The sequence below is a fragment of the Thalassovita sp. ABM4_323 genome, assembly GCF_056158665.1.
In genome coordinates this window covers 3309732-3423250 of the sequence record NZ_JBSWTS010000007.1, presented here as the reverse complement: position 1 = coordinate 3423250, position 113519 = coordinate 3309732, and the positions used below count along the sequence as shown (strand labels likewise).

At 61.4% G+C, this 113519-nt stretch carries 115 protein-coding genes (2 of these 115 cut by a window edge); 60 read left to right on the top strand and 55 right to left on the bottom strand.

The genetic code is table 11. The annotated features are described in order from the left end of the window. A protein-coding gene (locus tag ACXADQ_RS19440; RefSeq protein ID WP_475325279.1) for a caspase family protein crosses the window boundary here: on the bottom strand, positions 1-136 show its start. It extends 1985 nt beyond the left edge of the window; 136 of the gene's 2121 nt are visible here — the first part of the coding sequence; it begins with the start codon at positions 134-136; its stop codon lies beyond the left edge, outside the window. Positions 137-146: 10 nt separating this feature from the next. After that, entirely contained in the window at positions 147-800 is a 654-nt protein-coding gene (locus tag ACXADQ_RS19435; RefSeq protein WP_475325275.1) for a hypothetical protein, read from the bottom strand. A gap of 158 nt (positions 801-958) precedes the next feature. On the opposite strand from ACXADQ_RS19435, the gene ACXADQ_RS19430 reads away from it, so the two are divergent. The 6 genes from ACXADQ_RS19430 to ACXADQ_RS19405 all read left to right on the top strand — a co-directional run bounded on the left by ACXADQ_RS19430 (position 959) and on the right by ACXADQ_RS19405 (position 9108). Next, entirely contained in the window at positions 959-2314 is a 1356-nt protein-coding gene (locus tag ACXADQ_RS19430; RefSeq protein ID WP_475325273.1) for a S1C family serine protease, read from the top strand. Positions 2315-2335: 21 nt separating this feature from the next. Continuing rightward, positions 2336-3043 (top strand): response regulator transcription factor, encoded by a 708-nt coding sequence (locus ACXADQ_RS19425; RefSeq protein WP_475325268.1) that lies wholly within the window; start codon positions 2336-2338, stop codon positions 3041-3043. Then, on the top strand, positions 3040-4395 hold the full coding sequence (locus ACXADQ_RS19420) for a sensor histidine kinase (RefSeq protein ID WP_475325264.1): 1356 nt from the start codon (positions 3040-3042) through the stop codon (positions 4393-4395). Before ACXADQ_RS19425 ends, ACXADQ_RS19420 begins: the two co-directional genes overlap by 4 nt. Before the next feature lie 28 nt (positions 4396-4423). Further along, entirely contained in the window at positions 4424-5878 is a 1455-nt protein-coding gene (locus ACXADQ_RS19415; RefSeq protein WP_475325260.1) for a patatin-like phospholipase family protein, read from the top strand. A gap of 65 nt (positions 5879-5943) precedes the next feature. After that, positions 5944-8001, top strand: a complete 2058-nt coding sequence (locus ACXADQ_RS19410; protein WP_475325257.1) for a caspase family protein — start codon at positions 5944-5946, stop codon at positions 7999-8001. Between the two features lie 51 nt (positions 8002-8052). Continuing rightward, on the top strand, positions 8053-9108 hold the full coding sequence (locus ACXADQ_RS19405; RefSeq protein WP_475325252.1) for a serine protease: 1056 nt from the start codon (positions 8053-8055) through the stop codon (positions 9106-9108). A 66-nt stretch (positions 9109-9174) separates the two neighbouring features. Here ACXADQ_RS19405 and ACXADQ_RS19400 read toward each other — a convergent pair whose 3' ends face one another. Beyond that, entirely contained in the window at positions 9175-9819 is a 645-nt protein-coding gene (locus tag ACXADQ_RS19400; RefSeq protein WP_475325248.1) for a hypothetical protein, read from the bottom strand. Positions 9820-10002: 183 nt separating this feature from the next. On the opposite strand from ACXADQ_RS19400, the gene ACXADQ_RS19395 reads away from it, so the two are divergent. Continuing rightward, on the top strand, positions 10003-11250 hold the full coding sequence (locus tag ACXADQ_RS19395) for an NAD(P)/FAD-dependent oxidoreductase (protein ID WP_475325244.1): 1248 nt from the start codon (positions 10003-10005) through the stop codon (positions 11248-11250). Here the strand turns inward: ACXADQ_RS19395 and truA are convergent. Then, positions 11238-12014 (bottom strand): tRNA pseudouridine(38-40) synthase TruA, encoded by a 777-nt coding sequence (gene truA / locus ACXADQ_RS19390; RefSeq protein ID WP_475325240.1) that lies wholly within the window; start codon positions 12012-12014, stop codon positions 11238-11240. The two genes, ACXADQ_RS19395 and truA, sit on opposite strands and share 13 nt — an antisense overlap. Before the next feature lie 162 nt (positions 12015-12176). Between truA and ACXADQ_RS19385 the strand changes: the two genes are divergently transcribed. The 3 genes from ACXADQ_RS19385 to ACXADQ_RS19375 are packed head-to-tail and all read left to right on the top strand — an operon-like array spanning position 12177 to position 15018. After that, a complete protein-coding gene (locus ACXADQ_RS19385) occupies positions 12177-13586 on the top strand; it encodes a YcjX family GTP-binding protein (protein WP_475326108.1) in 1410 nt (469 codons plus the stop codon). Continuing rightward, positions 13583-14023 carry a GNAT family N-acetyltransferase gene (locus tag ACXADQ_RS19380; protein WP_475325236.1) on the top strand — a complete coding sequence of 147 codons (441 nt, stop codon included), beginning with the start codon at positions 13583-13585 and terminating at the stop codon, positions 14021-14023. The genes ACXADQ_RS19385 and ACXADQ_RS19380 overlap by 4 nt, the downstream gene beginning before the upstream one ends. Next, positions 14020-15018, top strand: coding sequence for a YcjF family protein (locus ACXADQ_RS19375; protein ID WP_475325234.1), 999 nt, complete (start codon positions 14020-14022; stop codon positions 15016-15018). The genes ACXADQ_RS19380 and ACXADQ_RS19375 overlap by 4 nt, the downstream gene beginning before the upstream one ends. Positions 15019-15021: 3 nt before the next feature. On the opposite strand, the gene ACXADQ_RS19370 is transcribed toward ACXADQ_RS19375, so the two are convergent. The 4 genes from ACXADQ_RS19370 to ACXADQ_RS19355 all read right to left on the bottom strand — a co-directional run bounded on the left by ACXADQ_RS19370 (position 15022) and on the right by ACXADQ_RS19355 (position 21078). Continuing rightward, positions 15022-17274 carry a hybrid sensor histidine kinase/response regulator gene (locus tag ACXADQ_RS19370; protein ID WP_475325231.1) on the bottom strand — a complete coding sequence of 751 codons (2253 nt, stop codon included), beginning with the start codon at positions 17272-17274 and terminating at the stop codon, positions 15022-15024. A 3-nt stretch (positions 17275-17277) separates the two neighbouring features. After that, positions 17278-18447: an FIST N-terminal domain-containing protein gene (locus tag ACXADQ_RS19365; RefSeq protein WP_475325227.1), complete on the bottom strand. Its 1170-nt coding sequence runs from the start codon at positions 18445-18447 to the stop codon at positions 17278-17280. A gap of 41 nt (positions 18448-18488) precedes the next feature. Next, positions 18489-19184, bottom strand: a complete 696-nt coding sequence (locus ACXADQ_RS19360) for a response regulator (protein WP_475325223.1) — start codon at positions 19182-19184, stop codon at positions 18489-18491. Positions 19185-19314: 130 nt separating this feature from the next. Next, positions 19315-21078, bottom strand: coding sequence for a PQQ-dependent methanol/ethanol family dehydrogenase (locus ACXADQ_RS19355; RefSeq protein WP_475325222.1), 1764 nt, complete (start codon positions 21076-21078; stop codon positions 19315-19317). A gap of 170 nt (positions 21079-21248) precedes the next feature. Here ACXADQ_RS19355 and ACXADQ_RS19350 point away from each other — a divergent pair, with 170 nt between their 5' ends. After that, entirely contained in the window at positions 21249-21812 is a 564-nt protein-coding gene (locus tag ACXADQ_RS19350; RefSeq protein WP_475325220.1) for a hypothetical protein, read from the top strand. Positions 21813-21824: 12 nt separating this feature from the next. On the opposite strand, the gene ACXADQ_RS19345 is transcribed toward ACXADQ_RS19350, so the two are convergent. The 7 genes from ACXADQ_RS19345 to ACXADQ_RS19315 all read right to left on the bottom strand — a co-directional run bounded on the left by ACXADQ_RS19345 (position 21825) and on the right by ACXADQ_RS19315 (position 27109). After that, positions 21825-22250 carry a c-type cytochrome gene (locus tag ACXADQ_RS19345; RefSeq protein WP_475325217.1) on the bottom strand — a complete coding sequence of 142 codons (426 nt, stop codon included), beginning with the start codon at positions 22248-22250 and terminating at the stop codon, positions 21825-21827. A gap of 138 nt (positions 22251-22388) precedes the next feature. After that, the gene (locus ACXADQ_RS19340) at positions 22389-22928 is read right to left on the bottom strand and encodes a tetratricopeptide repeat protein (protein ID WP_475325213.1); all 540 of its coding nucleotides are present in this window, start codon (positions 22926-22928) and stop codon (positions 22389-22391) included. An 83-nt stretch (positions 22929-23011) separates the two neighbouring features. Then, positions 23012-23800 (bottom strand): ABC transporter permease, encoded by a 789-nt coding sequence (locus ACXADQ_RS19335; protein ID WP_475325210.1) that lies wholly within the window; start codon positions 23798-23800, stop codon positions 23012-23014. Continuing rightward, entirely contained in the window at positions 23797-24516 is a 720-nt protein-coding gene (locus ACXADQ_RS19330; RefSeq protein ID WP_475325205.1) for an ABC transporter ATP-binding protein, read from the bottom strand. The genes ACXADQ_RS19335 and ACXADQ_RS19330 overlap by 4 nt, the downstream gene beginning before the upstream one ends. Continuing rightward, entirely contained in the window at positions 24513-24968 is a 456-nt protein-coding gene (locus ACXADQ_RS19325) for a cupredoxin domain-containing protein (protein WP_475325202.1), read from the bottom strand. The genes ACXADQ_RS19330 and ACXADQ_RS19325 overlap by 4 nt, the downstream gene beginning before the upstream one ends. 24 nt (positions 24969-24992) lie before the next feature. Next, positions 24993-25946: a YVTN family beta-propeller repeat protein gene (locus tag ACXADQ_RS19320; RefSeq protein WP_475325199.1), complete on the bottom strand. Its 954-nt coding sequence runs from the start codon at positions 25944-25946 to the stop codon at positions 24993-24995. Further along, on the bottom strand, positions 25943-27109 hold the full coding sequence (locus ACXADQ_RS19315) for an ABC transporter substrate-binding protein (RefSeq protein ID WP_475325197.1): 1167 nt from the start codon (positions 27107-27109) through the stop codon (positions 25943-25945). The genes ACXADQ_RS19320 and ACXADQ_RS19315 overlap by 4 nt, the downstream gene beginning before the upstream one ends. Positions 27110-27271: 162 nt before the next feature. Between ACXADQ_RS19315 and pedF the strand changes: the two genes are divergently transcribed. The 7 genes from pedF (at position 27272) to ACXADQ_RS19280 (ending at position 34293) form a co-directional block, all read left to right on the top strand. Further along, a complete protein-coding gene (gene pedF / locus ACXADQ_RS19310) occupies positions 27272-27949 on the top strand; it encodes a cytochrome c-550 PedF (protein WP_475325194.1) in 678 nt (225 codons plus the stop codon). A 17-nt stretch (positions 27950-27966) separates the two neighbouring features. Beyond that, positions 27967-28869, top strand: a complete 903-nt coding sequence (locus tag ACXADQ_RS19305; RefSeq protein WP_475325191.1) for a substrate-binding periplasmic protein — start codon at positions 27967-27969, stop codon at positions 28867-28869. Between the two features lie 73 nt (positions 28870-28942). Further along, positions 28943-29491: a CoxG family protein gene (locus ACXADQ_RS19300; protein ID WP_475325189.1), complete on the top strand. Its 549-nt coding sequence runs from the start codon at positions 28943-28945 to the stop codon at positions 29489-29491. A 27-nt stretch (positions 29492-29518) separates the two neighbouring features. Beyond that, complete coding sequence (locus tag ACXADQ_RS19295) at positions 29519-30004, top strand: (2Fe-2S)-binding protein (RefSeq protein ID WP_475325186.1); 486 nt, start codon at positions 29519-29521, stop codon at positions 30002-30004. A gap of 27 nt (positions 30005-30031) precedes the next feature. After that, a complete protein-coding gene (locus ACXADQ_RS19290) occupies positions 30032-32401 on the top strand; it encodes a xanthine dehydrogenase family protein molybdopterin-binding subunit (protein WP_475321543.1) in 2370 nt (789 codons plus the stop codon). A gap of 110 nt (positions 32402-32511) precedes the next feature. Continuing rightward, positions 32512-33294, top strand: coding sequence for an FAD binding domain-containing protein (locus ACXADQ_RS19285; protein WP_475321547.1), 783 nt, complete (start codon positions 32512-32514; stop codon positions 33292-33294). 204 nt (positions 33295-33498) lie between these two features. After that, complete coding sequence (locus ACXADQ_RS19280) at positions 33499-34293, top strand: class I SAM-dependent methyltransferase (RefSeq protein WP_475325184.1); 795 nt, start codon at positions 33499-33501, stop codon at positions 34291-34293. 109 nt (positions 34294-34402) lie between these two features. On the opposite strand, the gene ACXADQ_RS19275 is transcribed toward ACXADQ_RS19280, so the two are convergent. Next, positions 34403-36445: a 4Fe-4S binding protein gene (locus ACXADQ_RS19275; protein ID WP_475325182.1), complete on the bottom strand. Its 2043-nt coding sequence runs from the start codon at positions 36443-36445 to the stop codon at positions 34403-34405. Between the two features lie 208 nt (positions 36446-36653). Here ACXADQ_RS19275 and pqqA point away from each other — a divergent pair, with 208 nt between their 5' ends. From pqqA to pqqE, 5 genes are read left to right on the top strand one after another with little or no spacing between them, the layout of a single operon-like run. Further along, positions 36654-36764 carry a pyrroloquinoline quinone precursor peptide PqqA gene (pqqA, locus tag ACXADQ_RS19270; protein ID WP_475325180.1) on the top strand — a complete coding sequence of 37 codons (111 nt, stop codon included), beginning with the start codon at positions 36654-36656 and terminating at the stop codon, positions 36762-36764. Positions 36765-36791: 27 nt separating this feature from the next. Next, entirely contained in the window at positions 36792-37679 is an 888-nt protein-coding gene (gene pqqB / locus ACXADQ_RS19265) for a pyrroloquinoline quinone biosynthesis protein PqqB (protein ID WP_475325176.1), read from the top strand. Then, a complete protein-coding gene (gene pqqC, locus ACXADQ_RS19260; protein ID WP_475325174.1) occupies positions 37676-38419 on the top strand; it encodes a pyrroloquinoline-quinone synthase PqqC in 744 nt (247 codons plus the stop codon). The genes pqqB and pqqC overlap by 4 nt, the downstream gene beginning before the upstream one ends. Then, entirely contained in the window at positions 38416-38703 is a 288-nt protein-coding gene (gene pqqD / locus ACXADQ_RS19255; RefSeq protein ID WP_475325171.1) for a pyrroloquinoline quinone biosynthesis peptide chaperone PqqD, read from the top strand. Before pqqC ends, pqqD begins: the two co-directional genes overlap by 4 nt. Further along, positions 38700-39794 (top strand): pyrroloquinoline quinone biosynthesis protein PqqE, encoded by a 1095-nt coding sequence (pqqE, locus tag ACXADQ_RS19250; protein ID WP_475325169.1) that lies wholly within the window; start codon positions 38700-38702, stop codon positions 39792-39794. Before pqqD ends, pqqE begins: the two co-directional genes overlap by 4 nt. On the opposite strand, the gene ACXADQ_RS19245 is transcribed toward pqqE, so the two are convergent. Next, entirely contained in the window at positions 39791-40198 is a 408-nt protein-coding gene (locus ACXADQ_RS19245) for a group III truncated hemoglobin (RefSeq protein ID WP_475325164.1), read from the bottom strand. The genes pqqE and ACXADQ_RS19245 overlap by 4 nt on opposite strands. Positions 40199-40454: 256 nt before the next feature. Between ACXADQ_RS19245 and ileS the strand changes: the two genes are divergently transcribed. Continuing rightward, on the top strand, positions 40455-43358 hold the full coding sequence (gene ileS / locus ACXADQ_RS19240) for an isoleucine--tRNA ligase (protein WP_475325160.1): 2904 nt from the start codon (positions 40455-40457) through the stop codon (positions 43356-43358). A gap of 62 nt (positions 43359-43420) precedes the next feature. Further along, positions 43421-43870, top strand: coding sequence for a methylated-DNA--[protein]-cysteine S-methyltransferase (locus tag ACXADQ_RS19235; RefSeq protein ID WP_475325156.1), 450 nt, complete (start codon positions 43421-43423; stop codon positions 43868-43870). Here ACXADQ_RS19235 and ACXADQ_RS19230 read toward each other — a convergent pair. The 4 genes from ACXADQ_RS19230 to fsa all read right to left on the bottom strand — a co-directional run bounded on the left by ACXADQ_RS19230 (position 43867) and on the right by fsa (position 46961). Continuing rightward, positions 43867-44565 (bottom strand): CDP-alcohol phosphatidyltransferase family protein, encoded by a 699-nt coding sequence (locus ACXADQ_RS19230; RefSeq protein ID WP_475325153.1) that lies wholly within the window; start codon positions 44563-44565, stop codon positions 43867-43869. The two genes, ACXADQ_RS19235 and ACXADQ_RS19230, sit on opposite strands and share 4 nt — an antisense overlap. Positions 44566-44586: 21 nt before the next feature. After that, complete coding sequence (locus ACXADQ_RS19225; RefSeq protein WP_475325149.1) at positions 44587-45510, bottom strand: tyrosine recombinase XerC; 924 nt, start codon at positions 45508-45510, stop codon at positions 44587-44589. Continuing rightward, on the bottom strand, positions 45507-46214 hold the full coding sequence (locus ACXADQ_RS19220) for a DUF484 family protein (protein WP_475325145.1): 708 nt from the start codon (positions 46212-46214) through the stop codon (positions 45507-45509). Before ACXADQ_RS19220 ends, ACXADQ_RS19225 begins: the two co-directional genes overlap by 4 nt. Before the next feature lie 93 nt (positions 46215-46307). Beyond that, positions 46308-46961, bottom strand: a complete 654-nt coding sequence (gene fsa / locus ACXADQ_RS19215; RefSeq protein ID WP_475325140.1) for a fructose-6-phosphate aldolase — start codon at positions 46959-46961, stop codon at positions 46308-46310. Here fsa and ACXADQ_RS19210 point away from each other — a divergent pair. After that, positions 46960-49245 (top strand): primosomal protein N', encoded by a 2286-nt coding sequence (locus ACXADQ_RS19210; protein WP_475325136.1) that lies wholly within the window; start codon positions 46960-46962, stop codon positions 49243-49245. The two genes, fsa and ACXADQ_RS19210, sit on opposite strands and share 2 nt — an antisense overlap. Here the strand turns inward: ACXADQ_RS19210 and ACXADQ_RS19205 are convergent. After that, complete coding sequence (locus ACXADQ_RS19205; protein WP_475325133.1) at positions 49242-50306, bottom strand: YeeE/YedE family protein; 1065 nt, start codon at positions 50304-50306, stop codon at positions 49242-49244. The two genes, ACXADQ_RS19210 and ACXADQ_RS19205, sit on opposite strands and share 4 nt — an antisense overlap. A gap of 166 nt (positions 50307-50472) precedes the next feature. Between ACXADQ_RS19205 and ACXADQ_RS19200 the strand changes: the two genes are divergently transcribed. The 4 genes from ACXADQ_RS19200 to ACXADQ_RS19185 all read left to right on the top strand — a co-directional run bounded on the left by ACXADQ_RS19200 (position 50473) and on the right by ACXADQ_RS19185 (position 54455). Next, a complete protein-coding gene (locus ACXADQ_RS19200) occupies positions 50473-51705 on the top strand; it encodes an MFS transporter (protein ID WP_475325131.1) in 1233 nt (410 codons plus the stop codon). 12 nt (positions 51706-51717) lie between these two features. Then, the gene (locus ACXADQ_RS19195; protein ID WP_475325129.1) at positions 51718-53070 is read left to right on the top strand and encodes an MATE family efflux transporter; all 1353 of its coding nucleotides are present in this window, start codon (positions 51718-51720) and stop codon (positions 53068-53070) included. A gap of 63 nt (positions 53071-53133) precedes the next feature. Then, on the top strand, positions 53134-54000 hold the full coding sequence (locus ACXADQ_RS19190) for a 50S ribosomal protein L11 methyltransferase (protein WP_475325124.1): 867 nt from the start codon (positions 53134-53136) through the stop codon (positions 53998-54000). Positions 54001-54110: 110 nt separating this feature from the next. Beyond that, positions 54111-54455 carry a hypothetical protein gene (locus ACXADQ_RS19185; RefSeq protein WP_475325120.1) on the top strand — a complete coding sequence of 115 codons (345 nt, stop codon included), beginning with the start codon at positions 54111-54113 and terminating at the stop codon, positions 54453-54455. Positions 54456-54557: 102 nt separating this feature from the next. Here the strand turns inward: ACXADQ_RS19185 and ACXADQ_RS19180 are convergent, their stop codons facing one another. Continuing rightward, the gene (locus ACXADQ_RS19180) at positions 54558-54764 is read right to left on the bottom strand and encodes a DUF1127 domain-containing protein (protein ID WP_475325116.1); all 207 of its coding nucleotides are present in this window, start codon (positions 54762-54764) and stop codon (positions 54558-54560) included. 301 nt (positions 54765-55065) lie between these two features. Here ACXADQ_RS19180 and ruvC point away from each other — a divergent pair, with 301 nt between their 5' ends. From ruvC to folD, 17 genes are all read left to right on the top strand, one after another. Next, the gene (gene ruvC / locus ACXADQ_RS19175; protein WP_475325112.1) at positions 55066-55569 is read left to right on the top strand and encodes a crossover junction endodeoxyribonuclease RuvC; all 504 of its coding nucleotides are present in this window, start codon (positions 55066-55068) and stop codon (positions 55567-55569) included. After that, positions 55566-56243: a Holliday junction branch migration protein RuvA gene (ruvA, locus tag ACXADQ_RS19170; protein ID WP_475325108.1), complete on the top strand. Its 678-nt coding sequence runs from the start codon at positions 55566-55568 to the stop codon at positions 56241-56243. The genes ruvC and ruvA overlap by 4 nt, the downstream gene beginning before the upstream one ends. Positions 56244-56246: 3 nt before the next feature. After that, the gene (ruvB, locus tag ACXADQ_RS19165; protein WP_475325104.1) at positions 56247-57272 is read left to right on the top strand and encodes a Holliday junction branch migration DNA helicase RuvB; all 1026 of its coding nucleotides are present in this window, start codon (positions 56247-56249) and stop codon (positions 57270-57272) included. Between the two features lie 96 nt (positions 57273-57368). Continuing rightward, the gene (locus tag ACXADQ_RS19160) at positions 57369-57989 is read left to right on the top strand and encodes a hypothetical protein (RefSeq protein WP_475325101.1); all 621 of its coding nucleotides are present in this window, start codon (positions 57369-57371) and stop codon (positions 57987-57989) included. After that, positions 57989-58549 (top strand): RNA 2',3'-cyclic phosphodiesterase, encoded by a 561-nt coding sequence (thpR, locus tag ACXADQ_RS19155; protein WP_475325097.1) that lies wholly within the window; start codon positions 57989-57991, stop codon positions 58547-58549. The genes ACXADQ_RS19160 and thpR overlap by 1 nt, the downstream gene beginning before the upstream one ends. A gap of 36 nt (positions 58550-58585) precedes the next feature. Then, on the top strand, positions 58586-58972 hold the full coding sequence (ybgC, locus tag ACXADQ_RS19150) for a tol-pal system-associated acyl-CoA thioesterase (protein ID WP_475325093.1): 387 nt from the start codon (positions 58586-58588) through the stop codon (positions 58970-58972). Between the two features lie 112 nt (positions 58973-59084). Then, a complete protein-coding gene (gene tolQ, locus ACXADQ_RS19145) occupies positions 59085-59780 on the top strand; it encodes a protein TolQ (protein ID WP_475325088.1) in 696 nt (231 codons plus the stop codon). A gap of 3 nt (positions 59781-59783) precedes the next feature. Beyond that, positions 59784-60266 carry a protein TolR gene (tolR, locus tag ACXADQ_RS19140; RefSeq protein WP_475325085.1) on the top strand — a complete coding sequence of 161 codons (483 nt, stop codon included), beginning with the start codon at positions 59784-59786 and terminating at the stop codon, positions 60264-60266. Positions 60267-60271: 5 nt separating this feature from the next. Continuing rightward, positions 60272-61357 carry an energy transducer TonB gene (locus ACXADQ_RS19135; protein ID WP_475325083.1) on the top strand — a complete coding sequence of 362 codons (1086 nt, stop codon included), beginning with the start codon at positions 60272-60274 and terminating at the stop codon, positions 61355-61357. After that, positions 61354-62673 (top strand): Tol-Pal system beta propeller repeat protein TolB, encoded by a 1320-nt coding sequence (gene tolB / locus ACXADQ_RS19130; RefSeq protein WP_475325080.1) that lies wholly within the window; start codon positions 61354-61356, stop codon positions 62671-62673. The genes ACXADQ_RS19135 and tolB overlap by 4 nt, the downstream gene beginning before the upstream one ends. 78 nt (positions 62674-62751) lie before the next feature. Continuing rightward, positions 62752-63243: a peptidoglycan-associated lipoprotein Pal gene (gene pal, locus ACXADQ_RS19125; protein WP_475325077.1), complete on the top strand. Its 492-nt coding sequence runs from the start codon at positions 62752-62754 to the stop codon at positions 63241-63243. A gap of 12 nt (positions 63244-63255) precedes the next feature. After that, the gene (gene ybgF / locus ACXADQ_RS19120; RefSeq protein WP_475325074.1) at positions 63256-64071 is read left to right on the top strand and encodes a tol-pal system protein YbgF; all 816 of its coding nucleotides are present in this window, start codon (positions 63256-63258) and stop codon (positions 64069-64071) included. A gap of 29 nt (positions 64072-64100) precedes the next feature. Further along, positions 64101-65294, top strand: coding sequence for a tRNA lysidine(34) synthetase TilS (tilS, locus tag ACXADQ_RS19115; RefSeq protein ID WP_475325070.1), 1194 nt, complete (start codon positions 64101-64103; stop codon positions 65292-65294). Positions 65295-65374: 80 nt separating this feature from the next. Beyond that, positions 65375-67291, top strand: coding sequence for an ATP-dependent zinc metalloprotease FtsH (gene ftsH / locus ACXADQ_RS19110; RefSeq protein ID WP_475325068.1), 1917 nt, complete (start codon positions 65375-65377; stop codon positions 67289-67291). A 78-nt stretch (positions 67292-67369) separates the two neighbouring features. After that, positions 67370-68137 (top strand): methyltransferase domain-containing protein, encoded by a 768-nt coding sequence (locus ACXADQ_RS19105; protein ID WP_475325065.1) that lies wholly within the window; start codon positions 67370-67372, stop codon positions 68135-68137. 137 nt (positions 68138-68274) lie between these two features. After that, on the top strand, positions 68275-69951 hold the full coding sequence (locus ACXADQ_RS19100) for a formate--tetrahydrofolate ligase (RefSeq protein WP_475325062.1): 1677 nt from the start codon (positions 68275-68277) through the stop codon (positions 69949-69951). A gap of 161 nt (positions 69952-70112) precedes the next feature. Next, positions 70113-71015 carry a bifunctional methylenetetrahydrofolate dehydrogenase/methenyltetrahydrofolate cyclohydrolase FolD gene (gene folD, locus ACXADQ_RS19095; RefSeq protein WP_475320443.1) on the top strand — a complete coding sequence of 301 codons (903 nt, stop codon included), beginning with the start codon at positions 70113-70115 and terminating at the stop codon, positions 71013-71015. A gap of 45 nt (positions 71016-71060) precedes the next feature. On the opposite strand, the gene ACXADQ_RS19090 is transcribed toward folD, so the two are convergent. Next, the gene (locus ACXADQ_RS19090; protein ID WP_475325059.1) at positions 71061-71522 is read right to left on the bottom strand and encodes a hypothetical protein; all 462 of its coding nucleotides are present in this window, start codon (positions 71520-71522) and stop codon (positions 71061-71063) included. Position 71523: 1 nt separating this feature from the next. Further along, positions 71524-71922, bottom strand: a complete 399-nt coding sequence (locus tag ACXADQ_RS19085) for a DUF2306 domain-containing protein (protein WP_475325055.1) — start codon at positions 71920-71922, stop codon at positions 71524-71526. A 93-nt stretch (positions 71923-72015) separates the two neighbouring features. Between ACXADQ_RS19085 and ACXADQ_RS19080 the strand changes: the two genes are divergently transcribed. Next, a complete protein-coding gene (locus ACXADQ_RS19080) occupies positions 72016-72768 on the top strand; it encodes a LytTR family DNA-binding domain-containing protein (RefSeq protein WP_475325051.1) in 753 nt (250 codons plus the stop codon). 5 nt (positions 72769-72773) lie between these two features. Here ACXADQ_RS19080 and ACXADQ_RS19075 read toward each other — a convergent pair whose 3' ends face one another. Then, a complete protein-coding gene (locus tag ACXADQ_RS19075; protein ID WP_475325047.1) occupies positions 72774-73229 on the bottom strand; it encodes a PaaI family thioesterase in 456 nt (151 codons plus the stop codon). Between the two features lie 205 nt (positions 73230-73434). Here ACXADQ_RS19075 and ACXADQ_RS19070 point away from each other — a divergent pair, with 205 nt between their 5' ends. Further along, positions 73435-74157 (top strand): LytTR family DNA-binding domain-containing protein, encoded by a 723-nt coding sequence (locus ACXADQ_RS19070; protein WP_475325044.1) that lies wholly within the window; start codon positions 73435-73437, stop codon positions 74155-74157. 395 nt (positions 74158-74552) lie between these two features. Here ACXADQ_RS19070 and ACXADQ_RS19065 read toward each other — a convergent pair whose 3' ends face one another. Genes ACXADQ_RS19065 through ACXADQ_RS19040 form a run of 6 tightly spaced genes read right to left on the bottom strand, consistent with a single transcriptional unit; the run spans position 74553 to position 81833 of the window. Beyond that, the gene (locus ACXADQ_RS19065) at positions 74553-75740 is read right to left on the bottom strand and encodes an acetyl-CoA C-acyltransferase (protein ID WP_475325040.1); all 1188 of its coding nucleotides are present in this window, start codon (positions 75738-75740) and stop codon (positions 74553-74555) included. Beyond that, positions 75740-77407: a long-chain-fatty-acid--CoA ligase gene (locus ACXADQ_RS19060; protein WP_475325036.1), complete on the bottom strand. Its 1668-nt coding sequence runs from the start codon at positions 77405-77407 to the stop codon at positions 75740-75742. The genes ACXADQ_RS19065 and ACXADQ_RS19060 overlap by 1 nt, the downstream gene beginning before the upstream one ends. Positions 77408-77427: 20 nt before the next feature. Then, positions 77428-78195, bottom strand: a complete 768-nt coding sequence (locus tag ACXADQ_RS19055) for an SDR family oxidoreductase (RefSeq protein ID WP_475325030.1) — start codon at positions 78193-78195, stop codon at positions 77428-77430. Next, positions 78195-79508 (bottom strand): 3-hydroxyacyl-CoA dehydrogenase, encoded by a 1314-nt coding sequence (locus ACXADQ_RS19050; RefSeq protein ID WP_475325020.1) that lies wholly within the window; start codon positions 79506-79508, stop codon positions 78195-78197. Before ACXADQ_RS19050 ends, ACXADQ_RS19055 begins: the two co-directional genes overlap by 1 nt. Next, positions 79505-80821: an acyl-CoA dehydrogenase family protein gene (locus tag ACXADQ_RS19045; protein ID WP_475325017.1), complete on the bottom strand. Its 1317-nt coding sequence runs from the start codon at positions 80819-80821 to the stop codon at positions 79505-79507. The genes ACXADQ_RS19050 and ACXADQ_RS19045 overlap by 4 nt, the downstream gene beginning before the upstream one ends. 1 nt (position 80822) lies before the next feature. Continuing rightward, positions 80823-81833, bottom strand: coding sequence for a phosphotransferase family protein (locus tag ACXADQ_RS19040; RefSeq protein ID WP_475325013.1), 1011 nt, complete (start codon positions 81831-81833; stop codon positions 80823-80825). 80 nt (positions 81834-81913) lie between these two features. Between ACXADQ_RS19040 and ACXADQ_RS19035 the strand changes: the two genes are divergently transcribed. Together ACXADQ_RS19035 and ACXADQ_RS19030 are read left to right on the top strand one after the other, a co-directional pair. Beyond that, positions 81914-82333 carry a LysR family transcriptional regulator gene (locus ACXADQ_RS19035; protein ID WP_475325009.1) on the top strand — a complete coding sequence of 140 codons (420 nt, stop codon included), beginning with the start codon at positions 81914-81916 and terminating at the stop codon, positions 82331-82333. 4 nt (positions 82334-82337) lie between these two features. Further along, positions 82338-82835: a LysR substrate-binding domain-containing protein gene (locus tag ACXADQ_RS19030; protein ID WP_475325005.1), complete on the top strand. Its 498-nt coding sequence runs from the start codon at positions 82338-82340 to the stop codon at positions 82833-82835. Between the two features lie 15 nt (positions 82836-82850). Here the strand turns inward: ACXADQ_RS19030 and ACXADQ_RS19025 are convergent, their stop codons facing one another. From ACXADQ_RS19025 to ACXADQ_RS18940, 18 genes are all read right to left on the bottom strand, one after another. Then, complete coding sequence (locus tag ACXADQ_RS19025; RefSeq protein ID WP_475325001.1) at positions 82851-84131, bottom strand: TRAP transporter large permease; 1281 nt, start codon at positions 84129-84131, stop codon at positions 82851-82853. Position 84132: 1 nt separating this feature from the next. After that, positions 84133-84669 carry a TRAP transporter small permease gene (locus ACXADQ_RS19020; protein WP_475324996.1) on the bottom strand — a complete coding sequence of 179 codons (537 nt, stop codon included), beginning with the start codon at positions 84667-84669 and terminating at the stop codon, positions 84133-84135. A 6-nt stretch (positions 84670-84675) separates the two neighbouring features. Next, positions 84676-85785 (bottom strand): C4-dicarboxylate TRAP transporter substrate-binding protein, encoded by a 1110-nt coding sequence (locus tag ACXADQ_RS19015; protein ID WP_475324994.1) that lies wholly within the window; start codon positions 85783-85785, stop codon positions 84676-84678. A gap of 271 nt (positions 85786-86056) precedes the next feature. After that, positions 86057-86893, bottom strand: coding sequence for an NAD(P)-dependent oxidoreductase (locus tag ACXADQ_RS19010; RefSeq protein ID WP_475324992.1), 837 nt, complete (start codon positions 86891-86893; stop codon positions 86057-86059). Continuing rightward, positions 86851-88167: an ATPase gene (locus ACXADQ_RS19005; protein WP_475324990.1), complete on the bottom strand. Its 1317-nt coding sequence runs from the start codon at positions 88165-88167 to the stop codon at positions 86851-86853. Before ACXADQ_RS19005 ends, ACXADQ_RS19010 begins: the two co-directional genes overlap by 43 nt. Positions 88168-88251: 84 nt before the next feature. Next, the gene (locus ACXADQ_RS19000) at positions 88252-88773 is read right to left on the bottom strand and encodes a prepilin peptidase (protein WP_475324988.1); all 522 of its coding nucleotides are present in this window, start codon (positions 88771-88773) and stop codon (positions 88252-88254) included. 16 nt (positions 88774-88789) lie between these two features. Further along, a complete protein-coding gene (locus ACXADQ_RS18995) occupies positions 88790-89647 on the bottom strand; it encodes a tetratricopeptide repeat protein (protein WP_475324986.1) in 858 nt (285 codons plus the stop codon). Between the two features lie 30 nt (positions 89648-89677). Continuing rightward, positions 89678-90241, bottom strand: coding sequence for a tetratricopeptide repeat protein (locus ACXADQ_RS18990; protein WP_475324982.1), 564 nt, complete (start codon positions 90239-90241; stop codon positions 89678-89680). An 8-nt stretch (positions 90242-90249) separates the two neighbouring features. Next, positions 90250-91215: a type II secretion system F family protein gene (locus ACXADQ_RS18985; protein ID WP_475324977.1), complete on the bottom strand. Its 966-nt coding sequence runs from the start codon at positions 91213-91215 to the stop codon at positions 90250-90252. An 11-nt stretch (positions 91216-91226) separates the two neighbouring features. Continuing rightward, the gene (locus tag ACXADQ_RS18980; RefSeq protein WP_475324973.1) at positions 91227-92195 is read right to left on the bottom strand and encodes a type II secretion system F family protein; all 969 of its coding nucleotides are present in this window, start codon (positions 92193-92195) and stop codon (positions 91227-91229) included. Between the two features lie 5 nt (positions 92196-92200). Further along, complete coding sequence (locus ACXADQ_RS18975; protein ID WP_475324968.1) at positions 92201-93649, bottom strand: CpaF family protein; 1449 nt, start codon at positions 93647-93649, stop codon at positions 92201-92203. Between the two features lie 17 nt (positions 93650-93666). Continuing rightward, on the bottom strand, positions 93667-94917 hold the full coding sequence (locus tag ACXADQ_RS18970; protein WP_475324964.1) for a CpaE/TadZ family protein: 1251 nt from the start codon (positions 94915-94917) through the stop codon (positions 93667-93669). 225 nt (positions 94918-95142) lie between these two features. Further along, positions 95143-95808 carry an OmpA family protein gene (locus ACXADQ_RS18965; RefSeq protein WP_475324961.1) on the bottom strand — a complete coding sequence of 222 codons (666 nt, stop codon included), beginning with the start codon at positions 95806-95808 and terminating at the stop codon, positions 95143-95145. A gap of 4 nt (positions 95809-95812) precedes the next feature. Next, positions 95813-97246 (bottom strand): type II and III secretion system protein family protein, encoded by a 1434-nt coding sequence (locus ACXADQ_RS18960; protein ID WP_475324958.1) that lies wholly within the window; start codon positions 97244-97246, stop codon positions 95813-95815. A gap of 219 nt (positions 97247-97465) precedes the next feature. Beyond that, positions 97466-98338 (bottom strand): Flp pilus assembly protein CpaB, encoded by an 873-nt coding sequence (gene cpaB, locus ACXADQ_RS18955; protein WP_475324954.1) that lies wholly within the window; start codon positions 98336-98338, stop codon positions 97466-97468. Positions 98339-98543: 205 nt separating this feature from the next. Continuing rightward, positions 98544-98738: a hypothetical protein gene (locus ACXADQ_RS18950; protein ID WP_475324949.1), complete on the bottom strand. Its 195-nt coding sequence runs from the start codon at positions 98736-98738 to the stop codon at positions 98544-98546. Positions 98739-98923: 185 nt separating this feature from the next. Then, a complete protein-coding gene (locus ACXADQ_RS18945; RefSeq protein ID WP_475324945.1) occupies positions 98924-99115 on the bottom strand; it encodes a hypothetical protein in 192 nt (63 codons plus the stop codon). A 239-nt stretch (positions 99116-99354) separates the two neighbouring features. Beyond that, positions 99355-99549, bottom strand: coding sequence for a hypothetical protein (locus ACXADQ_RS18940; protein WP_475324942.1), 195 nt, complete (start codon positions 99547-99549; stop codon positions 99355-99357). A gap of 344 nt (positions 99550-99893) precedes the next feature. Between ACXADQ_RS18940 and ACXADQ_RS18935 the strand changes: the two genes are divergently transcribed. Continuing rightward, the gene (locus ACXADQ_RS18935) at positions 99894-100712 is read left to right on the top strand and encodes a lytic transglycosylase domain-containing protein (RefSeq protein ID WP_475324937.1); all 819 of its coding nucleotides are present in this window, start codon (positions 99894-99896) and stop codon (positions 100710-100712) included. Between the two features lie 68 nt (positions 100713-100780). On the opposite strand, the gene ACXADQ_RS18930 is transcribed toward ACXADQ_RS18935, so the two are convergent. The 5 genes from ACXADQ_RS18930 to tldD all read right to left on the bottom strand — a co-directional run bounded on the left by ACXADQ_RS18930 (position 100781) and on the right by tldD (position 107615). After that, on the bottom strand, positions 100781-101392 hold the full coding sequence (locus ACXADQ_RS18930) for a 3-oxoacid CoA-transferase subunit B (RefSeq protein ID WP_475324933.1): 612 nt from the start codon (positions 101390-101392) through the stop codon (positions 100781-100783). Further along, the gene (locus ACXADQ_RS18925) at positions 101392-102096 is read right to left on the bottom strand and encodes a CoA transferase subunit A (RefSeq protein ID WP_475324931.1); all 705 of its coding nucleotides are present in this window, start codon (positions 102094-102096) and stop codon (positions 101392-101394) included. Before ACXADQ_RS18925 ends, ACXADQ_RS18930 begins: the two co-directional genes overlap by 1 nt. Before the next feature lie 133 nt (positions 102097-102229). Beyond that, on the bottom strand, positions 102230-104818 hold the full coding sequence (topA, locus tag ACXADQ_RS18920) for a type I DNA topoisomerase (protein ID WP_475324928.1): 2589 nt from the start codon (positions 104816-104818) through the stop codon (positions 102230-102232). 112 nt (positions 104819-104930) lie between these two features. After that, a complete protein-coding gene (dprA, locus tag ACXADQ_RS18915) occupies positions 104931-106082 on the bottom strand; it encodes a DNA-processing protein DprA (RefSeq protein ID WP_475324924.1) in 1152 nt (383 codons plus the stop codon). A gap of 111 nt (positions 106083-106193) precedes the next feature. Next, on the bottom strand, positions 106194-107615 hold the full coding sequence (gene tldD, locus ACXADQ_RS18910; protein WP_475324919.1) for a metalloprotease TldD: 1422 nt from the start codon (positions 107613-107615) through the stop codon (positions 106194-106196). Positions 107616-107810: 195 nt separating this feature from the next. Here tldD and coxB point away from each other — a divergent pair, with 195 nt between their 5' ends. From coxB to ACXADQ_RS18870, 8 genes are all read left to right on the top strand, one after another. After that, the gene (gene coxB / locus ACXADQ_RS18905; RefSeq protein WP_475324915.1) at positions 107811-108719 is read left to right on the top strand and encodes a cytochrome c oxidase subunit II; all 909 of its coding nucleotides are present in this window, start codon (positions 107811-107813) and stop codon (positions 108717-108719) included. Between the two features lie 87 nt (positions 108720-108806). Then, the gene (gene cyoE, locus ACXADQ_RS18900) at positions 108807-109745 is read left to right on the top strand and encodes a heme o synthase (protein ID WP_475324911.1); all 939 of its coding nucleotides are present in this window, start codon (positions 108807-108809) and stop codon (positions 109743-109745) included. A 1-nt stretch (position 109746) separates the two neighbouring features. Then, on the top strand, positions 109747-109914 hold the full coding sequence (locus ACXADQ_RS18895; protein ID WP_475324907.1) for a hypothetical protein: 168 nt from the start codon (positions 109747-109749) through the stop codon (positions 109912-109914). Beyond that, positions 109914-110489 carry a cytochrome c oxidase assembly protein gene (locus ACXADQ_RS18890; RefSeq protein WP_475324904.1) on the top strand — a complete coding sequence of 192 codons (576 nt, stop codon included), beginning with the start codon at positions 109914-109916 and terminating at the stop codon, positions 110487-110489. The genes ACXADQ_RS18895 and ACXADQ_RS18890 overlap by 1 nt, the downstream gene beginning before the upstream one ends. 23 nt (positions 110490-110512) lie before the next feature. Continuing rightward, positions 110513-111313 (top strand): cytochrome c oxidase subunit 3, encoded by an 801-nt coding sequence (locus ACXADQ_RS18885; protein WP_475324899.1) that lies wholly within the window; start codon positions 110513-110515, stop codon positions 111311-111313. A gap of 96 nt (positions 111314-111409) precedes the next feature. Beyond that, complete coding sequence (locus ACXADQ_RS18880; protein ID WP_475324895.1) at positions 111410-112093, top strand: SURF1 family protein; 684 nt, start codon at positions 111410-111412, stop codon at positions 112091-112093. Further along, complete coding sequence (thrC, locus tag ACXADQ_RS18875) at positions 112090-113478, top strand: threonine synthase (RefSeq protein ID WP_475324891.1); 1389 nt, start codon at positions 112090-112092, stop codon at positions 113476-113478. The genes ACXADQ_RS18880 and thrC overlap by 4 nt, the downstream gene beginning before the upstream one ends. After that, positions 113475-113519, top strand: the start of a protein-coding gene (locus ACXADQ_RS18870) for a M16 family metallopeptidase (protein WP_475324887.1). It continues 1218 nt past the right edge of the window; 45 of the gene's 1263 nt are visible here — the first part of the coding sequence; it begins with the start codon at positions 113475-113477; its stop codon lies beyond the right edge, outside the window. Before thrC ends, ACXADQ_RS18870 begins: the two co-directional genes overlap by 4 nt.

The window sequence follows — 113519 nt, the reverse complement described above, 5'->3', positions numbered from 1 at the left end:
CACGCAGGTGAAACCGTTCCTCCAGGTTGGTGTAGGTCGATGCGCCGATCAGCAGCGCGTGGTATTCCCGGGCCTGCGCACTGAGGGCCGAGAGGGCCAGAACGCCGGCCAGTGCGGTACTATGCAGAAACTTCATCCCGCCCTCGTCAGTTGGTGATCAGCGAATACGAGGACGCAACACCGCCCTTGTTCATCACGATGATGGTAAACCCGCCCGTCTGGGCCGGGCGCCACCCGCAATAGGCGATCGCGCTGATATCGGTATCGGAACAGACCAACCGGCCCTTGGCGTCATGGACGAACAGGTTCAGATCGGTGGCGGCCTGCCCTTCGACATAGACTTCGGCGTAATCGCCCCCGGTATAGGGCAGCGGCGGATAGGTGTCGGTGCCCCCCGCGCGGATCGAGCTGATCGAATAGACCTGCCCGGTTGCAACGCCCTTGGAACGCTCGACGCGGATATCCTCGATCAGGCCCAGCAGGGTTTCATCCGCCAGCGAAAGCTCCTCGGCGGCGTCCAGCATCTGTTCCCACGTCAGCGGAGCTTCGGCAGGTGTTTCCCCCGACGCGCCATCCTGTTCGGGGCTGCGCTCGGTTGGGGTCAGGTTCAGTGACTTTCGCAGCTTTGCGGCGGCCATGATCAGGATCGGATCGGACTGTTCAAGCCCCGTCAAAAACAGGCTGGCCGACATTTGCGCGGTCTTCAGCGTTGCGCCCGTTTCAGCATGCGCTGCCGGGGCCGAGGCACTCAGCGCCCCCAGAAAAAGCCCCGCGCTAAGGCAAATGGTTTTTGAAAACATCGAAAATCTCCGCTTTGGAATTGCATTGATAATGCGCGGCGAAACCTTGTTTTTCAAAACTTTTCTGTCCGGTTTTCAAACATGAACGGACTTGTCATGTGAGTTCGCCAGCCCCCCTTGATAGCGTCACATCAACCGGAACGACTAGGAAAAGACATATGACTCATGCCCTTCGGATGATCCTTCAGCTGCCCCTTTTGCGCGGGCTGTTCGCCCCATTGCACCAACGCCCTTTGGTCCGTTTGGTGCCCTTGACGGCGCTCTGCGTCACCCTGTTGTCCTCATGGGCGGACAGGGCCGAGGCCGCGCAGCTGCTGGACCGGGGACTGGAGGCGACGCTGGTGGTGTATACCGATGACAGCGACGAAAACTTTCTGGGGTCGGCGGTGTTGTGGCGCGATGGGCGGCTGGCCGTCACCAATGCGCATGTGGTGAAAACCAACACCCGCGTGATCCTGCGCAACCGTCAGGGGGACATTGTGGTGGCCCGTGTGATCCTGCGGGACGAAAAGCGTGACATCGCGGTGCTGGAACTGCCCGGTCCGGTGTTCGGGCGCGGATTGGAACCAACGAGTGAGATCATCCTGGGACAAGAGATTTATGCCTTGGGCGCGCCGCTGGAAACCGTGTCCTCGGTGACGCGCGGGATCGTGTCTGCCATTGGTCGTCAGGTGCTGGCCTCGGTGCCGGTGCGATATATTCAGCATGACGCCGCGATCAATCCGGGCAGCTCGGGCGGGCCGCTGATGGATGCCAAGGGCCGTGTGATCGGGATCAACGCTCGCGTTGCTGATGGATCGCGCCTGTTTGTCGGGATCTCGTATGCCATCCCCGCCTGGTTGATCGATCGGGCCATCGCTGGCGAGCTGCTGCCTGTCCCGTCGTTAGGCCTGACCATGCGCCCGATTGATCGTCGCATTGCGGGCGCCCTGGGGCTGGAGCAAGGCAGGGGCCTGCTGATTGACAACGTGGATCCGTCGGGGCTGGCCGATCAGGCAGGTCTGCAAGCCGGGGACGTTTTGCTGGCCGCGTCAGGCCGCGTGCTGACCACCCCGGGCGAGCTGGCCTTTATCCTGGATGAGCGCACAGGCCCCGTTGTCTTGACGGTGCTGCGCGCAGGCGAGGAAATTGCGCTGACGCTGAACTTCACCACCCATAGCGCGCTGATTGACGATGACGGAGCGGATCGCTCGATCGCGATCATCCGGGCCTATGATCTGGGGCGTCTGGGGCTGCAAATGGCCGAGGACGGCGTGACCGTCGACGTGATCAGCCCCGTAAGCCCGGCCTTTCTGGCGGGTCTGAACAAAGGAGACAAGATCCTGTCGGTGAACGGCCAACCGGCCACCAAAGAGCTGCTGGCGACGCTGAAAGTCTCGCGTCCGATCCTGTTGTTGGTGCGTCGCCCCGATGGCCGCACGTTGCATATCGCGGTGGATCCCTGGAGCAACGGCAAGGGCACGCGCCCTGTTGGGGGCGGAAATGTCCTTGACCCCGAAGTCGTAATCTTTTGATCTGTGCCCAAGGAGTTCCCCATGACCACGCCCGACCAGCCCCGGATTTTGATTGTCGAGGACGATGCCGTCACAGCAGAAGGCATGGCGCAGGCCGTGCGCGACGTGGGCGCGATGCCCGAAATTTGCAGCACCTATGACGCGGGGCTACAGGCGGCGTCAGGGGGCGAATACGCGGTGATCCTGTTTGATCGGATGCTGCCCGGTGGGGACGGGGTGGACGCCATCGCCAAGGTGCGGGCGGCGGGCTCGACCGCGCTGATCATGGTGATCTCGGCTCTGGGGCGGGCCCAGAACAAAATCGAAGGCCTGGAAAAAGGCGCCGACGATTACCTGGCCAAGCCCTTCGATGCAGAAGAGCTGCGCGCCCGCCTGCGCGCTTTGCTGCGCCGTCAGAACATGGTGGCGCTGGACAATGATGTGATCGTGTTTGGCGATCTGGAAATCCGGATGAAGGCGCGCACCGTGCACGTGGGCACGACCCATGTGGCGATTTCGCCCAAAGAGTTCAAATTGCTTAGCTTTTTCGCGGCCAATGCGGGGGATGTGGTGACGCGGATGCAGCTGTTGGAAAATGTCTGGAATTTGCATTTCGATCCGCAGACGAATGTGGTGGACGTGCATGTGGGGCGCTTGCGGCGCAAGTTGGAAAACGTCGCCGGACGCCCGATCATCCACACCGCCCGCGGCGAGGGCTATGTCTTTGATCCCGTGAAAGCCGCAGAATGAACCACCGTCCCTCGCGCTCTGCCAGTCTCAGGGTGATGCTGCTGGTGGCATCGGGCATCATCCTTTTGTCGCTGGGGGCGATGGGGCTGCAATACCGGGTGACGGCGCATTCGCTGGAAACTCGTCAGGCTGAACTGTTGCAGGCCGATCTGGAGGCCTTCGCCGCGCTCTACGAGCAGCGCCGCATTGTCGCCCTGCGCGAGGCGATCGAATTCCGCGTGGCCTCGACCCCGCCGGATCGGGTGATCTATCTGTTGATGGATCGTCAAACCAAGCTGGCCGGGAATATTGAGGTTTGGCCGCTGGGGTTGTCCCCCATGGGACAGCTGTTTTCCAACGAACATGCGCAGGGTTTCGAACATGCTGGCGCGCCCTATTTGGGTGTAGCGCGAGAGTTGCCGGGGGGCTTTCCCTTTCTGGTCGCGCGCTCGCAGGTGGATACGCTGGCCACCTTGGCCGAGCTACGCCGCCTGATCGCCTGGGTTGCGCTGGCCCTGATCGCGGTTGCCCTGGCCGCAGGGTGGGGCGTCAGCCGCGCTGTGTTGGGGCGCATCGGGCGCCTGAACGCCCTGGCTGATCAGGTGGCCGAGGGCGATCTGGGCGCCCGCTTGCCTGCCCCAAAAAACCATGACGAGTTTTCCGTTCTGCAAGAGCATGTCCACAATATGCTGGACCGGATCGAGGCGCTGAACCGGGCCACACATCGCCTGTCTGATGCCATCGCGCACGAGCTGCGCACGCCGCTGAACCGTATACAGCAACGGCTCAGCGGGTTGGATACGGCGGATGAAACGGCGGATGAAATTCGCGCAGAAATCCGCTCGACCATACGGATTTTCGACGCTTTGCTGGATATCTCGGCCGCCGAAGCTGCCAAGGGTCAGCGCCCCGGTCTGGTGCCTGTGAACCTGTCTGAATTGGCCGAAGAAGTCTTCGATCTGTACGCTCCATTGGCCGAAGATGCCGGCTTGATCGCGCAGGCCAAGATCACCCCGGACCTGTGGGTTTTGGGCGAGCGCAGCCTTCTGGCGCAGCTGCAAACCAACCTGTTGGAAAACGCCATCAAATATTGCCGCGCGGGGGACCACCTGACGCTGGAGCTGCAAGAAATCGAGGGGCGCCAAGTGCTTAGCGTCACCGACACGGGGCCTGGAATTCCTGCAAAGATGCGCGACCAGATGTTTGAGCGATTCACGCGTGCGCAAAAGGATCGGGGCACCGCTGGTCATGGGCTGGGGCTGGCGCTGGTTCAGGCCATCGCGGCCCGGCATGGTGCGAAACTTGTTCTGCCCGAAACCGCAAAAGGCTTTGCGATCCAGATCAGCTGCCCTAAACTCGACCCCAAGGCCTGACATTATCGGGCACTCCTGGGGGGAGATTATGAACGTATTCAAGGCGCTTGGCGCAGCCCTGTTTCTGGTGGGGTGCTCGGCAGTGAACAAGCCGTTGAACCAGCCGTTAACTCAAGGCCAGAACCCATCCCTTGCCGAGGTGACCCTGGACGCGCCGACCGATGGCGAGGTTTATGTCGGGCTGGCCTTTTCCGGTGGGGGGATGCGGGCCTCGGCCTTTTCCTACGGGCTGCTGCAAGAGCTGCGCGCCCAGACCGCCAGCCCCAAGAACCCCGACGGCATCCTGTCAGATGTGCGGCTGGTGACCGGCGTATCGGGGGGCTCGGTCACGGCGGCCTATTTCGGGCTGAACGGCCCCAAGGCGCTGAACGGATACCGCGAGAATTACCTGATCACCAATGCCGAACGCTATATGGCGAATTCGCCGTTCAATCCGCTGACAATCGTGCGCGGGCTGTCGGGCGGGGCCAACGGGCGACGGACCTTTGGCCGGTATTTGGACGAAAAACTGTTCCATGGCGCGACCTTTGGCGATTTACGGGCACGCAGCCAGATCACCACCTGGATCAACGCGGCCGATATGGCGAACCAGACGACCTTCTTGTTCAGCCCTGAAACCTTTGATGCGTTGTGCTCGGATTTGTCCAGTTTCCCGATTTCCGATGCGGTCGCGGCCTCGGCGGCGTTTCCGCTGGTGTTTTCCCCCATCGTGCTGGAGGCGCATCAGAACAAGTGTGATTATCAAGAGCCCGATTGGCTGACCGCGGCGCGCTATAACCCCGAGGCAAGCTCGGCCATGCGATCCCATGCAGCCGCGCTCGAAAGCTATGGAGACCCCGAAAAGGTCAAATATGTCAAGCTGTTGGATGGTGGTATCACCGATAATTTCGGCACCACAGGGCTGGCGATTGAACGCGCCCGGGCCCGCAACGCATACGCGCCCATGACGGTGGAACAGGCGGTGCGGCTCAAACGGTTCCTGTTCCTTGTGGCCGATGCGGGCACGGAAAAAACCTATCGCTGGTCCAACAAGTTGCGCGGTCCCGGTGGCCCCAGCCTGGCGATGGGGATTGCGGGGGCCTCGATGGGGTCGGCCTCGCGCACGGGCTATGATGCGATGCGTCTTCAGCTGGAAAAATGGGAATCTGATCTGGTCGAGTTCCGGTGTTCCCTGTCGCTGGCCGAGGTGCGCCGGTATCGCGGCTCGACCCGTGGTTGGAACTGTCGCGACCTGAAATTCTTTGTTGGCCTGGTCAGCTTTGATGCGCTGGATAAGGACCAGCAAACCGAGCTGAACGAGATACCGACCCGGTTGAAACTGAAGACCGAGCAGGTGGATATGGCGATCGAGGCGGGCCGTTTGGCGGCGCGCCTGAACCCTGAACTGAACGGGTTCCTGCGCGCCTCGCCCGGACGCAATCCGCTGGCCGCAATTCGGGGGGCTGGCGACAAACCCCGCCGGATCAGCCCGGTTCAGAATTGATGACAAATTCGGTTACACGCTGGCAAAGGCTTGATTGGGCGCGAAGGGCCTGTAATCAATGGGTTATGTTGAAACCTTTCGCGATCCTTGGCGCTGTGGCGGCCCTGTCTGTAGCGGCCCTGTCTGTGGCGGCACCGGCGCGGGCCGAGACCCATGCCGTGGTGATCGGGGTGTCCGATTATCTGCATCTGGATGCGGATCTGCGTGGGCCGGCAAATGACGTTGGTCTGGTGACGCAGATGTTGGTGGATCGCGGGGTCGAGCACGCCAACATTCACCTGCTGGCCTCGCCCGGATCGCGCCATGCTGACGGAGTCGAAATCGCAGATACGCCAACCCGCGCCGCGATCCTGGGCGCGCTGGATGATCTGGTGACGCGTGCAGGCCCGGACGACACCGTGTTTTTCTATTTCTCCGGCCATGGCTCGCAGGCCCCGGATCAAAACGGGGACGAGGGTGGGGGCTATGACGAAATCCTGCTGCCCGCAGATGCCAGCGGTTGGCGCGGCGCGATCGGGGCCGTTGAAAACGCCATCGTGGATGATGAATTGGCGGTGCGGTTCCAGGCGATTTTGGATACGGGCGCGCAGATGGTGGCGGTGCTGGATGCCTGTCATTCGGCCACGGGGTTTCGGGCGCTGGGCGGGCAGGCCTCGGCCGCGCGGTATGTTGATCCGATCTCTTTGGGTATTCCAACGGATGCCACCCCCGAGGCGACTGGGGCCGCGATGCCGCCGCTGACAGGCGAGTATGTGTTTCTGTATTCGTCGCAATCCAACCAGCGCTCGTTTGAATATCCGATCGGCGCGTCCGAGGACCCGGGCAATTGGTACGGGGATTTCACGCGCGCGCTGACGGGGGTTCTGTCGCAGGAATCGACGCTCAGCTGGGAACAGGCCTTGCAGGCAACAACCGACAGCATGGCCCGCAATGGCCCCGCCGCTCAATCGCCCGATGGCGAGGGTTCGTTGATGGGCGCAGGTGTGTTCGGGGCGGCCAAGGCCGCCGAATTGTTTGAAACCAAGGGGGATCGACTGTTGGCGGGCCTGCTGTCAGGCCTGACCGAAGGGGCACAGGTGGCGATCCACGGCGCCGTGACCTCGGATCAGGTTTTGGCCACCGCAGCAGTTGCCCGCCCCAAGGCGAATTCGGCCCTGCTGCGCAGCGAGGACACCTTGCCCGCCAGAGGGTACGCGCGGGTTATTCAACCGGGGGCGCCTGCTTTGGTGGGGATGGCGGCGCCGCTGCGGGCGGATCCGGCGGACGGGTATGACTACATGGCTCTGACCGCGTTGATGGAGTTTTTTGCCCAGGCCGATGCGCTGGAAGGGGTGCGCCTGAACGCAACGAGTTTTGATTTGCAGCCGTATCTGGTGGACGGGGCCTTGGCCCTGGCGGGCCGGGATGGCGTGCTGGATCCGTTGGGGCCGGGGTCAAGCCCGCGTCTGGCGTTGAACGGCACGGACTACCCCGAGGTCGTTCTGGCCGATTTCCTGGAGCGTGCTGCACGTACCCACCGGATGCGCAGTGCGCTGGCAATGGCCGAAACCAGTGGCGCAGGCGGGTTCAGCCTGTTCAGTACGGCGGTTGGGCAATCTGTGGCGGTGGCCAAGGCAGCGATTGATGGCGACGCCTGCGCCGAACCCGAATTGGACCCGCTGAAACAGGCTGGTAAAACCCTGACCGTCAGCAGCTGCGATCAGGTCTGGCTGACAATCTCAAATTCCGATCTGAAGGCGCAGGATGTCACCGTTCTGTATGTGGATCGCGATTTTGCGGTCTTGGCGATCTGGCCCGAGCCGGGCTATTCCAACCGTGTGGCCTTTGGCGAACGTCAGGAAATCGGCCTGCTGATCCAGAACCCGGATGGTCGCCCCGGGGTCGAGGAAATCATCGTGATCTCTTCGCCTGCGCGCGACGGGGCCCCCCGCACCGATCTGTCTGCACTGGCCGATCCGGCCCAAACTCGCGATATGGCTCAGGGGGGCGGGGCCTTGCAGGAGTATTTCAGCCGCGCGCTCAGCCCCGAGGAATCCTCTCGTGCCCTGCCAATGGGCAGCGATGAAGGTTTGCCCAAACTCGATGTCACCCGCTACACTGTTCATCTGCAAGCGGAGGAGTAGGGCGTGATGAAACACAGCAATTTCAAACAGAACTTCAAGAAAGGACCAAAGATGAAAGTCTTTAAGCTTGGCAGCCTTGCGCTGGCTGCGGCCCTGATTGCGGCGCCCGTGACCGCTCAGGACATGACAGCGCCCACAGTCGAGGCCGAGAATGCCTCGCCCTTCAGTTTTGCCGAAAGCAACAAAAAGGCTGAGCGCTCGAAAAAGATGGCCGAGGATGGCAGCGGATCCAAGGTGATCGGCGGCGAGCTGGCCGCAAATGGCGCCTGGCCCTGGCAGGTTGGCCTGATGATTGCTGGCTATCCGGTCAGCCCGGATGCGCATTTCTGCGGCGGGTCGCTGGTGCTGGATCAATGGGTGCTGACGGCCGCGCATTGCATTCACATGCAGGATCAGGACGGAAGCTATTTCGATCTGCATCCCAGCCAGCTGACCATCCTTGTGGGCACGAACACCATCGCACCCGGCCAGGGGGACAACGTTCCGGTGGCGGGCATCTATCGCTATCCCAACTACAACCCCAACGGCTGGGACGGGGACGTGGCGCTGATCAAGCTGGCGCGCCGCCCCAATGCGAATTACCGCACCATCAAGGTGCCGGACGCCAATTTCGGGGACGTGCTGGATCAGGCCGGTATCCCCACCGTGGTGACCGGCTGGGGGCTGGTGAATGGGGGCAAACACCCGGACCGCATGTATCAGGCGGAAATCCAGATGCTGTCGCGCGACATGTGCAACGAGTCGCTGATGAAAGCCCGCGCACAGGTTGCCAGCCGCCCGTTTGTCGAGGCCGCCTCGATCTTCCGTCTGAACGACAATGACATGCAGGGCGCCTGGGAAGAGCTGGTGCGCCGCGCGCCCCTGCCACTGACCGAGAACATGATCTGCTCGGGCTCGTTCGAGGGTGGGAAAACCTCGTGTCAGGGCGACAGCGGTGGCCCGCTGGTCGTGCCGCTGGACGATGGCAGCTATATTCAGGCAGGTATTGTCAGCTGGGGGCTCAGCAACGCGGCGACAAAATCCTGCGCCGAAGACGCGATTTTCTCGGCCTATACCAAGGTGTCCAAGTTCCTGCCCTGGCTGGAACAAACGATCAGCCAAAACTGATCAGACCTGACAAAACAAAGAAACCCCCGCTGATCCGGCGGGGGTTTTTTGATCTTGTGCCTGTGGTCAGTTCGTCAGCACGTAATAACTGTTGCGACGGGCACTGACGTTCTCCACCTCGGCGAAGAAGACGCCGTTGGATTCTGGCGTCCAAGCACAATAGAGCTTGTCTGAAATGCCCTGTTCCTTGCAGATCGTATTGCCAAGCGCATCCGACACCCGCAGATCCAGATTGGCGCCATCGGCCCCAAGGATGGCCAGCTCGGCCAGTTTGCCGCCTTCGAATTCCAGCTTGACCATATCCACATAGCCCGACTGCAATCGGTTCAACGTGCGCGACGCCCCGCCCAATCGGCCCCGGCTGCCCTCGGCCTGGGCATCTTCGATCAGGCCAATCAAGTGGTCATCCCCGCCCGCGAATTCGATCGCGATGGCATACATTTCAGCGGCCTCCACGATCAGATCATCCGCGTCTTCGGCCGCGTCCGAGGCCTGCTCGCCCGGTCGGGTCTGCGTCTCGCGCGGGATATCTGTCATGTGGATGGCAGCCGTCATTTTGGCCGCTGTCATCACCGCAAACGGGTCCTGCATGTCCAGCCCATATGCGAACACATCCTGCGCCAGTGTCAGCTGTTTGATCGCAGAGTTTTCGGCCCAGACAGCTGTCGACGTCAGCAGGGTTGTCGCAAGTGCAAAAGCAACAGATTTCATGGCAGTGCTCTCTTTGGGTTGGCTTTTGGCGAACTTACACCGCCACCGCCCAGATAGGAATCATCTTTTGGTGAGGCCTGGGTCTGGGATGCACCGGGGCTTGCGGGATGCGCATTCGCCCTTGGCATTCCGCTCGGGCCTGCTCATCATTCGTCCGGGTGACAGAATTGGGATCTGAGTCGGGTGAGCAAGCACATAGCCATTGTCGGCGCCGGTATTGTCGGCACCGCGACCGCCATCTGGGCGCAACGCGCCGGCATGAAAGTAACGCTGATCGATCGCCTTGGTCCGTCCGAGGGCGCCTCGTTCGGGAATGGCGGGGTTTTGGCGTCCTGCGCCGTTGTGCCGGTGCCAGTGCCCGGTTTGATACGTCAGGCTCCGGGATATGTGTTCAATCCGGCAAAACCGCTGTTCCTGAAATGGGGCTATATCCCGCGTCTGATGCCATGGCTGGCCAAATACATCGCCCACGCAAATGATCGCGACGCCCGCGCCACCGCCCGGGCTTTGACGTCTTTGATTGGGGACAGCCTGGCGGATCATCAGGCGCTTAGCGCTGGAACGGACGCGGAGGCATACCTGCACCCGTGCGATTTCACCTATGTCTACCGGGATCGGGCGGCGTTCCAGGCCGATGCCTATACCTATGCGTTGAAACGCGAAAACGGCTTTGACTGGACGGAATACGAAGGCCCGGCCCTGCGCGCCTATGATCCTGCGCTGACCGGGAACATGGGGTTCGGCGCGACCTTTGGCGGGCATGGCCGCATTTCCGACCCCGGAGCCTATGTCAAGGCGCTGGCCCGTCATGTCGAAACCAACGGTGGCCGCGTCATCCGTGCGGATGTCACCGATATCCTTCGCCAGAATGGCCGCGTCTCGGGTCTGCGCCTGGACGGAGAGACACTCAGCTGTGACGCCGTAGTTGTGACCACCGGCGCCTGGAGCAGCCCCCTGGCCAAGGCGCTGGGCTTGCGGATACCGCTGGAATCCGAGCGCGGCTATCATATCGAGCTGTGGAACCCGTCTATCATGCCGCGCCACCCGATCCTGGTGAATGACGGCCAATTCGTTGTGACCCCGATGGAGGGCCGTCTGCGCCTGGCCGGAATCGTTGAATTCGGCGGGCTCAGGGCCGGACCGTCGCGGGGGCCGTTCAAACTGCTGATGCGCTCGATCCGGGCGGCGATGCCTGATCTGACCTGGGAGGAGCAAACCGAATGGATGGGGCACCGCCCGGTGCTGACGGATTCGCTGCCGATGATCGGCCATGTGCCGGGGGCCAAGGGCGCCTATATCGGGGTTGGCCATCATCATATAGGGCTGACGGGCGGGGCCAAAACGGGGCGGCTGCTGGCGCAACTGGCCAGCGATCAGACCCCGAATATCGATCTTGCCCCGTTCGAGCCGGGCCGTTTTCAGCGCGCCTGAGGAAACGGATCGTCGGGATAGCCGACGCCCGACAAGTACAACCCCTGCGGCGGACAGACCGGCCCGCAGGCGGCGCGGTCGCAGGCCTCGAGTGCCTGTTTCACCTGCGCGGGGGGCCATGCGCCTGCGCCAACGCGCTCGAGTGTACCGACAAAGCTGCGCACCTGATTGTGCAGGAAGGAACGCGCGCGCAGGAAAAACCGGATCTCGGGGCCAGACCAGCCGTCGACCCGGGTGATGGTCAGCTCGTCCAGCGTTTTCACCGGGCTGGCCGCCTGACAGATCGAGGACCGGAAGGTCGTGAAATCATGGCGTCCGATCAGGTACTTGGCGGCCTCTTGCATGGGCGCCACTGCCAAGTCATGCGAGATTTGCCAGACCAGCCCCGCATCATGCGTTGCTGGCGCGCGCCGCATCAGCAAACGAAACGTATACTGCCGTTCCACAGCCGAAAACCGCGCGTGCCAGTCGTCCTCGACCCGGGCCGCCGCGACAATCGCCACGGGCTGCGGCTTTAGATGGAAGTTCAGCGCCTCGGACAGGCGAAACGGGTCCCAGTCCTTTTGCATGTCGCAATGGGCCACCTGCGCCAGCGCATGCACGCCCGCATCGGTCCGCCCTGCGGCAGCGATGGTGTGGGGGCCGGGTTCCAGTTTGGCCAATGCGGCCTCGATCGCGCCCTGAACCGAGGGCTGATCGGCCTGGCGCTGCCATCCGGCGAAGGGGGCTCCGTGGTATTCGACTTTCAGTGCATATCTGGGCATGGGAGCGGTCCTAGCGTGAATTTCGCCCTGGGGAAAGCGCCGCCGCAGATTTTTCGCAGCAGGCCTGGACGGGGAAATTCGCGTGATCCGTGCCCCCAACGCTTCCCCGCGCGCCAAAGGATGCCTATCTTGGGGACAGAAACCAGAATTGAGGCAGAGCATTTGGGACTGACCGATCTGGCCGATGGCCTGACCCGTGGGGTCGAGGCGGTTGGCGACAATATTTCGGAGACGTTTTTTGAACCCGTCATTCGGCTGGGCGTGACCGGGCTGGCGCGTTCGGGCAAGACGGTTTTTATCACCTCGCTGGTGGCGAACCTGTTGGATCGGGGGCGGATGCCGGGCCTGTTGGCAGGCGCCGAGGGCCGGATCGAGGCGGCCTATCTGCAACCTCAGCCGGATGATACGATTCCGCGCTTTGATTTTGAAAACCACCTGGCGGCGCTGACCTCGCCCACGCCCCACTGGCCGGACTCGACCCGCTCGGTCAGCGAATTGCGCCTGTCGCTGCGGGTGCGGCCCACCGGGCTGTTGTCGGGCCTGTCCGGGCCGCGCACCATCCATCTGGATATCGTGGATTACCCCGGCGAATGGCTGTTGGACCTGGGCTTGTTGGACAAGAGCTTTGCTGCCTGGTCCGCGGATGTCTTGGCGCGGATCGCGGATCGCCCAGCGGCCGCAGACTATCGCGCTCTGCTGTCTGAAACCGATGTGGAAGCACGCCATGAGGAACCCATCGCACAGGCTCTGGCGGCGTCTTTTACCGCCTATCTGACGGCCGCCCGGGCGCAGGGCTATTCGGATTGCACGCCGGGGCGGTTTCTGTTGCCCGGTGATCTGGCGGGCAGCCCTGCCTTGACCTTTGCACCGCTTTCGGGGGCGTCAAAACGCGGGTCTCTCTTGCGCGAGATGGAACGACGCTACGAGGCCTATAAATCCAAGGTCGTGAAGCCGTTTTTCCGCGATCACTTTGCCCGGATTGACCGGCAGGTGGTGCTGGTGGATGCGCTGGGGGCGATCCATAGCGGCCCCCAGGCGGTCGAGGATCTGCGCCGCGCGATGGCCGATATCCTGGCGGCCTTCCGCCCGGGTCGCAACGCGTTTCTGACACGTCTGTTGTTGGGTAAACGGGTCGAGAAAATCCTGTTCGCCGCCACCAAGGCCGATCATTTGCACCACGCCCAACATGCAAAGTTGAGCGCCATCATGGAGGCCCTGACCCGCGATGCACGGGACCGCGCTGATTTTGCCGGGGCTGAAACGCGCGCGATGGCGCTGGCCTCGTTGCGCGCCACCACCGAGGATCGTCTGACCCATAACGGCAAGGCGCTGGATGTGGTGCGCGGGACTTTGCTGGACACCGGCAAGCGCGCTGCCTTTTATCCCGGTGCCTTGCCCGAGGACCCGGCGCATCTGCTGTCCCCCGCCCGCAGTGGGGCGCAAAAATGGCTGGATGCGGATTACCAGGTCATGAGCTTTGCCCCGGCGGCCCTGTCGCTGAAACCGGGCGAAGGCCCGCCGCATATCCGGCTGGATCGCGCGGCTCAGTTCCTGATCGGAGACCGCCTGTGACCAAGCCCAAACCCGCCCGTTTCTACCATGTGCCCTGGCTGCTCAGCATTCTGTGGCTGCACACCCGCGCCAACGGCGACAGCCCGCGCGATTGGTGGACGGATGCGCGTTTGATGGCGCGGGTGGTGGTGCAGGGCTGGGTGCGCTGCATCGGGGATGAACGCGGAATGGCGGGCTTTATCGTGCGGGACGGCGCGCGGGTTCATGCGTTGTATGTTCATCCGCGTGCGCAGGGATGCGGGGTGGGGCGTACATTGCTGAATGACGCAAAATCGCAGTGTCATCAGCTGGAGCTGTGGACCTTGCAGGACAACCATCTGGCGCGGGCCTTTTACCTGGCGCAGGGCTTTGCCGAAGGCGCCAAAACCGCCGGCGAGGGCAATGATGAACATCGCCCCGACATTCAATTGATCTGGCACAGAGAGAGCATCGCATGACCAAAGGTCCGATCCTGATTGATCTGGAAGACACGCCCCCGGCTGCGGGCCCGGATGCTGCTCCACCCGTGCCGGACGTCGTCGCTCCGACCGGGGCCGCGATGCAAAAAGCGGTGGCGCTGGCGGCGCAGTCGCCGCGTGGGTCGGGCTTGGCGAAATGGGTCTGGGGATTGGGACTGTCGCTGCTGGGGGCGGTGGTCTCGGTCGCCGCGTGGGATTTCGTGACCGGGTTGATCGCGCGCGTGCCCTTGCTGGGCTATGGCGTTGCGGTGCTGACGGTCAGTTTTTTGCTGGTTTTGATCATCGCAGCGATCCGCGAACTGGCCGCGTTTGGCCGTCTGTCTCGGCTGGACAAACTGCATCGTGCCGGGGCCGAGGCGCGGGCAGATCAGGACCTGAGCAAAGCCCGCAAGGTCGTGGCGCAGATCCAGGCGCTGTATCGCGGGCGCGCAGAGCTGGATTGGGCCCGCGCCCGCTTTGACGAGCGCAAAGAAGAACAGTTTGACGCGGACGCCCTGCTGGACCTGGCCGAGGCCGAATACCTGGCTCCGCTTGATCAGGCCGCCATGCGCGAGGTCGAGGCCGCCGCCCGCCAGGTCGCCACTGTGACGGCCATTGTACCCTTGGCTTTGGCGGATGTGTTCGCGGCGCTGACAGCGAACCTGCGGATGATCCGGCGCGTGGCCGAAATCTATGGCGGGCGCGCGGGCACCTTGGGCAGCTGGCGTCTGGCGCGGGCGGTGATGACCCATCTGGTGGCCACCGGGGCCGTGGCGGTGGGCGATGATCTGATCAGCTCGGTTGCGGGGGGTGGCGTGCTGTCCAAGCTCTCGCGTCGTTTTGGCGAAGGCGTCGTGAACGGAGCCCTGACCGCACGTGTGGGTGTGGCCGCGATGGAGGTCTGCCGTCCCTTGCCATTCGAACGGGTGCAGCGCCCGTCGGTTACCGGGTTGGTCAAACGCGCCCTGACCGGGCTGTTCAGCAAGGACGACTAGGCCCTATTGGCCCGCCGCGCGCCGGGTGGTTCCGGTGACCTTTGGCTTGGGCGGCGCCGACGATTTTTGCAGGAAATCGCGCAGCATCGGTGGATCAATCGGCTTGTATAGCAATGGCAGTTTGGCCGTTTCACAGGCCATCACCAGATCGGTGCTGCGATTGGCTGAAATGATGCAAGCCGGGATCTGCCCATAGGCCGCGCGCAATCGTCGGATCGAGGTCAGCCCGTCTTCGCCGTCATCCAGCTGATAGTCGGCAACGATTGCGTCGGGGATGATATCGATCTCGTCCAGCAGGGCCATGGCCTCGGTTCCGGCGCTGCAGGTCAGCACATCCACGCGCCATTGCTCCATCGTGATGGTCATGGCGTTGCGCAGCTCGTCATCGTTTTCGATCAGCAACACAACCATGTTAGAGACATCTCCGGGTTGGGTGTGATGGCGAAAGACGACCGGATGCGCCTGACCGGGCTGCGGACGCGCGCGCGGCAGCTCGACCGAAAACACCGTGCCAACCCCGACTTTCGAGGTCAGTTCCAGCGGGTGTTGCAACAGCGCGCAGGCGCGTTCGACAATGGCCAGACCCAGCCCCATCCCGTCGGCGGCGCTGGCGGTGGCGTTGATGCGCTGAAACTCGCCAAAGATGCGGAACTGTTCCTCTTCGGGGATGCCGGGGCCCGTGTCCCAGACCTCGACCCGCACCGAATTGGGCAAGTGGCGCAGTCCGATCAGAACCTTGCCATGCGCCGTATAGCGGATCGCGTTGGACAACAGGTTTTGCAGAATACGCCGCAGATAGGTCGCATCCGAGGACACCTCGGCCGTGGTATGAACAATGCGGAAATCCAGCCCTTTGGCGGCGCCAATCGGGCCCAGCTCGTCGCCAAGCTGGCGCAGCATCTCGCCCAGATCGACGGTTGAAATATGCGTGTGCGCCAGCCCCGAATCCAGTTTCGAGATATCCAACAGCGCCCCCAGAATGTTTTCCACCGATTGCAGCGCACTGGCCGCCTTGGACAGCAAGGCATGGGGTTCGGGTTCGGTGATGTCTTGCTCTAACGAGGCCACATACAGTTTGGCCGCCGACAGGGGTTGCAAAAGGTCATGGCTGGCCGCCGCCACAAAGCGCGATTTCGAGGCGTTGGCGCGTTCGGCTTCGGCCAGGGCGTCCTCCAGTTCGAGGGTGCGTTCGAAAACCCGGTGCTCCAGGGTTTCTTTGGCCTCGGTCATGGCGCGGATGGCGGTGCGTTCCGCGGTGATGTCGGTAAAGCTGATCACAAAGCCTCGGTCGGGCATTTCCTGCATGAACACTGCCAGGGTCATGTCCAGCCCGCGTTGCATTTCAAAAGACAGCGGCGCCCGTTCGGTCTTGTTTTCGGCCCAATCCACGATGCCATCCGGGGTGATGCCCGCGGAAAAAGTATAGTTCGAGCGAAAGAAATCGCAGATGGTGGCGAATTTGCTGCCCAGTTGGAACCGGCGTACACCGACGGATAACAGCTCGGACACGCGATGGTTCCAGCCGACCAGCCGGCCAAAGCTGTCAAAGATGCACACGCCCTGCTTCAGATGTTCCAGCGTCGCGCGGATCAGGCGGGCCTGATCGTCGATCAGGCGCTCGCGCTCTTGACGTTCCAGCCGTACGATGTCGGTCACATCCGTTTGCAGGATCACCGTCCCCCCCGAGGGCGTGCGGTGCTCGGAGACCTGAATCCAGCGCCGCCCGGTCAGGCGGACGTTAAAGATCACGCTGGTGTCCTTGTGCCGGTCCAGCCTGCGGCCTTCCCATTGTTCGGCTGTTTCGCCACGAGGCAGCGATAAATAGCGGCTGCGGCTGACCTTGTGGACATAGTCGCCAAATCGCAGGCCGGGTTTTAGGTCGGGTTTGATGTCGCCCATATGCATGCCAAAACGGCTGTTGCACATCACCAGTTCTTCGTCGGCATTGAACAGGGCAAAGCCCTCTTGCACGGTTTCAATCGCGTTGGCCAGGTCGGCGCGGGCGGCCTCGGTTTCCTGGTTGGCGACGGCCAGCTTGGCGTTGGATTCGTTCAGCAAATCCAGGGCGCGGCCCAGATCTCGGGTGCGCGCGCGGACCTCTTCTTCAAGCAGGACAGCGCGTTGAAACTGGGCATAGGCCACGCCCGAAGACCCGGTGTCCTGTTCGACCCGCTTCATCAGGGTCTCGACGATCTTTTGCAGCTTTTCGTTCTGCCGCTCAAGGGAATCCTGTTGGTTGATCAGGCCGTTCAGCATGGCCTAGTCCTTTTTGGGGGGATAGATGGCGATCCCTGTCAACGTCTGGTTTACATGGCGCGAGTTGATCTGCTCGCCATAGGTCGACAGCCCGGCCACGTTATAGCGGGCCAGAACGTCGGACAGCTGGCCCTTGAGCTGTTTTTGTTCCGCCTCCATCCGGCGGAAAATGCAATCAAAGGCGATGATGGCATCGGGCTGGCCGCGTTCGGCCAGCTTGGCCATTTCCTTTTCCAGATGGGTGACCATATCGGTGCTTTCGGCCAGGGTCAGCACCACGCCTTCGTCGATGGCGGAAAAGAACACCAGGTCGCCGTTTTCTTCGACCCGCTGGATCGAGCGCACATGATGCTGCCCGCCGATGCGCACGACAACCGGATGGGCCGCAAAGGTGAACGAGGTCAGCTGTTCGGGGTCTTTGCCCAGCAGGCGGGCATATTCCTTGGCGGCCGGTTCGGCATTGATTTCATGGACAATGCGATGCGCCGGATCCGCGCCGGTGACCACCATGCGGTCATCCGTGGGCAGCAGGTGATCCGAGTTGAACACCTCGATCTCGCATCTGGTGCGCATCTGCACGACGATGGCGGCGTTCGTATAGGCGCTGCCGCCGTGCAGAACAAAGGTTTCCTCGAACCGATCGCCATCGCCTGCGCTGCCTCCAAACAGGGGGACGGGGCCAACGCCCAGCGACAGATGCGAGGTCAGCTCGTCCTCGTGCATGGTAAGCCCGTCCACCAACAGCATCGCACATTCAGAGCGCCAGTCGGGCGTTTGGCGGGTGATGTCGTGGCGACCGCGGATCAAATCGCCAATCAGGGTTTGCTGGTCGTAGTTGTCCAGATCCGGGACCAACAACACATCGGTACAGAAATATTCGCGCGGCAGGCCGATGGCGACGATCTCGTCCTCGGTATAGCCTTGGCTGGTCAGCTCGCCTGCGGTGGTGCTGCCAATGACGGTCGCCGGGGCAAAGGCCTTTTTGGCCTGGGCGGCCACCTGATGAATATCTGCCGTGGGGGATACGAAAAGGATCACAAGCTCCAGCTCGCTGGGCTGCAAAAGCCCGGCAAGTTTCTGGATCGCCTCGGGATCGTTCGCTTGGGCAAAGCCCGTGCGCACATATTCCGAAACACCACCAAGCGCCCCCGAAAGGTCGCCGCTTCGTTGCATCAGGTTTCCTCCCCAATCGTAACCTGAAGATGGTACGCGTCTCAGGGGCGTTCTTGCAAGACGGTGTTAAAACTCGCCTCTTTTGCGATCAAAACAGCCTGAGTCCGGCTTTGTACGCCCAATTTCCGCATGATCGCGGTGACATGTGCCTTGACCGTGGTTTCGGCGATGGACAGGTCATAGGCGATCTGTTTGTTCAGCTTGCCTTCGCAGATCAGTTGCAGGATGCGCGCCTGTTGGTTGGTCAACGAGGCCAAACGCTCCATCACGTCAGATTGATCCGGGCTGGTGTCGCGATCCAGCAGAACATACCCGGCCGGAATAAAGGTTTCAGACCGGCGCAGCGCGTCAAAGGCCGCCTGGAACACATCCCGCTGGCTGTGCTTGGGAACAAAGCCATTGGCCCCGGCATGAATCACGCCGCTGATTACACGATTGTCCGCCATCGACGACACCACCACGATCGGAGCGTTCGTCACATTGCGGATACGGATCAGCCCGTCCAGCCCGTTCACGTCCGGCAGGTTCAGGTCCAGAACCACAACGTCCGGCCCGCCATTTGCCGCGATTTCCGCGATGGCGTTTTCCAGCGTGTCCGCTGTCGCGATATTCGGAATGCCCACGGTGGTGCGCAAGGTCATCGACAGCGCATCGCAGAACAGCGGGTGATCGTCCACGATCAAGGCTGTCGTGAACGTCTTGCCGGGGGGCGTCTGTTGTTGGCCATTTGCTTGCACAGGATATTCTCCGTCTTTTGCAGAAAGGCTACCAAAGGGGGTGCCCTGCGACCATATACCTAAAAGTCGTAGTGCAAAAACGCGCGCCCAATTTGGACGCGCGTTTCCGATTTTCAATCCAGCGGTTGGCTTACTTCATGGCCAGTTGCTTGGGCAGTTTGAAGGTCCAGACCAGGCCGCCCTGGTTCAGATAGTTGACCTTCTTGGCCACTTCGCCGCCCCACAGAGGCACAGCGCCGCCCCAGCCGGACACGATCGAGACATACTGCTCGCCTTCCATTTCCCAGGTGATGGGCTGGCCGACGATGCCCGAACCGGTCTGGAAGCTCCACAGCTTTTCGCCGGTTTCGTCATCCAGAGCGATGAACTCGCCCTCGGGGGTGCCAAAGAACACCAGACCGCCTGCAGTGGTCATCACGCCGCCCCACAGGGGTGCATCGTTCTTGTATTCCCACTTCCACTCGCCGGTGTCGGGGTCGATGGCTTTCAGCGAACCGATGTGATCTTCGTAGTTCGGCTTGATAGTGAAGCCAGCACCCAGATAGGCTGCGCCTTTCTTGTAGGTGATCGGCTCGTTCCAGATGTCCATGCCCCATTCGTTCGAAGGCACATAGAAGTTGCCGGTCTTCTGGCTGAACGCCATCGGCATCCAGTTTTTACCACCCAGGAAGGACGGCGAGGCAAAGATCACTTCACCCTTCTTGCCGTCAGACGAGGCGGCTGGGTTACCGGGGCGGTTTTCTTCGACAAAGATCGGACGACCGGTTTCGTCGATGCCGCTGGCCCAGCTGATGTCCTTGACGAAGGGGTTGGCCGAAACAAAGGCGCCGTCTTCGCGGTTCAGAACATAGAAGTACCCGTTGCGGTCAGCGGTTGCGAAACGCTTGTTGCCCTCACGGTCGGTATAGGCGACGACTTCGTTCACACCGTCATAGTCCCAGCCTTCGCGCGGGGTGGTCTGGAAGTGCCACTTGATCTCGCCGTTTTCAGGGTCGATGCCGACGCGGCTGGCAGCATACAGGTTGTCGCCTTTGTTGCCTTCAACCGGAGTGCCAGCGTTACGCAGGTGGCTGTTCCACGGGGCAGGGTTACCAGCGCCAAACACCAGAGTGTCGGTGTCTGCGTCGTAAGAGCCACCCAGCCAAGTGGCGCCGCCGCCGGTTTTCCACATGTCACCGGGCCAGGTTGCGTTCAGCTCGCCTGTCATGGTGCTTTCTTTGCCCATATAGGTGCCCATGTGGCCTTCGATCATCGGACGGGTCCAGACCAGATCGCCATTGTCAGCGTCATAGGCGTAAACCATGCCAACGATGCCAAACTCACCACCCGAGTTGCCGACGATGACTTTGCCGTCAACGATCAGCGGGGCTGCGGTGTAGGAATAACCCGCCTTGTAGTCGGCGATTTTCTTGCGCCAGGCTACCTTGCCGGTTTTGCGGTCCAGCGCCACGATACGGGCGTCCAGAGTGCCGAAATAGATGTTGTCGCCGTAAATGGCCGCGCCGCGGTTGATCACGTCGCAGCAAGGCAGGATGCCCTCGGGCAGGCGCGCATCGTATTGCCACAGCTCTTTGCCGGTGGCGACATCGATGGCATAAACACGGCTGTACGAGCCAGTGACATACATGATGCCATCATACACAATCGGCTGGGCCTCTTGGCCGCGCTGTTTTTCACCGCCAAAGCTGAAGGCCCAGGCGGGCACCAGGTTTTGCACGTTCTCTTTGTTCAGGGTGTCCAGCGGGCTGTAGCGCTGCAGATGACGCCCCATGCCGTTGGTGACCACCTGATTGGTCATGGTCTGGTCGTTTTTCAGGTCGTCTTCGGTAACGCCGGCATGGGCCATGCCCACCGACATGGCGCCAGCGACCACGGTCGCGATAAAACGGTTCATTGGGTCTTCCTCCCGTATGTCTCGATTGGTTCGGTGAAAAATCAAGCGCTCACCGGACGCAGACAGTATCAAACAGGCGCATTTTGGGCGGTATTGCACAATGGTCGTACGACCCTTGACGCATCGCCGGATGGGCCCACTATCTGAGCAGACAGGAGGAGGTTTTCACCATGAAAGCAACGTTTATGCCAACGGTTTTTGCGGCTCTGATTTCGGTCGGTTCGGCGCTGCCTCTGGCGGCAGGCGCCTTGGTCGGAGAAAAAGAAATTTACCTTTTATCCGAAGAGGATAGCCGCGTTCATGTCGGCTCGATCCTGTTCGAATCCGACGGAGATTCCAGCCGATATGACCTGCAATTCCAGACCGAAAAATTCGGGGATCACTTCCTGTCGATGCGGCCCTTCAAATGTCTGGAAGGCGCCCAGAAATACTGGTGCCACGTCCCGTATCCCTACGCCAATCGCAGACAGGTCAGCGCCGACGACCTGACTGATCTGGAATACGACCTCTTGTTCCTGTGGAAAGGCGCCACCGAGTACGGAATCAACATGTGGAATGGGGTCTATTACCAGTTGAATCTGGATGGCGAGAGGATCGTGGGAACGCTGCGGGAAATGGATATGGAGGTGCTGTCAGCACCCCCGGACAAGGGCAATTTTCGCCCGATTGATCCCGACGATCTGCACGAGGCTGACGCGGCAAGCCATTGGTTGCCGCGTCTGGTGATCGAGTAGTTCTGCGCCGGTTCAGTCAGCGATTTTCGCCGCGTCCCGGGTGGTGATGGTGCGCAGATAGGACAGGATGAATTCCTGTACGGTCTGATCTTTGATGCCGACATGGCGCATCTTGGTGCCGGGCATGAAGCCTTGGTTGTCCTCCATCCAGGCGCGCAGGGCGGCCTCGGTCCAGACAATGCCCGAGGCTTCGAGCGCGATGGAATAGTCATAGTCGGGATAGGTGCCAGCGGCGCGGCCGATCACGTTTTCCAAGGGTGGGCCATAGCTTTCGTGTTCGGTGTCCGAGGCATGGCAGCGGCGGCATTCCGCGGCATAAAGCTCTTCTCCGGCCTTGACTTTGACGGCCTCGAAAGTGGCGTCGCTGGCAAGGGCAGGCATCGGCAACAGGCACATGGCAAGCACGGACATCAGGCGGGCGGGGTGGGGAGTAGTCATCATATCCTCCAGGGTTTTGGATGGCCCGAGAATACGTCTGGTCAATGTCTGGATTTCTTGATAAAGATCAATAAAAGCAATTAGTTATATACGACTTTAGTCGTAGAAAAGGGCCGCTGCGGGCCCTTTTTTGCGCGATCAGAACAGCGGGGCGTATTTCCAGTTGTCCGCGTCTGGTGTGACCTCGTCCAGATCATAGCCTGCGCCCTGCAGGCGTTTGGCAATCTGCAAGCCTTCGGTCGCGGCCTGGTCCACGTATTGACGGCCCAGTGTTTCGTTCCTGGTCACGCCATGCCCGCGCATCAGATCCAGACCATAGTTGAACTTGCCCACCGGATCGCCCGCATCTGCGGCGCGTTTGTCCCAGTCAGCGGCGGAATCGGGGTTATACTCGGCGCCCAGGCCGTTGTTGTCCAACTGGCTCATCCAGGTCATCGCGCCGGTATAGCCCGCCTTGGCGCAGGCCTCGAACAGGCGACGGGCCAGCTCGTGTCGGCCGGATTTGGTGATGTAATAGCCCGTCGCGCAGGTGGGCATATCCAACGCACCTTCGTCCACGTTGCGCATGATCCGGCCAAAGCCCGTGTCCTGCGGGTTCAGGATGCCGCCGGGGTCATCGTCTTGGGCGGTGGCGGCGGTGCCCAGAACGAGGGCGGCAATCAGTACGGTGCGTTTCATATGTCATCCTCCTGGCGCCCAGTGTAGCGCAGGACAGCCATTCGCTTAAGGCTGTCGTGGTCGTAAGACTTTGGTCGTAGGGGTCAGGATTTGCGCCGCAGCATCCCGCGGGCCGGGTCATAGCCCCACAGCGCCAACGCGATCAGAATGACGCCCGCAAGGCAGGTCCATCCCAGCGCGGGCAGATTGATCTGTCCGTAAAGGGCAAAGCGGATCAGCTCGACCGCGTGGGTGAACGGGTTCACTGCGCAGATGTCGTGCAGCAGCTCGGAACTTTCGGCCATTTTCCACAACGGATACAGCGCCGAAGACAGGAAAAACATCGGGAAGATGACGAAATTCATCACCCCAGCGAAGTTTTCCAGCTGCGAAATGGTCGAGCTAAGCGCCAGCCCCAGCGCGCCTAGCATCACTCCGGCGATCAGCAGGGCCGGCAGGACCATTACGTACCCGACGGGTGGGAACGTGATGCCATAGATCGCGGCGATCCCAAGGAAGGTGTAGACCTGAAAACAGGAAATGACGGTCGAGGCAATCAGGCGGCACATCAGCAGCCACCAACGCGGCAGGGGGCTGGTCAGCAGCAGGCGCATGGACCCCATCTCGCGGTCATAGACGAGGCTCAGGCTGCTTTGCATCCCGTTGAACAGCACGATCATCCCGCACAGGCCGGGGACGATGTAGATGTCATAGGTGATGTAGGTTTCATAGGGCGGGGTGATCGACAGGCCCAGGGCGGCGCGGAACCCAGCGGCGAACACCACCAGCCAGACCAGCGGACGCACAAGCGCAGCGATGAACCGCCCGCGTTGGCGGGTAAAGCGCAAAGCCTCGCGGATTAGGATGGCGCGCAGGGCGATCAGCCAGCTCATGCCTTTGCCCCCGTCAGCGTCAGGAAATAGTCCGACAAGGGCGCGGTGCCGCGCAGCGCTCCGCAGTGACCGTCGGCCAGGATTTGCCCCTGATGCAACACGATCAGCCGGTCAGTGTCGCGTACCTCATCCGTCAGGTGGGTGGTCCACAGCACCGTCAGCCCTTGGTCCTGGGCCAGATCATGGACGTGGTCGGTGATGCTGCGCCGTGCCTCGGCGTCCAGACCCACGGTTGGTTCGTCCAGCAGCAGCACGCTGGGCGAATGGATCAAGGCGCGGGCGATTTCAGTGCGGCGGCGGTGGCCTCCGTTCAGATCGCGGGCGCGTTCATGGGCGCGCTCGGCCATGCTCAGACGCTCCAGCGCTGCGTCGATCCGGTTGCGCGCTTCGCGCCCGGACAGGCCATGCAAAGCCGCGAAATAGCTGAGGTTGCGATGAACGGTCAGGTCCAGATCCAGCGTGGTCTGCTGGAACACGACGCCGATTTCCGCCAGCGCTTTGCGGGGCGCACGGGCCAGATCGTGGCCCGCAACGCTGATCGTGCCGTCCGGGGTGGTGAACAGCCGGGTCAACAGGGACATGAGCGTGGATTTGCCCGCCCCGTTGGGCCCCAATAGCGCGCAGAACTCGCCCGGCTGGACGCTGAAACTGACCCCCTTCAATGCCAGTTTCGGCCCATATGCAAAGCGGATGTCCTGCGCGCTAAGTCCCGTCACTGAATGGTGATCTCCAGCCGTTGGGTTTCCCCGGTCGAGCCGGGCACCTTCAGGTAATAGCTGCCGGGTTTGATCGCGACAAAGCCGATCTCCATCTCGCCGGCCTCGTCGAATTCGACCGAATCGACACCCAAGGGGCGGATCTCCAGCCCTTCGACCACGATCTCATCCACCCAGATGGCGCGGAAGAATTCGGGGCCGGTCAGGGCCAGTTCCTGGCTGCCGTCGCCCTGGATTTCGAACTCGTAGTAGGTGCCAGATTTCAGCACCCAGGGCGCATCGGCCAAGGGCATCCCGGCGCTGAGCGTGATCGGAGGCAGGTCTTCTTTGTTCTTGGCCGACAGCAGCCCGGCCATGCCGAACTTCATGTCGTCATCATCATCGTCATCGGCCATCACGCCGGTGGGCAGGGCCAGGGCGGCCATCACGGCCACGATTGCAGTACAGCGCATCTTTTTACTCCTTGTTGAGGGTCGTTAGGGTCGCAGCGCCGCGCCCCAGGGGAAGCGGCCGACCTTGATGGTTTTGATGGGTTTGCGTTTGGCGACGTCGATCACGGTGACGTCCCCGGACACGCCGTTCGTGGTGAACAGCAGCGATTTGTCGGTGTTAAAGGCCATGTGCCAGACGCGACGACCGACCAGAATGTAATCCTCGACCTGATAGGTGTCGGCGTTCACCACGGCCACGTGGTTCGACGGCCCCAGCGCAACAAAGGCGGTTTTCTCGTCGCCCGTCAGCTCGAACCCCACGGGCTGCACGCGGTCGGGGTGCACGCCTTTGACGTTGAAATCAATCTTGGCTTTTTCCGCCTGCGTGGCCACGTCAAAGACACTGATAGTGCCGCCGATCTCGGCGCTAACCCACAGTTCCTGACCCTCTTTCACGAACTCGGCGTGGCGGGGGCGGGAATCGACCAGCGTATTCGCGAACAGCTGCTGCGTTTCCGTGTCGATCCAATGGGCCATGTTGGTGGTTTCCGAGGTGGTGATGGCGATTTTGCCATCGGGGCTGACGGCCATGCCCTCGGGTTCGATGCCCACGTCGATCTGGGCGATCACGCTGCGGGTTTCGGTGTCCACCACGGTGGTGATCGCGTCATCTTCGTTGGCGATATACAGGTGCCGGTCATTGGGGTGCAGCACGAACTGTTCAGGGTCCTCGCCCGAGGGCAGGTTGAACAGAATTTCGCCGGTGTCGGGGTCCATCACCTGCACCGTGTCGCTGTCCGAGGCACAGATATACAGCCGCGAATGATCCTTGGAAAAGGTCACCCCGCGCGGGCGTTCGCCGGTGGGGATGGTGCGGATCACTTCCAACGTGGCGACATCGATCACGCTGACCGTGTCGTCCTTTTCATTGGTGACCCAGATTTCCTCGGCCACAGCGGGGGTGCCTGCCAGCAGTATCGGCAATAGATAGCGTTTCATTTGAAGGCCTCGCATTTGCTTTCGGGCTGATCCAGCCCAAGGGTGTCCAGTTCGGAGCGTTGATGTAGAAATCCCTCCAGTGGGGCCTGAGCCACCATGGCGCCGCCGCTGACCAAGGGGATGGTCTGGCGCAGCTGGCCGTTCCATCCGCGATAGGACAGGGGGCGCCCCTTAAAGCCCGCCAGCTGAAATTTGTCGGACAGGATATAGGCGAACAGGGTGGCGGGATCGTCGGATTTGGTGCGCGTCGCGGCCTCGGAAATGCTGCGGATCGCGGCCCATGCGGCGTAATCCTCGGGGCGCATGTCACGGCCCGCTTGTTCGTGGAATCGGTTCTGCATCTGCGCCGCGCCCCACTGTTCAACCACGCGATCCCACGCTACCGGCACCAAGTTGACCGAGCCCGCAACGGGCCGGGGCCGCCAGGTGTTAAAGGGGATATACCGGCCGAAGTCGTTCAGCTCGTCCGCGACCAGCAGCAGGTCATAATCACCGAAATCCTGGGTGAACAGCGGCACCTCTTGCGCTGCGTTGCGGCGCATATCGGCGTCAAAGGCCCATGTCTTGCGCGCTTTGATCTTTAGCCCGAATTTGCGGGCACTGCGGTCCAGCGCGTCGGCAAAAGCCATGTCCGAGGGATGTTCGCCCGCAATCATTGCCAGTTTGGTCCAGCGTTTCTTGGTCACGAATTGCATCAGCGCATCGGCCCGCATCGCCTGACTGGGCAGGGTGTGCAGCAGGTTGGCGCGGCACCCCGTATCCCGCAGATCCGAGGCCGGATCACTGACGTTGAACAGGATAGCATCCTGCGCACCGGGCAGGTCGGCGATCTGCTGCATCTGGGCGCCGGGCATGTCCAGCAGGACCAGTTTGGACGCATCGAACGCGGTTTTCGCCGCCTCCAGAATATCGCCGTCAACCGGAACCGAGATCACCTCTAACGTATAGGAATGTCCCAGGAATTTTCCCGTGGTCATGCTGTCGGCGACCGCCAGGGTTGCGCCTTGAATACCCAGATCCGCGGGGATTGGGTCAAGATTGGACAGGACCGGTGGGCGATCCTGTTCGTGGCGCAAATACACCATGTCCAAAGCCAGCTCGGCACTGGCAGACAACACAGACACGGCCCATACGGCTGCGGATAAAAATAGCGGCTTTTTCATGTGTCCTCCCTGACGAGGACAAGGGTACTCAGACCCGGTTTGCGTCCACCATTAGACCAAAGTCGAGCTTTCCGCAGAGGTTAAACCAAGGTCGAATATCCACGTTGCCTCAATGCCGGGTATCCCTGCTGCAGATGCAAAAAAGAACGGGAGGATGACCCGATGAAAACCCTTAAGCTGACCACCCTTGGTCTGATCTTGTCGGCCTCGATGGCCCACGCCCATGGTGATGTGGCACCCCAGCCGATGAACACGGATGCTCTGCCGGATGTGGGCGAAGAGTGGCTGACCGAGAACCCCTATCGTTCGCAAGGCGATGAGGTCTGGACTGCGGCCGTCGAAATCGGCGACAGTGGCTATAACCAGAACTGCGCGCGCTGCCATGGTCTGGGCGCTGTGTCGGGTGGTCTGGCCCCCGATCTGCGCTATCTTGAGGCCGAAGAATACGGTGACGAGTGGTATGTCGAACGGTTCCAGACCGGCTATACCCAGAACGGGATCACTAAGATGCCGGCCTTTGGCGAGCTGCTGGGCCAGAAAGCGGCCTGGGCCATCCGCACCTATATCGAAACCCGCCCGGATGATGGCGAGGTCGAAGAATTCTCGGACCGTTTGAAAGCTATTCGTGACGAGCTGCAAGGCATGGGCGGGGGCGCTTCGGGCGATCGCGATGCATTGCTGGCCGAACTGCAAGGCATCGCCGAACAGATCGAAACCGGCTCGGGTGCGCCGCTGGCGGACAGCGTGGCCTATCGTGCGGCCAAGCTGATCGCGGGTGACAGCCCCGACTATCTGGCCGCTGCCGAGGCACTGACAATCGGACTTTCCGCAGCGCACTAAGCGGAAGAAAGGGGCACATGGTTAACCCACTCCTCTCCCTCGGGATCGGACTTTGTCTGACGCTGCTTGCCGGGACCCCATCTTGGGCAAGATGCGATGACTATGTGCCCCAACCAAAACCTCAGAATGCCTCGCGTGATATTGTGGGGCAGGACCTGGACACGATCCAGGAACGTGGCTTTATCACCTTTGCCGCTTACGAAGATTTCCCGCCCTGGTCCTACGAAGAGGGCGGTCAGATCAAAGGTGTTGACATTGAAATCGGCAAGGTGATCGCAGCCGAACTGGGCGTGAAAGCCAAGTTCAAGCTGGTCGCCGCAGGGGAAACTCTGGATGCGGATCTGCGCAACTGGCTGTGGAAAGGCCCGATCGTGGGCGGGTCCGTGGTCAATGTGCTGCTGCATGTCCCCTATGACAGCGAATTTGCCTGCCGGGTGGAACAGATTGTGTTCACCGGCCAATACCATGTCGAAGAGATCGCGATTGCCTACCGCAAAGAGGCCTATCCCGACGATCTGCCGATCCCGGCCTATTTCCGGTTTGACAGTGTCGCGGTGGAAAACGATTCAATTTCAGACTTCTACCTGTCCGCCTTTCCGGGGGGGCAGCTAAGTCGCCATGTCCAACGATATGTCTCGACCGAGCAGGCAATGGCGGCGCTGGCACGCGGGGACAGCAAGGCCGCGATGGGCACGCTGGCGCGCCTGGAATTTGGCCTGACGCCTGATCTTGGCGTGCATACACCCCCGTTGCCGGGATTTGCCAAGGGCAAATGGACCGTGGGGGTTGGCGTACATTTTGCTTACAGACCGCTGGCTTATGCCGTGGATGATGCGATCTATGCGGCCACTCAGGATGGTCGGATCGCTCAGATATTCTCAGACTTTGGTCTGACTTTCACCCCTCCGGAGCTACGCTGAACTACGCCTTTGGTCGAATAGCGCCGGAACTCAATCCGCTGCCCAATAGGCAGGACGACGATGGAGACCCGCTATGGAACTTAAGGACACAAGAGAAATCGCCGCCCCGCGCGCCGAGGTATGGAACGCGTTGCTATCAGCCGAGGTGCTGAAAGAATGCGTCCCGGGCTGTCAGGAAATGACCGGCTCGGCGAGCGAAGGCTTCGAAGCCACGGTGGTGCAAAAGGTCGGCCCGGTGAAGGCGACCTTCAAAGGGGCCGTGACCCTATCGGATATTGTTGAAGGCCAAAGCCTGACCCTGTCCGGCGAGGGCAAGGGCGGGGCTGCGGGCTTTGCCAAGGGTGGCGCTCAGGTGACGCTGGCCGACAATGGCGCCGGAACCACGCTGACCTATGATGTGACAGCCAAGGTCGGCGGCAAGCTGGCACAACTGGGCAGCCGCATCATTGACAGCTTTGCCAAGAAAATGGCCGACCAGTTTTTCGAACGTTTTCAGACCGCTGTCGAGGGCGACGCCCCCGAAGAAACCACCCCTGTCGAAGCGGTGGCCGAGGCGGCAGTCGAAACAGCACAAGAAGCCGCCCCCAAAAAGGGTTTTTTGAAGCGCCTGTTCGGCGGCTGAGACCAAATTGCATCAGGGAGGATTGCGATGACAAGTATAACAATGACAGTGAACGGCGTGTCTAAGACAGGGAATGTTGAGGGTCGTACGTTGTTGGTTGATTTTTTGCGCGAGGGTTTGGGGCTGACGGGGACGCATGTTGGGTGTGACACGTCTCAGTGCGGGGCCTGTGTTGTGCATGTGGATGGCGTTGCGGTGAAGTCCTGCACGATGTTGGCGGCCGAGGCGGATGGCTCGGATGTGCAGACGATCGAGGGTCAGGCGGCGCCGGACGGGACACTGAACGCAATTCAGCAGGCCTTTCAGGATCATCACGGGCTGCAATGTGGGTTCTGCACGCCGGGCATGGTGATGTCTGCGGCGGCGCTTTTGAAGGCGAACCCGCAGCCGAGCGAGGCCGAGATCCGCGACTACCTGGAGGGCAATATCTGCCGCTGCACCGGGTATCACAACATCGTCAAGGCGATCATGGCGGCGTCCGGTCAGGACGTGGGCGCCGTGGCGGCTGAATAACGCACAGAATTCTAGGGAGGAATTGACATGCCCAAAGATGGAGGCATCGGCGACAGCACGAAGCGCCGCGAGGATATCCGGTTTCTGACCGGAGCCGGAAACTACACCGACGACATCAACATCAACGGCCAGACGCACGCGTATTTCCTGCGTTCCGAAGTGGCCCATGGCAAGATCACGCAGCTGGACACCAGCGCCGCTGCCGGCATGGAGGGCGTGGTCAAGATCTTTACCGCGGCTGACTTTGAGGCGGCGGGGGGCATTCCCTGCGGCTGGCAGGTGACGGACCGGTTTGGCGAGCCCATGCAAGAGCCCAAGCACCCGATCCTGGCCGAGGGCAAGGTGCGCCATGTGGGCGATCCGATTGCCGTGGTGGTGGCCGAAACCGCCGAGCAGGCGCGCGATGCGGCCGAGGCGATCGAGCTGGACATCGAAGAGCTGGAGCCGGTGCTGGACATGAAGGCCGCGCTGGCCGATGGCGCCACAAAGGTGCATGACGATCTGACGTCAAACCTCTGTTATGACTGGGGTTTTGTCGAAGAAAACCGCGAGGCTGTGGACGAGGCGATCAAGACCGCCGCCCATGTCACCACGCTGGAGCTGGTCAACAACCGCCTGGTGCCCAACCCGATGGAGCCGCGCGTGGCCGTGGGCGATTATTCCCGCGCCAATGACGAATACACGCTCTATACCACCAGCCAGAACCCGCATGTGATCCGGCTGCTGATGGGCGCGTTTGTGCTGGCCATTCCGGAACATAAGCTGCGCGTCGTGGCCCCCGATGTGGGCGGCGGATTTGGCTCGAAGATCTATCACTATGCCGAAGAGGCCTTCGTGACCTATGCGTCCAAAGTGGTGAACCGGCCGGTGAAATGGACCTGTAGCCGGTCCGAGGCGTTCATCTCGGACGCACATGGGCGTGACCACGTGACCAAGATCGAACTGGCGATGGACGAGAACCACAAGTTCACCGCCGTGCGCACGGATACTTACGCCAATATGGGCGCCTATCTGAGCACCTTTGCGCCGTCCATTCCCACCTGGCTGCATGGCACGCTGATGGCGGGCAATTACACCACGCCGCTGATCTATGTGAATGTGAAGGCGGTGTTTACCAACACGGTGCCGGTGGATGCCTATCGCGGGGCCGGGCGCCCCGAGGCGACCTTCCAGCTGGAACGGGTGATCGACAAGGCCGCGCGCGAGATCGGGATGGACCCGGCCGAGCTGCGGCGTCTGAACTTTATCAAGCCTGACCAGTTCCCCTATGACACGCCCGTGGCGGTGACCTATGACACCGGCAATTACCACGCGACGCTGGATAAGGCGCTGGAGATGACCGACTACGCGAATTTTGAGGCGCGGGCGGCCGAAAGCAAGGCGCGCGGCAAGCTGCGCGGGTACGGCCTGGCGCACTTCATCGAGGCCTGCGGCATCGCGCCGTCGAACTTGGTCGGTCAGCTGGGCGCGCGGGCGGGCCTGTATGAATCCGCCACCGTGCGGGTGAATGCGACCGGCTCGATCAGCGTCTTTACCGGGTCCCACAGCCACGGCCAGGGGCACGAGACCACCTTTGCGCAGGTCGTGTCGGAAATGATCGGCATCGATGTCAGCCAGATCGACATCGTGCATGGCGATACCTCGAAAACGCCGATGGGTATGGGGACTTATGGGTCCCGTTCCATCGCGGTGGGCGGGTCTGCCATGGTGCGCGCGACCGAGAAGATCATCAACAAGGCCAAGACCATCGCGGCGCATCTGCTGGAGGCATCCGAGGCCGATATCGAGCTGAAGGACGGCCAGTTCAGCGTGGCGGGCACGGATAAATCCGTGGCCTGGGGCGATGTGACCCTGGCGGCTTACGTGCCGCATAACTACCCGCTGGAGAACCTGGAACCGGGGCTGGAGGAGACCGCGTTTTATGATCCGGCCAACTTCACCTATCCCTCGGGCGCCTATGTCTGCGAGGTCGAGGTGGACCCCGACACCGGCAAGGTGGACATCCTGGGCTTCACCGCGGCGGATGACTTTGGCAATGTGATCAACCCGATGATCGTGGCGGGGCAAGTGCATGGCGGTGTCGCACAAGGCATCGGCCAGGCCATGCTGGAAAACACCGTTTATGATGAAAACGGCCAGCTGCTGACCGGCTCCTTCATGGATTACGCCATGCCGCGGGCCTCGGATGTGCCGTTCTATGACGTGGATCATTCCTGTCAGACGCCCTGCACGCACAACCCGCTGGGGGTGAAAGGCTGCGGCGAGGCCGGGGCGATTGGCAGCCCGCCAGCGGTGGTGAACGCGGTGATCGATGCGCTGCAGCGCGGCGGGTATAACGTGGATCACATCGATATGCCGGTCAGCCCCGCGCGGGTCTGGGAGGCGATGCAGGGCTGAGGCTCCTTCCCTGGCGGCGTGGCGCGGGCCGCGCGGCCGGGACATGAGTATTTATGGAACAAAGAAGCGGAATGGGGCGGTGCCCCGGACGCTTTGGGAGGAGAAACGAGATGTATAATTTTGACTATGTGGCGCCTGGTTCGGTGGCCGAGGCCGTGGAGGCCCTGAAATCCGAGGATGCCCAGCCCCTGGGCGGCGGGCAGACCTTGTTGCCGACGATGAAGCAGCGCCTGGCGATGCCGTCGGCCTTGGTGAGCCTGTCGGGCATTGCCGAGATGCAGGGGGTGAGCGCGGCTGGCGGCGCCCTGACCGTGGGGGGCGCGACCACCCATGCCGCCGTGGCCGCAGGTGCCGGGGCGTATCCCGCGCTGGCGGCGCTTGCGGGCGGGATCGGCGATCCGGCGGTGCGCAATCGCGGCACGATCGGGGGCTCGGTGGCCAATAACGATCCGGCGGCCTGTTATCCGTCGGCGGTTCTGGCCTCGGGCGCAACGGTGGTGACATCCGCGCGCGAGATTGCGGCCGATGATTTTTTTGACGGCATGTTTGGCACGGCACTGGAGGAGGGCGAGATCATCACCGCCGTGCGCTTCCCGATCCCTGAGGCGGCGAGCTATCAGAAGTTCGAGCAACCCGCCTCGCGTTTTGCGCTGTGCGGGGTGTTCGTGGCGCGTTTTGGCGATGGCGTGCGCGTGGCGGTGACCGGCGCGGGCAATGACGGGGTGTTCCGCTGGTCCGAGGCCGAAGCGGCGCTCTCGGCCAGCTTCTCGGCCGAGGCCCTCGAAGGGCTGTCGCTGTCGGGCGACGACATGATCACCGACATGCACGGCACCGGCGCCTACCGCGCCCACCTGGCCAAAGTCCTCACCAAACGCGCCGTCAACGCCTGCTGACACACCCAAAACAAAACAAACAAAAGGCCCCCAATATCAGGGGGCCTTTTTTAGGTCGCAGATCCATTTGAAGCTTGAACAAGAGCCCTAAACTCGGGGTCAGGTCTTGAACCTGTCTGAAGAGGCGCAGATGTGGTATTGTTTTGGCGAGCCAAGACCACGCGAGGCTTTCTGAGACAAGCAACCTGAAGAGGAGACAGGGCGGTGTCGGACCACAGACCCCCAAAATTTTTCGACGGTGGCGGCTATGAAAAGATGATGGGGCGATGGAGCCGCGTTGCGGGCGCGCGCTTCATGGAATTTTTGCAACCAGATCATGGGGCAACATGGCTGGACGTCGGCTGTGGAAATGGCGCGTTTTCGGCGTTGTTGTTCGAGCAGGTCGGGGCCTTTCAGGTCTATGGAATCGATCCTTCCGAGGGGCTGCTTGAAACGGCGAACACCCGCCTTCGGGACTACAACGCTGTTTTGACAAATGGCGATGCCCAGTCATTGCCCTTTGAAGACAACCAATTCGACGCGAGTGTCATGGCGCTTGTCATCAATTTCATCCCCGATCCGGCAAAGGCCGTCGCCGAGATGGTGCGGGTGACCAAGCCTGGGGGCTCTGTGTCCAGTTATATCTGGGACATCAAAGGGGGCGGGTTCACCATGGAACCCATTCGAGCCGCCCTGAGGTCGTTCGGTGTGGACGCTCCTGTGACTGGCCCAGAAAAGGCGACCCGTGCGTATATGGAGGACCTTTGGCGAACCCTTGGTCTAAGGGATATTGAAAGCACCCGCATAGATGTTCCGTTGATCTATGAAAATTTTGACGACTTCTGGAACTCGAACACAGGCATTCCGAATTCGGTCGCCAACGCCGTAAAGACACTGGCGGACAGTGATGTGATCAAGTTGAAGAAGCGTTTGGAAGAAAGCCTTGCTTCGCCTGACTCCGGCGCGATTTCTTACCTGGCGGCGGTCAACGCCGTGAAGGGCCGGGTGGCAGACAAATGAGGTCCTTGGCGCGATAGGTGTATGAACCGCTTGGTCCGTCCCGTCGGGTGAATGGAGACCCGCGACCGTAGTTGAGCCCCATCAGCTTTGTCCCGCAAACTGGGCCATCCTATTGGGACAGGACCGCCCGGTCCTTTTCAGCCCGTTTCGCGGCGATGATCAGGGGGACGCAGCGGGTGCTGTCATCGTGGATCGAGACACAGTCAAGGCATTGGAAGCATTCAGAATACTGGATGTCGCCTTTGGGAGTGATGGCCTGGTATTGGCATTTGACGCGGCATAGCTGGCAAGGGGAGCCGCACTCGGTCCGGCGGGCGATCCAGTCACGCCCGCGGATCAGGCCTCCGATCGCCATCACGGCGCCCAGCGGGCAGACATAGCGGCAGAAGCCCTTGAACAGGACCGTTGCCGACAGCAGCCATAAGGCCGCATAGGCCACATAGTACCATTCACGGATGAAATAGGTGGTGATGGCGGTTTTGAAGGGCTCGACCTCGGCCGCTTTGTCGATCTGATCGGGCACAAAGAACGTGACGCCCAGCAGCCCGGCCAGCACCAGGTATTTCACCTGTTTCAGTGCCGTATCCCAGCGTTTGGACAGGCGAAATTGGGGCAGGCGCAGCAGGCGGCCCAGATGGTGGGCGAATTCCTGTAGCGCGCCAAACGGACACAGCCAGCCGCAAAACAAGCCGCGCCCCCACAGGACAAAACCCAGGATCGCCGCCGCCCAGACCAGCAACGAGAACGGATCATACAGAAGGAAGGTGAAACTGCCGCCCTCGAGCGCGGTGCGCAGGGTGCCCAGAACGGTCACGATGGACAGCTGGCCTTGCCCCCACCAGCCGACAAATCCCGCCACGACCGCCAGAAGACCCAGGCGAAGCGGGGTCAGCATCTTGCGCCCTGCGATCTGGCTTTGGCGCAGCAACAGCGCGGCAGTTAGCCCGATCAGGAAGACCCCCAGAATGATCAAATCGGTCTGGCGATTGCGCAGCGCCTCGAGCCACGGCGGGGCGGGCTTGGGCACGACGGGACGGGTATAGAAACGCTCGGGCGCTGTGTGCTCGACCACGATGGTTTGGGTGCCGATCTCGGGGCGGAACATGCCATGTTCGCGGGTGGCGCTGACGTGCAGCTCCCATTTACTGGCCGGGTCAAACCCCAGCCGCCGATCCGTGCGCAGGATCAGGGCGGTGCCGTCGGGCACGCCGGGGGCCAGATCAATGAACAGGTCGGAATCCCGCAGCGCGACCGGCAATCCGTTCTGCGAAGCGCTGAGCAGATCTGGCGCGGTGTTGCGCACGAAATCCGGGCCCACCAGGCCATGACGCGCGGTCTCGATCACCAGGATCGGTTCGTCATTGGACGAGATCGACAGGAAATGCTCCAGCTCGGCCAGTCCCGACGGGCTGAGCACCGCCCGGGCCACAGATTGCGGGCCGATATCCACCAGCCACAGGTCCAGATAGGGCTCGTCGGGATAATCCCGCGCCTCGGGGTCGTCATCCTCCCACAGGGTGTCGCGGAACAGAGCGTCGATCTGGCCATTGGTGACGACTTTGTGGGTGGCGATGCCCTGGGCGATCAGATCCTCCCATGTCAAAGCCTCGTTCACGGTCGGATCTGGATGCGCCGGTGGCCCCGAGGCCAGTCCCTGCATTTTTTCACGCGCCACCGCCAATGCCGCGCCCATGATGGATTCATGCGCGATACGCACGCTGGCCGTGGCCTTGGTGACCCCGTCCAGATAGACCAATGCCCCGCCGCCCGCGCTGTCCCCATACGGCGTGCCCACCACGATGGACGAGGCGATGGACAAGCCGCGGTATTGCTCCAGAAACTTGTGAAACGGCGCGTCCCCAAGCCCGGAAACAAAGATCGGTTCGTTATGTTCGATCATGCGCACATCCAGAAACGTGCCCTCCAGATCAAGAACCACCAGCATGTTGATGATCGCCCCAGAAAAACCGGGCAAGGGTGCTAAGGGGCCGGTTTCAAACACATATCCGGCCTCGGCCCCGCCCGAGTTCAGCAGGCTATACACCCCTTTGTCATTCAGGGGCGCGCCCAGCGAAAACGGGGGTACGATCATTTCGGCCATCTGTTCGGGCGCCAAAGGGTCGGCCCCGCCCGGACGAGGCATGGCCAGCATTAACAGGCCTACGAATAGGGTTAGGATCAAAGCGCGCATGGCCCGAGGCTAGGAACACGCCCTTCAGGGCGATATTCGACATTGGTCGAAGAGCACATTCAGCGCACGTCAAGGGGCAAGGGGTCTTACGACCATTGTATAGTTTCGGCTCTAGTGGGTGCCGACTAGTCTGAAAAGGCAACGAACCCGCCAGCGGAGGAGAATTGAAATGGCCTGGACTGCACCCAAGATCAAAGAAGTGAACTGCGGCATGGAAATCAACATGTACGCCCCGTCCGAAGACGAAGGCGGCCGCGGCCACGAGCCCGACCTGTTCTAAGTACCCAACCGGAAAGCGGGGCCTGTCATGAAGTTCTTGGTATTGGGCGCCGCAGCCGGTGGAGGGCTGCCGCAGTGGAATTGCGGCTGTGCGAATTGCAATGACGCCAGGGCCGGGCGTATTCCGGCCTCGGGTCAATCATCGCTGGCGGTTTCCGTGGACGGGCAGGTGTGGGCTGTGTTGAACGCCTCGCCCGATGTCCGCCAGCAGATGCAAACGAGCCCACGGATGCATCCCCGTACCCTGCGGGATACGCCCGTGGGCTCGGTTTTGCTGACGAATGGTGACATTGATCACATCGCGGGGCTGTTGTCGCTGCGTGAACAGACGCCCTTTGCCCTGTTCGCCACCGGCGAAATTCATAAAGTTCTGGCCGACAATGCGATTTTCGATGCGGTGAACCGGGATGTCGTACCGCGCGAAACAATTGCCTTGGATGAACCGTTCCAGATTTTGCCGGGGCTGAGCGCGACCTTGTTTGCCGTGCCGGGCAAGGTGCCGCTGTTCATGGAGGGCGAGCAGGTCCAAACCGATCTGGAGGGCGAGCAAACCGTTGGCGTGCGCCTGCAGGACGGCCGCAAAACCGCCTATTACATTCCCGGCTGTGCGACCGTGACGGACAAATTGCTGCGCCAGATCGCGGATGCAGATCAGCTGTTCTTTGACGGCACGCTTTGGGATGATGACGAGATGATCCGCACCGGCACCGGTGTCAAAACCGGGCGCCGCATGGGGCATATTCCGATCAGCGGGCCTGATGGCTCGATCGCGCGACTAGAGGGGGTGAAGGCCGCTAAGACCTTCATCCATATCAACAATACCAATCCGATCTGGCAACCGGACAGCCCTCAGCGGGCGTTTGTCACCGGGAACGGCTGGCAGATCGCGGCAGACGGACAGGAGACCGAGATATGAGCCGCGAGAGCCTGGAAAAACGCCTGCGCGCCATTGGCGCCGAACGCTACCACGACAAACATCCGTTCCATCACCGGCTGCACAATGGCGAATGCACCCCAGACGAGGTGCGCGCCTGGGTGATCAACCGCTGGGCTTATCAGGCGGCGATCCCGATGAAGGACGCGGCCTTCATGTCCCGTGTCTATGACCCTGCGGTGCGGCGCGAATGGCGATCACGGATCGAGGACCATGATGGTGGCATCACCGAAGGCGGCGGCATCCGACGCTGGCTGAAACTGGCGCAGGCCGTGGGGTTGGACCCGGAATATGTGGCCTCTGGTCAGGGCGTGCTGCCAGCCACGCAATTCGCCGTGGACGCCTATATTCGCTATGTCCGGGATATGCCGCTGTTGCAGGCGGTTGCGTCCTCGCTGACCGAGCTGTTCGCCCCGAAAATCCATGAACGCCGGATCGAGGGCCTGTTGGAGCACTATGACTTTGCCAACACGGATTTGCTGTCCTATTTCCGCAAACGCCTGACCGAAGCGCCCAAGGACGTCGCCTATGGTCTGGATTGGGTGCTGACCCACGCCGACACGCCAGAAAAAGAGGACATGGCCTGCGAGGCGCTGATTTTCAAAACCAACGTGTTGTGGGCGCAGCTGGATGCGCTGTGGGGCGCCTATGTCGAACCGGGTCGCATCCCTCCGGGCGCGTGGCAGCCGGGCGAGGGCATGGCCAGGGACCTGGCCGCATGAACCTGAAGATCGCCCCGCATGAACGCCCGTATCTGCCGCGCGGTGTGCGGTTGGCGCGGGACCGCGTGCGCGATCAAACGGTGCTGCTGGCCCCGGAAAAGGCGGTCGCGCTGGACATGATCGGCGAGGCCATCCTTAGCCGCGTGACCGGCGAGGCCAGCCTGGACGAGATCATCAACGATCTGGCCGCCACGTTTCAGGCTCCGCGCGACCAGATCGCCGAGGATGTGCAACGCTTCCTGCAGGCCCTGCGCGCGCGGGTTTTCCTTGGGGTGCACCCATGACCACGCCGCCCCCCATCGCCATGCTGGCCGAGCTGACGCATCGCTGCCCTCTGGCCTGTCCGTATTGCTCCAACCCCAAGGAATTGCTGACAAAAGAGTCCGAGCTGGACACCGAAACCTGGGCCGATGCCTTCCGTCAGGCGGCGGATATGGGGGTGTTGCAGCTGCATTTGTCGGGGGGCGAGCCTGCCTCGCGCCCCGATCTGGTGGAACTGACGCAGGCGGCGCATCTGGCGGGGCTATACACGAACCTGATCACCAGCGGCATCGGGCTGACCCCGAAACGGCTGGATGCGCTCGAGGCCGCAGGGCTGGACCACGTGCAGCTGTCGATGCAGGGCACCACGGCCGAACTGGCCGATTGGATCGGTGGCTACAAGGGCGGGTTTGATCGCAAACTAAAGGTGGCCGAGGAACTGAAACAGCGCGGCATTCCCCTGACGCTGAACGCGGTGATGCATCGCCACAACCTGGATGATCTGGACCGCACCATCGAGATGGCCGTTGATCTGGGCGCAAGACGGCTGGAGGTCGCCTGCGTGCAATTCCACGGCTGGGCGACAGAAAATCGGGGCATGTTGCTGCCCACGCGCGAACAGACCGAGGCCACGAAACAAAAAGTCGCCGAGGCCGCGCAGCGGTTACAGGGCGTGCTGGCCTTTGATTTCGTGCCGCCCGATTACTATGCTGACTACCCCAAGGCCTGCATGGGCGGGTGGGGCAGCGCGGGGCTCAATATCGCGCCCGACGGCAGCGTTTTGCCTTGCCACGCGGCCCAGATGATCCCGCTTCTGGAGTTTGACAATGTCGCCGACCGCCCACTGGAGGACATTTGGTATAACAGCCCGGCCTTCAACGCCTATCGCGGCGACGCATGGATGCCGGATACCTGCAAATCCTGTGATCGCAAAGAGATCGACTTTGGCGGATGCCGGTGTCAGGCGCTGATGATCGCCGGGGACGCCAGTGCAGTTGACCCGGTGTGCGGGAAATCCCCGGATCATGGCCGGGTTCAGGAATTGCTAAAGGCCGCGATGCAGGGCGATCAGACCGAGTTCACCTATCGTCGTTTGGCCGCACGCACAGGTTAGAACAGGCGCGGCACGCCGTCCGCGCCGTGTACCTTTTCGACAACCCCGGCGCGCAGGGACCGGCCGATCCGATGCGCCAGCGCCGACCAGGCCTGCGCCTGATCGGGGCGCAGCTCCAGTCGCAGCACCAGGTCGAACAGACCCAGCCAGGGCTCGAACATCCCGGGGCGCACATTGCCGGCGTTTTGATGGACGGTCAGCGGGTTCCCGTCATAGTCCCGCTCGTTCAGAATCGCATTGGCCCAGAAGCGGATGATCTTCTCTTCGTGGCTGTCCCAATCGGTGACATGCGCGGCGAACACCGGCCCCAGGCCGGGATGCTGGCGCACCATCTCGTAAAACGCATGGACAACGCGGGCGATTTCCTCGCGGGTGATGTCGAATTTGGCAAGGTTTGCGGTCAAATCTCTCTCCGGCCAGTGTGTCCCATCTGCTTAGGGGCGCCGCCGACAGCCTACCAGATGCCAAAGCGCCGCGCATTCCCCTATGGACGCCTCTGTGCTGCGCGCCTATAACGCGGCCTATGATGCATCTGAACGCGATCATTATTCGAATTATTTGCCCGGCGCTCTGAGACCCTGAGCCGCCGGGACAAGGCGTATGGGATACCGCGCCGCCCCCCTCATCCAGACAGACACGATCATTCGAAGGACGCCACCGATGTGCGCCGATACACCCGAGTACAAACAAACTCTGAACCTGCCGCAAACCGATTTCCCGATGCGCGCGGGCCTGCCCAAACGTGAACCCAACTGGCTGAAACGCTGGGAGGACATGGATATCTATGGCCGCCTGCGCGACAAGGCCAAGGATGGCAGCCGCCAGCCCTTTACCCTGCATGACGGCCCCCCCTATGCCAACGGCCACCTGCATATCGGCCACGCGCTGAACAAGACGATCAAGGACATGATCGTGCGTAGCCACCAGATGATGGGTTTTGACGCGCGCTATGTCCCCGGTTGGGATTGCCACGGGTTGCCGATCGAATGGAAGATCGAGGAACAGTACCGCAAAAAGGGCAAGGACAAGGACGAGGTTCCGGTGGTCGAATTCCGTCAGGAATGCCGCGCCTTTGCCGATGAGTGGGTGGACGTGCAGCGTCAGGAATTCAAGCGTCTGGGCATCACCGGCAACTGGGACGATCCCTATCTGACCATGGATTTCCACGCCGAGGCCGTAATCGCGGACGAATTCATGAAGTTCCTGATGAACGGCACGCTTTATCAGGGCTCGAAACCCGTGATGTGGTCGCCCGTGGAAAAAACCGCGCTGGCCGAGGCCGAGATCGAATACCACGACCACCAGTCGCACACGATCTGGGTGCCGTTTGCGTTCAAATCCGCGCCCGAGGGCCTGAAGGACGCGCGCGTCGTGATCTGGACGACGACTCCCTGGACGATCCCCTCGAACAAGGCTGTCGCCTATAACCCCAAGATCGCCTATGGCCTGTACCGCGTGGACGCGACCGAAGAGGAAAGCTGGACCAAGCCCGGTGATCTTTACGTATTCGCCGATGCTCTGGCCGAGGACGCGCTGACCAAATCACGTGTGACCGAATTCACCCGTGTGCGCGACGTGGACGTGGCCGAGTTCGAAAACGCCGTCTGTGCCCACCCCTTCAACGGCCTCGAAGGCGCCGAGGGGTTCTGGGATTACGACGTGCCGATGATCGACGGCGACCATGTCACCGATGATGCGGGCACGGGTTTTGTGCATACCGCGCCCAGCCACGGTGCGGATGACTATGAATGCTTCGTCAAGCGCAACTGGATCGACCGGATGACCCACAACGTGGGCGAGGATTTTGAATTCCTGCCGCATGTGCCGTTCTTTGCCGGGCTGCGCGTGTTCAACCACAAGGGCAAGGAAGACAAGGCCAACCCCGCCGTGATCGCCAAGCTGGTCGAGGCCGGCGGCATCATCGCACGTGGCCGGGTGAAACACTCGTATCCGCACTCGTGGCGGTCCAAGGCGCCGGTGATCTTCCGCAATACGCCGCAATGGTTCACCGCCATCGACAAACCCGCCGGTGGGGATGACACCTATGGCACCACCATCCGCGAACGGGCGCTGAACTCCATCGATCAGCTGGTGAAATTCACCCCGCAGACCGGGCGTAACCGCCTGTTCTCGATGATCGAAACGCGCCCCGATTGGGTGCTGTCGCGCCAACGCGCCTGGGGCGTGCCGCTGACCTGTTTCGTGAAAAAGGACACGCTGCCGACGGCGGATGATTTCCTGCTGCGCGATCCGGCTGTGAATGCCCGCATCGTCGAGGCGTTTGACGCCGAAGGGGCCGATTGCTGGTACGCTGAGGGCGCCAAGGAACGCTTCCTGGGCAGTGACTATAACGCCGACGAATGGGAGCAGGTCTTTGACGTGCTGGACGTGTGGTTCGACAGTGGCTCGACCCATGCCTTCGTTCTGCGTGACCGTGAAGACGGCACCGCAGACGGCATCGCCGATGTCTATATGGAGGGCACCGACCAGCACCGCGGGTGGTTCCATTCCTCGCTGCTGCAAGCCTGTGGCACCAAGGGCCGCGCGCCCTATCGCAACGTGGTCACGCATGGCTTCACCCTGGACGAGAAGGGTAACAAGATGTCCAAATCGCTGGGCAACACCATCGTACCGGAAAAGGTCGTGCAGCAATACGGCGCTGACATCCTGCGCCTGTGGGTCGCCCAGACGGACTATACCGCGGATCAGCGGATCGGGCCGGAAATCCTGAAAGGGGTCGCTGACAGCTATCGCCGTTTGCGCAACACCATGCGGTTTATGCTGGGCAGCCTGGCGCAACTCGATGAATTGCAACGGGTTGACCCTGCGGATATGCCCGAGCTGGAACAATGGGTTCTGCATCGTCTGGCCGAGCTGGATCACAAGGTGCGCAGCGGCTATGCGGCGTTCGATTTCCAGGGCGTATTCAGCGCAGTGTTTAACTTTGCTACCGTGGATCTGTCGGCCTTCTACTTCGATATCCGCAAGGATGCGCTGTATTGCGATGGTGACACGGATCGCGCCCGCGCGGCCCGGACCGTGCTGGACATCCTGTTCCACCGCCTGACCAGCTGGCTGGCCCCGATCCTGGTATTCACCATGGAAGAGGTCTGGCTGGAACGGTTCCCCGGCGATGACAGCTCGATCCACCTGACGGATATCCCCGAAACGCCCGCCGATTGGCTGAACGAGCCGCTGGCCGCGAAATGGGCCGAGGTGCGTCGCGCCCGCCGCGTGGTCACCGCCGCGCTGGAAATCCAGCGGACGGACAAGGTGATCGGGGCCTCGCTGGAGGCCGCGCCGGTGGTGCATGTGCGCAACGAGGACATGCTGGCCGCGCTGAAATCGGTGCCCTTCGAAGATGTCTGCATCACCTCGGGCATGTCGCTGAGCGCCGATCCGATCCCGGCCGAGGCCTTCCGTATGCCCGAAGTCGAAGGCGTGGGCGTGGTGTTCGAAAAAGCCGAGGGCGAGAAATGCCAGCGCTGTTGGAAAATCCTGCCGGATGTGGGCAAGTTCAGCCATCCGGGCACGTGCAAACGCTGTAACGACGCTCTGGCGTGATGTGTTGACTTTCGAAACGGCCTCGCTTGAATGCGGGGCCGTTTTGCGTTTGGCTGTGGGTCATGCAATTGACCGTCGATACCCCCACCGGCCCCGTGATCCTAACCGAAGAGGATGGGGCAATCGTGAAGTGTGCCTGGGGGCGTGGGCGCCGGGACAGCTCGCCCGTGTTGGCGCGGGCCGAGAGGCAATTGCATGAGTATTTTCAGGAGCAAAGAAAGCAGTTTGATCTGCCGTTGCGGGTGGAGGGCTCGGGCTTTCAGCAGCGGGTTTGCGCGGCCATCCTGGCGATCCCGTTTGGAGAGACGCGCAGCTATGGGCAGATCGCGGCCCAATTGGGGGTGTCGGCGCAGGCGGTTGGGCAGGGATGCGGTGGCAATCCGATTCCGATACTGATTCCGTGCCACCGGGTGCTGGGGGCCAATGGATTGGGGGGATTTTCAGGGCGAGGTGGCGTCGAGACCAAGGTTTGGCTGTTGCGCCATGAAGGGGCGGCGGGGCTGTTGATCTAGGGGCGCTGGGGGATCAGTTGTTGGGCGATGCCGACCAGCAACAGATAGACCGAGGTCAGGACCAGGCCCCAATGGGCCCAGCTTTCGGGGTGGAAATCAACCCAGGCCGCCAAGCCGGCGAAGAAGGTCCAGGCCAGGGCCATCGGCAGCGAGACCACGCGCCAGCGCTGTGTTCGCACCGGGTGAATGAACTTCAGCGGCATGAACATGGCCGCGGCCAGCAGGGCGACAAGCCCCACGATCACCCAGAAATTCGGGTGCAGCGCGAACAGGACCAGCACCAGCATATTCCAGCAGCCGGGAAAGCCGTGGAACGAGTTGTCCTTGGTCTTCATCCGGGTGTCTGCGAAATACAGGGCGCTGGCAAAGGTGATCAGGATGATCGCGAACCAGCCGGTCCATCCCGGCAGCAGCCCCGATTTGAATAGGGCAAAGGCGGGGATGAAGACATAGGTCAGGTAGTCGATGATCAGGTCCAGGAGGACCCCGTCAAACCGGGCGGCATAGTGTTTGACGTGGTATTTGCGCGCCAGCGGGCCGTCGATTCCGTCGACGGCAAAGGCCACGACCAGCCACAGGAACATCAGGCTCCATTTTTCATCGACAGCGGCCAGCATGGCCAGCATGGCAAAAACGGCGCCGCTGGCTGTCAGCAAATGGACAGACAACGCCTTGGATTCATTCGAAAACGTCAAAACAATGGCCTTTGGATCAGCTTAGCCCGCCTTGGGGTGGGCTTTCTGATATACGTCCATAAGCCGATCCAAGTCCACCGCTGTGTAGGCTTGGGTCGTGGACAGGGACGCATGGCCCAGGAGTTCCTGGATGGCACGCAGGTCGCCACCCGCGTTCAGCAAGTGCGTTGCAAAGCTGTGGCGCAGCGCATGAGGGGTGGCGCTGGCCGGCAGGCCCAGTTGGCGGCGTGTGGCCTCGGTGGCCTTTTGGATTTGGCGGGGGCTGAGGGCGCCGCCACGCACGCCGCGGAACAGGGCGAAATCGGGGTCAAGCGTATAGGGGCACAGCTCGACATATTGCGCGACGGCCTGACGGGCGGGGTTGATCACGGGGACAATCCGTTCCTTGCCGCCTTTACCGGTGATGCGCAGGGTTTCTGGAATCGGGAAATCGCGGCCCTGCAGCGACAGCACCTCGGATATCCGCAGCCCGCAGCCATAGAGCAGCGTCAAAACCGCCGTATCCCGCGCGGCCACCCAATCGGAACTGGATTGCATTTGCACCGTTTCGATCATGTCGCGCGCGGCGTCTTCGTCCAGCGGGCGGGGCAATTTGCGGTGGAACTTGGGCGACCGGGTGGACAGAACCGAGGTGGGATCAAAGCCTTCGCGTTCCGATAGCCACCGGAAAAATGTTTTCACGGCCGACAGTTTGCGCGCCAGCGAGCGCGGCGCGATGCCTGAACTGCGGGTGCGCGCCATCCAGGCTCTCATGTCCGATGTGGTGACACGCTCCAAGGCCCGCAGCCCCTGCGGTTCGCCTTTGTGTTCGGTGATGAAGGCCAGAAAATCCGCGACGTCGCGTCGATAGGCGTCCAGTGTGTTGTCCGAGGCGCCTTTCAGCGCTTTTTGCCCGTCCAGCCAGGCTTGCAGGGCGTCCCGCGCGGCTGGAGAGATCAGGCTCATGCCAGCCAGCGGCGCATGGTGCGTTCAAACACGCCAGCGAAGAACCCCAGAAGGTCCGTGCCCTGCTGGGGACTGAACTGATGCGGGTCCTCGGATCCCAGAACCAGCATGCCGGGCAGGCGATTGGGACCGAAATCGAGGGTCATACAGGCCTCGGAGCGAACAAAGCCCGCCTCTTCGCCGTAAATCTGCAAATCGCCCTCGTGGACCTGGCGCAGGGTGACCTGACGTTGTGGAATGTTGCGCCCGTCAGTCAGGTAGTCCTGGATATAGCCCGCATGCGCCACCGACAGCACGCCGCCCAACCGTTTCAGAACCGGGTCATCATCGGTTTGCGCGGTTTCCAGAACCAGCTTGATGCAATCGACGCGCAGCACCTCGGCCACGGGGCCGGACAGGTCGCGCAGGAAGGCCTCGAAGCTGGTGGGCTCCAGCATCCGCAGGATGGCGCGATGCACCTGGTTGGTGCCGGCCAGATTTTCATAGGCAGCGGCGATGACACTGCGATGGGTGTCTTCCAGCCGGTCCAGTCGGGTTTCCAGTCGCTCCATGGCGACGCCACGCAGATCCACGATATTGCTGCCCAAGGCCCGTTCATTGGCGGCCACAAGGGCGCGCATCAGATCGGTGTCGTCCAGAATAACATCAGGTTCTGCAATGATTTTTTCACGCAGAGAGTCGTCGATGACGGGCTTGGTGCTCATGTGTGCCTCTTGGTCTTTGCCGGGACCATAACAAATCTGTCCCGGCATTTCCTTAAGTTTTTTCACGCAGGCAGAGGCCCGCCAAGTCGCGGATCAGAGGATTTTGATATCCGCAGCCTTGATATCGGCCAAAAACGCGGCCAGGCCCTTGTCGGTCAGCGGGTGGTTGACCAGCGATTTGATGACGCCGGGGGGGGCGGTCATGACGTCGGCGCCGATCGTTGCGCATTCCAGCACGTGGTTCACCGAGCGGATCGAGGCCGCCAGGATCTCGGTTTTGAACCCATAGTTGTCATAGACGGTGCGGATGTCCTGAATCAGCTCCATCCCGTCCAGCGCGATGTCGTCCAGACGGCCGATGAAGGGGCTGATAAAGGTCGCGCCCGCCTTGGCGGCCAGCAGGGCCTGGTTGGCGCTGAAACACAGGGTGACGTTGACCATTTTGCCCTCGTCTGTCAGCACCTTACAGGCTTTCAGACCGTCCCAGGTCAGCGGGACTTTGACCGCGATGTTTTCCGCGATCTCGGCCAGTTTACGGCCCTCGGCGATCATCTCGTCAGCGTCGGTGGCGGTGACCTCGGCCGAGACGGGGCCGCTGACCAGATCACAGATTTCTTTGGTGACTTCCAGAATGTCACGGCCGGATTTCTTGATCAGCGAAGGGTTGGTGGTCACACCGTCAACCATGCCCAGGGCGTGCAGCTCGGCGATGGCGTCGATCTCGGCGGTATCAACGAAGAATTTCATGTCAGGAACCTCAGTTCGGTTGGACTTTGTTTGGGTCAGGCTTTACCCCAAAGGGGATGATCCCGAAACCCTTTTCACCGGACGGAACGTGAGCCAGGCGGAATTCTATACAGAGGGCGAGCTGGTCGGCGTGTTGACCACGCAACCGATCAACCGGGTGCTGGACTATAAAGCGCCCGAAGGCGGCTGCCTGCCGGGCGCCTTTGTCGAGGTGCCGCTGGGCCCGCGCAAGGTGCTGGGCGTGGTCTGGGGGCCGGGCAAGGGGGACTATGATCGTTCGAAAATCCGGTCCATCACGCGGGTGCTGGACGTGGCCCCCATGCGCGAGGAAATGCAGCTGTTCCTGCAACGCGCCGCGGACTACACGCTGACTCCCATGTCATCGATGCTGCGGCTGGCAACGCGCGCGCCTGGGCTCAGCGATCCGCCCTCGATGCAAAAGGTATACCGCAAGGGCGACCGTGACCCCGACCGGATGACCGAGGCGCGTGGCCGGGTGTTGGACGTGATGGAAGAATATGGTGGGCTGGCCTTTACACTGAAGGAACTGGCCGAACATGCGGGCGTGTCGACGGGTGTGGTAAAGGGGCTGGTCAAACAAGGTGCCGTTCTGGAAGAGGACCGCCCGCGCGATCTGCCGTTCCCGCGGATGGATGCGGACCATGCGGGCAAAGAGCTGACGGGCGATCAGGAAAAGGCTGCACAGGCCCTGCGCGCCGCCATCCAGACAGAACGCTATGGCACCACTCTGCTGCGCGGGGTCACCGGATCTGGCAAAACCGAGGTATACCTGGAGGCCGTCGCCGAATGCCTGCGCCGGGGCCGTCAGGCCTTGGTGCTGCTGCCCGAGATTGCGCTGACGGCGGAGTTCCTGACCCGCGTGCAGGCGCGCTTTGGCACGAAACCGGCAGAATGGCATTCGGGCGTCACCATGACCGAGCGCCGCCGCATCTGGAAAATGGTCGGGCAGGGGGGCGCTCAGGTGGTGATCGGCGCGCGCTCGGCGTTGTTTTTGCCCTATCAGAACCTTGGCCTGATCGTCGTGGACGAGGAACACGACACCTCGTACAAACAAGAAGACGGCGTGATGTATAACGCCCGCGACATGGCCGTGCTGCGTGCCAGTATTTGTGGGGCGCAGGTGGTGCTGGCCTCGGCCACGCCATCGTTGGAAAGCTGGACCAATGCCGAGGCCGGGAAGTACCAGAAACTGACCCTCACCAGCCGCTATGGCGCGGCCGTGATGCCCGACATGCGTGCGATTGATATGCGCGGGGAAAAGCTGCCCTCGGACCGCTGGATTTCCGGCACCTTGCAGCGCGAGGTGTTGGCGCGGGTCGAAAAAGGGGAACAATCGCTGCTGTTCATCAACCGTCGCGGCTATGCGCCGATCACGCTGTGCCGGGCTTGCGGGCATCAGATCGGCTGTGATCATTGTGATGCGCGGATGGTCGAACACCGGTTCCTGAAACGTCTGGTCTGTCATCAATGCGGCGAGACCAAACCCATGCCCGAGGTCTGCCCCCATTGTCAGGTCGAAGGGCGCTTGGCCCCGGTTGGCCCCGGTGTGGAACGGCTGAGCGAAGAGGCGCAGGCCCTGTTCCCGGACGCGCGGGTGGTGACGCTCAGCTCGGACATGTTCGGCTCGGCGCGCGCGCTGAAGGCGCAGATCGAACAGATCGCCGAAGGCGGGGCTGACATTATCATCGGCACGCAACTGGTGGCCAAGGGGCACAACTTTCCGCTGCTGACGCTGGTGGGGGTGATCGATGCTGATCTGGGCCTGCAAGGCTCGGATCTCAGGGCCGCAGAACGCACGTTTCAGCTCATGCGCCAGGTGGCGGGGCGCGCCGGCCGGACCGAGCGCAAGGGGCTGGCCCTAATGCAGACCTATCAGCCCGAACACCCAGTCATCCGCGCGATCATTGCGGGGGATGAGGAAGGATTCTGGAGCGCAGAAGCAGACGAGCGCCGCCACGCGCATGTGCCCCCGTTTGGGCGGATGGCGGGGATTATTCTGTCCTCGCCCGATGTGCAGGATGTGTTCGATCTGGGCAATGATATGGCGCGCCAGGATGGGCCTTTGCGCCAGATCGGGGCGCAGGTCTTTGGTCCGGCCCCCGCGCCGATTGCCCGGATTCGGGGGCGTCATCGCGTGCGCTTGCTGATCAAGGCCGACAAGGGCGCGCCGCTGCAATCCGCGATTGCGCGCTGGCTCAGACAGTTCAAGCCGTCAAACCAGACGCGGATCAGCGTGGATATCGACCCTCAGAGCTTCTACTAGGCGGTGCCCGCGCGCAGATTTCGCTGATCCAGCAGGATGTCGGTGCTCATCGCGCCGATCCACATGCAGAACAGGGCCAGCCATGCGGTTCCGGCAAAGACCGAGCCTCCGGTGACGCCCGCGCCGATGGCGCAGCCCCCGGCCAGCATCGCACCAAAGCCCATCAGCACGGCGCCAGTCATCGAACGGCGCATCATGGATTCGTCGGAAAAGCCCTGGAATTTGAACTCACCCTTCAGGAAGGACGACGCAAACGAGCCGATCACCACCCCTGGCACCAACCCGACCGAGAATTGCAGCACCTCGTTGCGATCCAGAAAGAACATCAGCGTGTGCGCTGATGGGCCCGAGAAGGTGACGCTTTCGACGGTGACAGGATCAAACGCGATCTGGCTCAGCGCGTATGTGCTGACCCAGCCCACCGCGACGGCAAAGCCCACGCCCGCGCCGAAGAACAGGCGGCTGATGGTGATCTGATTGCGCCAGGACAGCACCAGCGCCAGCGCGGCGAACAACAGCCCGATGGCCAGGCCACCCCATTCCGGCAGGCCGATGGCCGCGATAAGGTCCAGGTTGCGCCCACCCTGAGTGACCCACAGGGACGCCAGCGTATTGCGGACATCAGACAGGATGCCCGACAGGCTCATTTGCGCGACCACGGCAAAGATCAGCCCCGACACGACCGATCGCAGGTTCCCTGTGGCCGCCAGCACCAGCAGACGCCCCGAGCAGCCTCGGGCCAGGACCATGCCAACGCCGAACAGCAAGCCGCCGATGATCGCTCCGGACCAGCTGCCGGGGATCGCCATCTGGCGGGCATCTGCGGCGTTGAACAGACCAAGCAACTGCGCGCCCTGCACCCAGACGATTGCGGTCGAGATGGTCAGGAACCACACTGCCACCTTGTCCCCCAGCTGTCCACGGGCGAACTCGACCGTGGCGGCGCGCAGACAGAACCGCGAACGCTGCGCCGAGATGCCAAAGATGATGCCGGTGATGATCCCCAACAGGGCGGCTGTCGGGGCCTCTCCGATACGTTCAACAATGGCCAGTATGTCCATGGGCGCGGTCCTCCTTAAACTGGGCAGGGGGTGGCATGAACATATTCATATTTCATTGATTCAGATCAGGTCTGCGCACAATCCGTGGTATGTTTGCGCACACATGCACAGGGGATGCGTGTTTCACGGTCTCGCCAAACCGCAATTAGAGGCGTATGGGAAAGGCATGTTACGCATTGTCCCCCTTGATCAGGCCCAAAATCTGCCTTTGTGGCGCCGGCCTGTGTTCTTGTTGTTCCTGATGGCGGCGGCCATGCCGGTGGCCTTTGCCACCTGGTCCGCGCTGCTGAACAACTTTGTGATCGAGGTGGCCAAGTTCGACGGGTCCGATATCGGCTGGCTGCACACCGTGCGCGAGATTCCCGGCTTTTTCGCCATCGGCGTGATTGCCCTGATCATGTTCATCCGCGAGCAAATCCTGGGCATTGTCGCGCTGGTCTTGCTGGGCGTGGCCACGGCCGTGACGGCGTGGTTTCCGTCGTTGGGCGGCATTCTGACGATCACCATGCTCAGCTCGATTGGGTTTCACTACTATGAGACCGTGAACCAGTCGCTCCAGCTGCAATGGCTGCCCAAGGACCGGGCGCCGCAAGTTCTGGGATGGCTGATGGCTGCGGGGTCGGCCTCGACCCTGGTGGCCTATGTGCTGATCGTGCTCAGTTGGGACAGGCTGGGGCTGACATATAATATGGTCTATTTGCTGGCCGGGGGCGTCACCGCTGCGATCGCGCTGTTTTGCCTGATCGCCTATCCGCAATTCGAGGCCCCAAACCCACAGATCAAGAAATTCATCCTGCGCCGCCGGTACTGGCTGTATTACGCGCTGCAATTCATGTCGGGTGCGCGACGCCAGATTTTCGTGGTCTTCGCGGGCTTCATGATGGTCGAGCGTTTTGGCTTTGACGTGCACGAGGTCACGGGGCTGTACCTGATCAATCTGGTCGCCAACATGGTGCTGGCCCCGGTCTTTGGCAGGGTGGTTTCGCGCTTTGGCGAGCGCCGCGCACTGGTGTTTGAATATGTCGGTCTGGTCATCGTGTTTGGCCTGTATGGCGGTATCTACTGGTTCGGGTGGGGCGTTCTTCTGGCCTCGATCCTGTATGTGTTGGACCACATGTTCTTTGCGCTGGCATTGGCGCTAAAGACCTATTTCCAGAAAATCGCCGATCCGGGCGACATCGCCCCAACGGCGGCCGTGGCCTTTACCATCAACCACATCGCGGCGGTGTTCCTGCCTGCGGTGCTGGGCTATTTGTGGCTGGCTTCGCCGGGGGCGGTATTCGGCCTGGCGGCGGCCATGGCGGCGGTTTCGTTGGGATTGGCCCTGCTGATCCCGCGCCACCCCGAGCCGGGCTATGAAACCATCTTTGCCCGCGGCTTGCCCGCCCCGGCGGAATAAGCAGGGCGCGCTATGTCTCAGGCCAAGTTCACCACCGGATCCACGATGCGGCATGTCGTTGTGATGACCCTGTCGGGGTCGTTGGGTCTGAGCTTTATGTTCCTAGTGGATTTCCTGGCGCTGTTCTGGGTCAGCCAGTTGCGGGACGAGGCGCTGGTCGCCGCCATTGGGTTCGCTGGAACGATCCAGTTTTTCGTGATCTCGATTTCCATCGGGATGATGATCGCAGCCGTGGCCTTGGTCAGTCGCGCCTTGGGGCAGGGGCGCAAACGACGGGCCCGACGGATCGCGACCACCGCCATGATCTATGGCGTGTCGGCGCAGGTTCTGATCTCGATCGTGGTGTTTTTCTTTCGCTATCCGTTGTTGCGCCTGTCTGGCGCCGAGGGCGAGGTGCTGGAGGCCGCGGCCTCGTTCCTGTCGATCTCGCTGCCGTCGCTACCGCTGATCGCGGCGGGAATGATGGCGGGGGCGATCCTGCGCTCGATCGGGGATGCGCTGCGCTCGATGCTGGTGACGACCTCGGCCGGGGTGTTCGCGCTGGCGCTGGACCCGCTGTTTATCCTGTATTTCGGCTGGGGGATCGAGGGCGCAGGGGCCGCTATCGTGCTGTCGCGGGCCGCCATGGCCGTGTTCGGGTTTTACTGGCTGCTGAAAACGCATGACATACTGGCCAAGCCCGCCTTGCCCGATCTGACCCTCTATCTGGGCGCCTTTGCGACCATCGCCATTCCGGGCATCGCCACGCAGGTGTCCACGCCTTTTGGCAACTGGATTTTGGTGCGCGCCATGGCCGAGCAGGGCGATAGCGCCGTGGCCGGTCTGGGCGTGGTGATGCGCCTAACCATCCTGTCCTTTGGGGGCATCTTTGCGTTGTCGGGTGCTATCGGAGGCATCATCGGCCAAAACGCGGGCGCGGGGCTGAAGGACCGGGTCGCGCGCGCCTATCTGGATTTGCTCAAGTTCTGCGCGCTGTACACGGTGATCACCTGGGTGGTGCTGGCGCTGTTCGCCGATCTGGTGGCGCAGGTCTTTGGGCTCAGCGGCGAGGGCGCGGCCGTTGTGCGCACTTTCTCTCATTACGCGGCGGGGACCTTTGTCTTTACCGGAGCGCTGTTCGTGGCCAATGCGGCGTTCAACAACCTGGGCAAACCCTTCTGGTCGACCATGGTGAACTGGAGCCGCGACGGGCTGCTGATGGGGCCGCTGGCCTTTGTGCTGGGGGGCATGTTCGGCGCCGCTGGCGTGATCATGGCGCAGGCGCTGGCCAATTCCATCGTGGGCATCGGCGCAGGCTATGTTGGGTGGCGCTTTGTGCGATCCGGGCGCGGGGTCGAGGCCCCCAAACGGTCCACACGCGCCTGATTGCTTGACCCGGCGGGCTTTGGTGCTTAGGCGCAAGGCAACACAGATTGCCCGGAGAGCCCCATGCCTACATTCACCGCCCTGACCACATTGATGGGAAAAGACCCCGCCGAGGCGCTTGGCCTGGCGATGGAAGAGCTGATGCCCGAACCAACCGGCATTGGTGTGTTTGAAATCGAGGATGACTCGGGCCTGTGGGAAGTCGGCGGCTATTTCACCGAGGAACCGGACCAGGCGGGGCTGGCCCTGTTGGCAGCGGCGTACGGCGCCAAGCCCTTTACCGTGTCCGAATTGCCCGAAACCGACTGGGTCGCCAAGGTCAAACGCGAGCTGACCCCCGTGACCGCGGGTCGCTTCTTTGTCTATGGCAGTCATGACGCCGACAAGATCCCCGAAGGGTCCGAGGCACTGCTGATCGAGGCCGCCATGGCCTTTGGCACCGGGCACCACGGCACCACACAGGGCTGTCTGCGCGCGCTGGACCGTTTGGCCAATGACGGCGTGGTCTGTGAAAACGTGATCGACGTGGGCTGCGGCACCGCCGTTCTGGCTATGGCGGCCGCGCGCATCTGGCCCAACCCGGCGCTGGCCAGCGATATTGATCAGGTCGCCGTGGACGTCGCCGAGGCAAATGTGCGCGTCAACGATATGGAAGGCCGGGTGATCTGTCTGGAGGCCGCGGGCTTTGAGAATCCCGCCATCAAGGACAAAGCTCCGTTTGATCTGGTCTTTGCCAACATCCTGATGGCCCCGCTGATCGACCTGGCCCCGGACATGAATCGCTATATGGCCGATGGGGCCCATGCAATTCTGTCTGGCATTTTAAACGAACAGGCCGACGCGGTGGTCGAGGTTTATGCACGAAATGGCATCAATCTGGTGCATCGCGAAGAGATTGGTGAATGGACGACGCTAACGCTTCGCAAATGAAGTCATTTCAAGGCTGAATTGCAGCAAGAATGCGGCCTTTGCCACATTCTTGCCACATTTAATGCCTAGAAAAAGTCATGTTCTGGTGGGGGCCAGTACAGGAGGCTGAAATGGCCGATAGCTTTAACGACTTCGACAACCGGATTGCCCGGATCAGCCATAACCATGCGACCATGAAGCGTGGGTATTCTCTGACAGTTGATCGCGACGGCCTGATCGTGGCGCGCCCGAAAAAGCGGCGCGGCGGCTTTCCCCTGAAGCTAACCCTGATGTTTATTGTTGGCTTCCTGGGCTTTAAAATCCTGTTGGTGTCTTTCCTGGGTCTGGATACCTACGAACACCGTGTGAACGAACTTCAAAAAGGCGCTGTGGTGGAACAGGTCGGCGGCTGGTTCATGCAGGCCGATCCGGTGACCGTGCAGCTGGCCGCAAAGCTGCGTCCCTTTATCAGGTAACGTACTCTCTCAAATCTCTCTCACGTCCCTGAAAGCAAACAGCCGCCCCGAAATGGGCGGCTGTTCACGTTGTGTCAGCGTCGTTGGAAGGGTCGGGCATTGTTAGCCGCGAACGATGCTGTTGATGTCAGCGCGGGTGATGCCGATATCGTCCAGTTCGCGATCCGACAGGCTGTTCAAGGCAGCGCGGGTGGCGCGGCGGTCTTTCCATGCGACGACGGCATCGAACACGCCGTTGATGGCTGCGGACAGGACATTTGCGATTGCGGTGGCCAAAACGCCGCCATTTGCATTGGTGTAGTAGACCATTTCAGGCTCCTTTGATTTGAAGTTTCATTTGGGAAGTCTCTTTCCAAGCCGCACATAATCTGCGGAAAAATTCCGCACAAGCTGGAGTGTTTGCATAGTTCCTATGCGGTTTATGCATGGGTTCGTTTGCGAGGGTCAGAAACGTCAGGTTGCCTATGCTGCAGCGCGGAAACACGGCGGTTTGCCGAAAAAACTGCCAATTCGCCGTGTCGGTCAGGATACAGAGTTTTCAATCCGCTTGGCGTTTGTTCTCGTTTCGTGCTATTGCAGAAAAAAACCATGACAGAGCGGGGGACGAAACATGCGGGTATTGGGAATCGACCCTGGTTTGCGCAACATGGGCTGGGGCGTGATCGAGGCTGACGGTAGCCGCCTGACCCATATTGCCAACGGGATTTGCCATTCTGTCGGGACCGAACTGCCCGAGCGCCTGTTGTCTCTGCATGACCAGCTGACGGATGTTCTGAACCGCTTTCAACCCGATACGGCCGCGGTTGAACAGACCTTTGTGAACAAAGACGCCGTGGGGACGCTGAAACTGGGCCAGGCCCGGGGGATCGCGTTGCTGGTGCCGGCGCAGGCCGGGATTCCGATCGGTGAGTATGCTCCCAACAAGGTGAAAAAGACGGTTGTGGGCGTTGGCCACGCGGCCAAGGTCCAGGTCGATCACATGGTGAAAATGCAATTGCCGGGGGTGCAGATCAACGGGCCGGATGCGGCGGATGCTCTGGCCATCGCGATCTGCCACGCGCATTATGCTCGCGCACCCGGAATGGTGCTGAAGACAAAAGGAACCGCCGCATGATCGGAAAACTGACGGGCCGGATCGAATACCGGACCGAGGATCACATCCTGATTGATGTGCGTGGCGTGGGGTACATCGTGTATTGCTCGGATCGGACCCTGGCGGCTTTGCCCGGCAATGGCGAGATGGCCTCGCTGTATACCGAATTAACGGTGCGCGAGGATTTGATGCAGCTGTTCGGCTTTACGACCCTGCTGGAAAAGGAATGGCACCGGCTGCTGATCTCGGTTCAGGGGATCGGGGCCAAGGCCTCGATGGCGATTCTGGGGACCCTGGGGGCCGAAGGCGTGGGGCGCGCGATCACCCTGGGCGACATGGCCGCGATCAAAGCCGCCAAAGGGATCGGCCCGAAGACCGCGCAACGTGTGGTGCACGAGTTGAAAGACAAAGCGCCCGGCGTGATGGCGCTGGGCGGAACGCTGGCGCAGGCTGCCGGGGACGCGCCCGTCGAAGTGATCGATCCCGAGCCCGTCGCGGCGGCACCGGCCTCGAAACCTGCGGCGCCGCCCAGCTCGGCCGCGTCGCAATCGGATGCTTTGTCGGCGCTGTCCAATCTGGGCTATGGCCCGTCTGAGGCCGCGACCGCCGTGGCGCAGGCCGCGCAGGACGACCCCGAGGCAGATACCTCGGCGCTGATCCGCGCGGCGCTGAAGCTCTTGGCGCCGAAAGGGTAAGACATGACCACGCCCGATCCCGCCCTGCGCGCCGACCCGATGCCCGAAGACAACGACCGCGCCCTGCGCCCGCAAGAGCTGGACGCCTTTATCGGCCAGGCCGAGGCGCGTGCGAACCTCAAAGTGTTTATCCAGTCCGCCCGGCAGCGCGGCGAGGCCATGGATCACACGCTGTTTCACGGCCCGCCCGGTTTGGGCAAGACGACGCTGGCGCAGATCATGGCGCGCGAGCTGGGGGTGAATTTCCGCATGACCTCGGGGCCGGTGCTGGCCAAGGCGGGCGATCTGGCGGCGATTCTGACCAATCTGGAAGCGCGCGATGTGCTTTTCATCGACGAAATCCACCGTCTGAACCCGGCTGTCGAAGAGGTGCTGTATCCGGCGCTGGAAGACTATGAACTGGACCTGGTGATCGGCGAAGGCCCGGCTGCCAGAACCGTGCGGATCGAGCTTCAGCCGTTTACCCTGGTGGGCGCGACCACGCGGCTTGGCCTGCTGACCACGCCACTGCGGGATCGGTTCGGCATTCCCACGCGGCTGCAATTCTACACGGTCGATGAACTGAATGAGATCGTCACCCGCAATGCCCGCCTGTTGGGGGCGCCTGCCGATGGCGACGGGGCGCGCGAGATCGCCAAACGCTCGCGCGGGACGCCCCGGATCGCAGGGCGGCTGCTGCGCCGCGTGGTGGATTTCGCGGTGGTCGAAGGAGACGGCCGCGTCACACAGGCCATCGCTGATCATGCGCTGACCCGGCTGGGCGTGGATCATCTGGGATTGGACGGGGCGGACCGGCGCTATTTGCGCTTGATTGCCGAAAATTACGCCGGGGGTCCCGTGGGGATCGAAACCATCAGCGCGGCCCTCAGCGAAAGCCGCGATGCGCTTGAGGAAGTGATTGAACCGTTTCTGCTGCAACAGGGCTTGATCCAGCGCACCCCGCGCGGACGGATGCTGGCGCAAAAGGGCTGGACGCATTTGGGCATGGCCGCGCCCAAGGCACCGGGGCAGGCGGATATGTTCGGCTGACTGCGTCACCTGAGTGCTGGCGGATCGGTTGCGTATTGGGTATTTGGGCCAAGAAAAAGCACAAGCGGGGCGGCCAGCCCCGAAAGAGGAGCGCCCATGACCCCGGATGAGATTGAACGCTTGTTTACCCGCAGCGACGGAACCTATGTGTTTGCGCGTTGGGGGCGGCCCATCGTGCCGATCGTCTTTGGCGTGGATGACAAGACGCTGGAGACCGTGAAGGGTGCGATAGAGGCGGTGGTCGCCTTGGCCGGACATAAGATGGCCGAGACCGATCCCGAGCTGGGCGCGAACCTGATGTTCTTTTTCTTCCGCGAATGGGACGAATTGTTGGATTTGCCGGATCTGGGCCGGATGATCCCCAATCTGGACACGCTGGTGGCCAAGCTGAAGGCGGGGGACGCGAACCAGTACCGCGCCTTCCGGTTTGACGATCAGGGGGCGATTCAGGCCGGGTTCGTGTTCCTGAAAATGCATTCCGAGCTGTCGCGCCTGCCGGCCGAGACTCTGGCGCTGAGCCAGGTGGTGCAGTCCATGCTGATCTGGTCGGATGCGGCCTTTGCGGATCAGTCGCCGTTGGCGGTGGCTGGCGAGGCGACGATTTTGCGCCCTGACATCGCGGGGGTGATCCGGGCCGCTTATGACGAGGTGATGCCGGTGGCGGCCGACGATGCCTCGCATGCGTTGCGCTTGTTCGCGCGGGTGCAGGCGGGCTAATGCGGCTGTTCGTGGCGCTGGACCCGTCCGAGGGGCTGCGCGACGCCTTGATGGATCTGCAGGACGGGTTGGGCCTGGGGCGCGAGGTGGTGCCCGAGAACCTGCACCTGACCCTGGCCTTTCTGGGGGATCAGCCTGACTCGGCGCTGGAGCTGTTGCACGATATGCTGGGGGCCGTTCGGGCCGAACGCGTGCGGTTGACCTTGCGCGGGGTTGAAATGTTCGGCGGACAGCGCCCCAGTGCGGCGGTCGCCTTGGTGGAAAAGGTGCCCGAATTGGGGGCGTTGCAGGACAAGGTGGGGCAAGCGGTGCGCATGGCGGGGATGGAGCTGCCACGCCGCCGCTTCAAACCGCACTTTACCCTGATGCGCCTGCCGCGACATCTGCCGGACTATGCCGAGACCCGGATCGCGGCCTGGTTGGGGCGCTATGGCGATCTGGTGCAGCCGGGCGGCGAGGCGTTGCAGTTCACGCTCTACCAATCGACCTTGCGCGAGGATGGGCCGATCTATGACCCTTTGGCGCATTATCCGCTGGTTCCGGCGGGGGAACCTGCCTAGGGTGCGGCCAACGCAGGCAACACGCGGTGGACTGACATGCACAAGCTTACTATCCGGGTCTATTACGAAGATACCGACATGGCCGGGATCGTCTATTACGCCAATTACCTGAAATTCATCGAGCGCGGGCGCAGCGAATGGGTGGCCGATCTGGGCATTGATCAGCTGGCCTTGAAAGAGGACGAGGGGCTGGTTTTCGTCGTGCGCCGGGTCGAGGCCGATTATCTGGCCCCAGCCAAGATGGGCGATGATCTGGTGGTGGAAACGGAAACCATGTCCTCGACCGGGGTGCGCTGGATGCTCAACCAACGCGTGATGCGCGGCGAAGAGGTGCTGTTTCAGGCTGTTGTGACGGTGGTGATGATGTCCGACACCGGACATCCGGCCAGAATGCCAGCAAATATCCGCCAACTGGTCCACTAATTCTACCCAATCACCCGGGAATGACGCCATTGTGTTGGCTTTCCCCTTAGAGATCGGCTATTTTTGCCTGTAAACAAGGTCCACAAATGGGCCGATAACAAAGAGCAGGCTAATGGAAACAGAGACCCTTGCGCTGGCGCAGGAGATTGATTTCTCCATGTGGGCGCTGTTCGCGCGCGCGACCCTGACCGTGAAACTGGTGATGATCCTGCTGATCGTGGCCTCGTTCTGGTCGTGGTCGATCATTATTCAGAAAACCATCAATTACCGGCTGGCCCGTCGCGAGGCGGATCGCTTTGACCGTGCCTTTTGGTCGGGCGAACCGCTGGACGAGCTGTTCGACGAAATCGGGGCCGAACCCTCGGGCAATTCGCAAAAGGTATTCGCGGCCGGCATGATCGAATGGCGTCGCTCGCATCGCGCGGATGGGGGCATGATTGCCAACGCGCAGGCGCGCATTGATCGGTCCATGGATGTGGCCATCGCCAAACAGGCGGAAAAGCTGCAAAGCGGGCTGCCGGTGCTGGCCTCGGTTGGCTCGGTTGCGCCGTTTGTGGGGCTGTTCGGCACGGTTTGGGGCATCATGCATGCCTTTATCAACATCGCCGAGCAGCAGAACACCAACCTGGCCGTTGTGGCACCCGGTATTGCCGAGGCATTGCTGGCCACCGGCCTGGGCCTGCTGGCCGCGATCCCGGCGGTGATCTTCTATAACAAACTCAGCGCCGATGCGGATCGGATCATTGCAGGGTATGAGGCCTTCGCCGACGAGTTCGCCACCATCCTCAGCCGCCAGCTGGACGCCTGAGCCATGGGTGCGGGTGTCATGCAGAAAAGCGGATCAGGCGGGCGGCGCAGACGTCACCGCCGGGGTGGCGCGCAGCCAATGTCGGAAATCAACGTCACGCCCTTCGTGGATGTGATGCTGGTGCTGCTGATCATCTTTATGGTTGCCGCGCCGCTGATGACAGTGGGTGTGCCGGTTGAACTGCCCAAAACCGCCGCCAATGCGCTGCCCTCGGAACAAGAAGAGCCGCTGGCGTTGACCATCACCGCCGAAGGCACCGTGATGATCCAGAAAACCGAGGTGCCGATGGCCGATCTGGTCAACCGGCTGCGCGCCATTGCGGCCGAGCGTGAAGGCGACCGGGTGTTCCTGCGCGCGGATGGGGCGGTGCCCTATGAAACCGTGGTGCAGGTGATGGGTGCGCTGAACCGTGGTGGTTTTAGCAATATCGGGCTGGTTACGGATACTGGCGGGCCTGCCCTGGACGGCGCGGCTCAGGACAACTAGGGCGCATGAGTGCGGGTCACTATATCTCGGGGGTTGGCCATGCGGGGCTGATCGGCTGGCTGCTGCTGGGCGATGCTTTTGCGCCCTCGCCAGACCCGTTTGAAGTGACCGAAGTGGCCGTGATCTCGACCGAGGAATTCGACCAGATCATGGGCATAGTGACGCCCCCTCAACCCGAGACCGAAGCCCCGACACCCCCCGTGATCACCCCGCCCGAAGAGGCAGAGCCGCTGCCCGTGGCACAACCCGCGCCTGATCCTGAACCCCAGCCACGTCCGGAACAGCCCGTGGTGGAACCCGCCGCGCCGCCCGATGACAGCCCGGATGTGACCCAGATCGTGGCTCCGCCGCCGACCGAGGTCGAAGATACCCCGCCCGAAATCACGCCCCCGCCGGAACCCGAGGTGGTTTTGGCGCCCAAGACGTCTCTGCGCCCCAAACCGCGCCCCGCCGCGCGTGTGGCCCCTGAACCCGTGGCCCAGCCCGAACCGGATGCGCGCCCCGATGATGTGGTGCGCGAAGAGGTGACCAAGGACGAAGCAGGCGAGGTTCAGAAAGAAGAGGCCGAGGCCACCGCCCCCGAGGAAGCCGCCAAAGAGATCGTGACCGAGGCCGAAGAGGCCGCCAGCGCACCCAGCCGGTCGCTCAGACCCAAAGCGCGGCCATCGCGCCCCGCTCCTAAGCCTGCAGAGGATGATTTCCGCAGCGCCATCGAACAGGCCGTGGCCGACGCCGCCGCCGAGTCGCAACCCGCCGCGCCCTCGGGGCCGCCCCTGACCGCCGGGGAAAAGGATGCGCTGCGCGTGTCGGTACAACGGTGCTGGAACACTGGCTCGTTGTCGTCCGAGGCACTGCGCACCACCGTCGTGGTCGCCGTCAGCCTGTCCGAAGAGGGCAAGCCGGATATTGGCTCGATCCGCCTGGTGTCCAGTCGCGGGGGCAGTGACAGCTCGTCCCGGCAGGCGTTCGAGGCCGCGCGCCGTGCGATCATTCGGTGCGGAGCCAGTGGCTATAATTTGCCGAAAGACAAGTATGCGCAGTGGCGCGACATTGAAATGACATTCAATCCGGAGAAAATGAGGATCAAATGATGAAAACTGTTCTGACCCTCCTGACGGCCATTTTTATGATGGGCCTTGCCCTGCCGGCCCAAGCGGCCCCTCTGCGGATCGAGATCACCGAAGGTGTGATTGAACCCTTACCCTTTGCAGTGCCGGACTTTGTGGCCGAAAACAGCAGCGCAAACCGTGTGGCGCGCGACATTGCCCGTGTGGTTGCCGAAGACCTGAGCGGCACCGGATTGTTCCGTGAAATCCCCGCCAAGGCGCATATCAGCAAGATCACCAGCTTTTCTTCGCCCGTACAGTTTGCCGACTGGAAGGCGATCAATGCACAGGCGCTGATCTCGGGCGCGGTCAGTCTGCAATCGGGTGGGCGCTTGGTGGTGAAGTTCCGCGTGTATGACGTGTTCGCCGGGCAAGAACTGGGCAACGGGCTGCAATTCGCGGGCACGCAGGATGGCTGGCGGCGCATGGCGCACAAGGTGGCGGATGCGGTGTATAGCCGGATTACGGGCGAAGGTGGCTATTTCGACAGTCGCGTGGTGTTCGTGTCTGAATCCGGCCCCAAGGGTGATCGGAAAAAACGTCTGGGCATCATGGATTACGACGGCGCGAATGTGCAGTACCTGACGGACAATTCCAGCCTGGTGCTCGCCCCGCGTTTTTCGCCCACTGGCGACCGGATCCTGTATACCAGCTATGAAACCGGGTTCCCGCGCATCTATGTGTTGGATGTGGCCAGCATCGGGCGGCGCGTGTTGCAGGATCAGCCCGGCACCATGAGCTTTGCGCCGCGTTTTGGCCCTGACGGTCAGACGGTGGTGTATTCGCTGACCCAAGGCGGCAATACCGACATCTACCGGATGGACATCCGCAGCGGGAAATCGCAGCGGCTGACCAGCTCACCCTCGATCGAAACCGCCCCCAGCTTTAGCCCCGACGGCAGCCAGATCGTGTTTGAAAGCGACCGTAGTGGCACGCAACAGCTGTATGTCATGAATGCCAGCGGGGGCACGCCCAAGCGGATCAGCTTTGGTCAGGGGCGGTATGGTACGCCTGTCTGGTCGCCGCGTGGTGATCTGATCGCCTTTACAAAGCAATCCAAGGGCCGGTTCCACATCGGCGTGATGCGCACGGATGGATCCGAGGAACGCCTGCTGACGGCCTCGTTCCTGGACGAGGGCCCCACCTGGTCGCCCAATGGCCGCGTGATCATGTTCACGCGCGAAACCCAAGGGGCCAGCGGCTCGGCCAGCCTGTACACGGTCGACATCACCGGACGGAACCTGAAACGGGTGAAAACGGTCAGCGGGGCCTCGGATCCGGCCTGGTCGCCGCTGCAATGACGCGGCGGCGGGTCCATTCCCACGCGGGCCACAATGTGATAAATCTAGGAAAAACATAAAATCGAGTAGGGCAATTCCATGAAACATCTGACGCGCGCCGTATTGCTGACGTCGATCCTGGCCCTGGCGGCCTGTTCTGATCCGGGTCGCTTTGGCGATGACACTGTGAACCTGAACGGATCTGGCTCGGCCAGCGATCCAACGTCGCCACTGTATTTCCAGGAAAGCGTGGGCGACCGCGTGTTTTTCGCGGTCGACCAGTCGAACCTGGGCGAAGAGGCCAAGTTCACCCTGGACGCACAGGCCGAATGGATGATGACCAACTCGGATTACACCGCCATCATCGAAGGCCACGCGGACGAACAGGGCACGCGCGAATATAACCTTGCGTTGGGGGCCCGTCGCGCCAATTCCGTGCAGGAATACCTGGTGTCGCGCGGGGTGTCGCCCTCGCGTCTGAAGGTGGTCAGCTATGGCAAGGAACGCCCGATCGAGATTTGCAGCCAAGAGGCGTGCTATGCCAAGAACCGCCGGGCTGTGACCATCATTTCGGTCGATTACACCGGGTAAAAGGATTTAGGAATGCGTTGGGTTTTTGCTGTCATCTTTGCTGCGTGTGTTGTGCCCTCGGTCGGGGTGGCCCAGAGCCGGACGCAGACCTTGGCCGATATCCGGCAGGAATTGTCGGTGCTGTATGTGGAAATCCAACGGCTGAAGCGTGAGCTGAGCACCACTGGCGCGCCTTCGGGTGTCGGGGGGGGCTCGGTTCTGAATCGCGTTGATGCGATTGAACAGCAGATGCAGCAGCTGACCGCCAAGACCGAACAGCTGGAATTCCGCATCAACCGGATCGTGGCCGACGGCACCAACCGCATCGGCGATCTGGAATTTCGCCTGGTTGAACTGGAAGGCGGCGATCTGAGCAAGCTGGGCGAGACCTCGACCCTTGGCGGCGAAGATCAGGGCGCCGCGGTGCCCGTGGCCCAGCCTCCCAGCACTGGCGGCGCGCAACTGGCCGTGGGCGAACGTGCTGATTTTGATGCGGCGCATAACGCGATGATGAATGGGGATCACGCCGGGGCCGCGCGCAAGTTTTTGGCCTTTACCGAGGCCTATCCCGGCAGCCCGCTGACCTCGCAGGCGTTTCTGCTGCGGGGCAAAGCCTTGGCCGAGATGAAGGATACCCCCGCCGCGGCGCGGGCCTTTCTGACCGCCTTCAGCACCGATCCGCAGGGGGACGATGCCCCCGAGGCGCTGTTTTTGCTGGGCCAGTCGCTGGCGGATCTGGGGCAGACACAAGATGCCTGTGTGACACTGGGCGAGGTGGGCGTGCGGTTTCCGACCTCGGCCTCGGTTGAACCGGCCATGGTCGCGATGGAGCAACTGGGCTGTCAGTAACCGATCTTCCTTCTGAATTCGCCACGCAGATGGCGCGGATCCCGGCCTCTCGGCTGGGATTGGCCGTTTCCGGGGGCGGAAATTCGATGGCGATGCTGCGGCTGGCGGCAGGCTGGGGGCAGGCCGAGCTGCAGGTGGTCACGGTGGATCACGGATTACGCCCCGAAGCCGCGCAAGAGGCCCAGATGGTGGCTCAAGCCTGTGCCGGGCTGGGCCTGCCGCATACAGTGCTGCGCTGGCAGGGCTGGGACGGCAGCGGCAACCTTCAGGATCGCGCCCGGGCGGCCCGCTATGGCCTGATCGCCCAATGGGCAGTGGCGCAGGGCCTAAGCGACATATTGTTGGCCCACACGATCGAGGATCAGGCGGAAACCTTTTTGATGCGGCTGGCCCGAGCCTCGGGTGTGGACGGGCTGTCGGCGATGTCCGATCGAGTCACGGATGGCGTGCGCTTTCATCGGCCTTTGCTGAGCGCGCGTCGGTCGGATTTGCGGACCTATCTGTCCGGGCTTGGTCAGGAATGGGCCGAGGACCCCTCGAATGACGATATGACCTATGACCGGGTCAAACTGCGCGCGCGGGCTCAGGATCTGGCGCAGATCGGGCTGACGGCTCAGACCTTGGCGCAGGTGTCGGAAAACCTGGCGCTGGCCAAAGCGGCGCTGAACTGGGCTTTGGAGGGGTTTGTGCGGGACCATGTGCAGATGGTTGGGCCGGATGTAACCGTGAATGCGGGCGCCTTTGCGCTGTTGCCGACCGAACTGCGGCGCCGGTTTCTGGTTGCCGCGCTGCGGTGGATCTCGGGGGCAGAGTATGCCCCGCGCCGCGCAGCTGTCGATGGGATGCTGGCGGCAATCGAAGCCGGACAGGGGGCCACGTTGCACGGGTGTCGCCTGACGCAGCGCAAGCAGCGCCTGTGGCTGTTTCGTGAATACGCGGCGGTGGCCGATCTGACGGCGAAGCCCAAAGAGGTTTGGGATAACCGGTGGATCCTGACCGGCCCCGCTCAGCCGGACGATGTCGTCGCGCCGCTGGGCGCAGCGGGCTTGGCGCAATTGGCCGAGCGAAATCCCTACCGCCCCGCCGCAGCTTTGCACGCTGATCCGGCTGTGTGGCGGGCTGGTGGGCTGATTGCTGCTCCTCTTAGCGGTTGGTCCAATCAATGGCGGGCTAAACCTGCGCCATACCGCACAGATTTCGTTTCCGCCCTTTCCACGCATTGAAGATGGGTGCATGATCTCTATTTAAGTACGGTGGCGGCTGTGATAGGCGCAGAGCCAACGAAGATTTAGGGAGACTTTCCTTGGGCAACGCGAAAAATATCGCCTTTTGGGTCGTACTGTTCCTGCTGGTCCTCGCCCTGTTCAATCTGTTCAGTGGCTCTGGCTCGACCTTGCAGAACCAGTCGATCCCGTATTCTGACTTCATTCAGGCGGTCGAAGAGGAACGGGTCAGCAAAGTGACCCTGGACGGAGAGAAAGTGACATACCGTGGCACCGATGGGCGCGACTATGTGACGATCAAGCCCGACGACGCCGAAGTCACCAAGATTCTGATCGAAAAAGGCGTGCCGGTCACGGCCGAAAGCCAGGAACAATCGGGATTCCAGTCGTTTATCCTCAGTTTGCTGCCGTTCTTGCTGCTGATCGGTGTGTGGATTTACTTCATGAACCGGATGCAAGGTGGCGGTAAAGGCGGGGCCATGGGCTTTGGCAAATCTAAGGCCAAGCTGCTGACCGAAAAACAGGGCCGCGTGACCTTTGATGACGTTGCTGGCATCGACGAGGCCAAGGAAGAGCTGGAAGAGATCGTTGAATTCCTGCGCAACCCGCAGAAATTCTCGCGTCTGGGCGGCAAAATTCCCAAGGGCGCGCTGCTGGTGGGCCCTCCGGGTACTGGTAAAACCCTGCTGGCCCGTGCCATCGCCGGCGAGGCGGGTGTGCCGTTCTTCACCATCTCGGGCTCGGATTTCGTGGAAATGTTTGTCGGCGTGGGCGCCTCCCGTGTCCGTGACATGTTCGAACAGGCCAAGAAAAACGCACCTTGTATCGTGTTCATCGACGAGATCGACGCCGTGGGCCGTGCCCGTGGCGCTGGCTATGGCGGTGGCAATGACGAGCGCGAGCAGACCCTGAACCAGCTGCTGGTCGAAATGGACGGGTTCGAGGCCAACGAGGGTGTGATCATCCTTGCCGCGACCAACCGCCGTGACGTGCTGGACCCTGCGCTGCTGCGTCCGGGCCGCTTTGACCGTCAGGTCACCGTGCCCAACCCCGACATCAAGGGCCGCGAGAAAATCCTGGGCGTTCACGCGCGCAAAACCCCGCTGGGCCCTGACGTTGATCTGCGTATCATCGCGCGTGGTACCCCCGGTTTCTCGGGCGCGGATCTGATGAACCTGGTCAACGAGGCCGCGCTGATGGCCGCTCGTGTGGGCCGCCGCTTCGTCACCATGGAGGACTTCGAGAACGCGAAGGACAAGGTGATGATGGGGGCCGAGCGCCGCTCGATGGTGCTGACGCAAGACCAGAAGGAAAAGACCGCCTATCACGAGGCTGGCCACGCCATTGTTGGCCTGACCCTGCCGAAATGTGACCCGGTCTATAAGGCCACCATCATTCCGCGCGGTGGTGCGCTGGGGATGGTGGTCAGCCTGCCTGAAATCGACCGCCTGAACTGGCACAAGTCCGAATGCGAGCAGAAACTGGCCATGACCATGGCTGGCAAGGCCGCTGAGATCCTGAAATATGGCGAGGATGACGTGTCCAACGGCCCGGCTGGGGATATCCAGCAGGCCTCGGGTCTGGCGCGCGCCATGGTGCTGCGCTGGGGCATGTCCGATAAGGTCGGCAACATCGACTATTCCGAGGCGCACGAGGGCTATTCTGGCCAGACGCCCGGCTTCTCGGTGTCGGCGCATACCAAAGAGCTGATCGAGGAAGAGGTGCGCACCTTTATCCAGGACGGCTATGACGAGGCGATGCGCATCCTGAAAGAGCGCGAGGAAGAATGGGAACGTCTGGCGCAGGGCCTGCTGGAATACGAGACCCTGACCGGCGAAGAAATCGAGCGCGTGATCCGTGGCGAGCCCCCCCATGCGGGCCCCGACGAGGATGACAGCTCGGACGCGGGCAACGCGCCTTCGGTCACGGCCATTCCCAAGACCAAACCGAAGAAATCTCCGCCCGAAGGTGGGATGGAACCGGAACCAACCGCATAAGGATCAGCCGGGGGAGACCCCGGCTTTTCTTTTGTTTTACGGCATGGTATACAAATGTATGCAGAACAGGGGCGTGAAATGACGGACTGGAACCCAAGCACGTATCAACGCTTCTCGGATCTCAGGTTGCGGCCGGCGCTGGATCTATTGTCGGCGCTGCCCCCGCTGCCCAATGGGGACGTGATTGACCTTGGATGCGGGGCCGGGGCGGTGGCGGCGGATCTGACCACGCGATTTTCCGGGTGCGATCTGATCGGCGTGGACAGCTCGCGCACCATGTTGGACAAGGCGGCAGAGCTGGGTCTGTACACGAGGTTGGATCAGGCCGATATCGCGCTGTGGCGCCCGCATCAGCCGCCCGCGCTGATCTTTTCAAACGCCGCGCTGCATTGGCTGCCGGATCACCACCGCCTGCTGCCAGACTTGGCCAAGTCCCTCGCGCCAGAAGGTGTTCTGGCCGTGCAGGTGCCGCATCAGAACCCTGCGCCCTCGCATCGGACATGGGTGGATCTGGCCACGCAGATGTTTGCCGGACAGGTCGATACGGACAACGGCCCCGGCATTCTGACCCCCGAGGACTATCACGACATTCTGGCCCCCCTTGGCGAGGTCCGCATCTGGCAAACCGAGTACCTGCAACGGCTAGTACCCGTCGCAAAGGGCCATCCGGTGCGCCATTTCACCGAATCCACCTTTGCGCGGCCGATTTTGAACGCGCTGTTCCCCGCCGAGCAAACGCAGCTGATCGCCGCTTACGAGGCCAAGATGGCCCAGGCCTATCCCCTGCGCGCTGACGGGTCCGTTCTGTTTCCCTTCCGGCGGCTGTTTTTCACCTTGCAGGTCTGATCGTCACTGTAAACCACGCCGCAACTCGGTGTGGAAATGTCGGATTTGCGGTCCCGATGCGAATTTGGTCGCGCTATACCAAAGGCATGACAAACGGTGCCCCCGTTCAGCCAATCGGGGGCAGAGGGAGACCCGTGATGAGCTACAAATCTGACATCGAAATCGCGCGCGAGGCCGACAAGAAACCGATTCAAGAGATCGGAGCGAAACTGGGTATCCCCAGCGACCATCTGCTGCCCTTTGGTCATGATAAGGCCAAGATCGGGCAGGACTTTATCCGCTCGGTTCAGGATCGCCCGGATGGCAAGCTGATCCTTGTCACGGCAATCAACCCGACCCCGGCGGGCGAGGGCAAGACCACCACGACCGTCGGCCTGGGCGACGGGTTGAACCGGATCGGCAAAAAGGCGGCGGTCTGCATCCGCGAAGCCTCGCTGGGCCCGTGCTTCGGGATGAAGGGCGGCGCGGCCGGGGGTGGATATGCGCAGGTTATCCCGATGGAAGAGATGAACCTGCATTTCACCGGCGATTTCCACGCCATCACCAGCGCGCATAACCTGCTGAGCGCGATGATCGACAATCATATCTATTGGGGCAACGAGCTGGGCATTGACGAGCGCCGCGTCACCTGGCGCCGTGTGATGGATATGAACGACCGGGCGCTTCGGGACATGGTGACCTCGTTGGGTGGGGTCGCAAACGGGTTTCCGCGCCAGACAGGCTTTGACATCACCGTCGCGTCGGAGGTCATGGCGATCCTGTGCCTGGCCCGCGATTTGGAGGACCTGCAACAGCGCCTGGGCGACATTATCGTGGCGTATCGGCGGGACCGTTCGCCCATTTATGCCCGCGACATTCAGGCGGATGGCGCGATGACGGTGCTGCTGAAGGACGCGATGCAGCCCAATCTGGTGCAAACGCTGGAAAATAACCCGGCCTTTGTGCATGGCGGGCCCTTCGCCAATATCGCGCATGGCTGCAACTCTGTCATTGCCACGACGACGGCGCTGAAACTGGCCGATTACGTGGTCACTGAGGCCGGGTTCGGGGCCGATCTGGGCGCTGAAAAGTTCATGAACATCAAGTGCCGCAAGGCAGGCCTGGCCCCCGACGCTGTGGTCATCGTCGCCACGATCCGCGCGATGAAAATGAACGGGGGTGTGGCCAAGGCTGACTTGGACGCTGAAAACGTGCAAGCCGTGATGGATGGGTGCCCCAATCTGGGCCGTCACATCGCCAACGTGAAATCCTTTGGCGTGCCCGTGGTGGTGGCGATCAACCATTTCGTCTCTGATACCGAGGCCGAGGTGCAGGCCGCAATGGATTTCGTCGCCGCGCAGGGCAGCGAGGCCATCTTGTGCCAGCATTGGGAAAAGGGCAGCGCGGGCACCGAAGCCCTGGCGCAACGCATTGTCGAACTGACCGAGGGCGACTGGTCCGGTTTTGCACCGCTCTATCCCGACGACATGCCCCTGTTCCAAAAGATCGAGACCATCGCCAAGCGCATCTACCACGCCGACGAGGTGCTGGCCGACAAAAAGATCCGCGATCAGCTGCGCGCGTGGGAGGATGCGGGCTATGGCCATCTGCCGATCTGCATGGCCAAGACGCAGTACAGTTTTTCGACCGATCCGAACCTGCGCGGGGCGCCCACCGGCCATTCCGTCCCCATTCGCGAGGTCCGTCTGAGCGCCGGTGCCGGCTTTGTTGTCGTGATTTGCGGAGAGATCATGACCATGCCGGGACTTCCTCGTCGCCCCAGCGCCGAACAGATCATGCTGAACGATCTGGGGCAGGTCGAAGGCCTGTTTTAGGCGCGGTTTCCCTTTGTGCAGGGACGCGCGCGGATCGGAAACCCTTTGATGCGATTTCTGCTGGATTCGCACCCGGATGGTCTGGTCTCGCGCTGCTCTAGGCGCTAAACGCTTCGTGAAACTTGGGCGTTGGCCCGCTGACCAAACGAAAGGGGCTTCCCATGACCGCAACCATCATAGACGGCAAGGCGTTTGCGGCGGATGTTCGGGGGCGTGTGGCGCAGCATGTGGCGCGCTTGAAAGAAGAGCAGGGGCTCACGCCCGGGCTGGCGGTTGTGCTGGTCGGCGAGGACCCGGCCAGCCAGGTTTACGTGCGCTCCAAGGGCAAGATGACCGTCGAGGTCGGCATGAATTCGTATGAACACAAGCTGCCCGCCGACACGCCCGAGGCGGATCTTTTGGCGCTGATTAACCAATTGAACACCGATCCTGCGGTACATGGGATTCTGGTGCAGCTGCCCCTGCCGGATCATCTGAACGAGGATCTGGTGATCAACGCGATCGATCCGGCCAAGGATGTGGACGGGTTTCATATCTCGAATGTCGGGCTTTTGGGTACCGGCCAGAAATCCATGGTGCCCTGCACGCCGCTGGGCTGTCTGATGATGCTGCGCGACCATCACGGCAGCCTGTCGGGGATGAACGCCGTGGTGATCGGGCGCAGCAATATCGTGGGCAAGCCCATGGCGCAGCTGCTGCTGGGCGACAGCTGCACGGTGACGATCGCGCATAGCCGCACGCAGGATCTGCCGGGCGTGGTGCGCGGGGCGGATATCGTGGTGGCGGCCGTGGGCCGGCCCCAAATGGTGCCGGGCGACTGGATCAAACCGGGCGCCACGGTTATCGACGTGGGCATCAACCGCATCGACGCACCCGAGCGCGGCGCGGGCAAAACCCGCCTTGTGGGCGATGTCGAGTTCGACAGCTGCGCAGCCGTGGCCGGAGCCATCACCCCGGTGCCTGGCGGCGTCGGCCCGATGACCATCGCCTGCCTGCTGGCCAACACCCTCACCGCCTGCTGCCGCGCAAACGACCTCTCTGAACCAGAAGGGCTGACCGCCTGAGGCAGCAAAAGCATGGGCGCCTCCGGGGAGGCGCCCCTGTCCGTTTCACGTACGCACCGTTTGAATAGCGCGGCCCAGGAAACTGCCCGCACACACGCCCAGGATACCGGCCAGCCCTGCCACAAAACCCGGGGCCACCAGAACCGAAGGCGCCACGGCCTGCAGCACGCCTGTCGCAAAATTCGACCAGAATAGCAGCATCATTGCACTCAGGGTAAGCCACTCTCCGCGCAGCGAAACCCACCGGCCTTCGCGCGCGATCAGCCAGCGCGATTGCAGCCTTGCGCCCACCAGCCCGCCGAGGATCAACGCACCAGCCCATACGCACCACCCCCAAACCGGAGCGGGCAGTCCGGACAGCGTGCGCAGGCTCAGCACCCCCAGCAAAGGGAGCGCCAGGATCAGCACCAGCGGGGCCCGACGTGTGCGGGTGGCGCGCAGGCCCACCACCAGAAGCAACAAAAAGAGGGGCCAAACCCAGAGCGGGGCATTTGTCAGAAGGGTCATGTCAGGCTCCGAAAATAACGTGGTTCATGATCCGGCCCGGCAGCATGGTGAACAGACCTGCTCCGATCAGGGCTCCGTAAACCAGCGCCAGCATGGCCTTGCGATGGCGGCCGACCTTGCGACGGCGGATGTTGACGATGGCGAAAACCAATGTTCCCAGGGTGAAAACGGACAGAAGGTGGATTGGGCTGAATGCCCCCCAGACGCGTATTTCCGTGATCCAAAAGCTAGAGACTGCCACGATCGCCATCCCTGCGACCCAGGCCCAGCCCAATCCTTTGTGCAGGGACGATCCGCGCGGGATCAGGAAAATCGTGATGGTCAGCGGGATCAGCGCCAACGCCGCGATGGCATGGGCCTGGATCGCGAAAGAGGCTGACAAGAGCGGAGAAAGCGTCATGAAGAATACCTTGTTGGATGCGTTTGCCCTTGGATGGCGCTATAGACGGGGCGAACCAAGACAGGTTGCGCAAAAGGGCAAGGAGATACGCGAGTGACCGGATTTTCGGGCTTCCTTTCATCGACGCTTCGCGAACGGCAGGGGGTGATTGTGCCCTTGGCGATCTGGATTGTGCTGTCGCTGCTGGCGGCCTTGGCGGGTCCGTTCGAAACCTATCTGTTGCTGCCCTTTCTGCCGCGCCTGGCCTATTGGGCGGCGGTTGTGGGGGGATCGGTTTTGCTGGATGCGGCGTATCGCCGGTGGGTCCCGTGGCGTTCTGTACCGTTGCGTGCCGTCGGGCGTTTGGGGTTTGCGCTTGTTCTGGGGGCGCTGGTGCATGGGCTGAATGCGGCGGTGTTTTCCGATTGGATGGGCTGGGGCGCGTGGCTTTGGCTGGTGGGAGTGGTTTGGATCATCGCCGTCGCTGTCGAAGGGTTGGTGGCGCTCAGCATCGTGGTGCATGGGGTCAGCGCAGAGCCCACTGCCGCCAAGATCGCACCAGATGCAGCCCTTCAGCAGAGACTGCCATTTGACAAGCGCGGGGTCCTTGTTCGGCTCGAGGCGCAGGATCACTATCTGAAGGTCGTGACAGGGGCGGGCGAGTTGCTGATCCTGCTGCGCCTTGGAGATGCACTGAGCGAGCTATCCCAGTTCGACGGTCTGCGCGTGCATCGCTCGCATTGGGTGGCGCGCGATCAGGTGCGCGAGGCGCTGCGCCAGGACGGAAGGCTGCGGCTGCGCATGAGCGACGGGGCAGAGATCCCGGTGTCGCGTACCTACAAGGCGACGGTTCTGGAGACTTTGTAGCGCGATCACAGCGGCACGGGGACCATCGTGCCTTGCAGAACCGCGATCAGTTTTTCCTGCGGGCCGTCGGGCCCGTTTGTCTGGGCGAAAACCTCGGACGAGACCACAATCAGCCGTCGCCCGGGTTTCAGAACTTTGCCTCGTGCGATCAACAGATCGGCGCGGGCCGGGGCCAGCAGGTTGATCTTTATCTCTGCGGTTACGACCTCGTGGTCCAGTGGGATTGTGGTTAACGCCGCATAGCCCGCGGCCGTGTCCCCCAGCGCGAAACTCAGCGCCGCGTGCCCATGGCCCTGCTGTTGCATCGCACCGGGAAGAATCGGCGCCGTGATTTCGACTCGGCCCGGATTGACCGCCCCCAGCTGCGCGCCGAAGGTGGTCATCATGCTTTGCCGGTCAAAACTGGTCTGAATTCTGGACCGCAACTGCGCCGAGGTCTGCTGTTGGTTGTTTTGCCCCATTGGCTGGCTCTCCGTATGCGCGAGTGACTTGCAACAACCCTGAGTTTTGCACCCCGCGTGGTCTGGCGCAACCTTGAGATTGGGGTATATAAGGATTTGTTATTAGACGGTTTTTGTTATGACGCTCGACAGTTTCGCGACTCTGATCTCTGTTTGCAAACGCTCTGCAACACGATTGTGGACCCGTAGAACTCTGGCTGTTTGGTTGCTGTTTGCCTCGGCGGCGACCATCATGGCGCCGTTCCATTCCTCGCAGATTTTCGTTTGGCCCTGGTTGGCCGTCTACTGGTCGGTGGTAATTGGTCTGGCCATTTTGTTCTCGGTCGTTTTGTCCGAAATACTGGCCCTTTGGTGCACAAATCGGTTGGCCTGGCAGTTCGAGCTGACCCGAATGCTGGGAATGTGCCTGCTGTTTACACCGGTCCTGTATGGCTGGACCATCTACCTGGCGCGGATCCCCGAAGTGATCCCAAGTTTCTGGATCATGGTGGTTTTGGTCGCGTTGACCGGCATCATCGTGCATGCGTTGCGCCGCATTTTTCAAGCCGAGACGCTGGCCTTTCTTGTCCGAGAGGACGGATCCGTGGCCTTGGGCGCAGCCGCAGACGTGATCCCCGAACCACGCCTGATGCGCCGCCTGCCAGACGGGTCGGAGGGCCCAATCTTGCGTCTTTCCGCCAATGGCCATTTCGTCGAGGTTCATCTTCCGAAGGAAACCCATACGCTGCGGATGCGCTTCACCGACGCGATCGACGAGATGGATGGCGTTCCTGGGGATTGCTGTCATCGGTCGCATTGGGTGACCTTTGCCGCGGTGACCGGGGTCGAGCGCGACAATGGCCGGGTTTTTCTGACGATCAGCAACGGTGAACTGGTGCCGGTCAGCCGGACCTACCGCGCCCGAATGGAGGCCGCGGGGTTTCTGTAAGCAATCTTGTTAACCCGTTAATAATAATGGCGTTTCTCAGCGCCTTTCCAGCCCTCCGACATAGAACGCGCCGATATCAGGTCATGTGGACCTTTCATTGGAGCAACGGACTCGGGTGCCCCAGTATGGTTGTGACGGGGCGCACCTGACCAAGTTTACGGCCCTCTCAAATAATGAAGACGCCCATGAAACGAAGGTCGTTTCAGGCGTCGACAGTTGTGCGGTGCAGTGCCGATGATGATCAATCCTGTGGCCATCCGGTACGCACAACGCAAGAGAAAGGGGGCTGCGCGGCCCCCTTTCCATTTCCTGACAGATCGCATGAAAAAGGGGCCGTTTGGCCCCTGTTTCGTGGTGTGGAGAACGCGACAGCCGGGAAATGTCGCCCCAGACGGTTAGGCCGGGAAAATCTCGAACAGGCCAGCGGCGCCCATGCCGCCAGCGATACACATGGACACGACACCGTATTTGGCACCGCGACGCTGGCCCTCGATCAGCAGGTGGCCGGCCAGACGGGCGCCAGTCATGCCGAACGGGTGCCCCACGGAAATCGAGCCGCCATTGACGTTCAGTTTCGCCGGATCGATGCCCAGCTTGTCTGCGCAATACAGCGCCTGGCTGGCGAAGGCTTCGTTCAGCTCCCACAGGTCGATATCGTCCATGCTCAGGCCGGTTTGTTTCAGCAGCTTGGGGATGGCGAAAACCGGGCCAATGCCCATCTCGTCGGGTTCGCACCCGGCCACGGCAAAGCCGCGCAGTGCACCCAGCGGTTTCGCGCCCGCAGCGGCGGCCATGTCGGCCTCCATCACCACACAGGCCGACGCGCCGTCGGACAGTTGCGAGGCATTGCCCGCCGTCACGAACTTGTCGGGGCCCATCACCGGGTCTAGCCCAGCCAGGCTTTCGACGGTGGTTTGAGGGCGGTTGCATTCGTCACGGGTGACGGTGGCCTCTTTCATCGAGACTTCGCCGGTTTCGCGGTCTTTCACAGCCATCACCGTGTCCATGGGGACGATTTCGGCGTCGAACAGGCCTGCCTCTTGCGCGGCAGCGGTGCGGCGCTGGCTTTCGGCCGAGAACACGTCCTGTGCCTCGCGCGAGATATCATAGCGCTGCGCCACGATGTCGGCGGTGTCGATCATCTGCATGTAGACGGCGGGTTTGTGCTCGGCCAGCCAGGATTCTTCCATATTGGATTTGTTCAGCACCGGCTGCACCATCGAGATGCTTTCCACACCTCCGGCAACAATCGCGCCTGCCTGACCCAGCTGCACAGCGTTCGAGGCCATGGCGATGGTTTGCAGACCCGAGGCGCAGAACCGGTTCACGGTTTGCGCCGCACTGCCGACGGGCAGGCCACCCCGGATGGCCGATTGGCGCGCGATATTCATGCCGGTTGCCGCTTCGGGAAAGCCGCAGCCCATGATCACGTCGTCGATCAGTGCGGGATCAACCTTGGCCCGTTCGACCGCGTGTTTGACCACGTGGCCGCCCATGGTGGCGCCATGCGTGGCGTTCAAAGAGCCGCGAAAGCTCTTGGCCAGCCCGGTGCGGGCGGTGGATACGATGACAGCGTCTTTCATTACGCGGATTCCTTGGTTTTGGCGTTTTCCTGTTCCTGCAGCTCGCGCCACAGAACTTTGCCCGAGCCCGATTTGGGCAGGGCGTCCACGATCTCCAGCTTGCGGGGCACCTTGTAGGCGGCCATCTGGCCGTGGGCCCATTTGGCCAGCTCTTTTTCGCCCAGCTCGGCGCCGGGTTTCAGCACCACGATCGCCTTCACGGTCTCGCCGCGATAGGGATCCTGGGTCGAGATGATGCAGGCCTCTTCGATGGCGGGGTGGTGGTACAGCTTGGCCTCGACCTCGGTCGGCCAGACCTTGTAGCCGCTGGCATTGATCATGCGTTTCAGGCGGTCCACGATGTAGACATAGCCCTCTTCGGTGACGCGGCCCAGATCGCCCGAGCGAATGAAGCGCTTGCCTTCGATCTCGACGAATGCTTCTTCGTTGGCCTCGTCATTGTCCCAATAGCCCAGCATGACCTGCGGGCCCGAGATCAGGATCTCGCCGATCTCGCCGGTGGGCATGCGTTCCAGAGTGTCCGGGTCCACGATGGCCACATCGGTGTTGAAGACCGGGATGCCGCCGCATTGCGCCTTGGGCAGGTGCGGGGGGGTGGCGGTCGAGGGCGCGATGGTTTCGGTCATGCCATAGCCTTCGAGGAAGGTCAGGCCGGTCATCTCTTGCAGCTTTTGCGCGACGGCCTCGGGCATGGCGATACCGCCGCCCCACAGAACACGCAGCGTGTCCAGATCATCGGGTTTCAGATCTTCGCGGTTCAGGAAATCGATCACCATCGTGGGCACGCAAGGCCAGGCCGAGACCCCGAATTCGCGGATCAGGCTGGCGGCGATATCACGGTCCCAGCGGGGCAGGATCACGGCGGTGCCCCCGGCCTCGATCGCCGAGTTCAGACCGGCCTGAAGGCCCACAACATGGAACATCGGTGCGACGGCCAGAAATACGTCGTCGCGCTCTAGTCCGAACCAGTCAATCATGCAGCGCGTGGCGTGCAGCGTGGTTTGGTGCGTGTGCATGCAGCCCTTGCCGCGCCCGGTCGACCCCGAAGTATAGGGCATCAGCACCAGATCGTCGGGTTTGCGATCAAACGGGGCAGGGGCGTGACCCGCGGCCAGCATATCGGCCCAGGCGGTAAAGGCCTCTGGCAGCGCGGCTTTGGGTTCAGCGATCGCGCCCGGAATGCCCGCAGGCGGGTTTTCCGGCAGGGCCTCTGAATAGGCGGTGACGATAACGTGGTCCAGAATGTCCTGAGCCAGCAGGGGTTCAAGCGTTTCCACCCGATCCTGCGCCGTCAGCACGGTGCGGATACCCGCGTTCTCGACGATATAGTCGGTTTCCGAGGTCAGGTTCATTGGGTTGATCGGCACGGCAACGCCGCCCGCTCGAATGATCCCGTACATGGCCACGGCGAACTGAGGCGAGTTTTGCAGATAGACCGCCACGCGGTCGCCCGGTTTCACACCGCAGACCTGTTGCAGATAGCCGGCCGTGCGTTCGACCTGATCGCCCAGTTGGGCATAGGTGGTGACGCGGTTGTAAAACACCAGCGCGGGTTTGTCGGGTGTCGCGGCGACATTGCGGAACAGGTTGTCGTTCAGCGTCCAGTCCGCAATCGGGACATCATGTGGCCGACCCAGGGGCCAGACCTTGTGTTGCAGTCGTTCCAATTCTCTCTCCCTCGGGTCGTTTAGGCGGTTGCGCCACCGTCCACGGCCAGGCATTGCCCGGTGATGTGGCGGGCCGCGTCGCTGACCAGGAACACGGCGGGGCCTTTCAAATCCTCGGCGCCGCCAAAGCGGTGCAGCGGGATCGTGGGCAGCAGTGTTTGTTCCAGCCGGTCAATCAGCTTTTCTGACATCTTGGACGGGAAAAACCCGGGCGCAAGCGCGTTCACATTGATATTGTGACGCCCCCATTCAGTGGCCAGCGCGCGGGTAAAGTTGATCATCGCCGCCTTCGAGCTATTATAGGCGATGGTGAACATGTCCGAATCCGCGCGGTTGCCCGCCAGACCACCAATCGAGGCGACGTTCAGGATCTTGCCCTCTTTGCGGGGCAGGAACGAGGTTTTCGCCACAGCCTGAGTCAGCACGAAAGGTGCGGTGATGTTCAGCGTCATCACCTTGTTCCAGCCGTCCAGCGGGTGATCCTCGGTCGGAGCGGCCCAGCTGGTCCCGGCGTTGTTGACCAGAATGTCGATCGGGCCGAACAGTCCGTTGGCATGATCCACGATGGACGGGATGCTTTCCAGATCGGACAGATCGCAGGCGATCGTCGCGACCGATGCCCCCTGTTTTTCAAGTTGGGCCTGCGCCTCGTCCAATTCCGGCTGTTTGCGCGCGGTCAGGATGACATTGGCGCCCGCGGCAGACATACCCTCGGCGATTTGCAGGCCCAACCCTCGGGAGCCCCCGGTGATCAGGGCAGTTTTGCCCGTCAGATCAAACAGTCCCATCAGGCGGTTTCCTTCATCAAAGAGGCCGGCAGTTTCCACGCGCTATCGGCGCGGCCACTGATCTGGCCATAATGTTCAGCAAGTTTCAGAATTTGGTCCTGCCCCAGCTCGTCCGCCAGGCGCATCGGTCCGCCCACACCCGCAGGGAAGCCATAGCCCGTGGTATAGACCACATCGATATCCGAGCCGCGCTCGGCCCGGTTTTCAGCCAGGATCGCCATGGCCTCGACCATCAGCGCGGTGATGACCCGGCCAACGATTTCGTCGCTGCTGATGGCGCGGCGTTGGATGCCCAGCTCGCGGCTGATCCGCATGATCAGAGCCCGGCTGTCTTCGTAGCAGCGCCCACGCGGCGTGGCGTCATCGTACAGATACCAGCCCCGTCCGGTTTTCTGACCGTACAGACCGGCCTCGCACAGGGCGTCGCCGATACGGGGTTGGAACGGCGGGTTCGGCCTTTCGGCGCGCTGTTTGCGCACGCCCCAGGGGATGTCGTTGCCCACAAGGTCCAGCGCGCGGAACGGGCCGATGGCCATGCCCCAGCTTTCCAGCGCATCGTCTACGTCTTGCGGAAAGGCGCCCTCTTCGACCAGATACATCGCTTCCTGGTGGAAGCGGTCAAACAGGCGGTTGCCGATAAAGCCATCGCCATTGGCCGCGATCACCGCGCGTTTGCGGATTTTCAGCGCCAACGCCATGGTCAGCGCCAGCGTGGCCGGATCTGTTGCGGTGGCGGGAATGACCTCGAGCAGGGGATTTACCTGCGCAGGAATGAAAAAATGTGTGCCCAGGAACCGGCCGGGGGTTTTCAGAGCCGAGGCAATGGCATCCACATCCAGCGTCGAGGTGTTCGAGGTGATCAGCGCCTCGGCCCCAACCACGGCTTCGATTTCCGCCATGACCTTTTGTTTCAGCGACATGATCTCGGGGACGGCCTCGACCACCAGATCGCAGCCTGCAAAGGCGCTGATCGCGTCAGCAAAGGTAAAGCGGGCCATTTGCGCGGCAGCGCCGGCCTCGTCCAGTTTGCCTTTCTTCAGCGACCGGTCGGTCAGACCTTGCAGATGGGCCTTGGCCGCATCCAGCGCTTGTTGTGCGGGATCAACCAGCGTGACCTGATGCCCGGACTGGGCAAAAGCCATGGCGATGCCACGCCCCATGGCGCCAGCCCCCAACACACCCACGGTGCTGATCCCGGCGGGATCAGCATGCGGCGTGTCGGGCACCTGGCCAGCGACCTTGATTGCGTCAGCCAGATAGGCCTGGACCTGATCCAGCTGGCGCAGTTCGTTCAAACGAGCCTCGGTGCTCATTCCGCAGCCTCGTTGCCCAGGGCTGCAAGAGCGGCGGCCACACCGGGGCGCATATCGGTTTCGCTGGCGCGATCCGGCGCGGTGTAGAAGCGGTGCGAGTCCATCGGACCTTTTTGCGCGGCCTTGATCATCGAGCGGCCCAGCGAACGCAGGTGCACCTCGTCGGGGCCATCGGCCAGACGCAGGCAGCGGGCCATGGTCCACAGATCGGGCAGCGGCGTATCCGGGGTTACACCCATGCCACCAAAGACCTGGATGGCGCGGTCGATGACCTTGCCCTGGATTTCGGGAACCACGACCTTGATCATGCCGATTTCGTTGCGGGCCTCTTTCGAACCGACATTGTCGATCATCCAGGCGGCTTTCAGAACCAGCAGGCGAGCTTGTTCAATTTCGCAACGGCTGCGGGCGATCATTTCCATGATGACGCCTTGCTCGTGCAGGTATTTGCCAAAGGTTTTGCGCTCCAGCGACCGTTCGACCATCAGCTCCAGCGCCAGTTCGGCCTGACCCAACGAGCGCATCATGTGGTGGATGCGGCCCGGTCCAAGGCGCGCCTGTGCCAGCGCAAAGCCCGATCCCTCTTCGCCCAGCAGGTTCGAAGCAGGCACGCGCACGTCTTTGTAGACAACCTCGCAGTGGCTCTCATAGCTGTGGTGGTTCATCACGGGGATGTTGCGGGTGACGGTGATGCCGGGGGTGTCCATCGGCACCAGGATCATCGACTGCTGCTTGTGACGGTCGGCATCGGGGTCGGTTTTGCCCATGACGATGCACAGTTTACAGTTCGGCGAGGCCGCCCCGGTCGAGAACCACTTGCGCCCATTGATGACGTATTCGTCGCCGTCGCGGCGGATCAGGGTCTGCACGTTGGTGGCGTCGGACGAGGCCACGTCGGGCTCGGTCATGCCAAAGCACGAGCGGATTTCACCGTTCAGCAGGGGCTTGAGCCATTTTTCCTTTTGTTCGTCAGTGCCGAACATGTGCAGGATTTCCATGTTGCCGGTGTCCGGCGCCGAGCAGTTGAATACCTCGGAGGCCCAGGGCAGGCGGCCCATGATTTCAGCCAGCGGGGCATAGTCCAGGTTGGACATGCGGGTGCCGGGTTCGTCGTCTTTCAGCGCGGGCAGGAACATGTTCCACAGGCCTTCGGACTTCGCCAGGGCCTTGAGGTCGTTCATGAAAGACAGCGTGTAGGTGCCGTTATGCTGTTCGGCCATGAAGTCCTTGTGTCGCGGAATGACATGGTCCTCCATGAAGTTCCGAACGCGTGCCTGCATCTCCAGGCTTTTTTCAGAAAAGGTGAATTCCATATCAGTCTCCTGCAAGTTCTAGTCCGTGCCGGGCCCAGACCCGGCTAAGGTGGTCGATGCCTTCGGCGCTGCCCACACCCTGCGCGGCGCGGGCAACAATGCCCTCAAAGATCACGGCAAGGCGGAAATAGGCGAAGGCGGTGTAGAAGGGGCTGTCGTCCAGCGGCAGCCCACGGTTTTCGAAATAGCGCGCGGCATAGGCAGCGCGGCTGGGGATGCCCAAAGCATCCAGATCACGATCCCCAAGACCGTGATATTCTTCGGCCAGGTTGGTCCAGGGCATCAGGTTATAGCCCAGGTCCGACAGCGGGTGGCCCAGCGTCGACAGTTCCCAATCCAGCACGCCCAGAACCTCGGGTTTGGTGGGGTGGATGATCAGGTTGCCCAGGCGATAATCGCCATGCACCAGCGTGGTTTCATCATCGCTGGGTTTGTTGTCGGCCAGCCAGGCGGCCAGTTGCGGGATCTCTTCGATCTCGCGGGTTTTGCCGGCCTCGTATTGCTTGGTCCAGCGAGCAATCTGGCGGTCAAAGAACCCGCCCTGACGGCCGTAATCTGACAGGCCCACGGCCTCGATATCGACCGAGTGCAGCTTGGCCAGCGTATCATTCATCGCCTCGAACAGCGCACCGCGATCGGCGGGGCTCAGCTCGGGCAGGCTGTTGTCGTGGAACACGCGGCCATCCAGGCGTTCCATGATGTAGAACGGGGTGCCGATGATCTCGCGATCTTCACAGTAATGCGGGGTCGCGGGGACAGGCACGCCGGTGCCTGCAAGCGCGTTGATCACTCGGAACTCGCGGTCAATCGCATGGGCCGAAGGCAGCAGTTTGCCCGGCGGCTGTTTGCGCAGCACATAGCGCTCGCCGCCAAAGTCCATGAAGTAGGTTGGGTTCGAGTGGCCGCCAGCGATCTGGTCCAGCGCAACCGGACCCGAGCCCGGTAGAACGCCGCTTAGATAGTCCGAAAGCGTGTTCGGGTCGAATGGCAAAGTGCCGTCATTGGTCGTCATGTGTTCGCCTCCCTGTTGACAGATGCCACATGCTGACGACATAAGAAAATGAATTACTAAGATGTATGGACATAGATGTCATGAATATATCTCGCACAGACCTGAACCTGTTTGTTGTCTTCGAAGCGATTTACTCGCAGGGCGGGGTGACCCGCGCGGCGGAAACGTTGCACCTGACCCAGCCCACGATCTCTCATGCGTTGGGGCGGCTGCGCGAGCGCGTCGGCGACCCCTTGTTCGTGCGTCATGGTCAGCGGCTGGTGCCAACCCCGCTGGCGCAGAAAATGATTGGCCCCACGCGCGAGGCGTTGAAGCTGTTTGAAACCACCCTGGGCGAGCTGGACGGCTTTGATCCCGAGACCGCGGAAATGCACTTCTCGATCGGGATGAGGTCCTTGATGGAAAACAGTTTTTTCCTGCCTCTGGTGATGCTGCTGAAGTCCGAAGCGCCCAAGGTGACGGTGTCGTCGTCGCCCCTGGATCGGCGCCGAAATCGATAGCGATTTGTCCGCCGGTGAGATCAACGCGGCCATCGACGTTTTTCTGCCTCTGTCGCCGGATATTCGGCGCGAACACCTGATCTCGACGCCGTCGGTTGTGGTGGCGCGTCAGGGCCATCCAATGGTGGATGGCGACGTCGGCCTGGAGGACTATCTGGCGCTGGATCATATCATTGTGACCTCTCGCTCGCAGGGGATGGGCCCCGAGGATGTGGCCCTGTCGCGGGACGGGCATTCCCGGCGAATCGTTGCGCGGGTTCAGCAGATCAACACGGCGATGCGGGCGGTTGCGGCCTCGGATATGGTGCTGACGATGGCCGAGGTCTTCGCGCATCGCGCGAATGTCTGGTTTGACAACCAGATCGTGCCGGTCCCCTTCGAAGCGCCGCGCGTGGATGCCTATTTGTACTGGCATTCGAATGCGGATGCGGACCCCGCCAACAAGTGGCTGCGCAGCATGGTGAAAAGCTGTGTCGCAGAAACCGATTGGACGGGGCCCTGATCTGAGCGCTGTTCGTCAGAACAACGAGTGCGTGGCCAACATACCCACCACCAGCAGCAGATCAGCCGCTAGGAAGGGCAGGATTCCGGCGAAGATCTGTTCAAGCTTCACGAAATCCTTGGCGACCGAGTGGATAACGAACACGTTTAACCCCACGGGTGGCGTGATCATCCCGATCTCCAGCAGTTTGGCCAGCAGGATGCCGAACCAGATCACGTCGATGCCCAGATCCTTGATCAGCGGCAGGAACAGCGGCAGCGTCAGCAGCATGGCGCCGATCGGTTCCAGGAACATGCCCAGAGCCAGATAGATCAGCGTGATCAGGATCAGGATGCCCAGAACGCCCAGGCCCAGGCTTTCGATGCCAGTGCCGATCCAGCGCGACAGGCCGGATAGGGCCACCAGACGGGTGAACAGGTTCGCACCAATGGCAATCATGAACAACGAGCCCGAGGACAACAGCGTATCCACGCAGCTTTCGCTGAACAGCTTCCATGTCAGGGTGCGGCGTGCGATGCCGATGACGATGGCGATGACGGCACCAACAGCGCCGGCCTCGGTTGCGGTGAACAGACCCGAGAACAGGCCACCAAACACCACAAAGATCATCAGCAGAACCGGCCAGACCTCGCGCAGGCCATCCATGCGTTCCTCCCAGGTGGAGGCAGCAGCACGGGGCAGGCGCTCGGGGGCGAGCCAGTAGTTGATCAGAACCGCACCGATATACAGCGCCAGCGAGATCACACCGACAACCAGGCCGCCCATGAACAGCTTGGTGATCGACACCTCGGCCTGAATACCGAACAGGATCAGCAGGATCGAGGGCGGGATCAACGCGCCAATGGTGCCACCCGCAGCAACCGAGCCCGTGGCAATGCGGATGTCATAGCCCTGGCGGTGCATTTCTGGCACTGCGATCCGGCCAATCGCGGCCGAACAGGCAATGGACGAGCCGGTCACGGCGGCAAACCCGCCAGCCCCAGCCAGCGAAGCAATCGCCAGACCACCGGGCATCCAGCCCAGCCAGGCCCGCGCACCTTCAAACATGCCTCGGGTCAGGCCCGAGTGATAGGCCACATAGCCCATCAACAGGAACATCGGCACCGAGGACAGAGTCCAGCTGGCGGCAAAGTTATAGGGAACAGTGGACAGCATCGACATGGCAGGGCGTTCGCCCACCACGGCCCAGATGCCCACGAAGGAAACAAAGACCAGTGCTACGGCAATCGGCACGCGCAGCATGATCAAGGCCAGTACGCCAACGACGCACAGGATACCAATCGTCATCGGATCCATTTTACTTTTCCTCTTCGATCGGTTCGGTGATCATCATCGTGTCCGCGTGGACGTCTTTGAAACGACCGGTGAACACTTGATACAGGCGCAGCAGCACCACGATGAACATCAGGCCAAAACATACTGGCAGAATCCAGGTGCCCGGCCAGGTGTAGAAGTCTATCGTGCCGGCCTCGACATAGGCGCCACGGCTGGTTTTGCTGACAGCTTCTCGGAAGGTGCCAAAGGCCAGGATGCCATAGACAAACAGCGACAGGATAAAGCCCAACCCATAGATCGGGGTATGCGTCCATTTCGGCATCATGTCGGTAAAGATGGATGCTTCGACATGGCGACGCTGAAGCTCGGCATAGGCGATAGGCAGAAAGCTGACCGCCAGCATGTAATATTTAGAAACGAGTTCTGCGGTGGCCGGGAACCCAGCCCCCACCAGATTGCGCATCGCCACGTCGATCACGATCTGAAGCGCCATCAGAATTAAGATGGCGCTCCCGACCCATTTCGTCGTGGCCGCGATGAAACGGTCCGCGAAATGCATGGTGACTTACAGACCGTACTTCGAGTAGTCGATCTTGTCCCAGATCTCGGCGAAGCGCAGTTCGGCCAGCTCAGCAGGGGTGCTTACGTCTTTGACCAGCTCGCTCCACTTGGCCAGCAGGGCCTCGTAACGGGCGATCTTTTCAGCCGCGTTGGTCACGCCACGCTTTTCCAGGGTCGCAGCAGCCGATTTCAGGTGTGCGGCACGGAATTCAGCGCCTTTGGCCTTCATTTCGTCGCTGGGGGTGATGAACTCGATACCCTTTTCAGCACCGGTCGAACGGGCGTCGTTGGTCTTGTCGATCCAGCTCTGGATGCCGATGGTCTGAGCGTACTGACCCGAATGAGCCAGGGCCTTGCGATCTTCGGGCGACATGCGGTCCCACAGGATGTTGGACACGTTGGTCATGGCAGCAGCGTTGAACACGCCCTGGTCGACCAGGGTCACGGCTTTGACAACGTCATACAGCTGCGCGTTCTTCAGGTCAGCAACCGACGAGTAGGTGGCGTCGATCACACCCGAGGACAGGCCTTCGAACAGTTCCGACGAGGGCATCTGAACCGGCTCGGCGCCCAGGCTTTCAACAAAGCGGGTGAAAACCGAACCAGCGGTACGGATGCGCAGGCCTTTCATGTCTTCCAGACCGTTGATCGGCTTGGTCGACAGGAACTGGTAGTTGGTGGTGGCGTCCGACCCCAGGAAGACGTGGCCGTTGGCTTTGAACTCGGCCTGGCACTCGGCGCAGGTCGCGATGTACTCGGTCACAGCCGAGGCAATGGCGCGGTTGTCGGTGCCCAGGATGGACAGCTCGCCCACCAGACCGCTTTCGGGATAGTCCGCAGCAAAGTAAGGCAGGATGATCGGACCCATGTCCGAGATACCGTCGCGCAGACCGGTGTTCATCTCGTTGGGCGCCAGCAGACCCGACGGGGTGTCATAGCCAGTCCAGCGACCGTCGGTCAGCTCGGACATTTTGGCGAACAGTGCGGGGTAGCCGTCGGTGGCCAGCACGTGGCTGGGGCCAAAGGACGAGGTTGCGCGGATTTCTTCCGCAACCGCGGGAACGGCGACGGCGGCGCTCAGCACAGCAGCCGAAAATACGTGTTTCAGGTTCATTTGTATCCCTCCCTAGGGCATCTGAAAGTGTTCCTTGGCTTCGGGCACAGCCAAGCCGTTGCCGGAATTGCATGATCCGGTTTAGGGGCGGCGTGGCTGGCGCAAAGCTTTGGGCCGTTTATCCAGTGCTAAGGTGCGGTGGCACCTTTGGTCTCAAGTCCTCCGAGTGACCAGACTGGACAGCTTGGATAATACATAAAGCAGATCAATTTTAAATCGCCCTAGGCATGAATTGTATGCATAGACGAATATCGGTCTGGTCAATGGAGGTCTATTTACGGGGGGTAAGACGGCGCAGAAGGGCCTGAATGGCGCGCGGGGCGTCCAAGTCTGCCTCTTTTGGCGCGGCATCCAGGGCACTTTCGACATCTTTGACGAGAATTGCAATGCTGTTGTCGGCTTCCAGGCCATCGCGGGCGAACTCGATCTGATCGAAATGCGAGGCAAACCAGTTCTGCCCCGAAGAATCATGCATCAGCTTCAGCAGTGCCTCGGGATCCAGATCCGCCTGGTCCGCCCAATCCAGAACCATCCGCGTCAGCGCTGTGTTGGCCGCCGCCAGAATGTTGTTCAGCACCTTGGCCTGCATCCCGTTGCCAAAGGGGCCCATCCGATGGAAATGCGCGCCCATCGCGTCGAACAAAGGTTGCGTCGCCTCCAGATCGGCCGCTGTGCCGCCCAGCATAAAGGACAGCCTGCGTTCCTGCGCGGCAATCGCAGCCCCCGACATGGGCGCGTCGATCAATGTGATCTGGGCCGGAATCCGGTCGCGTAGAGCGCGGACATATTTGGGGGACAGCGTTGAACAGATAATGATCCGCCGCAGGGTAGGGCAATCGGCGAAAGCCTGGTCCGTGAACAGGACCTCTTCGGTCTGTTCGATATCACGCACAACCGAGATCAGCGTGTGCAGACCATCGGCAAACCCGGCGCGGCCCAGCATCAGCGGGGCCAGATCGCCAAATGCTTCGGTCGGCCGCACATCAAAGCCACGGGCCGCAAACCCCGCGGCGTGCAGGGCCGCCAGCATAGGCGCGCCCATCCGGCCGCAGCCGGCAACGCCGATTACTTCACGATTGTTTCGTCTTTCACGAACATGTTCGCCCATGCGCGGTCAATCAGCTCCGGTGTCATCTGATAGGGGATGCCTTCAAACTCGCAGATTGAAATCATCTGATCAATCAGGAACACCGGTTGGTAGTTGGCATAGACGTTGTCGATGGTGGGGTACTTGTTTTGCAACAGGTGCACCAAGGCGTCCTCGTCCAGAGGCATGCCCTTCTTGCGCGCGACCAGAGCGAAGATTTTCAGGAAGTTTTCCTGGCTCGGCCCGTCGATTTTGATCTTAAAGAAGATCCGGCGCAAAGCGGCCTGGTCGAAAATCTCGTTCGGGTGGAAGTTGGTCGAGAAAATCACCAGCGTGTCGAACGGCACTTCGAATTTTTCGCCCGATTGCAGGGCCAGGATGTCTTTGCCTTCCTCCAGCGGAACGATCCAGCGGTTGACCAGCGATTGCGGCGGTTCGGCTTGGCGGCCAAGGTCATCCACGATGAAAATCCCGCCAGAGGATTTGAATTGCAGCGGCGCCTGATAGGTGCGGGCCGTGGGGTTATAGACCAAGTCCAGCATGTCCAGCGACAGCTCGCCCCCGGTGATCACGGTAGGGCGATCACAGCGCACATAGCGCGTATCAAAGGTCACGCGGCGACGCAGGCTGTTGGGGTCGTCCTGTTCCACCTCGGCGGCGGAATGCACGATCGGGTCGTAAACGGTGATCACCTGACCGGAATATTCGATGGCGCGTGGCACATAGATCTTGTCGCCCATCGCGTCGCGAATCCCGTTCGAGATCGAGGATTTCCCGTTGCCCGGCGGGCCATACATCAGGATTGAACGCCCCGAGCTGACAGCCGGCCCAAGGTTGCCCAGCAGATCAGGGGGCAGCACCAGATGGCCCATCGCGTCGGTCAGCTGTTGGCGCGTGATCTGAATGTTGCGGATCGACTGGCGTTTGACCTGCTCGCGATAGACATCCATCGGCACCGGCATCGCGCCAAAATATTCAGACTGAGACAGCGCGTCCAGCGCACGTGCCTTGCCCGCATCGGTCAGCTGATACCCCATTTCGTTGCCATTGTTGGCGTTCAGGGTGCCGGTCGCCTCCAGCAGGCGCTGTTCGCGGGCCATGTCCACCAGTTCCTGAGTCACGCGGCGGGGCAGGCAGATGGCCTCGGAAATATCGCTGACCATGCTGACATTCTTGCGAAACAACGTCTTCAGCAGGATGTCCCGCATCATCGGCAGCGGCAGCTGCATGTCCTCCAGATCGACCGGGGGCGGAGGCGGGGTCACCGCCGAGGTTTGCGGAGCTTGCATGTTCATAAGCGCAATTCCTGTCCAGACTTCCTGAACAGATTGCCGGAACAAGGTGGCAAAAAGATGGACGCAAAGGGAAAATCTGGCGCTTTAGGCCCCGAAAATTGCACCCAGCAACAGGTACAAAGACAGCGCACTGGCCAGCGGCAACCCCATGGGGAAGTCGCGCTTGCGGCTCCAGCTTTCCCATTCGGGGGCCAGGTTGCGCAAGGGGGAATGCTTGGCCAAGCGATGCGTCACGAACCCGGCCAACAGGCAGGCCGCGAATAGTGCGATCAGAAACCGATAGTCGGCTAGCGCTATATAGGGCGCGGCGGCGGCGGCGAATTTCGCGTCTCCGGCCCCGACCAGACCCGCAGCATTCAGCACGATCCCGATCAGCAGAACGATGACCAGATGCAGCAATTGCCAACCCACGGTTTGCAAGGGCATCAGAAAGGGCGCAACGCCGACAAACAGGATCGCCAGGATCATCACCGATTTATTGGGGATGCGCATGGACTTCATGTCCGACCAGGCCACCCAGACGCAAATCGGCAGCGTCAGGACAAAGAACACCAGCCCGGCAGTTGCGGGCAGGTGCATGGAGAAATCCGAAAAGAACTGAGCCACGAGCCGCGATCCGATGTCAGTTCGTGACGTTGTTTTCCAGCGCCCGCAGGCTGCGCACGGCGGCCTCGAAATGCTGGGGATGCGTTTCAATCGCGTCACGCAGCAGGCCTTTGCCCGTGCTGACATCGCCTTGTTTCACGGCGCTCAGACCCAAGGTATGCAGCAATTGCGCGCGTTCGGTCTGGGACATCGGAATGACAGGCAGCGAATAGTTGCGCTGCGCCCCACGCGCCAGAACCAGGTTGTTTTTCGCGGTGAACAGCTTGTCGTCGTTGCGGATGGCATCGGTGAACAGGCGCTCGGCCTCGGTGAAATCTCCGCGCGTCAGCTTTGAATAGCCCCAGTTGTTCAGCACGCCAGCGGGGCGCGTCGTCAGGCCCACGGCGATTTCATAGAAACTGTCGGCCTTTTTCCATTCCTTGTTGGAATCGGCGACCATGGCCTCCAGCCGGTAGCGTTTGAAGGTCTCAAAGGTCGGCGGAACGGCGTCCAGAACGGCATCGGCGTCATCCCATTTCCCGGTGCGGATCAAGGCATCGGCCAGATCAACATGGTCGTCATTGGTGGCATCGGGATGGGCGGCGACCTGGCGCCAAACCGGCACGGCCTCGGTCGGGCGCCCGGCCCGGATCAGCGAGGTCGCAAGCCCGCGTTTGAGATCAATCCGATCTGGGGCGTCCTTGACCGAGCGCTGGAAATAGGTCACGGCCTCGTTCGGGTCGGCCACGGTCAGCATGATATCGGAAAGATTGTTCTGATCCACCGCGTTCACGGCCGAGATCGCACGATCAACATCATTTCCGCGCATCTGATCGCAAGCGGAAATGCCAAGTGCCCCGGTTAGGCACAGGATTAACGTGAGTGGGTGGCGCATTTGTTGCGTCCTTTTACTGCTCTTGCCCAATCATGGTATCTGGCGGATCAGGTAGTCGCTGCTACCACGCCGTACCAATTTATAATCTTGTTCTTGTTCAGCATCATAGGGGGTTTTTTCGGATTTTGCGAGTGCCAAGCGCAAATTATCGCGGATTGAGTCACTTTCGCCATCATCCAGCGCATAGGCTTTCTGGAAAATCTGCGTCGCTTCGGCGATTTTGCCTCGTTCCATCAGCACCACACCCAGATTGTTCCAGACCTCGGGGATGGCCTCGTCCGTGGCGACGGCGCGCTGCAACAGAGTTTCGGCCTGGCCCAGACGCCCCAGCCCCAGGTTGGCCGAGCCCATACCCGCCAGGATATCGACGGTCAGCCCGTCCTCGAGCGCGGCGCGGGTATAGGATTTCAGGGCCAGTTCATATTCGCCCGCATCCATCAGGCGTTGCGCCACCAACAGATTGGCGACCGCTGTGCCGCGTTTGGAAACCCCGGGGGCGGTGACCCCATCGCGCGACGCACCAAGGCCACCCGTTGAACAGGCGGCCAGGCTAAGGGCGATCAGCAGGGCGATCCCCGCCTTGAGTGTTGTCATTTATCTGCTCACTTGCCCAGATCCAGAATACCAATCGCCGATGGCGCGACCAAGATGATCAGCAGCGGCGGAACGGTCAGGATCATTGTGGCAAGTGTCATCTTGGTGGGCAACTTGTTTGCCTTCTCTTCGGCGCGCATCACACGTTTATCCCGCATTTCCCCGGCGTAAACACGCAGCGCTTCGGCGATCGAGGTACCGAAAGTGGCCGATTGTACCAGCACAGTCACAAAGCTGGACACGTCAGGCACGCCACAACGATCCCCCATATCGGCCAGAACCGAGGCCTTGTCTTTACCAGCCTTGATCTGGTGGCTGACGATCTCGAATTCGTCGGCCAGCGCAGGGAACGAGCTGCGGATTTCGCGCGCCACGCGGATGATCGACTGGTCCAGCGACTGGCCGGCCTCGACACAGACCAGCATCATGTCCAGCGCATCGGGGAAGCCTTCGGTGATCTCTTCCTGGCGTTTTTGCTGGCGCTTGGTGACCCAGTATTTGGGCAGCATATAGCCCGCACAGCCCGGCCCCAGAATCCACATCATGGTCTGCTGCGTGGTCGGGTCCTGGCCGGACAGAACGAACAGGAAGTACAGCGTACCGATGGCCAAACCACCCAGACCCAGCGCAAATTGGGCAAAGTGATAGAACCGCACCGCGTCTTTGGTCTGATACCCCGCCTGCATCAGCTTTTGCTGCACGGCCGAGTATTCTTTTTCGTCCTGCGGCTCGAGGAAGTTCGAATATTTTTCCAGCTTGTCGTTGCTTTTGGCAGTCCGCAACGAGGCCTGGGCTTTTTGCTCTTTCTTTTTGCGCTGCTCGGGGGTTTCGTTCAGCTTTTCCAGAGGGTCACCCTTCTGGTTCAGAAAGATCAGGATGGCCGCGATGATCAGGGCAAGCGCCAGAAAACCAATCAACAGGACGGGGCCAAAAGCGCCCAGTTCCGGGCCGAGGATGGCGGTAAAGATATCCATGGTGCTTCTCCTCAGACCTTGATGTTCACAAGCATGCGCATGACGAACAGGTTCACCGTCAGGAACCCGCCCACCGCGATACAGGCGGGGATGAACAGCGCGTGATCCAGCACGTTGTCATAGTAATGTGGGTCCATCACGTTGATCGCGATCAGCGCCAGAACCGGGAAGCCCGACAGGAATTTGCCCGACCATTGGGCCTCGGCGGTGATGGCTTTCACGCGGCGGAACAGCTTGAACCGCGCGCGGATCACCTTGGCCAGACCGGCCAGAATTTCAGCCAGGTTACCGCCCGATTGCTGCTGGATGGTCACGGCCACAGCCAGGAAACGCAAATCCTGCATGTCCAGGCGTTCGGCCATGTCCTTGAGCGCTTCGCCCACGTCGCGACCATACTGGGCCTCGTCCGCGATCATGCCGAATTCGGTGGCCAGGGGGTCGGCGACCTCTTTGGCGACGATCTGAATGGCCGAGCTGAACGGGTGCCCCACGCGCAAGCTGCGCACCATCAGTTCCACCGCGTCGGGCAGTTGTTCTTCGATCATGCCCATGCGTTTCTTGGCCTTGGAGTTCACCCAGAAATAGATGCCGCCAATGCCCATCGCGATGGATACGCCAATGCGGATCGGCACCGAGGTTTCCGTGCCCACGGTCAAGCCGACGAAAGCCACCACGGTCAGCAGGCCCATCATCATGATCAGCTGAGTCGGGGTAAAGGCAATCGCGGCCTTTTGCGCCCGGTCGGCCAGCATCGCGTAGATCGGGATCGAGCGCGACTTCATGTGCTGGCTCATCTCCTTGCGGAGCGTTTCCATCACCTCGGCGCGGTTGGTGCCTTTTTCCAGCATCTCCAACCGGCGGTTCACGCGGCTGTTCAGGCTGATCGAGCGGCCAAACACGGTTAGATACACACCTTCGACCAGCACCAGAACGCCGACGAAGATCAGACCGTAAATCAGAGGTTCCATTGAAATGGCCATGGGCGTTACTCCGCTGCGACGGGTTCAAAGAGGGACGGGGGCAGATCATAGCCCCACAGGCGGAACCGTTCCGAGAAGTGCGAGCGCACGCCGGTTGCGGTGAAATGGCCGATGATCTTGTTTTCCGGGGTCAGGCCGACGCGTTGAAACCGGAAGATTTCCTGCATCGAGATCACCTCACCCTCCATCCCGGTGATTTCAGTGATCGAGGTCATCCGGCGCGAACCGTCCTGCAAGCGGCTGGCCTGGACGATCAGGTTCACAGCCGAGGAAATCTGGCTGCGCACGGCCTTGATGGGCATTTCGATCCCGGCCATGGCGATCATATTTTCCAGACGGCTGACACCATCGCGGGCACTGTTGGCGTGGATCGTGGTCATCGAGCCGTCATGGCCGGTGTTCATGGCCTGCAACATGTCGATCACCTCTTCGCCGCGGGTTTCCCCCACGATGATCCGGTCCGGACGCATCCGCAGGGCGTTGCGCAGACAGTCACGCTGGCTGACCTCGCCCTTGCCTTCGACGTTGGGCGGGCGGCTTTCCATCCGGCCCACGTGAACCTGTTGCAGCTGAAGTTCCGCCGTATCCTCGATCGTCAGAATACGTTCCGAGTTATCAATGAACGAGGACAGCGCGTTCAGCGTGGTCGTTTTACCAGAACCGGTACCGCCCGACACGATCACGTTCAGACGGGTGGCCACAGCGGCCTGCAAATAGGCGGCCATTTCCTCGGAAAACGCACCAAAGCGCACCAGGTCGTCAATGCCCAGCTTGTCCTTTTTGAACTTACGAATGGACACCAGCGATCCATCCACGGCCACCGGGGGCACCATGGCGTTGAAACGCGAGCCATCGGCCAGACGGGCGTCAACATAGGGGTTGGATTCATCAACACGGCGGCCCACGGCGGACACGATCTTGTCGATGATCCGCAGCAGGTGCTTTTCGTCCTTGAAGGTGATGTCGCTCAGCTCCAGCTTACCCGCGCGTTCCACAAAGATGCGGTGGGGGCCGTTCACCAGAATATCGTTGACGGTTTCGTCTTGCAGCAAAGCCTCGAGCGGGCCCAGACCAGTGACTTCGTCATAGAGTTCCTGGTTCAGGGTCGAGCGATCCTCGCGGTTCAGCACGATGCCTTTTTCTTCCAGGATCTCTGTCGAAATGGCACTGATTTCTGCGCGCAGTTCGGCCTCGGATGCGCTTTCCAGTGCGCCAAGGTTCAGGTTGTCCAGCAGGGCACGGTGCAGTTCCAGCTTGATCTCGGCCAGGCGCTCTTTGCGTTTGCGTTCCTTGTCGGCGGCAGGGGCCTGAGCCGCCACTTTGGGCATCGGTTTGCGGATCGCGACAGGTTTCTTATCGGCGGCTGCCTCGGGGGCGGCGGCCGGTTTCGGGGCTGCCGGGGCCGCAGCGCGGGCGGTCGTGGGGGCATTCGGCTTCTTGTAACGAGAAAACATGTACTTTCCCCTATTCCTTAAACGGCTTCGGCTTCTTGCTGGCCGATCTCGTGCAGATCATGTGCCAGTTTCGCGATTTCTTTACGCAGCGGGTTCTTGGCGGCGCTCTGCGCCAAAGGTTGACCGTGATCGCCAGCCTGGACGACAGGTTTGCCGCCATCCGGCATCAATACATCGATCGAGATCCCAAGGCTTTCGGCCAGGCGCTTGACACGGGATTTTCCGTTCAGATCGGTGAATTTCGGGGCGCGGTTCAAAACAAAGCGCAGCTTGTCAAAGGGCAGGTCCTCGGATTGCAGGGCGCGTTTCAGGCGCAGCGCATTCTGGGCCGAGCGCATGTCCAGTTCCAGCGTGGCCAGGTACACGTGCGCAGCCGACAGAACGGCCTCGGTCCAGATGACCAGGGTCTTGGGCATGTCGATCACGACATAGTCAAAGTGACGGCGCGCTTGTTCGATCACGGCCATGATGTCTTCTGGTGTCAGCAGATCCAGCGGAATGATGTCCGCAGGCGAGGTCAGGACCTGCAAGTTGTCATCGTCCCCCATCAGGGCCTGCATGAACACGTCATCATCCATGTTTTCCGTGTCTGACAGCATTTCAAACACGGCCTCGCGGCGGGGCAGGTCGAAATAGGTCGAGACCGAGCCGAATTGCAGATCGAAATCCAGAATGCAGACGCGCGGTTGGGGTTCACCCTTTTTGGCGACATGGGACAGCTCCCATCCCAGGTTCACGGCCAAGGTCGTGGCACCAGTGCCGCCCGCCAGACCATGCACAGCGATCACGACACCTTCGCGATTGTGTTTGGATTTCGCCGGCGCCGCGGGCTGGGCCTGGGTATATTGAGGTTCAGGTTCGGGCGTGCGCAGACGTTCTACGGCTGCCATCAATTCGTTTTCGGGCAAGGGGTAGGGGACGAACTCGTCGGCCCCCTGGCGCAGCAACTGGTGCAAGGCGGCCGGAGTCACGTCATCGGCGATCAGGATCACCTTGATCCCGCGCAGCTTGGCCTGGCTGATGATATCGCCTAGCAGCACCAGGTTGCTTTCGTCCTCGGCATCGATGGCCATGGCGATGAATTCCAGGGTCTCGGCATCGGGTTGCTGGAAAAAGGCCAGCGCATCGCCAAAGCCCAGATCGCCCCAGCTTTCGCCCAGCAGGGTTTCCATATCCTCGATCAGCAAATCGAAATTCTGCACATCCCGGCTGATGGTACAAGCCAACAGGGGGCTTGCCTCGGGTTGCAGGTTTGCTTCACTCGTCATCGCCTTGTCTTCCTTTTCAGGTTTGCGAACAAAAGGCCGGAGCGTGGCGTTGACGTGCGTTTGCTGCCCCAACCTGAGTTCACGGCGCCCCAACCACGGAGCACACCAATCCCATTGCAGATAAAATCGCGGTCAACTTGGGCGGAATTAGGGCCAAAAGATCGTAATTGTTGGAAATCTTGTGACGATCACCGGAAATCGGGCGGATTGTTCAAGTCGCTGATTTTATTGGGTTGTCGCGAACTCTGATCCTTCGATCGAGCTCAGACCCGTCGCGGGTTCGGCACTTTTGATATACTCGCGATAAACGACTTCGGCGTATTTGCCATCCAGGATCGTGGGGTGACGTTTCACGAAGCCGCTGACCTCGGTCACGGTGCGGCGATTGCGCCGTTCGCGGCCCTCGGTCACGATCAGAGGCTGGGTTTCCCCGAACGAGACGACGGCCTCCAGACGTTTGCGGCTGATCCCTTGGGACGCAAGATAGGCCACTACGGACCGCGCACGGCGCAGCCCCAGACGTTTGTTATACGCGTTCGAGCCCACAGCATCGGTGTGGCCATACACGCGGAACGTCACCTCGGGGTATTGCAAAATCCAGCTGGCTTGTTTGCGCAGCGCCACGCGGGCGTTTTCATCCAGTTGAGCTGAGTTGAAGGCAAAGGTCACGGTTGACCCGACTTCGGCATCGAAACGGCGCGCCAGGTCCACGACATAGCTTTTCTCTCCGCTCATCACCATGGTGTTGTTCATGGTCGAATTGCCGAAATCACCGCCCGCGATCAGCGCCCCAGCTTCACGAGTGAAGCTGGAATAGGATTTGGTTCCAGCGCATCCGGTCAGGGCGACGGTCCCAATCAGCAAAGCGGGAAGAACGGAAAGTTTTGCCATTATATCAATCCATTACATAGCCATAAGAACCGCTGAAATCCTGCCGCGCGACTTCGCCGGCAGCCCCTTTCAGGCGGCGGGACCCATCCCGGGCAACCTTGCCATTCAGGAACAGGTCTTTCTCGGATGGCGGCATGATGCGGTCGGTCGGCAGGGCCAGAACCTCGCCCCGGGTGGGCGTTACCAGATGGGCGGTGATGATGATCACCAGCTCGGATTGCGAGCGCTGATACTGGGCGCTGCGAAACAGCGTGCCCAGGATCGGAATGTCGCCCAGCCACGGCACCTGGCCGTTGGTATCGATGAATTCATCCTGCAACAGACCCGCAACGGCAAAGCTTTCACCATCGCGCAGCTCTACCGTGGTCGAGGTTTCCCGGCGACGGAACGCGTCAATTGTAAAGGCGTTCGAAGTGAACCCGTTGGTCGGGTCCAGCGAGGACACCGCGGCCTCGAGTTCCAGATTGATCAGATCGCCATCGACGACGCGGGGGATAAAGTTCAGCTCGACCCCGAAAGGTTTGAATTCGACAGTCACCGAGCCGCTTTCCTGACTGACCGGCACCGGATATTCGCCACCGGCCAGGAACTTGGCCTCTTGGCCCGACAATGCGGTCAGGTTGGGTTCGGCCAGCGTGCGCACAACCCCTTTGGTTTCAAGCGCTTCCAGCAACAGGCCAACTTCGACCGATCCCGCGCCAAAGCCGAACAGCAGCGCGCCGTTTGCCTCGGATGTTGCGGGGATGGTCCCCGTTAGCGAGTTGCCCTGAGAGCCCGAGTTGTTGTTGGTGTTGGTGCCGCCCGAAACGTTGGCGTCGCCACCGAAAATGCCCCCATCCAGCGCCAGCGATGTGCTGAGCGACTTCGAGACGTTGCGCTCCATTTCGGCAAAGCGGACCTTCAGCATGACCTGTTGAACACCGCCCACGCTCATCAGATTGGAAACGCGTTCGGGGGCATAGCGCTCGGCCAGATCCAGGGCACGTTGCAAACGCGCCGCGCTGGATACGGTGCCTGACAGGACAATGCCGTCATTGGCGGTGCGAACTTCGATTTTCTCGCCGGGTAGGATTTGGCCCAGGCGTTGTTTGAATTCGGTGATGTCTGCGGCAACCACGACGTCCACATTGGTTAGCAACCGCCCGGCCGCATCCAGAATGGTCAGGGTGGTGACGCCGGGCGATTTGCCCAGAACATAGATCGTGCGATCAGACAGAGACGAGATATCGGCAATCGCTGGGTTTGCGATCGAGAGCTCGGCAAAGGATTGGTCGCTTTCAACCACGACCGCTCGGTTCATCGGGACATTCAGCGTCGACGATGTGCCTTGTTTGACCACGCGCAACGATTGCGCCTGGGCGTGCGTGCCCAGTGCAGATAGTCCAATTGCGAAGGACAGCCCAAAGCTGGCTGCTTTCAAGAACGATACTAATTTCATGTGACCTGCCTTTTCGATCACGCCTCGGAAACGGGTCTTTGCGCCCGATATTTTATGCCACCATGCGGGAAAACCGGAAACTTTGCAAGAATCAATAGGTTCGAGGCCAATCCTGCGGTGGTTCGGGGCGCGTTTGCGCGTCTGATGCGGCGAAATTGCAACGGGGCGGCCTGTTTTCAGACCGCCCCGACGGGTGTTTGGTGTGCCCATGTTTCTGGATCAATTGGTGCAGGGGATCGGGATTTGCACCACTTCCGAGCCGCGGCGGGTGCGGATCGTGCAGACTTTTTCCTTTTGCGCGACTTGCTCTTGGACGACGGGTTCTTCGTCTTTGATGCCCAGCAAAGAGCGCAGATCAACCTCGACCGATTGGGCTACGGTGTCGTCTTCGGCGCCGACCAAGGCCAGCGACAGACGGCCACTGGACTGAGCCTGGGCCAGGGCAGCGACCTGTTGCGAATTGGCGGTGACGGTCACGGTGCGCGCGATGGCGGTTTCGGCGTCGTCCCCATTGGCGGTTTGGTCCACTGCGATCAGCTGAATGTTTGGCTGGATCAGTTTGGTGACTTCGCGACGATCCCCGCGCGCACCTGCGCCGATCTCGCCGGTCCAGTAGACATCAACGACATCCCCCGGCCGCAAGAAACCGGACACGCCCGTGGCAACGTCTACCTTGATGGTAAAGGCGCGCATGCCCTTTTTCAGGCGCGAGGTCAGACCAGCGTCTTCGCCCGGTTCTGTGACTTTGATGGCCATCACGGCCTCGTTCGGTTCCATCGCGCGCAAGACAATCCTGCGCATGTCCGGATTCTTGGGATCCGGGAACAGCTCGTCCGCGGTTTTAAAGACACCTTCGGGCAGGGATTGTTCCGGCCATTTGACGAAACGCACATCCTCGGTCTTCAGGACCTCTCCATAGCGCAGCGCGCGTTTGGCCACGATCACATCCACAGTTTGGATGATCTGGGCCTTGGCGGCATTCGCGGCGGCCAGTTCGTTTTGGTAGCCGGAAATATAGTTCTTGGCCATGTAGACGGCAAAGCCCGCAAGGGCCAGACCAGCGACCAACACAAGTCCAAAGACGGCGCGCATGACGTTTCCTTTCGATGCTCGATTGCCTGTCGTCGGAAGACCGACGGGATCAGGACCAGATGTATTTCCTGAATGTGGCTGAATGATGCCCGCGCCCGGGCAGTTTGCGGGCGCTTTGGTGAAGCGAACAAAAAGAGCCGCACGATTGCGCGGCTCTTTCGATCTCTGCGTCGGGCCGGTTTCAGGCCCGAGGGATCACACCCTATTAGCTGCCGATGGTGGTCGTCGCGTCAGCAGTGTTCAGAGCGGTGGTCATCTCGGTGGTCAGCGTCGAGGTCGACAATTCCACTGCGGTGAAGGCGGCAACGCCCAGGCCAACAACGGCTGCGGTCAGAACGACCCAGTCAACAGTCACGGCGCCGTTTTCGTCTTTGCGGAAGTTTTTGATGAACTTGATCATGGTAGTGTCCCTTTCTGGTTTGGTTTCTGCAGAACCGCGTTATGGGCCTCTCTCACCTTGCCCCGCCGTTCCGAACTGGCTTTAATCTGATCCTGAAATCGGGCCGGAATTGGGCAGGATCGGAACCTTTTCAGGAAGATTGCGGATCGTTTTTATGCCCAACCGGAAATTTGATACGCGCGGCGTTACTCGAATGTGGTGGTGGCGTCGGCGGCGTTCAGCGCCACCTGGGTTCGTCCGGTCACAGTGCCGACGGGGGCCTCGACCAGGGGGACGATCGCGATGATCAATCCAATAATGCCTGCTGTCAGAACGACCCAATCGATCGTTACTGCACCATCTTCGTCCTTGCGAAAAGAGAGCCTGCGCTTTGCCATTCCAGAGCCTTTCAATATTACCTGACGCTTGGCCCCCCAGGGCGGCGCCGTATCATCACATCGCAATTTGTCGTTCCGAAATGGCGAAAGCCGGACACAATTGCGGCAAAACAGGTTGGCTTCGGTAAAATTGTAGTCGTTGACAACGCACCGGCGCCGAATGAAAAGAGCCGCGAAACGGGCGCGGCTCTTCCTGTTCTCGTACTGACGTCCGCTCAGGACATCAGGATCACGCGCTATTAGCTGCCGATGGTGGTCGTGGCGTCAGCAGTGTTCAGAGCGGTGGTCATTTCGGTGGTCAGCGTCGAGGTCGAGGATTCGACAGCAGCGAAAGCTGCAACGCCCAGGCCAACAACAGCTGCGGTCAGAACGACCCAGTCAACAGTCACGGCGCCGTTTTCGTCTTTGCGGAAGTTTTTGATGAACTTGATCATGGTATTAGTCCTTTGGTTCGGTTTGCTCAGTTTTCTTACCTCGGCGTTAAGGCTGCCTCTCTGTGCCTGTCCCGTCGTGGTATGCTTAGATATAGCCAGTGGATTGGGGCGAGACTTGGGCGCGAAAAAAGCAAAAATTTAGTTTTTGGTAAGGTTTTCAAAATTTCTTTCAAGATGCTGAAAAGTATAGATAAAATTTTGGTTTTTTCGGAAATTGACTCCGCGAGGCACCCGAATATGGCGAAAATTCCAGATTTCAGCGGGGAAATGGGCCGTATTGCTGGCCAGAAGTCCCGATTTTTGCGAGACTCGCGAAAAGAAAACGAGCAGTTCAGGCAAAAAAGATGAAGATCGCATTAAAACGGCTGGCCGTCGCGACCGTCTTGGCATTGGCAACCGGTGCCGCAGCGGACAGTCCGCCGCCATTTCCCGACTTTACCTTTAAACGGGTCAAGCCGCCCAGTGCGGACACGTCCAGGCGTATCACGGTGCAAATCGCGCCAAAGGCTCAGGCGACGGCGCGACCCGAACCAACGACAGACAGCACTGCCCAACCGACCCTTGCGGCCAGCGCGCAATATGAATGGTTCTGGTCCGATGTTTCCCCAGACCTTAGCGACAGCGGGCCCGGCCGACTAGAGCCCGCGCTGACCAGCCTGGCCAATCCCCCGGCAGGCGAGGGCGTCCCTGCGCCTCGGTTGTCGACATTGCTAGGCATTGCCAAGGACCGAAACGCCGACCTGTTGCTGAATACAGTCGGAACGCGCGTATCCCCTGCGCTGGCCTTGGCGGTGATCGCGGTGGAATCGGGGGGGCGTGCTGATGCGGTCAGCGGGGCCGGGGCGCAAGGCCTGATGCAGTTGATCCCGGCCACGGCGGATCGGTTCGGGGTCGAGGACGCGTTGGACGCGACGCAAAACATTCGGGGTGGCGTCACCTATCTGAACTGGTTGCTAGAGGAGTTCGGCGGAGATCCGATTTTGGCGCTGGCGGCCTATAACGCCGGAGAGAACGCCGTGCGCAAACACGAGGGCGTGCCACCCTATGCCGAAACCCGCGCCTATGTGCCCAAGGTTCTGGCGGCCTTTGCGGCGGCACGTGGTCTGTGCAAAACGCCGCCACAGCTGATCTCAGATGGCTGCGTGTTCAATCTGGGGCTTTGAACAGAAAGACCCGGCCACATTGGGCCGGGTCTCTGATTTCGAAGGCTCGGCGTTTAGACGATGGTCGCCTAAGTCGCCGCGCGCAGCTCTTCTTCGGTGACACCGTCAGCGGTTTCGACGATCTTCAGACCGCCCTCGACCACGTCCAGCACACCCAGGTTGGTGATGATGCGATCCACCACCGATTTCCCGGTCAGTGGCAGGGTGCATTCTTTCAGAACCTTGGAATCGCCGTGCTTGTTGGTGTGATCCATCACGACGACCACGCGGCCAACACCGGCCACCAGATCCATCGCGCCGCCCATGCCTTTGACCAGCTTGCCAGGGATCATCCAGTTGGCCAGGTCGCCGTTTTCGGCCACTTCCATGGCGCCCAGGATGGCCATGGCGATCTTACCGCCGCGGATCATCGCAAAGGACTGCGCGCTGTCAAAATACGCGGTCTGAGGCAGCTCGGTGATGGTCTGCTTGCCGGCGTTGATCAGGTCGGCATCCTCTTCGCCCTCATAGGGGAAGGGGCCCATGCCCAGCATACCGTTTTCCGATTGCAGCGTGACCTCGACCCCCTCGGGGATGTAGTTGGACACCAGCGTCGGGATGCCGATGCCGAGGTTCACATACCAGCCATCTTGCAGTTCCTGAGCGGCGCGGGCCGCCATTTGGTTCCGATCCCAAGCCATTATGCTTCCTCCCGCTTGCGCACGGTGCGCTGTTCGATACGTTTTTCGTGCTCGCCCTGAATGATGCGGTGCACATAGATGCCGGGCAGGTGGATCGTGTCGGGATCCAGAGAGCCGGTGGGCACGATTTCCTCGACCTCGACCACGCAGACCTTGCCGCAGGTGGCGGCGGGCAGGTTGAAGTTGCGCGCGGTCTTGCGGAAGATCAGGTTGCCGGTTTCATCCGCTTTCCAGGCCTTGACGATGGCCAGATCGGCGAAGATGCCTTCCTCCAGGATGTAGTCCTGACCGTCCCAGGTTTTCACGTCTTTGCCCTCGGCAATCACGGTGCCCACGCCGGTTTTGGTGTAGAAACCGGGGATGCCTGCGCCGCCAGCGCGCATACGCTCGGCCAGGGTGCCTTGGGGGTTGAATTCCAGCTCCAGCTCGCCGCTCAGGTACTGGCGCATGAATTCTGCATTCTCGCCCACATACGAGCTGATCATCTTCTTGATCTGCTTGGTGTCCAGCAGTTTGCCCAGACCAAAGCCATCAACGCCACAGTTGTTCGACGCGATGGTGATATCCTTGACGCCGTCTTCTACCATTGCGTCAATCAGCAGTTCCGGAATGCCGCACAGGCCAAAGCCCCCTGCGGCGATCAGCATGCCGTCCTCCAGCAGCCCGTCCAGGGCCTCGGCGGCGTTTGCGTAGACTTTTTTCATGGATGTCTCCCTCAAACCCAAAATGACAGCGCGTCCGGGACATGCCCCGGCGTCGCGCATTGGTCTGAGGCGGTTCTACGCGCAGAAACTACGTAATCCAATACGTAGAAATACCAGAGATCGTCAGAATCCCTTAGTCCTTGGCCTTCGCTTTGGTGGTTTTGGCCTTGGTGGTCTTCGCCTTGGTGGTCTTGGCTGGGGCCTTCTTTTTCGCGGCGGTTTTGCGGGCGGGCTTCTTCTTGGCAGCTTTTTCCGCGATCAGCGCGACGGCCATTTCCATGGTGACATCTTTGGGGTCGGTGTCCTTGGGCAGGGTGGCGTTCACCTTTTCCCATTTCACATAGGGGCCATAGCGCCCCTCCATGATGTTCACCGGCCCGCCCAATTCTGGATGTTCGCCCAGTTCCTTCAGCGCCTTGGCGGCTGCGCCTCGTCCCCGGCCCGGGTTCGCGCGCTTTTCAGCCAGCATTTCGACGGCGCGATTCATGCCCAGTTCGAACACGTCGGCCGGGTCCTTCAGGTTCACATAGACAGGTTTGGCATCCTCGGGACCCTTGTGCATCACGTAGGGGCCAAACCGGCCAAAATTGGTGCTGACCATGCCGCCATCGGGGTGATCGCCGATCTCGCGCGGCAAAGACAGCAAGGTCAGGGCCTTGTCCAGGTCCATGTCATCCTTGTTCCAGCCGCGGGGCAGAGAGGCACGCGGGGGCTTCTTGTTCTCGGGCGTAGGTTCGCCCCGCTGGACATAGGGGCCAAAGCGCCCGGCCTTCAGCCAGATCTCATCGCCCTCATCCTCGCCCAGCAGACGCTCATCACCATCCGCACCTTCGCCCGCGATCGGGCGGGTGTAATTGCATTCGGGATAGTTGCCGCAGCCGACAAACCCGCCGGTACGCGAGGTTTTCAGGTGCAGCTGCCCGGTGCCACACTTGGGACAGACACGCGGATCGCTGCCATCTTCGCGCGGGGGGTACAGCTGCGGGGCCAGGGCCTCGTCCAGGATATCCAGCACCTCGGCGATGCGCAGATCACTGGTTTCGGCAATCGCGGCGGAAAAATCACGCCAGAATCGGCCCAGCACATCCTTATAGTTCCGATCCCCGGCCGAGACGTCATCCAGCTCTTCTTCCAAATTCGCGGTGAATTCGTAGCCCACGTATTGGCGGAAGAAGTTCAGCAGGAAAATCGTAACGATTCGGCCCTTATCCTCGGGGAAGAGGCAATTCTTGTCCTTGCGGACATATTCGCGGTCCTGGATCGTGGTGATCACGCTGGCATAGGTCGACGGACGGCCGATACCCAGTTCTTCCATCTTCTTGACCAGCGTGGCCTCGGTATAGCGGGGCGGGGGCTGGGTGAAGTGCTGCTCGGGGCTGATCTTGCGTTTCTCGGCGGGTTCGCCCTGCATCAGCTGGGGCAGGCGCTTGTCATCGTCATCCAGAACCGAATCGTCGCGGCCTTCTTCGTAGACGCGCAGGAAACCGTCAAACAACACCACCTGACCGGTCGCGCGCAGGCCGACCTGACCGTCATCGCTGGCGATGTCGACGGTGGTGCGCTCCATGCGGGCGGCCTCCATCTGACAGGCAATCGTGCGTTTCCAGATTAGATCATACAGCTTTTTCTGATCGGCCTCGGTCAATTTCAGGCTGTTTGCATCGCGGGTCATATCCGTCGGGCGGATACATTCGTGCGCTTCTTGGGCGTTTTTGGCCTTGTTTTTGTAGATGCGCGGGCTAGCGGGCACATATTCGGCGCCATACCGATCTGAGATCGCGTCGCGGGTGGCGCCGACGGCCTCGGGGGCCATGTCGATGCCATCGGTCCGCATGTAGGTGATGTATCCTGCCTCGTACAGGCGCTGAGCGGCGCTCATACATTGGCGCGCGCCCATGCCGAATTTGCGGCTGGCCTCTTGTTGCAGGGTCGAGGTCATGAAGGGCGCGGCAGGGTTGCGGCTGGCGGGCTTGGCCTCGACCGATTTGATCGTCAGATCGCGGCTGTTGATCGCCTGGACGGCCAGTTCCGCCTGCGTTTCATTCTCGATCGAATATTTGTCCAGCTTGTCCCCGGCCAGAACGGTCAGGCGGGCCTCGTATTCCTGACCGCGGGGCGAGGCCATCAGCGCCTTGACCGACCAGTATTCGCGCGGATTGAACGCTTCGATTTCCATTTCGCGCTCGACGATCAGGCGCAGGCAGACCGATTGCACCCGGCCCGCGCTGCGAGCACCGGGCAGTTTGCGCCACAAAACAGGGCTGAGGTTGAAGCCCACCAGATAATCCAGCGCCCGGCGCGCCAGGTAGGCGTCGACCAGCGGCTGGTCGATCTCGCGCGGGTTTTGCATAGCCTCGGTCACGGCCGATTTGGTGATCGCGTTGAAGACCACACGGCTGACCGGCGTGTCTTTCTTGATGGCGCGGCGCTTGCGCAGAGTCTCTTCCAAGTGCCAGCTGATCGCCTCGCCCTCGCGGTCGGGGTCAGTCGCCAGGATCAGGGAGTTGTCTTGTTTCAGGGCGTCGGCGATGGCTTTGACATGCTTGCGGCTGTCTGTGCCGACCTCCCAGGTCATGTCGAAATCCTGTTCGGTGTCGACCGAGCCGTTCTTGGCGGGCAGATCGCGGACATGCCCGTACGAGGCCAGAACCGTGTAGTCGGAACCCAGATATTTGTTGATTGTCTTGGCCTTTGCAGGGGATTCGACAACGACAACTGGCATGGAATTTCCTTTCAACTCGCACCTCGGCTTATGGCGGCGGAAAATGTGGGTCGAACGGGGGGTTTGTCAATGCATTGAAAACGCGGGTCGTGGTCGCACCTTCGGTGCGCAGTTATGGCACCAGTGACAAAAGCCCCCCCGGTTGGCGCAGAATCTTGCCATCCAGTTCCAGATCGGTCAGCGCCGGGCCAACGGTGCGGGCGCCCCCCCCCAGGTCGCGGATCAGCTGATCCTCGGCCATGGGCGAGGGGCCCAGACGCTGGAGGATTTGGCTGTGCAGCTGCGCCGTGTCCCTGAGGCTGCGTGTGCGTTTTGGTGTCGGATCTGGCGCAGGTTGCAGGGCCAGTTCTGGCTGCACGGGTGTTGCTTCGACCGGTGGCAGAGATTCGATGACGTCTTCGGCTGTGCGCACCAGACGGGCGCCATCGCGGATCAACATGTTGCAGCCGGCGGCGCGGGCATCAAAGGGATGGCCGGGCACGGCCATCACCTCGCGCCCTTGGTCCAAAGCGTTTTTCGCTGTGATCAGGCTGCCCGATTTCGCGGCAGCCTCGACCACGATCAGGCCCTGCGCAAGACCCGAGATAATCCAATTCCGGCGCGGGAAATGGCGCGCCTGTGGTGAAAGGCCAAAGGGTTGTTCAGACAGACGCAGCCCCGTCTTGACCAGATCTTCACCCAGACGCGTGTTCTCGGCCGGATAAATGACATCTGCGCCCCCGGCCATGACGGCGATGGTGCCGATTTCCAAACTGGCGACATGGGCGGCCGTGTCGACGCCGCGCGCCAGCCCGGAAACGATGCTGTAGCCATGTCGGGTCAGGTCCTTGGCCAGGGCCTTGGCCATGCGCGTCCCCAAAGAGGAGGCATTTCGTGCGCCAACCATTGCGATCAACGGGCGGTGCAGGACCTGCATATTGCCGATCGCCCACAGAAAGGGCGGGGCGTCGCTGATTTGCGCCAGCGCGGCGGGATAGTCGGGTGCGCCATGGCAAATCATATGCGCCCCGGCGGCGCGGGCGGCCTTTAGCTCGGCCCAGGCGACACCTTCGGGGCAGATTTCGTAATTTTCGACACCGGCGGCCTTGGCGACCTCGGGCAAAGCTGCCAGTGCCGCCCCGGCCGAGCCATGTTCGCTCATCAATCGGTGAAAGGTGGCCGGGCCAACCCGGCGGGATCGCAAGAGGCGAAGCCACGATACCCGCTCATCTTCCGTGGTGGGTGGGAGTGGGGGGTGAGTGGAAGGATGAATGTGTTTGGTCATCGTCGCCTCGCCGTCTTGCAGAATCAGGTTTAGCGGCAAGGCGGTTAATGGCGGGTAAACCAATATCCGATGTTCAGCTTATTCGCGTCGGATCACATCCTTTCCGTTAGGTCAGGTCGCAGCACCCCCGACGGTCAGGCCTCCGATCATCACGGTCGGCTGGCCGACACCCACGGGCACCCACTGGCCTTGTTTGCCGCAATTGCCCAGGCCGGGATCCAGCGCCATGTCATTGCCAAGCGCGCGGATCTGTTTCAGTGCGGTCGCGCCGTCTCCGATCAGGGTCGCACCCTTCACTGGTGCGCCGATCTGGCCGTTTTTCACGCGATAGGCCTCGGTACAGGAAAACACGAACTTGCCGTTGGTCACGTCAACCTGTCCGCCGCCAAATCCGACCGCATAGATACCATCCTTGAGGTCAGCCACGATCTGAGCCGGGTCCGCATCACCGCCGGTCATATAGGTGTTGGTCATCCGCGGCATGGGGATATGGGCAAAGGATTCTCGTCGGCCGTTGCCCGTGGGCTCGACGCCCATCAAGCGAGCGTTCTGGCGGTCCTGCATAAAGCCGACCAGTACGCCGTCCTCGATCAACACGTTTTTTCCCGAAGGTGTGCCCTCGTCGTCGAAAGACAAAGAGCCGCGACGGTCGGGAATCGTGCCATCGTCCAGCACGGTGACCCCCTTGGCGGCCACTTGCTGGCCCAGCAATCCGGCGAAAATGGACGCGCCTTTGCAATTCGCGTCGCCCTCCAGCCCGTGCCCCACGGCCTCGTGCAGCAGGATGCCGGGCCAGCCGGGGCCAAGCACCACGTCCATCACGCCCGCCGGGGCAGGCTCGGCCGATAGATTGACCAGGGCGATCCGCAGGGCCTCGCGGGCTTTGTCCTGCCAATCGGCCGGATCCAGCAAACCGTCCAGGCCAACACGCCCGCCGCCACCCGCCGTGCCGGTTTCGCGCCGCCCGTCCTGTTCGACGATGATCGAGATATTCACCCGCGTCATGGGGCGCACATCGCGCAGATGCGTGCCCTCGGGGCGCAGGATTTCGACCTCTTGCAACGATGCCGCGATCGAGGCGCTGACCTGCACGACGCGTTTGTCCAGTCGGCGGGCAAAGGCATCCATCTCGCGCAGGGTGTCCAGTTTCACAGGGAATGACACCCCGCTGATGGGATCGGAATCAGTGTACAGGCGCGCATTGGTGGCGCTGGGGGGCAGGGCCATCGTGCCGCCGCCATCCCCTACGGCCAGACGGGTGGTGGCCATGGCGCGTCGCAGGGCTGATTCTGAAATTTCGGTGGAATGGGCGTAACCGGCGACCTCGCCATGTACAGCACGCAGCCCGAAGCCTTCGGAGGCATCATAGCTGGCCGTTTTTACCCGACCATCGTCGAATACGATGGCCTCAGAGCGGCGCCGTTCCAGGAAAAGCTCGCCATCTTCGGCCCCTGACGTGGCTTCTTTCAGTAATTCAAGGGCTTTGTCCTGATCCAGCGACTGCTCGAACGGGCGAAAAGGAGTATCGCTCATATCTGTTTTTCCTGTCTTTTCAGCGGCGGCGATTTGATCTAAATCAAAAAAAGCGTCCGTTTGCCGCAAGCGCCATTGTTGTTCTGCGACATAGAATATGGTTTCTAGCGGCGACAAAACAACGGGTTTTGCCCTTTGGGCCGAATTCGGCGTCTATAGATGAACAATACACACCTCAACCGATCAGGGTGACATATGAAACTGAAATCCAGCCTACTGGCGGCAGCAGCAGCCATTACCGCGACCCCGGCCCTTGCCCAGGACGTGGAAACCATTGGCAAACCGCAACCTGGCCTGTTGGGCTTTCAGCCTGCCGCAACCGAACTGGCGCGCGACCTGCAGGCGCTGGACCATCTTCTGCTGGTGATCATCACCGCAATTACCCTGTTCGTGGTTGCCCTGATCGCGATCGTGATCGTGCGCTACAACCGCCGCGCCAACCCGACCCCGGCGACCTTTACCCACAACTCGCCGCTGGAAATCGCCTGGACCGTCATTCCGATCGTGATCCTGGTGTTCATCGGGGCGTTTTCGCTGCCGGTTCTGTTCAAACAGCAGGAAATCCCCGAGGGCGACATCCACATTAAAGTCACCGGGTACCAGTGGTACTGGGGTTATGAATACACCGACCATGACTTTGCCTTCGACAGCTACATGATTGGCCAGCCCGCCACCATGGACGACGAAGACGAAGCCGCCGGTGCCGTTGCATATGTGAACAGCGACGCGATGAAGGCCAAGCTGAAGCGCCTGGGCTATAACGAAGATGAATTCCTGCTGGCCACCGACACTCAGGTCGTGATCCCGGTCAACAAGGTTGTTGTCATGGACGTGACCGGCGCGGACGTGATCCACTCGTGGACCATCCCTGCCTTCGGCGTCAAGCAAGACGCCGTGCCTGGCCGGATCGCCCAGCTGTGGTTCAAAGCCGAGCAAGAAGGCATTTACTTTGGCCAGTGTTCCGAGCTGTGCGGCAAGGACCACGCCTACATGCCGATCACCGTCAAAGTCGTGTCGCAAGAAGCCTATGAAGCATGGCTGGACGGCGCCATCGAAGAGTATGCCGGTACCCCGCGCACTCTGACCGTGGCTTCGGCCAACTAAGGATCGGATCGCGCCCCTTTAGGGGGCGCATCCCCTCGACTACCCACTGACTGGCGGCGCTACATGCGCTGCGGCTGAAGGCAAACCATGAGCGACGCAAGCATCAACACCGAAACCCAGACAGGCGAGGCCGGTTTCCGCGATTATTTCGCGCTGCTGAAGCCCCGAGTGATGTCGTTGGTGGTGTTTACCGCCCTTGTTGGCCTGCTGGCTGCGCCGGGTGGCGTGCATCCCTTTATCGCCTTCTGTGCCGTGCTGTTCATCGCCGTTGGTGGCGGTGCCTCGGGCGCGCTGAACATGTGGTGGGATGCGGATATCGACCGTGTGATGAAACGCACGACCTCGCGGCCTATCCCTTCGGGGAAAGTGACCGGGGATGAGGCGCTGGCGATTGGCCTGACCCTGTCGGTGTTTTCCTGCATCATGCTGTGGCTGGCCACGAATATCGTGGCAGGCGCGCTGCTGGCCTTTACCATCTTCTTCTACGCTGTCGTCTATACCATGTGGCTGAAGCGCTGGACCCCGCAGAACATCGTGATCGGTGGCGCGGCCGGTGCCTTCCCTCCGATGATCGGCTGGGCGGCTGTGACCGGCGGCATCAGTGTCGAATTGGTGCTGATGTTCATGCTGATCTTCATGTGGACGCCCCCTCATTTCTGGGCGCTGGCGCTGTTCATGAACTCGGACTACGAAAAAGCGGGCGTGCCCATGCTGACCGTGACCCATGGCCGCCGTGTGACACGCAATCATATCCTGGTCTACACCATCCTGCTGGCCCCCATCGCGATTGGCGCGGGCCTAACCTCGATCGGTGGACCGATCTATATGACTGTGGCCGTGGTTCTGAACGTTTTGTTCCTGCTGGGGGCCGTGAAGATCTGGCGCCGCAAGGAAGAGCAGGCGCAGGTCGACAAATACCGGATTGAGAAATCCTTCTTCGGGTTCTCGCTGATGTATCTGTTCCTACATTTCGGCGCGATCCTGGCCGAAGCCGCCCTGAAACCCTATGGTCTGGGGGGCTGGTAAGATGGGTATCCAAGTCGAACACGAGCTGCACAAACGCCGCTTTGGTCGCAACGTTGGCGTGGGCCTGGTGCTGGTTGCCTTTATCGGCATCGTCTTTGGCCTGACCGTTGTCAAAGTCACCACCGGTGGGCTGGGTCCGAAACCCGCCGCACAGGAGGCGCAGAACTGATGGCCATGGAAGGCAAACAGAAAACTGTCGTTCAGCTGGTCGCCGTGGTGATTACCATGGGTGCGCTGGCCTGGGCTTCGGTGCCTTTCTATGACTGGTTCTGCCGTGTCACCGGCTTTGGCGGGGTGACGCAGACCGCGCAGGCGGGCTCGGACACGATCCTGGACCAGACCATCAAAGTCCGCTTTGACGCGTCCAAAGAACGCGGCATGCCGTGGGAATTCAAGCCGGTTCAGCGCGAGATGGAGATCCGCCTGGGTGAAACCGGTCTGGCCTTTTACGAGGCCTATAATCCCACCGATCATCCGGTTGCCGGGCAGGCGTCCTATAATGTGGCCCCCTATGCGGCTGGGTCCTATTTCACCAAGATCGACTGTTTTTGCTTCACCGAGCAGGTGCTGCAACCGGGCGAACGGGTGATGATGCCGGTCAGCTTCTACGTGGACCCCGAGATCCTTGAGGACCGCGAGGGCAAATACCTGTCCAGCATCACCCTGTCTTACACCTTTTACGAAATTGACGTGCCAGAGCAGCATGCTGCACTCGACACTGACACGTCCAACACCCTAAACTAAGAGCCTCCAACGAGGGAAACGCGATGGCGCACGAAAAAAACCACGACTATCACATTCTGCCCCCAAGCCTGTGGCCCCTTTTGGGCGCTCTGGCGGGCTTCATCATGCTGTTCGGCGCGGTGATCTATTTCCACACTGAATTGCCCTGGATGCTGCTGATCGGCTTTGTTGGCGTTCTGTATGTCATGTTCGGCTGGTGGGCCGAAGTGGTGAACGAAGGCGAAACCGGCGACCACACCCCGGTTGTGAAAATCGGCCTGCGCTATGGCTTTATCCTGTTTATCATGTCCGAGGTTATGTTCTTCTCGGCTTGGTTCTGGAGCTTCTTCAAGCACGCCATGTACCCGATGAGCGAAAACAGCCCCATGGTCGATGGTGTCTGGCCCCCCGCTGGCATTGAAACCTTTGATCCCTGGCACCTGCCGCTGATCAACACGCTGATCCTGCTGTGCTCGGGCGCGGCAGCTACCTGGGCACACCACGCGATTGCCCATGAAAACAACCGCAAAGACATGATCAACGGTCTTGCGCTGGCGGTGGCTCTGGGTCTGATCTTCACCGTGTTCCAGGCGTATGAATACAGCCACGCGGCGTTCGGTTTCTCGGGCAACATCTATGGCGCCAACTTCTTTATGGCGACCGGCTTCCACGGCTTCCACGTGGTCGTCGGCACCATCTTCCTGTTCGTGTGCATGCTGCGCGCGATCAAGGGCCACTTCACCCCCGAAGCCCACGTTGGTTTCGAGGCCGCGGCCTGGTACTGGCACTTCGTTGACGTTGTCTGGCTGTTCCTGTTCGCAGCTGTCTACATCTGGGGCGGCTAACCGCACCGGTTTGAGGTTGAAAAACCGACGATAAACGGCAAAAAGCAAGGCGCACGGGGAACCCCTCGTGCGCTTTCGTTTGTAAAGGGCCACGCGATGCGGCGTATCCTCATTCCTTTGGTGTTCGGGCTGATGGGCGCGGCGATCCTGGTGTCGCTGGGCCTGTGGCAGCTGCGCCGCCTGGACTGGAAGGAAACCATCCTGGCTCAGATCGAGGCGCGCATTCACGCCGCCCCCGTGGCCTTGCCCGCGCAGCCCGATCCCGAGGACGACCGGTTTCTGCCCGTCGCTGTCACTGGCGACATTCTGGGCCCCACCATCCGGGTGCTGGTCAGCCAGAAAACCCAAGGCGCCGGGTATCGCCTGATCAACGCGATGGATCTGGGGGGGCGCACGGTTCTGGTGGATCGCGGCTTTGTCCGGCTAGAGGCCGAGCCACCCCAACCGCCCTTTGAAAATGTCACCGTCACCGGAAACCTGCACTGGCCGGACGAGCACGACAGCTTCACCCCCGAAAACGATCGCACCGCCAATATCTGGTTCGCCCGCGAGGTGGACGTGCTGGCGCAGGCGCTGAACACCGATCCCATTCTGGTGATCGCCCGCGAAACCTCTTATGACGATGCCCCGGTCTCACCCTTGCCGGTGGGGGTCGAGGGCATCCCGAACGACCATTTTGGCTATGCCGTGCAATGGTTCGGGCTGGCCGCCGTGTGGACGGCGATGTTGGGCCTGTTCCTGTGGCGCCAAAGGAAACCCGCGAAAGGGAAAGAACAGTGAAATACGTATCGACACGGGGTCAGGCCCCCGTCCTGAATTTCGAAGAGGCGATGCTGACCGGGCTGGCCCGTGACGGTGGCCTGTATGTCCCCGAAACCATCCCCACGATGACGAAGGATGACATCGCGGCGCTATCCGGCCTGTCCTACGAAGAGTGTGCCTTTCGCATCATGCGCCCCTATATCGGCGACACCTTCACGGATGCCGAGTTCAAAGAGATCATCGCCAGGGCCTATGCGGGTTTCGGCCACACCGCGCGTGCGCCGATGGTGCAGCTGGACACCAATCACTTCCTGCTCGAACTTTTCCACGGCCCCACGCTGGCGTTCAAGGATTTCGCAATGCAGCTGATCGGCCAGCTGTTCCAGGCCGCGCTGAAACGCAACGGCAGCCGGGTGACCATCGTGGGCGCGACCTCGGGCGATACTGGCTCGGCCGCGATCGAGGCCTTCAAGGGGCTGGACGCCGTCGATGTGTTCATCCTGTTCCCCAATGGTCGTGTCTCCGAGGTGCAGCGCCGCCAGATGACCACCCCATCCGAGGCCAACGTGCACGCGCTGGCGGTCGAGGGCCATTTCGACGATTGTCAGGCCCGCGTGAAGGACATGTTCAACGATTTTGACTTCCGCGATGGGGTGAAATTGGCGGGCGTGAACTCGATCAACTGGGCGCGGGTGCTGGCGCAGGTTGTCTACTATTTCTATTCCGCCGTGGCCCTAGGCGCGCCGGATCGCAAGGTCAGCTTCACCGTGCCCACCGGCAACTTCGGCGACATCTTCGCAGGCTATATCGCGAAACGCATGGGGCTGCCGATTGACCGTCTGGTGATCGCGACCAACCAGAATGACATCCTGCACCGCTGCCTGAGCACTGGCGAATATCGCCCCGATGGCGTGATCCCCTCGATCAGCCCGTCGATGGATATTCAGGTGTCCTCGAACTTCGAACGCGCGCTGTTCTATGCCTATGGTCAGGATGGCGCAGCCGTCAGCCAGCTGATGGACGAGCTGAAAAACGGCGGCTTTACCGTCAGCCAGGGTGCGTTGCAGACGCTTCAGGAACTGTTCGATTCCGGCAACTGCTCGGAAGCAGAAACCAGCGCGACCATCACCGACATGTTCGCCACCACCGGCGAGCTGATGTGCCCGCACACAGCTGTGGCCGTGAAGGTGGCCAACGAGCAGCGCCAGGCCGACGTTCCGATGATCACCCTGTCCACCGCGCACCCCGCGAAATTCCCGGCTGCGGTGAAAGAGGCCACCGGCGTGCATCCGGACTTGCCAGCGCGCATGGGCGACCTGTATGAGCGTGCGGAACGGGTGACCGAGATCAGCAATGATCTGGACGCCCTGGAATCCCTGATCCGCGAGCGTATCCAGAATTGACGGTCCAACTGCACACCCTGTCCAACGGTTTCCGTATTGTC

Coding starts and splice junctions, on each gene's coding strand:
- ACXADQ_RS19435 (WP_475325275.1), bottom strand. CDS start 800: ATGTTTTCAAAAACCATTTGCCTTAGCGCGGGGCTTTTTCTGGGGGCG.
- ACXADQ_RS19430 (WP_475325273.1), top strand. CDS start 959: ATGACTCATGCCCTTCGGATGATCCTTCAGCTGCCCCTTTTGCGCGGG.
- ACXADQ_RS19425 (WP_475325268.1), top strand. CDS start 2,336: ATGACCACGCCCGACCAGCCCCGGATTTTGATTGTCGAGGACGATGCC.
- ACXADQ_RS19420 (WP_475325264.1), top strand. CDS start 3,040: ATGAACCACCGTCCCTCGCGCTCTGCCAGTCTCAGGGTGATGCTGCTG.
- ACXADQ_RS19415 (WP_475325260.1), top strand. CDS start 4,424: ATGAACGTATTCAAGGCGCTTGGCGCAGCCCTGTTTCTGGTGGGGTGC.
- ACXADQ_RS19410 (WP_475325257.1), top strand. CDS start 5,944: ATGTTGAAACCTTTCGCGATCCTTGGCGCTGTGGCGGCCCTGTCTGTA.
- ACXADQ_RS19405 (WP_475325252.1), top strand. CDS start 8,053: ATGAAAGTCTTTAAGCTTGGCAGCCTTGCGCTGGCTGCGGCCCTGATT.
- ACXADQ_RS19400 (WP_475325248.1), bottom strand. CDS start 9,819: ATGAAATCTGTTGCTTTTGCACTTGCGACAACCCTGCTGACGTCGACA.
- truA (WP_475325240.1), bottom strand. CDS start 12,014: ATGCCCAGATATGCACTGAAAGTCGAATACCACGGAGCCCCCTTCGCC.
- ACXADQ_RS19375 (WP_475325234.1), top strand. CDS start 14,020: ATGACCAAAGGTCCGATCCTGATTGATCTGGAAGACACGCCCCCGGCT.
- ACXADQ_RS19370 (WP_475325231.1), bottom strand. CDS start 17,274: ATGCTGAACGGCCTGATCAACCAACAGGATTCCCTTGAGCGGCAGAAC.
- ACXADQ_RS19365 (WP_475325227.1), bottom strand. CDS start 18,447: ATGCAACGAAGCGGCGACCTTTCGGGGGCGCTTGGTGGTGTTTCGGAA.
- ACXADQ_RS19355 (WP_475325222.1), bottom strand. CDS start 21,078: ATGAACCGTTTTATCGCGACCGTGGTCGCTGGCGCCATGTCGGTGGGC.
- ACXADQ_RS19350 (WP_475325220.1), top strand. CDS start 21,249: ATGAAAGCAACGTTTATGCCAACGGTTTTTGCGGCTCTGATTTCGGTC.
- ACXADQ_RS19345 (WP_475325217.1), bottom strand. CDS start 22,250: ATGACTACTCCCCACCCCGCCCGCCTGATGTCCGTGCTTGCCATGTGC.
- ACXADQ_RS19340 (WP_475325213.1), bottom strand. CDS start 22,928: ATGAAACGCACCGTACTGATTGCCGCCCTCGTTCTGGGCACCGCCGCC.
- ACXADQ_RS19335 (WP_475325210.1), bottom strand. CDS start 23,800: ATGAGCTGGCTGATCGCCCTGCGCGCCATCCTAATCCGCGAGGCTTTG.
- ACXADQ_RS19325 (WP_475325202.1), bottom strand. CDS start 24,968: ATGCGCTGTACTGCAATCGTGGCCGTGATGGCCGCCCTGGCCCTGCCC.
- ACXADQ_RS19320 (WP_475325199.1), bottom strand. CDS start 25,946: ATGAAACGCTATCTATTGCCGATACTGCTGGCAGGCACCCCCGCTGTG.
- ACXADQ_RS19315 (WP_475325197.1), bottom strand. CDS start 27,109: ATGAAAAAGCCGCTATTTTTATCCGCAGCCGTATGGGCCGTGTCTGTG.
- pedF (WP_475325194.1), top strand. CDS start 27,272: ATGAAAACCCTTAAGCTGACCACCCTTGGTCTGATCTTGTCGGCCTCG.
- ACXADQ_RS19305 (WP_475325191.1), top strand. CDS start 27,967: ATGGTTAACCCACTCCTCTCCCTCGGGATCGGACTTTGTCTGACGCTG.
- ACXADQ_RS19300 (WP_475325189.1), top strand. CDS start 28,943: ATGGAACTTAAGGACACAAGAGAAATCGCCGCCCCGCGCGCCGAGGTA.
- ACXADQ_RS19295 (WP_475325186.1), top strand. CDS start 29,519: ATGACAAGTATAACAATGACAGTGAACGGCGTGTCTAAGACAGGGAAT.
- ACXADQ_RS19290 (WP_475321543.1), top strand. CDS start 30,032: ATGCCCAAAGATGGAGGCATCGGCGACAGCACGAAGCGCCGCGAGGAT.
- ACXADQ_RS19285 (WP_475321547.1), top strand. CDS start 32,512: ATGTATAATTTTGACTATGTGGCGCCTGGTTCGGTGGCCGAGGCCGTG.
- ACXADQ_RS19275 (WP_475325182.1), bottom strand. CDS start 36,445: ATGCTGGCCATGCCTCGTCCGGGCGGGGCCGACCCTTTGGCGCCCGAA.
- pqqA (WP_475325180.1), top strand. CDS start 36,654: ATGGCCTGGACTGCACCCAAGATCAAAGAAGTGAACTGCGGCATGGAA.
- pqqB (WP_475325176.1), top strand. CDS start 36,792: ATGAAGTTCTTGGTATTGGGCGCCGCAGCCGGTGGAGGGCTGCCGCAG.
- pqqC (WP_475325174.1), top strand. CDS start 37,676: ATGAGCCGCGAGAGCCTGGAAAAACGCCTGCGCGCCATTGGCGCCGAA.
- pqqD (WP_475325171.1), top strand. CDS start 38,416: ATGAACCTGAAGATCGCCCCGCATGAACGCCCGTATCTGCCGCGCGGT.
- pqqE (WP_475325169.1), top strand. CDS start 38,700: ATGACCACGCCGCCCCCCATCGCCATGCTGGCCGAGCTGACGCATCGC.
- ileS (WP_475325160.1), top strand. CDS start 40,455: ATGTGCGCCGATACACCCGAGTACAAACAAACTCTGAACCTGCCGCAA.
- ACXADQ_RS19235 (WP_475325156.1), top strand. CDS start 43,421: ATGCAATTGACCGTCGATACCCCCACCGGCCCCGTGATCCTAACCGAA.
- ACXADQ_RS19225 (WP_475325149.1), bottom strand. CDS start 45,510: ATGAGCCTGATCTCTCCAGCCGCGCGGGACGCCCTGCAAGCCTGGCTG.
- ACXADQ_RS19220 (WP_475325145.1), bottom strand. CDS start 46,214: ATGAGCACCAAGCCCGTCATCGACGACTCTCTGCGTGAAAAAATCATT.
- ACXADQ_RS19210 (WP_475325136.1), top strand. CDS start 46,960: ATGTCAGGAACCTCAGTTCGGTTGGACTTTGTTTGGGTCAGGCTTTAC.
- fsa (WP_475325140.1), bottom strand. CDS start 46,961: ATGAAATTCTTCGTTGATACCGCCGAGATCGACGCCATCGCCGAGCTG.
- ACXADQ_RS19205 (WP_475325133.1), bottom strand. CDS start 50,306: ATGGACATACTGGCCATTGTTGAACGTATCGGAGAGGCCCCGACAGCC.
- ACXADQ_RS19200 (WP_475325131.1), top strand. CDS start 50,473: ATGTTACGCATTGTCCCCCTTGATCAGGCCCAAAATCTGCCTTTGTGG.
- ACXADQ_RS19195 (WP_475325129.1), top strand. CDS start 51,718: ATGTCTCAGGCCAAGTTCACCACCGGATCCACGATGCGGCATGTCGTT.
- ACXADQ_RS19190 (WP_475325124.1), top strand. CDS start 53,134: ATGCCTACATTCACCGCCCTGACCACATTGATGGGAAAAGACCCCGCC.
- ACXADQ_RS19185 (WP_475325120.1), top strand. CDS start 54,111: ATGGCCGATAGCTTTAACGACTTCGACAACCGGATTGCCCGGATCAGC.
- ACXADQ_RS19180 (WP_475325116.1), bottom strand. CDS start 54,764: ATGGTCTACTACACCAATGCAAATGGCGGCGTTTTGGCCACCGCAATC.
- ruvC (WP_475325112.1), top strand. CDS start 55,066: ATGCGGGTATTGGGAATCGACCCTGGTTTGCGCAACATGGGCTGGGGC.
- ruvA (WP_475325108.1), top strand. CDS start 55,566: ATGATCGGAAAACTGACGGGCCGGATCGAATACCGGACCGAGGATCAC.
- ruvB (WP_475325104.1), top strand. CDS start 56,247: ATGACCACGCCCGATCCCGCCCTGCGCGCCGACCCGATGCCCGAAGAC.
- ACXADQ_RS19160 (WP_475325101.1), top strand. CDS start 57,369: ATGACCCCGGATGAGATTGAACGCTTGTTTACCCGCAGCGACGGAACC.
- thpR (WP_475325097.1), top strand. CDS start 57,989: ATGCGGCTGTTCGTGGCGCTGGACCCGTCCGAGGGGCTGCGCGACGCC.
- ybgC (WP_475325093.1), top strand. CDS start 58,586: ATGCACAAGCTTACTATCCGGGTCTATTACGAAGATACCGACATGGCC.
- tolQ (WP_475325088.1), top strand. CDS start 59,085: ATGGAAACAGAGACCCTTGCGCTGGCGCAGGAGATTGATTTCTCCATG.
- tolR (WP_475325085.1), top strand. CDS start 59,784: ATGGGTGCGGGTGTCATGCAGAAAAGCGGATCAGGCGGGCGGCGCAGA.
- ACXADQ_RS19135 (WP_475325083.1), top strand. CDS start 60,272: ATGAGTGCGGGTCACTATATCTCGGGGGTTGGCCATGCGGGGCTGATC.
- tolB (WP_475325080.1), top strand. CDS start 61,354: ATGATGAAAACTGTTCTGACCCTCCTGACGGCCATTTTTATGATGGGC.
- pal (WP_475325077.1), top strand. CDS start 62,752: ATGAAACATCTGACGCGCGCCGTATTGCTGACGTCGATCCTGGCCCTG.
- ybgF (WP_475325074.1), top strand. CDS start 63,256: ATGCGTTGGGTTTTTGCTGTCATCTTTGCTGCGTGTGTTGTGCCCTCG.
- tilS (WP_475325070.1), top strand. CDS start 64,101: ATGGCGCGGATCCCGGCCTCTCGGCTGGGATTGGCCGTTTCCGGGGGC.
- ACXADQ_RS19105 (WP_475325065.1), top strand. CDS start 67,370: ATGACGGACTGGAACCCAAGCACGTATCAACGCTTCTCGGATCTCAGG.
- ACXADQ_RS19100 (WP_475325062.1), top strand. CDS start 68,275: ATGAGCTACAAATCTGACATCGAAATCGCGCGCGAGGCCGACAAGAAA.
- folD (WP_475320443.1), top strand. CDS start 70,113: ATGACCGCAACCATCATAGACGGCAAGGCGTTTGCGGCGGATGTTCGG.
- ACXADQ_RS19090 (WP_475325059.1), bottom strand. CDS start 71,522: ATGACCCTTCTGACAAATGCCCCGCTCTGGGTTTGGCCCCTCTTTTTG.
- ACXADQ_RS19085 (WP_475325055.1), bottom strand. CDS start 71,922: ATGACGCTTTCTCCGCTCTTGTCAGCCTCTTTCGCGATCCAGGCCCAT.
- ACXADQ_RS19075 (WP_475325047.1), bottom strand. CDS start 73,229: ATGGGGCAAAACAACCAACAGCAGACCTCGGCGCAGTTGCGGTCCAGA.
- ACXADQ_RS19065 (WP_475325040.1), bottom strand. CDS start 75,740: ATGAAAGACGCTGTCATCGTATCCACCGCCCGCACCGGGCTGGCCAAG.
- ACXADQ_RS19055 (WP_475325030.1), bottom strand. CDS start 78,195: ATGGGACTGTTTGATCTGACGGGCAAAACTGCCCTGATCACCGGGGGC.
- ACXADQ_RS19050 (WP_475325020.1), bottom strand. CDS start 79,508: ATGAGCACCGAGGCTCGTTTGAACGAACTGCGCCAGCTGGATCAGGTC.
- ACXADQ_RS19045 (WP_475325017.1), bottom strand. CDS start 80,821: ATGGAATTCACCTTTTCTGAAAAAAGCCTGGAGATGCAGGCACGCGTT.
- ACXADQ_RS19040 (WP_475325013.1), bottom strand. CDS start 81,833: ATGACGACCAATGACGGCACTTTGCCATTCGACCCGAACACGCTTTCG.
- ACXADQ_RS19035 (WP_475325009.1), top strand. CDS start 81,914: ATGAATATATCTCGCACAGACCTGAACCTGTTTGTTGTCTTCGAAGCG.
- ACXADQ_RS19025 (WP_475325001.1), bottom strand. CDS start 84,131: ATGGATCCGATGACGATTGGTATCCTGTGCGTCGTTGGCGTACTGGCC.
- ACXADQ_RS19020 (WP_475324996.1), bottom strand. CDS start 84,669: ATGCATTTCGCGGACCGTTTCATCGCGGCCACGACGAAATGGGTCGGG.
- ACXADQ_RS19015 (WP_475324994.1), bottom strand. CDS start 85,785: ATGAACCTGAAACACGTATTTTCGGCTGCTGTGCTGAGCGCCGCCGTC.
- ACXADQ_RS19010 (WP_475324992.1), bottom strand. CDS start 86,893: ATGGGCGAACATGTTCGTGAAAGACGAAACAATCGTGAAGTAATCGGC.
- ACXADQ_RS19005 (WP_475324990.1), bottom strand. CDS start 88,167: ATGAACATGCAAGCTCCGCAAACCTCGGCGGTGACCCCGCCTCCGCCC.
- ACXADQ_RS18995 (WP_475324986.1), bottom strand. CDS start 89,647: ATGCGCCACCCACTCACGTTAATCCTGTGCCTAACCGGGGCACTTGGC.
- ACXADQ_RS18990 (WP_475324982.1), bottom strand. CDS start 90,241: ATGACAACACTCAAGGCGGGGATCGCCCTGCTGATCGCCCTTAGCCTG.
- ACXADQ_RS18985 (WP_475324977.1), bottom strand. CDS start 91,215: ATGGATATCTTTACCGCCATCCTCGGCCCGGAACTGGGCGCTTTTGGC.
- ACXADQ_RS18980 (WP_475324973.1), bottom strand. CDS start 92,195: ATGGCCATTTCAATGGAACCTCTGATTTACGGTCTGATCTTCGTCGGC.
- ACXADQ_RS18975 (WP_475324968.1), bottom strand. CDS start 93,649: ATGTTTTCTCGTTACAAGAAGCCGAATGCCCCCACGACCGCCCGCGCT.
- ACXADQ_RS18970 (WP_475324964.1), bottom strand. CDS start 94,917: ATGACGAGTGAAGCAAACCTGCAACCCGAGGCAAGCCCCCTGTTGGCT.
- ACXADQ_RS18965 (WP_475324961.1), bottom strand. CDS start 95,808: ATGGCAAAACTTTCCGTTCTTCCCGCTTTGCTGATTGGGACCGTCGCC.
- ACXADQ_RS18960 (WP_475324958.1), bottom strand. CDS start 97,246: ATGAAATTAGTATCGTTCTTGAAAGCAGCCAGCTTTGGGCTGTCCTTC.
- cpaB (WP_475324954.1), bottom strand. CDS start 98,338: ATGCGCGCCGTCTTTGGACTTGTGTTGGTCGCTGGTCTGGCCCTTGCG.
- ACXADQ_RS18950 (WP_475324949.1), bottom strand. CDS start 98,738: ATGATCAAGTTCATCAAAAACTTCCGCAAAGACGAAAACGGCGCCGTG.
- ACXADQ_RS18945 (WP_475324945.1), bottom strand. CDS start 99,115: ATGGCAAAGCGCAGGCTCTCTTTTCGCAAGGACGAAGATGGTGCAGTA.
- ACXADQ_RS18940 (WP_475324942.1), bottom strand. CDS start 99,549: ATGATCAAGTTCATCAAAAACTTCCGCAAAGACGAAAACGGCGCCGTG.
- ACXADQ_RS18935 (WP_475324937.1), top strand. CDS start 99,894: ATGAAGATCGCATTAAAACGGCTGGCCGTCGCGACCGTCTTGGCATTG.
- ACXADQ_RS18930 (WP_475324933.1), bottom strand. CDS start 101,392: ATGGCTTGGGATCGGAACCAAATGGCGGCCCGCGCCGCTCAGGAACTG.
- ACXADQ_RS18925 (WP_475324931.1), bottom strand. CDS start 102,096: ATGAAAAAAGTCTACGCAAACGCCGCCGAGGCCCTGGACGGGCTGCTG.
- topA (WP_475324928.1), bottom strand. CDS start 104,818: ATGCCAGTTGTCGTTGTCGAATCCCCTGCAAAGGCCAAGACAATCAAC.
- dprA (WP_475324924.1), bottom strand. CDS start 106,082: ATGACCAAACACATTCATCCTTCCACTCACCCCCCACTCCCACCCACC.
- tldD (WP_475324919.1), bottom strand. CDS start 107,615: ATGAGCGATACTCCTTTTCGCCCGTTCGAGCAGTCGCTGGATCAGGAC.
- coxB (WP_475324915.1), top strand. CDS start 107,811: ATGAAACTGAAATCCAGCCTACTGGCGGCAGCAGCAGCCATTACCGCG.
- cyoE (WP_475324911.1), top strand. CDS start 108,807: ATGAGCGACGCAAGCATCAACACCGAAACCCAGACAGGCGAGGCCGGT.
- ACXADQ_RS18895 (WP_475324907.1), top strand. CDS start 109,747: ATGGGTATCCAAGTCGAACACGAGCTGCACAAACGCCGCTTTGGTCGC.
- ACXADQ_RS18890 (WP_475324904.1), top strand. CDS start 109,914: ATGGCCATGGAAGGCAAACAGAAAACTGTCGTTCAGCTGGTCGCCGTG.
- ACXADQ_RS18885 (WP_475324899.1), top strand. CDS start 110,513: ATGGCGCACGAAAAAAACCACGACTATCACATTCTGCCCCCAAGCCTG.
- ACXADQ_RS18880 (WP_475324895.1), top strand. CDS start 111,410: ATGCGGCGTATCCTCATTCCTTTGGTGTTCGGGCTGATGGGCGCGGCG.